112 protein-coding genes (2 of these 112 cut by a window edge) are annotated in these 110,795 nt (G+C 67.5%); 56 read left to right on the forward strand and 56 right to left on the reverse strand.

The annotated features are described in order from the left end of the window. Positions 1–128, forward strand: the 3' portion of a protein-coding gene (locus ACZ5M6_RS15265; RefSeq protein ID WP_054766510.1) for an NrsF family protein. 508 nt of this gene lie to the left of the window's left edge; the window shows 128 of its 636 coding nt (coding positions 509–636); the start codon falls outside the window, past its left edge; its stop codon occupies positions 126–128. A 7-nt stretch (positions 129–135) separates the two neighbouring features. Here ACZ5M6_RS15265 and ACZ5M6_RS15270 read toward each other — a convergent pair whose 3' ends face one another. Further along, complete coding sequence (locus ACZ5M6_RS15270) at positions 136–1,014, reverse strand: branched-chain amino acid aminotransferase (RefSeq protein WP_287394986.1); 879 nt, start codon at positions 1,012–1,014, stop codon at positions 136–138. Positions 1,015–1,096: 82 nt separating this feature from the next. Between ACZ5M6_RS15270 and ACZ5M6_RS15275 the strand changes: the two genes are divergently transcribed. The 3 genes from ACZ5M6_RS15275 to ACZ5M6_RS15285 are packed head-to-tail and all read left to right on the forward strand — an operon-like array spanning position 1,097 to position 3,750. Next, positions 1,097–1,834: a response regulator gene (locus ACZ5M6_RS15275; RefSeq protein WP_183215000.1), complete on the forward strand. Its 738-nt coding sequence runs from the start codon at positions 1,097–1,099 to the stop codon at positions 1,832–1,834. A gap of 16 nt (positions 1,835–1,850) precedes the next feature. Then, entirely contained in the window at positions 1,851–3,281 is a 1,431-nt protein-coding gene (locus ACZ5M6_RS15280) for an ATP-binding protein (RefSeq protein WP_233455820.1), read from the forward strand. Next, on the forward strand, positions 3,274–3,750 hold the full coding sequence (locus ACZ5M6_RS15285) for a hypothetical protein (RefSeq protein WP_054767037.1): 477 nt from the start codon (positions 3,274–3,276) through the stop codon (positions 3,748–3,750). The genes ACZ5M6_RS15280 and ACZ5M6_RS15285 overlap by 8 nt, the downstream gene beginning before the upstream one ends. Before the next feature lie 6 nt (positions 3,751–3,756). Here the strand turns inward: ACZ5M6_RS15285 and ACZ5M6_RS15290 are convergent, their stop codons facing one another. The 3 genes from ACZ5M6_RS15290 to ACZ5M6_RS15300 all read right to left on the reverse strand — a co-directional run bounded on the left by ACZ5M6_RS15290 (position 3,757) and on the right by ACZ5M6_RS15300 (position 5,445). Then, positions 3,757–4,566 carry a pyrroline-5-carboxylate reductase family protein gene (locus tag ACZ5M6_RS15290; protein ID WP_464159046.1) on the reverse strand — a complete coding sequence of 270 codons (810 nt, stop codon included), beginning with the start codon at positions 4,564–4,566 and terminating at the stop codon, positions 3,757–3,759. Beyond that, the gene (locus tag ACZ5M6_RS15295) at positions 4,566–5,069 is read right to left on the reverse strand and encodes a type III secretion system chaperone family protein (RefSeq protein ID WP_054766514.1); all 504 of its coding nucleotides are present in this window, start codon (positions 5,067–5,069) and stop codon (positions 4,566–4,568) included. The genes ACZ5M6_RS15290 and ACZ5M6_RS15295 overlap by 1 nt, the downstream gene beginning before the upstream one ends. 76 nt (positions 5,070–5,145) lie before the next feature. Then, positions 5,146–5,445 (reverse strand): accessory factor UbiK family protein, encoded by a 300-nt coding sequence (locus tag ACZ5M6_RS15300; protein ID WP_182713262.1) that lies wholly within the window; start codon positions 5,443–5,445, stop codon positions 5,146–5,148. A 177-nt stretch (positions 5,446–5,622) separates the two neighbouring features. Between ACZ5M6_RS15300 and lgt the strand changes: the two genes are divergently transcribed. Genes lgt through pgeF form a run of 3 tightly spaced genes read left to right on the forward strand, consistent with a single transcriptional unit; the run spans position 5,623 to position 8,341 of the window. Continuing rightward, positions 5,623–6,492, forward strand: a complete 870-nt coding sequence (gene lgt, locus ACZ5M6_RS15305) for a prolipoprotein diacylglyceryl transferase (RefSeq protein ID WP_464159047.1) — start codon at positions 5,623–5,625, stop codon at positions 6,490–6,492. Continuing rightward, positions 6,489–7,574, forward strand: coding sequence for a class I SAM-dependent methyltransferase (locus tag ACZ5M6_RS15310; protein ID WP_464159048.1), 1,086 nt, complete (start codon positions 6,489–6,491; stop codon positions 7,572–7,574). The genes lgt and ACZ5M6_RS15310 overlap by 4 nt, the downstream gene beginning before the upstream one ends. Continuing rightward, on the forward strand, positions 7,571–8,341 hold the full coding sequence (pgeF, locus tag ACZ5M6_RS15315) for a peptidoglycan editing factor PgeF (RefSeq protein ID WP_464159049.1): 771 nt from the start codon (positions 7,571–7,573) through the stop codon (positions 8,339–8,341). Before ACZ5M6_RS15310 ends, pgeF begins: the two co-directional genes overlap by 4 nt. A gap of 49 nt (positions 8,342–8,390) precedes the next feature. On the opposite strand, the gene lpxC is transcribed toward pgeF, so the two are convergent. The 10 genes from lpxC to murC form a co-directional block, all read right to left on the reverse strand. Next, positions 8,391–9,290, reverse strand: a complete 900-nt coding sequence (gene lpxC / locus ACZ5M6_RS15320; RefSeq protein ID WP_287104853.1) for a UDP-3-O-acyl-N-acetylglucosamine deacetylase — start codon at positions 9,288–9,290, stop codon at positions 8,391–8,393. A 183-nt stretch (positions 9,291–9,473) separates the two neighbouring features. Beyond that, entirely contained in the window at positions 9,474–11,072 is a 1,599-nt protein-coding gene (ftsZ, locus tag ACZ5M6_RS15325; RefSeq protein ID WP_152950861.1) for a cell division protein FtsZ, read from the reverse strand. A 220-nt stretch (positions 11,073–11,292) separates the two neighbouring features. Further along, positions 11,293–15,045, reverse strand: a complete 3,753-nt coding sequence (locus ACZ5M6_RS15330) for a TonB-dependent receptor domain-containing protein (RefSeq protein WP_054766520.1) — start codon at positions 15,043–15,045, stop codon at positions 11,293–11,295. A gap of 212 nt (positions 15,046–15,257) precedes the next feature. Next, a complete protein-coding gene (gene ftsA / locus ACZ5M6_RS15335) occupies positions 15,258–16,586 on the reverse strand; it encodes a cell division protein FtsA (RefSeq protein ID WP_224761037.1) in 1,329 nt (442 codons plus the stop codon). Between the two features lie 26 nt (positions 16,587–16,612). Beyond that, positions 16,613–17,497, reverse strand: coding sequence for a cell division protein FtsQ/DivIB (locus ACZ5M6_RS15340; RefSeq protein ID WP_464159050.1), 885 nt, complete (start codon positions 17,495–17,497; stop codon positions 16,613–16,615). After that, positions 17,485–18,426: a D-alanine--D-alanine ligase gene (locus tag ACZ5M6_RS15345; protein ID WP_183215007.1), complete on the reverse strand. Its 942-nt coding sequence runs from the start codon at positions 18,424–18,426 to the stop codon at positions 17,485–17,487. The genes ACZ5M6_RS15340 and ACZ5M6_RS15345 overlap by 13 nt, the downstream gene beginning before the upstream one ends. An 87-nt stretch (positions 18,427–18,513) precedes the next feature. Beyond that, the gene (gene murB / locus ACZ5M6_RS15350; RefSeq protein ID WP_464159051.1) at positions 18,514–19,422 is read right to left on the reverse strand and encodes a UDP-N-acetylmuramate dehydrogenase; all 909 of its coding nucleotides are present in this window, start codon (positions 19,420–19,422) and stop codon (positions 18,514–18,516) included. Next, complete coding sequence (locus ACZ5M6_RS15355) at positions 19,419–19,814, reverse strand: type II toxin-antitoxin system VapC family toxin (RefSeq protein WP_182713255.1); 396 nt, start codon at positions 19,812–19,814, stop codon at positions 19,419–19,421. The genes murB and ACZ5M6_RS15355 overlap by 4 nt, the downstream gene beginning before the upstream one ends. Next, the gene (locus tag ACZ5M6_RS15360) at positions 19,814–20,059 is read right to left on the reverse strand and encodes a type II toxin-antitoxin system VapB family antitoxin (RefSeq protein WP_464159052.1); all 246 of its coding nucleotides are present in this window, start codon (positions 20,057–20,059) and stop codon (positions 19,814–19,816) included. Before ACZ5M6_RS15360 ends, ACZ5M6_RS15355 begins: the two co-directional genes overlap by 1 nt. 69 nt (positions 20,060–20,128) lie before the next feature. After that, complete coding sequence (murC, locus tag ACZ5M6_RS15365) at positions 20,129–21,541, reverse strand: UDP-N-acetylmuramate--L-alanine ligase (RefSeq protein ID WP_464159053.1); 1,413 nt, start codon at positions 21,539–21,541, stop codon at positions 20,129–20,131. A gap of 189 nt (positions 21,542–21,730) precedes the next feature. On the opposite strand from murC, the gene ACZ5M6_RS15370 reads away from it, so the two are divergent. Continuing rightward, a complete protein-coding gene (locus ACZ5M6_RS15370; RefSeq protein ID WP_464159054.1) occupies positions 21,731–23,818 on the forward strand; it encodes a carbon starvation CstA family protein in 2,088 nt (695 codons plus the stop codon). Next, a complete protein-coding gene (locus ACZ5M6_RS15375) occupies positions 23,811–24,047 on the forward strand; it encodes a YbdD/YjiX family protein (RefSeq protein WP_224764281.1) in 237 nt (78 codons plus the stop codon). The genes ACZ5M6_RS15370 and ACZ5M6_RS15375 overlap by 8 nt, the downstream gene beginning before the upstream one ends. Positions 24,048–24,072: 25 nt before the next feature. Here the strand turns inward: ACZ5M6_RS15375 and ACZ5M6_RS15380 are convergent, their stop codons facing one another. Beyond that, a complete protein-coding gene (locus ACZ5M6_RS15380; protein ID WP_464159055.1) occupies positions 24,073–24,783 on the reverse strand; it encodes an SDR family NAD(P)-dependent oxidoreductase in 711 nt (236 codons plus the stop codon). A 42-nt stretch (positions 24,784–24,825) separates the two neighbouring features. Between ACZ5M6_RS15380 and ACZ5M6_RS15385 the strand changes: the two genes are divergently transcribed. The 3 genes from ACZ5M6_RS15385 (at position 24,826) to carB (ending at position 29,292) form a co-directional block, all read left to right on the forward strand. Then, the gene (locus tag ACZ5M6_RS15385) at positions 24,826–25,527 is read left to right on the forward strand and encodes an HAD family hydrolase (protein ID WP_464159056.1); all 702 of its coding nucleotides are present in this window, start codon (positions 24,826–24,828) and stop codon (positions 25,525–25,527) included. A 124-nt stretch (positions 25,528–25,651) separates the two neighbouring features. Further along, entirely contained in the window at positions 25,652–25,969 is a 318-nt protein-coding gene (locus ACZ5M6_RS15390; protein ID WP_224761038.1) for a ribonuclease E inhibitor RraB, read from the forward strand. Positions 25,970–25,992: 23 nt separating this feature from the next. Further along, positions 25,993–29,292, forward strand: coding sequence for a carbamoyl-phosphate synthase large subunit (gene carB / locus ACZ5M6_RS15395; protein ID WP_464159057.1), 3,300 nt, complete (start codon positions 25,993–25,995; stop codon positions 29,290–29,292). 6 nt (positions 29,293–29,298) lie between these two features. Here the strand turns inward: carB and ACZ5M6_RS15400 are convergent, their stop codons facing one another. Next, a complete protein-coding gene (locus ACZ5M6_RS15400; RefSeq protein WP_464159058.1) occupies positions 29,299–30,609 on the reverse strand; it encodes a dicarboxylate/amino acid:cation symporter in 1,311 nt (436 codons plus the stop codon). Positions 30,610–30,738: 129 nt separating this feature from the next. Between ACZ5M6_RS15400 and ACZ5M6_RS15405 the strand changes: the two genes are divergently transcribed. The 5 genes from ACZ5M6_RS15405 to ACZ5M6_RS15425 all read left to right on the forward strand — a co-directional run bounded on the left by ACZ5M6_RS15405 (position 30,739) and on the right by ACZ5M6_RS15425 (position 33,710). Then, positions 30,739–30,960, forward strand: coding sequence for a cysteine protease (locus ACZ5M6_RS15405; RefSeq protein ID WP_191554434.1), 222 nt, complete (start codon positions 30,739–30,741; stop codon positions 30,958–30,960). A gap of 60 nt (positions 30,961–31,020) precedes the next feature. Then, a complete protein-coding gene (locus tag ACZ5M6_RS15410) occupies positions 31,021–31,686 on the forward strand; it encodes a glutathione S-transferase family protein (RefSeq protein ID WP_464159059.1) in 666 nt (221 codons plus the stop codon). Between the two features lie 55 nt (positions 31,687–31,741). Continuing rightward, positions 31,742–31,942, forward strand: a complete 201-nt coding sequence (locus ACZ5M6_RS15415) for a hypothetical protein (RefSeq protein WP_152950872.1) — start codon at positions 31,742–31,744, stop codon at positions 31,940–31,942. Between the two features lie 145 nt (positions 31,943–32,087). After that, positions 32,088–32,561, forward strand: a complete 474-nt coding sequence (gene greA, locus ACZ5M6_RS15420; RefSeq protein ID WP_333896529.1) for a transcription elongation factor GreA — start codon at positions 32,088–32,090, stop codon at positions 32,559–32,561. A 183-nt stretch (positions 32,562–32,744) separates the two neighbouring features. Further along, on the forward strand, positions 32,745–33,710 hold the full coding sequence (locus tag ACZ5M6_RS15425; RefSeq protein ID WP_464159060.1) for a mitochondrial fission ELM1 family protein: 966 nt from the start codon (positions 32,745–32,747) through the stop codon (positions 33,708–33,710). 179 nt (positions 33,711–33,889) lie between these two features. Here ACZ5M6_RS15425 and ACZ5M6_RS15430 read toward each other — a convergent pair whose 3' ends face one another. Next, on the reverse strand, positions 33,890–34,174 hold the full coding sequence (locus ACZ5M6_RS15430) for a glycine zipper domain-containing protein (RefSeq protein ID WP_182713245.1): 285 nt from the start codon (positions 34,172–34,174) through the stop codon (positions 33,890–33,892). Positions 34,175–34,242: 68 nt separating this feature from the next. On the opposite strand from ACZ5M6_RS15430, the gene trxB reads away from it, so the two are divergent. Then, positions 34,243–35,250 (forward strand): thioredoxin-disulfide reductase, encoded by a 1,008-nt coding sequence (gene trxB, locus ACZ5M6_RS15435; protein ID WP_464159061.1) that lies wholly within the window; start codon positions 34,243–34,245, stop codon positions 35,248–35,250. Positions 35,251–35,268: 18 nt separating this feature from the next. Here trxB and ACZ5M6_RS15440 read toward each other — a convergent pair whose 3' ends face one another. The 4 genes from ACZ5M6_RS15440 to ACZ5M6_RS15455 all read right to left on the reverse strand — a co-directional run bounded on the left by ACZ5M6_RS15440 (position 35,269) and on the right by ACZ5M6_RS15455 (position 39,088). Continuing rightward, positions 35,269–35,676 carry a response regulator gene (locus ACZ5M6_RS15440; protein WP_054766540.1) on the reverse strand — a complete coding sequence of 136 codons (408 nt, stop codon included), beginning with the start codon at positions 35,674–35,676 and terminating at the stop codon, positions 35,269–35,271. A 58-nt stretch (positions 35,677–35,734) separates the two neighbouring features. Beyond that, a complete protein-coding gene (locus tag ACZ5M6_RS15445) occupies positions 35,735–37,333 on the reverse strand; it encodes a sensor histidine kinase (protein WP_464159062.1) in 1,599 nt (532 codons plus the stop codon). Between the two features lie 85 nt (positions 37,334–37,418). Continuing rightward, entirely contained in the window at positions 37,419–38,543 is a 1,125-nt protein-coding gene (locus ACZ5M6_RS15450) for a cell wall hydrolase (protein ID WP_464159063.1), read from the reverse strand. A 65-nt stretch (positions 38,544–38,608) separates the two neighbouring features. Beyond that, on the reverse strand, positions 38,609–39,088 hold the full coding sequence (locus tag ACZ5M6_RS15455) for a Dps family protein (protein ID WP_054766541.1): 480 nt from the start codon (positions 39,086–39,088) through the stop codon (positions 38,609–38,611). 128 nt (positions 39,089–39,216) lie between these two features. Between ACZ5M6_RS15455 and ACZ5M6_RS15460 the strand changes: the two genes are divergently transcribed. After that, a complete protein-coding gene (locus tag ACZ5M6_RS15460; protein WP_464159064.1) occupies positions 39,217–42,285 on the forward strand; it encodes a PAS domain S-box protein in 3,069 nt (1,022 codons plus the stop codon). Positions 42,286–42,347: 62 nt separating this feature from the next. Here the strand turns inward: ACZ5M6_RS15460 and ACZ5M6_RS15465 are convergent, their stop codons facing one another. Together ACZ5M6_RS15465 and ACZ5M6_RS15470 are read right to left on the reverse strand one after the other, a co-directional pair. Further along, positions 42,348–42,704, reverse strand: a complete 357-nt coding sequence (locus tag ACZ5M6_RS15465; RefSeq protein WP_054766543.1) for a DUF6481 family protein — start codon at positions 42,702–42,704, stop codon at positions 42,348–42,350. A 237-nt stretch (positions 42,705–42,941) separates the two neighbouring features. Further along, positions 42,942–43,127 carry a hypothetical protein gene (locus tag ACZ5M6_RS15470; RefSeq protein WP_182713242.1) on the reverse strand — a complete coding sequence of 62 codons (186 nt, stop codon included), beginning with the start codon at positions 43,125–43,127 and terminating at the stop codon, positions 42,942–42,944. 445 nt (positions 43,128–43,572) lie between these two features. Here ACZ5M6_RS15470 and ACZ5M6_RS15475 point away from each other — a divergent pair, with 445 nt between their 5' ends. Beyond that, positions 43,573–44,742, forward strand: a complete 1,170-nt coding sequence (locus ACZ5M6_RS15475) for a cell wall hydrolase (RefSeq protein ID WP_224762064.1) — start codon at positions 43,573–43,575, stop codon at positions 44,740–44,742. A gap of 13 nt (positions 44,743–44,755) precedes the next feature. Here ACZ5M6_RS15475 and ACZ5M6_RS15480 read toward each other — a convergent pair whose 3' ends face one another. The 5 genes from ACZ5M6_RS15480 to nadA form a co-directional block, all read right to left on the reverse strand. Continuing rightward, positions 44,756–44,959 carry a hypothetical protein gene (locus tag ACZ5M6_RS15480; protein ID WP_191554439.1) on the reverse strand — a complete coding sequence of 68 codons (204 nt, stop codon included), beginning with the start codon at positions 44,957–44,959 and terminating at the stop codon, positions 44,756–44,758. Positions 44,960–45,032: 73 nt separating this feature from the next. Further along, positions 45,033–45,917 (reverse strand): carboxylating nicotinate-nucleotide diphosphorylase, encoded by an 885-nt coding sequence (gene nadC, locus ACZ5M6_RS15485; protein ID WP_464159065.1) that lies wholly within the window; start codon positions 45,915–45,917, stop codon positions 45,033–45,035. Positions 45,918–45,925: 8 nt separating this feature from the next. Beyond that, the gene (locus ACZ5M6_RS15490) at positions 45,926–47,437 is read right to left on the reverse strand and encodes an L-aspartate oxidase (RefSeq protein ID WP_464159066.1); all 1,512 of its coding nucleotides are present in this window, start codon (positions 47,435–47,437) and stop codon (positions 45,926–45,928) included. Further along, entirely contained in the window at positions 47,434–48,294 is an 861-nt protein-coding gene (locus ACZ5M6_RS15495) for a metalloprotease (RefSeq protein WP_336969724.1), read from the reverse strand. The genes ACZ5M6_RS15490 and ACZ5M6_RS15495 overlap by 4 nt, the downstream gene beginning before the upstream one ends. A gap of 56 nt (positions 48,295–48,350) precedes the next feature. Continuing rightward, on the reverse strand, positions 48,351–49,430 hold the full coding sequence (nadA, locus tag ACZ5M6_RS15500; RefSeq protein ID WP_348684486.1) for a quinolinate synthase NadA: 1,080 nt from the start codon (positions 49,428–49,430) through the stop codon (positions 48,351–48,353). Positions 49,431–49,705: 275 nt separating this feature from the next. Here nadA and ilvA point away from each other — a divergent pair, with 275 nt between their 5' ends. Next, positions 49,706–51,220: a threonine ammonia-lyase, biosynthetic gene (gene ilvA, locus ACZ5M6_RS15505; protein ID WP_348684487.1), complete on the forward strand. Its 1,515-nt coding sequence runs from the start codon at positions 49,706–49,708 to the stop codon at positions 51,218–51,220. Between the two features lie 22 nt (positions 51,221–51,242). After that, a complete protein-coding gene (locus tag ACZ5M6_RS15510) occupies positions 51,243–51,941 on the forward strand; it encodes a LamG-like jellyroll fold domain-containing protein (RefSeq protein ID WP_444571412.1) in 699 nt (232 codons plus the stop codon). Here ACZ5M6_RS15510 and ACZ5M6_RS15515 read toward each other — a convergent pair. Beyond that, positions 51,928–52,467: a methylated-DNA--[protein]-cysteine S-methyltransferase gene (locus tag ACZ5M6_RS15515; RefSeq protein WP_054766551.1), complete on the reverse strand. Its 540-nt coding sequence runs from the start codon at positions 52,465–52,467 to the stop codon at positions 51,928–51,930. The two genes, ACZ5M6_RS15510 and ACZ5M6_RS15515, sit on opposite strands and share 14 nt — an antisense overlap. Continuing rightward, a complete protein-coding gene (locus tag ACZ5M6_RS15520; protein WP_054766552.1) occupies positions 52,460–53,542 on the reverse strand; it encodes a bifunctional transcriptional activator/DNA repair enzyme AdaA in 1,083 nt (360 codons plus the stop codon). The genes ACZ5M6_RS15515 and ACZ5M6_RS15520 overlap by 8 nt, the downstream gene beginning before the upstream one ends. Before the next feature lie 163 nt (positions 53,543–53,705). Here ACZ5M6_RS15520 and ACZ5M6_RS15525 point away from each other — a divergent pair, with 163 nt between their 5' ends. Then, the gene (locus ACZ5M6_RS15525) at positions 53,706–54,017 is read left to right on the forward strand and encodes a hypothetical protein (protein WP_054766553.1); all 312 of its coding nucleotides are present in this window, start codon (positions 53,706–53,708) and stop codon (positions 54,015–54,017) included. A 44-nt stretch (positions 54,018–54,061) separates the two neighbouring features. Here ACZ5M6_RS15525 and ACZ5M6_RS15530 read toward each other — a convergent pair whose 3' ends face one another. The 3 genes from ACZ5M6_RS15530 to ACZ5M6_RS15540 form a co-directional block, all read right to left on the reverse strand. Next, positions 54,062–55,837, reverse strand: a complete 1,776-nt coding sequence (locus ACZ5M6_RS15530) for an SLC13 family permease (RefSeq protein ID WP_464159067.1) — start codon at positions 55,835–55,837, stop codon at positions 54,062–54,064. Between the two features lie 66 nt (positions 55,838–55,903). Continuing rightward, positions 55,904–57,010 (reverse strand): HAAS signaling domain-containing protein, encoded by a 1,107-nt coding sequence (locus ACZ5M6_RS15535; protein ID WP_464159068.1) that lies wholly within the window; start codon positions 57,008–57,010, stop codon positions 55,904–55,906. A gap of 26 nt (positions 57,011–57,036) precedes the next feature. Continuing rightward, the gene (locus ACZ5M6_RS15540; RefSeq protein WP_182713232.1) at positions 57,037–57,369 is read right to left on the reverse strand and encodes a PadR family transcriptional regulator; all 333 of its coding nucleotides are present in this window, start codon (positions 57,367–57,369) and stop codon (positions 57,037–57,039) included. 142 nt (positions 57,370–57,511) lie between these two features. On the opposite strand from ACZ5M6_RS15540, the gene ACZ5M6_RS15545 reads away from it, so the two are divergent. The 5 genes from ACZ5M6_RS15545 to ACZ5M6_RS15565 all read left to right on the forward strand — a co-directional run bounded on the left by ACZ5M6_RS15545 (position 57,512) and on the right by ACZ5M6_RS15565 (position 62,681). Then, a complete protein-coding gene (locus ACZ5M6_RS15545) occupies positions 57,512–60,559 on the forward strand; it encodes a type ISP restriction/modification enzyme (RefSeq protein WP_464159069.1) in 3,048 nt (1,015 codons plus the stop codon). Next, positions 60,556–61,059 carry a hypothetical protein gene (locus ACZ5M6_RS15550; RefSeq protein ID WP_464159070.1) on the forward strand — a complete coding sequence of 168 codons (504 nt, stop codon included), beginning with the start codon at positions 60,556–60,558 and terminating at the stop codon, positions 61,057–61,059. Before ACZ5M6_RS15545 ends, ACZ5M6_RS15550 begins: the two co-directional genes overlap by 4 nt. Beyond that, positions 61,059–61,325, forward strand: coding sequence for a hypothetical protein (locus ACZ5M6_RS15555; RefSeq protein WP_464159071.1), 267 nt, complete (start codon positions 61,059–61,061; stop codon positions 61,323–61,325). The genes ACZ5M6_RS15550 and ACZ5M6_RS15555 overlap by 1 nt, the downstream gene beginning before the upstream one ends. Before the next feature lie 112 nt (positions 61,326–61,437). Next, the gene (locus ACZ5M6_RS15560) at positions 61,438–61,626 is read left to right on the forward strand and encodes a hypothetical protein (RefSeq protein ID WP_464159072.1); all 189 of its coding nucleotides are present in this window, start codon (positions 61,438–61,440) and stop codon (positions 61,624–61,626) included. Between the two features lie 14 nt (positions 61,627–61,640). Next, a complete protein-coding gene (locus tag ACZ5M6_RS15565) occupies positions 61,641–62,681 on the forward strand; it encodes a restriction endonuclease (RefSeq protein WP_183215034.1) in 1,041 nt (346 codons plus the stop codon). A gap of 70 nt (positions 62,682–62,751) precedes the next feature. Here the strand turns inward: ACZ5M6_RS15565 and ACZ5M6_RS15570 are convergent, their stop codons facing one another. Continuing rightward, positions 62,752–65,673 carry a TonB-dependent receptor domain-containing protein gene (locus ACZ5M6_RS15570; RefSeq protein WP_464159073.1) on the reverse strand — a complete coding sequence of 974 codons (2,922 nt, stop codon included), beginning with the start codon at positions 65,671–65,673 and terminating at the stop codon, positions 62,752–62,754. Between the two features lie 372 nt (positions 65,674–66,045). Here ACZ5M6_RS15570 and uvrB point away from each other — a divergent pair, with 372 nt between their 5' ends. The 14 genes from uvrB (at position 66,046) to ACZ5M6_RS15640 (ending at position 80,693) form a co-directional block, all read left to right on the forward strand. Beyond that, entirely contained in the window at positions 66,046–68,403 is a 2,358-nt protein-coding gene (gene uvrB, locus ACZ5M6_RS15575) for an excinuclease ABC subunit UvrB (protein WP_464159074.1), read from the forward strand. Between the two features lie 1,119 nt (positions 68,404–69,522). After that, on the forward strand, positions 69,523–69,714 hold the full coding sequence (locus ACZ5M6_RS15580) for a hypothetical protein (RefSeq protein WP_409612494.1): 192 nt from the start codon (positions 69,523–69,525) through the stop codon (positions 69,712–69,714). Between the two features lie 272 nt (positions 69,715–69,986). Beyond that, complete coding sequence (locus tag ACZ5M6_RS15585; RefSeq protein ID WP_464159075.1) at positions 69,987–70,886, forward strand: protein NO VEIN domain-containing protein; 900 nt, start codon at positions 69,987–69,989, stop codon at positions 70,884–70,886. Positions 70,887–71,450: 564 nt separating this feature from the next. Then, a complete protein-coding gene (locus tag ACZ5M6_RS15590; RefSeq protein WP_464159076.1) occupies positions 71,451–72,077 on the forward strand; it encodes a hypothetical protein in 627 nt (208 codons plus the stop codon). A gap of 195 nt (positions 72,078–72,272) precedes the next feature. Next, positions 72,273–72,398, forward strand: a complete 126-nt coding sequence (locus tag ACZ5M6_RS15595) for a hypothetical protein (protein ID WP_464159077.1) — start codon at positions 72,273–72,275, stop codon at positions 72,396–72,398. Between the two features lie 27 nt (positions 72,399–72,425). Then, positions 72,426–73,151 (forward strand): 16S rRNA (uracil(1498)-N(3))-methyltransferase, encoded by a 726-nt coding sequence (locus ACZ5M6_RS15600; RefSeq protein ID WP_464159078.1) that lies wholly within the window; start codon positions 72,426–72,428, stop codon positions 73,149–73,151. A 255-nt stretch (positions 73,152–73,406) separates the two neighbouring features. Next, a complete protein-coding gene (locus ACZ5M6_RS15605) occupies positions 73,407–74,768 on the forward strand; it encodes a glutamate--cysteine ligase (RefSeq protein WP_464159079.1) in 1,362 nt (453 codons plus the stop codon). A 59-nt stretch (positions 74,769–74,827) separates the two neighbouring features. Beyond that, entirely contained in the window at positions 74,828–76,450 is a 1,623-nt protein-coding gene (locus tag ACZ5M6_RS15610) for an ATP-binding protein (protein ID WP_464159080.1), read from the forward strand. A gap of 134 nt (positions 76,451–76,584) precedes the next feature. Then, positions 76,585–76,830, forward strand: coding sequence for a type II toxin-antitoxin system ParD family antitoxin (locus ACZ5M6_RS15615; RefSeq protein ID WP_464159081.1), 246 nt, complete (start codon positions 76,585–76,587; stop codon positions 76,828–76,830). Continuing rightward, on the forward strand, positions 76,830–77,150 hold the full coding sequence (locus tag ACZ5M6_RS15620; RefSeq protein WP_224762222.1) for a type II toxin-antitoxin system RelE/ParE family toxin: 321 nt from the start codon (positions 76,830–76,832) through the stop codon (positions 77,148–77,150). The genes ACZ5M6_RS15615 and ACZ5M6_RS15620 overlap by 1 nt, the downstream gene beginning before the upstream one ends. Continuing rightward, positions 77,147–77,896 (forward strand): DUF72 domain-containing protein, encoded by a 750-nt coding sequence (locus tag ACZ5M6_RS15625; protein WP_464159082.1) that lies wholly within the window; start codon positions 77,147–77,149, stop codon positions 77,894–77,896. The genes ACZ5M6_RS15620 and ACZ5M6_RS15625 overlap by 4 nt, the downstream gene beginning before the upstream one ends. Before the next feature lie 69 nt (positions 77,897–77,965). Next, entirely contained in the window at positions 77,966–79,027 is a 1,062-nt protein-coding gene (locus ACZ5M6_RS15630) for an NAD(P)-dependent alcohol dehydrogenase (RefSeq protein WP_054766574.1), read from the forward strand. Between the two features lie 121 nt (positions 79,028–79,148). Continuing rightward, positions 79,149–79,874, forward strand: a complete 726-nt coding sequence (gene phbB, locus ACZ5M6_RS15635) for an acetoacetyl-CoA reductase (RefSeq protein ID WP_054766575.1) — start codon at positions 79,149–79,151, stop codon at positions 79,872–79,874. A 48-nt stretch (positions 79,875–79,922) separates the two neighbouring features. Further along, positions 79,923–80,693 (forward strand): DUF4908 domain-containing protein, encoded by a 771-nt coding sequence (locus tag ACZ5M6_RS15640; protein ID WP_054766576.1) that lies wholly within the window; start codon positions 79,923–79,925, stop codon positions 80,691–80,693. On the opposite strand, the gene gloB is transcribed toward ACZ5M6_RS15640, so the two are convergent. Next, positions 80,683–81,411 (reverse strand): hydroxyacylglutathione hydrolase, encoded by a 729-nt coding sequence (gene gloB, locus ACZ5M6_RS15645; RefSeq protein ID WP_409612511.1) that lies wholly within the window; start codon positions 81,409–81,411, stop codon positions 80,683–80,685. The genes ACZ5M6_RS15640 and gloB overlap by 11 nt on opposite strands. Positions 81,412–81,456: 45 nt before the next feature. Here gloB and ACZ5M6_RS15650 point away from each other — a divergent pair, with 45 nt between their 5' ends. The 5 genes from ACZ5M6_RS15650 to ACZ5M6_RS15670 all read left to right on the forward strand — a co-directional run bounded on the left by ACZ5M6_RS15650 (position 81,457) and on the right by ACZ5M6_RS15670 (position 86,153). Beyond that, positions 81,457–82,200: a class I SAM-dependent methyltransferase gene (locus ACZ5M6_RS15650; RefSeq protein WP_152950911.1), complete on the forward strand. Its 744-nt coding sequence runs from the start codon at positions 81,457–81,459 to the stop codon at positions 82,198–82,200. Positions 82,201–82,270: 70 nt separating this feature from the next. After that, a complete protein-coding gene (locus tag ACZ5M6_RS15655; protein WP_054766579.1) occupies positions 82,271–82,777 on the forward strand; it encodes a SixA phosphatase family protein in 507 nt (168 codons plus the stop codon). Continuing rightward, a complete protein-coding gene (locus ACZ5M6_RS15660) occupies positions 82,774–83,118 on the forward strand; it encodes a DUF952 domain-containing protein (RefSeq protein WP_054766580.1) in 345 nt (114 codons plus the stop codon). Before ACZ5M6_RS15655 ends, ACZ5M6_RS15660 begins: the two co-directional genes overlap by 4 nt. Further along, complete coding sequence (locus tag ACZ5M6_RS15665; protein ID WP_464159083.1) at positions 83,115–84,161, forward strand: quinone-dependent dihydroorotate dehydrogenase; 1,047 nt, start codon at positions 83,115–83,117, stop codon at positions 84,159–84,161. Before ACZ5M6_RS15660 ends, ACZ5M6_RS15665 begins: the two co-directional genes overlap by 4 nt. Before the next feature lie 72 nt (positions 84,162–84,233). Further along, positions 84,234–86,153 (forward strand): ATP-binding protein, encoded by a 1,920-nt coding sequence (locus ACZ5M6_RS15670; RefSeq protein ID WP_152950914.1) that lies wholly within the window; start codon positions 84,234–84,236, stop codon positions 86,151–86,153. On the opposite strand, the gene ACZ5M6_RS15675 is transcribed toward ACZ5M6_RS15670, so the two are convergent. Beyond that, positions 86,120–86,560, reverse strand: coding sequence for a very short patch repair endonuclease (locus tag ACZ5M6_RS15675; protein ID WP_182714407.1), 441 nt, complete (start codon positions 86,558–86,560; stop codon positions 86,120–86,122). The two genes, ACZ5M6_RS15670 and ACZ5M6_RS15675, sit on opposite strands and share 34 nt — an antisense overlap. Before the next feature lie 51 nt (positions 86,561–86,611). After that, on the reverse strand, positions 86,612–87,097 hold the full coding sequence (locus ACZ5M6_RS15680; RefSeq protein ID WP_054766584.1) for a peroxiredoxin: 486 nt from the start codon (positions 87,095–87,097) through the stop codon (positions 86,612–86,614). Between the two features lie 114 nt (positions 87,098–87,211). Here ACZ5M6_RS15680 and ACZ5M6_RS15685 point away from each other — a divergent pair, with 114 nt between their 5' ends. Continuing rightward, on the forward strand, positions 87,212–87,781 hold the full coding sequence (locus tag ACZ5M6_RS15685) for a YqgE/AlgH family protein (RefSeq protein WP_464159084.1): 570 nt from the start codon (positions 87,212–87,214) through the stop codon (positions 87,779–87,781). 7 nt (positions 87,782–87,788) lie between these two features. Here ACZ5M6_RS15685 and ACZ5M6_RS15690 read toward each other — a convergent pair whose 3' ends face one another. The 4 genes from ACZ5M6_RS15690 to ACZ5M6_RS15705 all read right to left on the reverse strand — a co-directional run bounded on the left by ACZ5M6_RS15690 (position 87,789) and on the right by ACZ5M6_RS15705 (position 92,739). Further along, positions 87,789–88,241: a MarR family winged helix-turn-helix transcriptional regulator gene (locus tag ACZ5M6_RS15690; RefSeq protein ID WP_054766585.1), complete on the reverse strand. Its 453-nt coding sequence runs from the start codon at positions 88,239–88,241 to the stop codon at positions 87,789–87,791. 396 nt (positions 88,242–88,637) lie between these two features. Then, positions 88,638–90,329, reverse strand: a complete 1,692-nt coding sequence (locus ACZ5M6_RS15695; protein WP_464159085.1) for a bifunctional protein-serine/threonine kinase/phosphatase — start codon at positions 90,327–90,329, stop codon at positions 88,638–88,640. 126 nt (positions 90,330–90,455) lie between these two features. Next, complete coding sequence (locus tag ACZ5M6_RS15700; RefSeq protein WP_152950918.1) at positions 90,456–92,123, reverse strand: putative bifunctional diguanylate cyclase/phosphodiesterase; 1,668 nt, start codon at positions 92,121–92,123, stop codon at positions 90,456–90,458. A gap of 13 nt (positions 92,124–92,136) precedes the next feature. Continuing rightward, complete coding sequence (locus ACZ5M6_RS15705) at positions 92,137–92,739, reverse strand: GNAT family N-acetyltransferase (protein ID WP_152950919.1); 603 nt, start codon at positions 92,737–92,739, stop codon at positions 92,137–92,139. A gap of 112 nt (positions 92,740–92,851) precedes the next feature. On the opposite strand from ACZ5M6_RS15705, the gene ACZ5M6_RS15710 reads away from it, so the two are divergent. Then, entirely contained in the window at positions 92,852–94,249 is a 1,398-nt protein-coding gene (locus tag ACZ5M6_RS15710) for a DUF1800 domain-containing protein (RefSeq protein WP_464159086.1), read from the forward strand. Beyond that, positions 94,246–95,439, forward strand: a complete 1,194-nt coding sequence (locus ACZ5M6_RS15715) for a DUF1501 domain-containing protein (protein WP_464159087.1) — start codon at positions 94,246–94,248, stop codon at positions 95,437–95,439. The genes ACZ5M6_RS15710 and ACZ5M6_RS15715 overlap by 4 nt, the downstream gene beginning before the upstream one ends. A 30-nt stretch (positions 95,440–95,469) precedes the next feature. Here the strand turns inward: ACZ5M6_RS15715 and ACZ5M6_RS15720 are convergent, their stop codons facing one another. Next, on the reverse strand, positions 95,470–95,661 hold the full coding sequence (locus ACZ5M6_RS15720) for a hypothetical protein (RefSeq protein ID WP_007443424.1): 192 nt from the start codon (positions 95,659–95,661) through the stop codon (positions 95,470–95,472). Positions 95,662–95,897: 236 nt separating this feature from the next. Between ACZ5M6_RS15720 and ACZ5M6_RS15725 the strand changes: the two genes are divergently transcribed. After that, positions 95,898–96,110, forward strand: coding sequence for a cold-shock protein (locus tag ACZ5M6_RS15725; protein WP_008260410.1), 213 nt, complete (start codon positions 95,898–95,900; stop codon positions 96,108–96,110). 95 nt (positions 96,111–96,205) lie between these two features. On the opposite strand, the gene ACZ5M6_RS15730 is transcribed toward ACZ5M6_RS15725, so the two are convergent. The 11 genes from ACZ5M6_RS15730 to coxB form a co-directional block, all read right to left on the reverse strand. Continuing rightward, on the reverse strand, positions 96,206–96,760 hold the full coding sequence (locus ACZ5M6_RS15730) for an NADPH-dependent FMN reductase (protein WP_464159088.1): 555 nt from the start codon (positions 96,758–96,760) through the stop codon (positions 96,206–96,208). A gap of 64 nt (positions 96,761–96,824) precedes the next feature. After that, positions 96,825–98,039, reverse strand: a complete 1,215-nt coding sequence (locus ACZ5M6_RS15735) for a M16 family metallopeptidase (RefSeq protein ID WP_464159089.1) — start codon at positions 98,037–98,039, stop codon at positions 96,825–96,827. Between the two features lie 50 nt (positions 98,040–98,089). Further along, positions 98,090–98,791 (reverse strand): SURF1 family protein, encoded by a 702-nt coding sequence (locus tag ACZ5M6_RS15740; protein WP_464159090.1) that lies wholly within the window; start codon positions 98,789–98,791, stop codon positions 98,090–98,092. Beyond that, complete coding sequence (locus tag ACZ5M6_RS15745) at positions 98,788–99,183, reverse strand: DUF983 domain-containing protein (protein WP_082382741.1); 396 nt, start codon at positions 99,181–99,183, stop codon at positions 98,788–98,790. Before ACZ5M6_RS15745 ends, ACZ5M6_RS15740 begins: the two co-directional genes overlap by 4 nt. Then, positions 99,180–100,088 carry a cytochrome c oxidase subunit 3 gene (locus ACZ5M6_RS15750; RefSeq protein WP_054766596.1) on the reverse strand — a complete coding sequence of 303 codons (909 nt, stop codon included), beginning with the start codon at positions 100,086–100,088 and terminating at the stop codon, positions 99,180–99,182. Before ACZ5M6_RS15750 ends, ACZ5M6_RS15745 begins: the two co-directional genes overlap by 4 nt. Positions 100,089–100,207: 119 nt before the next feature. Continuing rightward, positions 100,208–100,627 carry an NUDIX domain-containing protein gene (locus ACZ5M6_RS15755; protein WP_201463091.1) on the reverse strand — a complete coding sequence of 140 codons (420 nt, stop codon included), beginning with the start codon at positions 100,625–100,627 and terminating at the stop codon, positions 100,208–100,210. After that, a complete protein-coding gene (locus ACZ5M6_RS15760; RefSeq protein ID WP_054766598.1) occupies positions 100,627–101,175 on the reverse strand; it encodes a cytochrome c oxidase assembly protein in 549 nt (182 codons plus the stop codon). The genes ACZ5M6_RS15755 and ACZ5M6_RS15760 overlap by 1 nt, the downstream gene beginning before the upstream one ends. Beyond that, positions 101,172–101,345: a hypothetical protein gene (locus ACZ5M6_RS15765; protein WP_182714420.1), complete on the reverse strand. Its 174-nt coding sequence runs from the start codon at positions 101,343–101,345 to the stop codon at positions 101,172–101,174. Before ACZ5M6_RS15765 ends, ACZ5M6_RS15760 begins: the two co-directional genes overlap by 4 nt. 3 nt (positions 101,346–101,348) lie before the next feature. Next, complete coding sequence (gene cyoE / locus ACZ5M6_RS15770; RefSeq protein ID WP_227975990.1) at positions 101,349–102,317, reverse strand: heme o synthase; 969 nt, start codon at positions 102,315–102,317, stop codon at positions 101,349–101,351. 101 nt (positions 102,318–102,418) lie between these two features. Next, a complete protein-coding gene (gene ctaD, locus ACZ5M6_RS15775; protein WP_054766600.1) occupies positions 102,419–104,098 on the reverse strand; it encodes a cytochrome c oxidase subunit I in 1,680 nt (559 codons plus the stop codon). A gap of 15 nt (positions 104,099–104,113) precedes the next feature. Continuing rightward, on the reverse strand, positions 104,114–105,145 hold the full coding sequence (gene coxB / locus ACZ5M6_RS15780) for a cytochrome c oxidase subunit II (protein ID WP_464159091.1): 1,032 nt from the start codon (positions 105,143–105,145) through the stop codon (positions 104,114–104,116). A gap of 270 nt (positions 105,146–105,415) precedes the next feature. Here coxB and ACZ5M6_RS15785 point away from each other — a divergent pair, with 270 nt between their 5' ends. The 5 genes from ACZ5M6_RS15785 (at position 105,416) to ACZ5M6_RS15805 (ending at position 109,285) form a co-directional block, all read left to right on the forward strand. Continuing rightward, complete coding sequence (locus ACZ5M6_RS15785) at positions 105,416–105,787, forward strand: PadR family transcriptional regulator (RefSeq protein ID WP_464159092.1); 372 nt, start codon at positions 105,416–105,418, stop codon at positions 105,785–105,787. Continuing rightward, positions 105,784–106,377 (forward strand): DUF1700 domain-containing protein, encoded by a 594-nt coding sequence (locus ACZ5M6_RS15790; protein ID WP_054766603.1) that lies wholly within the window; start codon positions 105,784–105,786, stop codon positions 106,375–106,377. Before ACZ5M6_RS15785 ends, ACZ5M6_RS15790 begins: the two co-directional genes overlap by 4 nt. Next, complete coding sequence (locus ACZ5M6_RS15795; RefSeq protein WP_054766604.1) at positions 106,374–107,156, forward strand: GIN domain-containing protein; 783 nt, start codon at positions 106,374–106,376, stop codon at positions 107,154–107,156. The genes ACZ5M6_RS15790 and ACZ5M6_RS15795 overlap by 4 nt, the downstream gene beginning before the upstream one ends. Before the next feature lie 237 nt (positions 107,157–107,393). Continuing rightward, positions 107,394–108,440 (forward strand): UbiA family prenyltransferase, encoded by a 1,047-nt coding sequence (locus ACZ5M6_RS15800; protein ID WP_464159093.1) that lies wholly within the window; start codon positions 107,394–107,396, stop codon positions 108,438–108,440. 11 nt (positions 108,441–108,451) lie between these two features. Continuing rightward, positions 108,452–109,285, forward strand: coding sequence for a DUF3298 and DUF4163 domain-containing protein (locus ACZ5M6_RS15805; protein WP_464159094.1), 834 nt, complete (start codon positions 108,452–108,454; stop codon positions 109,283–109,285). Between the two features lie 18 nt (positions 109,286–109,303). Here ACZ5M6_RS15805 and ACZ5M6_RS15810 read toward each other — a convergent pair whose 3' ends face one another. The 3 genes in view from ACZ5M6_RS15810 to ACZ5M6_RS15820 are tightly spaced (at most 43 nt apart) and all read right to left on the reverse strand, a layout consistent with a single transcriptional unit that may run on beyond the window. After that, a complete protein-coding gene (locus tag ACZ5M6_RS15810; protein ID WP_191558696.1) occupies positions 109,304–110,239 on the reverse strand; it encodes an alpha/beta fold hydrolase in 936 nt (311 codons plus the stop codon). A 43-nt stretch (positions 110,240–110,282) separates the two neighbouring features. Continuing rightward, positions 110,283–110,480 carry a helix-turn-helix transcriptional regulator gene (locus ACZ5M6_RS15815; RefSeq protein WP_054766608.1) on the reverse strand — a complete coding sequence of 66 codons (198 nt, stop codon included), beginning with the start codon at positions 110,478–110,480 and terminating at the stop codon, positions 110,283–110,285. Continuing rightward, a protein-coding gene (locus ACZ5M6_RS15820) for a hypothetical protein (protein WP_183215064.1) crosses the window boundary here: on the reverse strand, positions 110,477–110,795 show its 3' portion. The gene runs 89 nt beyond the window's last position; only the last 319 of its 408 coding nucleotides appear in the window; its start codon lies beyond the right edge, outside the window — the gene reads right to left on this strand; it ends in the stop codon at positions 110,477–110,479. Before ACZ5M6_RS15820 ends, ACZ5M6_RS15815 begins: the two co-directional genes overlap by 4 nt.

Genomic DNA, 110,795 nt, shown 5'->3' on the forward strand with positions numbered 1-110,795 from the left:
CCACCGCCTACGGCCTGCTTCACTGCGGCGAGGCGACCGCCGCCTTCGTCGCCACCTGGTACACGCTGGGGATCGCGGCCGCCGGCCTGATCGGCGCCGCCGTCGGCCGCTTCGCCCTGCGTTGGTGAGCCGCCCTCAGAGCTGGCGGCGCACCAGCTTGCCGTAGGTCTCCATCAGGTCCAGCGACAGGGCGCCGGGGGTGAAGCGGTAGTCGCCCACCTCGGCCACCGGGGTCACCTCGACGGCGGTGCCGGTCAGGAAGCATTCGGAGAAGTCCGACAGCTCTTCGGGGCGGATGTCGCGCACCACGACCTCGATCCCCTTGGCCTTGGCGATCTCGATCACCGTCTGACGGGTAATGCCGTCCAGAATGTGCTCGACGCTGGGGGTGTGCAGCACGCCGTCCTTGACGAAGAAGACGTTGGCGCCGGTGGCCTCGGCCACATAGCCGCGCCAGTCCAGCATCAGGGCGTCGGCGAAACCGTTCCGCTCAGCCGTGTTCTTGGACATGGTGCAGATCATGTAGAGGCCGGCGGCCTTGGCCGTGGTCGGGGCCGTCGCCGGGTCGGGGCGGCGCCACTTGGCCCATTCCAGCTTCAGACCGCGCGCCTTGACCTCGGGATCGAAATAGCTGGGCCAATCCCAGACGGCGACCGCCAGATGGACCTTGTTGTTCAGGGCCGAGACGCTGGTCTGTTCAGGCCCCAGATAGGCGACCGGACGCACGTAACAGTCGGTCAGACCGTTCTTGGCGCAGGTTTCGTTACAGATGGCGTCGATTTCAGCGACGCTGTAGGGTATCTCGAAATCGAGCAGGTTCGCGGACCGCTTCAGGCGCTCCGAATGCAGCGTCAGCTTGAAGATTTCGCCGCCGTACATACGCTCACCCTCGAATACCGACGAGCCATAGTGGAGGGCATGGGTCAAAATATGCGTTTTCGTTTCCCGCCAGGGCACGAATTCGCCGTCAAACCAGATCCATCCATCGCGATCGTCGAAAGGAACGAAGGCCATTGAAACACGTCTCCTGCAGAAGTCTCCCTGTTAGAGCCCCCCGAATCGCTCAGGTCAACGGCTGGGATCGGGAGAATCGCGCATGAGCCTGACTGAAACCCGCTCTTACGGCCGCTCGGGACCCATCGCGGGACCGGGGGTGGGCCGTCATCTGCTGATCGTCGATGACGACGACCGCATCCGCGAACTGCTGAAGGAATTCCTGGCGCGGGAAGGCTACCGCGTCACCGGCGCCGCCCACGCGGCGGCGGCCAAGCGGATGATGGAGCTGATCGAGTTCGACCTGGTCGTGCTGGACGTCATGATGCCCGGCGAAAGCGGCCTTGACCTGACCTCCTGGGTCCGCGCCAAGGCCGAGACATCGAAGACGCCGGTCCTGCTGCTGACGGCGCGGGGCGACCCTGAGGACCGGATCGAAGGTCTGTCGCGCGGCGCCGACGACTATATGTCAAAGCCGTTCGAGCCGCGCGAACTGGCGCTGCGCATCGACGCCATCCTGCGGCGCACCGGCGGCAAGCCGATCGGCCCGCGCGAGATCAAGCTGGGGACGGCGGTCTTCGACATGGAGCGGCTGGAGCTGATCCGCGACGGCGCGCCCCAGCGCCTGACCGAGGCCGAGGCCCAACTTCTGAAGACCCTGGCCCTTCACGCCCATGCCCCGGTCGAGCGGATGAGCCTGTCGCCCGACACCGCCGACATCACCGGCCGCGCCGTGGACGTCCAGGTCACCCGCCTGCGCCGCAAGCTGGAGGTCGATCCCAAGAACCCGCGCTATCTCCAGACCGTGCGCGGCGTCGGCTATATGCTGGCGCCCGACTGAGGGCGGACCCGACGCCATGCGGCTGCTGCCCGCCTATCTGTGGCCGCGTTTCCTGAAGCGGCGGATACCGACCTCGCTGTGGGGCCGGTCGCTGCTGATCATCGTCCTGCCCGTGCTGGTGATGCAGGTGGTGGTGACCTGGATCTTCTTCGACGCCCACTGGCAGACGGTCACGGCGCGCCTGTCGGAGGGGCTGGCGGGCGACATCGCCTGGGCCGTCGAAAGCTATGAGGACGACCCCAGCCCCCGCAATCTGGAGCGGCTGGCCAGCCGGGCCGAACGCTCCATGTCCCTGTCGATCGCCTTGCAGGAGGGGCGCACCCTGCCGACCGAAACGCGACGCGGGCCGATCGGGGTGGTGGACCGGGTGCTGGACCGGGCCCTCGACGCCCGCCTGGACCGTCCCTACTGGTTCGACACCACCCGCTACCCCGCCTATGTCGACATTCAGGTGCAGGAGCCGCAAGGGGTGCTGCGGATCATCGCCCCGCGTGAGCGCGCGGTGGCGACCCAAGCCCACATCTTCGTCCTGTGGCTGGCCGTCGCCACCATCCTGCTGATGGGGGTGGCGATCCTGTTCATCCGCAACCAGGTCCGCGCCATCGAACGTCTGGCCGACGCGGCCGAAGCCTTCGGTCGAGGCGAGACCGTGCCCCGGTTCAAGCCGCACGGCGCGCGCGAGGTGCGGGCCGCCGCGACCGCCTTCCTGTCCATGCGCGACCGCATCCAGCGTCATATCGACCAGCGCACCGCCCTGCTCGCCTCGGTCAGCCACGATCTGCGCACGCCCTTGACCCGGCTTCGACTAGAGTTGGCCCTGGCCCCGCCGTTCAAGCGTCAGTCCGCCATGCGCGGCGACCTGGACGAGATGGAGCATATGATCGACGAATATCTGGACTTCGCCCGCGGCGAAGCCGGCGAGCCGCCGAAGCCGGTGTCCATCCGCGATCTGCTGAAGACGGCCGGCGAGGACGCGAAACGCGCCGGCGCCGAAGTCGAGCTGGCGGCGCCGGAGGGGCTGACGGCCTCGCTGCGCCCCCTGGCCTTCAAGCGGGCCCTGGTCAATCTGGCGGGCAACGCCGCTTCGCACGGCGAAAGGGTGCGGCTGTCCGCCCGCGCCCTGGCCTCGGGCGGGCTGGAGATCGCGGTGGAGGACGACGGGCCCGGCATTCCCGAAGACATGTATGAGGAAGCCTTCCGACCCTTCTCGCGCCTGGACGAATCCCGCAATCAGAACCGCAAGGGTGTCGGCCTGGGCCTGGCCATCGCCAGGGACGTCGCGCGGGGACACGGCGGCGACGTCACCCTGGACCGCAGCGACATGGGCGGACTGAAGGCGATCATCCGCCTGCCCGGACAGGCCTCCATCGTCGCCCCCTCTAGCGAAACGGGGGGCCAGGGCGCATCTTCAGTTCGGACAGGGCATGGAGATGAACACGATGCGTAAACTCGCCTTTCTTGCGCCGCTTGCCGCGACCTTGGCCGTCGCCGCCATGGCTCAGGCGCAGAACCCGAACGTCAACGTCACGATCGGCCCCGACCTGCAGCGCCAGGTCGAAAAACTGGGCGATCGCGAAGTCAATGAACAGATCGCCGCCCTTCAGGCCGAGGTGGGCAAGGCGCTGGAGCAACGCTATCCCGGCGCCAAGGCCAATCTGGTCCTGAACGATCTGAAGCCGAACCGGCCGACCATGGAGCAGATCCGCCAGAACCCGAGCCTGGACCCCATCCGCAGCGTCTCGATCGGCGGCGCCGCGATCAAGGGCGAAATCGTCACCGCCGACGGCCAGTCGCGGCCGGTGGACTTCTCCTACTTCTCGCCGAACATCCGCGACGTCTGGGGCTACAGCGTCTGGCGCGACGCCGACCGGGCGTTCGAGCGGTTCGGCGACCAGATCGAACGCGGCCGCTTCTAAAGGGTCTTAGGCGCCCATTTCGCGGTTGCGGCGCACCGCCGCCGCGACCGTGTCGTTCAGCATCTCCGTCACACGGCCGTCCCGCGCCATGGCCTCCAGCCCCGCGCGGGTCGAGCCGCCGGGCGAGGCGATCCGGCCGATAAGGGCGTCCAAGGGATCATCGCCCATCGACTCTGCGGCGGATCGCAGGGTGGCGCGGGCCAGAACGTCAGCCGTGCCCGCGTCCAGTCCCGCCGCCTCCCCGGCGCGCGCCAGGGCCTCTGTGAAGGCGTAAAAATAGGCCGCGCCCGATCCGGCCACGGCCGTCGCCGCGTCCATCAGGGCTTCGTCCGCCAGATCGACCGTCTCCGCCATCCGTTGGAACAGGGCGCGGCCCAGGGCGCGCGCCCGATCATCGGCCGACCAGACCGAGGCCACCCCGCGTCCGCGCGAGACGCCGGTGGTCGGCATCACCCGCACGATGGGCCAGCCGCCGATCCCTTCGGCCAGGGTCGGCGCCGTGACGCCCGCCATGACCGACAGGATCACCGCCTGATCGCCCAGGAAGGGCAGAAGCGGCGTCATCACGTCGCGCCACAGGGCCGGCTTGACCGCTAGAACGATCACGCGCGCCTCGACCAGGGCCTCCAGGGGCGGATTGACCCGCGCGCCTCGACCCCGGGCGGCTTCTGCGGCGGGCTTTTGCGAGGGCGTGAGGATGATCAGATCGGAGGCTGCGACCGTCTGGCTCAGCAGCCAGCCTTCCAGAATGGCCGAGCCCAGCCGGCCGCAACCGACCAGGACAAGGGGGCCTTCCACCGGCTGGCGATCAGGCATCAGGCGTTGCCGACCGTCTCGAACAGGCAGGCCTCTATGGCCTCCTGGGGCTTCTTGTTTCCGCGCACCATGAAGTCGAAGGCGGGGTAATAGCGGTCCGCCGCCTCGATCGCCGCATCAATCATCGAGGCCGCCTGGGCCAGGGTCGGCCGCTCGCCCATGGGCAGGGCCAGGGAATGGCGGAAGACGATCTCGCCGTCCTCGGCCCAGACCTCGAAATGGCCCATCCAGGTGCGCTGATTGATCAGGCCGACCAGTTCGTGGGCGGCCGTCTTGCGGCTCTTGGCCACCTTCAGATCAAGGGCGCAGCACAGTTGCAGGCAGTCGCCCTCGGGCCGCCAGGCGAACCAAAGCTCGTAATCCTTCCAGTCCCCTGCGAGCGCAAAGGCCAGATCGCCGTCGTCGGTGCGATCGAACGGCAGGTTCTCGGCCGTAAGAACATGCTCCACGACCTCCAGCGGGTCGAAGGGCACGTCCGTTTCCTCGGGCCGGGCGATGTCCATCAAGTCTCTCAGTTCGGGCTGCGGCCGCCAGAATCACGGCCGTTAACAGAGTGGTAAGCCTGTTCGCGGATTCGGCTCAACCGGCTGCGTCCCCGGGTTGAGTTCCATCTGTGGACGTTCCCGCGGCGGGCTTGGTCGAGGTCTTGGCGGCGGGCTTCTTGCCGGCCTTCAATTCGGCGATCTCGGCCCGCAGGGCGGCGATCTCGTCCTTCAGCACATCGAACTCGTCGCGACGGACCAGGTCCATCTCGGCGACGATCCGGTCGGTCTGGGCGCGCCAGGCGGTCTTGGCCTCTTCGCCGGCGGCCTGGGCCAGGCCCATGGCGCCCGTCGTCAGTTTGGCGAACTCATCCAGAAGGGGATTGCGGGTCTGCATCGAAAGGCTCCGACTCGAACGTCGTTAACGGAGGGTCACCGACTATGGTGAACGAAACCTTTCTTTCTGCTGCTTCGGCGGCGCCATCAAGGCGTCGTGATGCGTCTTCACAGGCGACGTAGGCGGCGACGCTTGCTAAACCGCCCGTCAAGAGAACGGCCAGCACAGGAAATCCCCTTGCCCTTTCCCGAATTCGATCCGGTCCTGATCCATCTCGGACCGCTTCCGATCCGCTGGTACGCCCTGGCCTATGTGGCCGGCATCGTCCTGGGCTGGTGGTACGCCGCCCGGCTGATCAAGACCGAACGCCTGTGGGCGCCGGGCAAGCCGCCGATCAGCACGACCCAGCTGGACGATCTGGTGCTGTGGATCGTGCTGGGCATCATCCTGGGCGGCCGCCTGGGCTACGCCCTCTTCTACAAGCCGGTCATGTACGCCCGGCTGTTCACGGGCCAGACCCTGGGCGAACGGTTCGAGCTGTTCCAGCTCTGGACCGGCGGCATGAGCTTCCACGGGGGCTTCCTGGGCGTCTGCCTGGCCATCGTCCTCTATTCGCGCGGCCAGAAGATCGACATGCTGCGTCTGGGCGACGTCGTCGCGCCGGTGGTGCCGATCGGCCTGATGTTCGGCCGTCTGGCCAATTTCATCAACGGCGAACTCTGGGGCCGCGAGACGACCGTTCCCTGGGCCATCCGCTTCTGCAACGCCCGTATCCAGCAGATGTACGGCTTCTGTCCCGCCGGCGACGCGCCGCGCCATCCCAGCCAGCTCTATGAGGCCGGTCTGGAGGGGATCGTCCTGCTGTCTGTCCTGTCGCTGGGCGTCTGGAAGTTCGACCTGCTGAAGAAGCGGGGCTACATCACCGGCCTGTTCCTGGTCGGCTACGGCGTCTGCCGCGCGGCGCTGGAGAATGTGCGTGAACCCGACTACGGCATGCCCGACTTCCCCCTGGGCCTGACCATGGGGATGATGCTGTCCATCCCGATGATCCTGGTCGGCGCCTGGCTGGTCTGGCGCGCCTGGAACCGGCCGCCCGTCTCCGCATGAGTTCGGCCGAAAGCCTGAAGACCCGTCTGGCGCGCGAGATCGCCCTGACAGGGCCGATGACGGTCGCCGACTATGTGACCCGCTGCCTGCATGATCCCAAGGGCGGCTACTACGCCTCGCGCCCGGCCCTCGGAGAGGGCGGCGACTTCATCACCGCCCCCCTGGTCAGCCAGATGTTCGGCGAACTGATCGGCCTGTGGGCGGTCGAGACCTGGAACCGGCTGGGCGCGCCCGAGCGGTTCCGTCTGGTCGAGGTGGGGCCGGGCGACGGGACATTGATCAGCGACGCCCTGAGGGCCGCGCGCCTGGTTCCCGGCTTTCTGGAAGCCTGCGACCTGATCCTGATCGAGCCCAGCGGCCCCTTGCGTGATCTGCAGGCCAGGGCCCTGGCCGGCGCCGACCTGTCGCCGCGCTGGGTGCGCGACCTGACCCAGATCGAGACCGACGTCCCTGTCGTCCTGATCGCCAATGAGGTGCTGGACTGTATGCCCGCCCGCCAGTTCGTGCGCACCGAGGGCGGCTGGGCCGAGCGGCGGATCGGCGTCACCGACGACAACGACCTGATCTTCGGCTTGACCGCGATCACCGGCGGCTTCGAAAAGCCCGGCTTCGACATGACGCCGGGTCAGATTTTCGAGATTTCCGAACAGCAGGCGATCTTCGGCCGCGACCTGGCCCTGCTGATGAAGGCCGCCTCCGGCGCTGCCCTGCTGATCGACTACGGCCGCGCCCGGCCCGAGGCCGGCGACACCCTTCAAGCCCTGCGCCGCCACCAGAAGGTCGATCCGCTGGACAGTCCCGGCGAGGCCGACCTGACTCAGTGGGCCGACTTCCCGCGCGTGCTGGAGGCCGCCGTCCGCGCCGGCGCCGACGTCACCGGCTGCCTGGGACAGGGCGACTTCCTGCGCCGTCTCGGGATCGAAGCCCGCGCAGAACGGTTGAAAACGGGGCGCCCCGATGCGGCCCCCGTCATCGACCGCCAACTGAATCGCCTGACCGCCGAGGACCAGATGGGACGCCTGTTCAAGGCCGCCGCAATCTTCTCCCCCCGCTCATTGGTCGTCCCGGGGTGGGACCAATGACCAGCCTGGCCCCCATCACCCATCCGCTGCTGACCGCCGCCGGGTTCGACCACGGCTTCTTCACCCGCGCGGGCGGCGTTTCGACCGGCATATACAAGGGCCTGAACACCGGCGTCGGCTCCAAGGACGACCCGGCCGCCGTGGCCGAGAACCGCCGCCGCGTGGCCGCCCATTTCGGGGCTGACGCCGATCATCTGAACGGCTGCTATCAGATCCATTCGGCCGTCGCCCGGGTCGCCGATGGTCCGTGGCGCGGCGACCGCCCCGAGGGCGATGCGGTCGTGTCGGCCGAGCCCGGCCTGCTGTGTTCGGTCCTGACCGCCGACTGCGCCCCCGTTCTGATGGCGGACCCTGAGACCCGGATCGTCGCCGCCGTCCACGCCGGCTGGAAGGGCGCCCTGGGCGGGGTGGTCCATTCCGCCGTCTCGGCCATGGAGGCCCTGGGCGCCTCGCCGCGCCGCATCCTGGCCGTCGTCGGCCCCTGCATCGCCCAGCCCAGCTATGAGGTCGGCGTCGATTTCCAGGAGCGGTTCGTCCACCACGACCCCGGCAGCGAACGCTTCTTCAAGCCCGGCGCGGCGGACGACAAGCGCCTGTTCGACCTGCCGGGCTTCGTCCTGTGGCGTCTGCAACAGGCCAGGGTCGGCCAGGCCGTCTGGACCGGCCACGACACCTGCGCCGACCCGGACCGCTTCTATTCCAACCGCAGGGCGTTCCAACGCGGAGAGCCGGATTTCGGGCGCTTGATTTCCGTGATCGGGGTCTGACTTAATCCGCTTGCCCTCTCCCTCCCCGTCCGGGGAGGGAGAGGGTGTATCACCCCGCCTGGGCCAACTCCGGTACGCGCGTCACTTCCCGCCACGCATGCGGCGCAGCCAGCAGGGCGCGGACCAGCTTGTTGTTGACCGCATGGCCGGCCTTGTAACCCTCGTATCGGCCCAGCAGGGGCGCGCCCAAGACGTAAAGGTCGCCGATCGCGTCCAGCGCCTTGTGCCGCACGAACTCGCGTTCCATGCGCAGACCGCCGGGGTTCAGAATCTCGTCACCGTCGATGACCACGGCGTTCTCCAGCGAACCGCCGCGGGCCAGACCCGCCTGGCGCAGGGCCTCGACCTCATGGGCGAAGCCGAAGGTGCGGCAGGCCATGATCTCCTGGCGGAAGGTCGCCTCGTCCACGACGAAGTCGATCACCTGATTGCCGATGGCGGCCGAGGGGAAGTCGATCTCGAACCGCATCTCATAGCGGTCGCACGGCAGAAGGGCGGCGTGTTTATCGCCCTCGACGACATGAACCGTCTCCAGGATTTCGATATAGCGCTGCGGCAGCGCCTGGGGCCGGAAGCCCGCCCGGTCCAGCAGCCGCACGAACTCCAGCGCCGACCCGTCCAGGATCGGCAACTCCGGCCCGTCCACCTCGACCACGGCGTTCGATACGCCCAGCGCACAGAAGGCCGCCATCAGGTGCTCGATCGTCGACAGGCGCACGCCCGCCGCATTCTCGATCATGGTGTTCAGCCGCGCGTCCACGACCGCCTCGCCCGACACGGGGATGCGGTTGTCGCGGTCGGTGACGTCCGTGCGCACGAAGACGATCCCCGTCCCCGCAGGCGCAGGCCGCACCGCAAGCCGGACCCGGCGGCCCGTGTGCACGCCAACGCCGGCGATAATCGCCGGTGCGATGAGGGTGCGTTCCTGATGGTCGTTCCGGACCGGCAAAGGCAAACTCGCTTCGTTACCGCCGCAGCCCATGGGGACGGACTGCGGCACAGGCCCGGTCTAACGGTTGGCCGGCAACAGGAAAATGAAAGTCGGGTTTCGGATTGTTTCGTTCTGATACGGACGGAACGAAAAACGCCCCGAAGCCGGGCTTCGGGGCGTGGTGGTCAGTTTTTCCGGCGGTCAGTTGGCGAGACGGCGGAGAAAAGAGGGAATCTCCAGGTCATCGTCAGCCTGGCCCGCTTCCGGCTCCGGCGTCGACTGCGGCTGGGCCGACTGGCGCATCTGGGGTTGGGTGCGGCTGTAGACCGGCTCGGGCTGCGGCTGGGCGCGCTTGCCCCGACCGAACAGGCTCCAGCCGCTGCGGCGATGGTCGCGGTCGTCATAGTCGTCGGCGGTCGGCTCGGGCGAACGCGCGGCGTAGAGATCCCCCTGGGGTTCGACCGGGGCGCGGCTCGGCTGGGCGGAGGCCGCCGGGGCGCGCGTCTCATACTCCTCGACCCACGGATCGACGATCGGCTCCAGGGTGCGCGGCGCCGGTTCAGCGACGCGGATCACCGGTTCGGGACGGGGTTCGGCCGCAGCCGGGGCCTGAAAGCTGGGGACGACGGGGGCGGCTTCGATACGGGGTTCGGGTCGGGCCTCGACGCGCGGCTCCGGGGCGCGTTCGGCGCGGACCGGCTCGCGATAGGTCTCACGGGCGGGCTCAGGGGCGGCCCGCGACGTTTGGGCGCCGTACAGGCCGCCGGCCGAGCGGCGGGCGCTGTGATCGGCCAGGGGGGCCGTCGGCGCCGAGGGCTCGGCGCGCTGCACCACGCTCTCGTCCATGCCGGTGGCGACGACCGAGACGCGGATCTTGCCGTCCAGCGCGGGGTCGAAGGCGGCGCCGAAGATGATGTTGGCGTCGCCGTCCACCTCGGCGGAAATGGCGTTGGCGGCCTCGTCCACTTCCAGCAGGGTCATGTCCAGACCGCCGGTGATGTTGACCAGCACGGCCTTGGCGCCCTTCAGGCTGGTCTCGTCCAGCAGCGGATTGGCGATGGCGTTCTGGGCGGCCATCAGCGCGCGATCATCGCCCGACGCCTCGCCGGTGCCCATCATCGCCTTGCCCATTTCGGACATGACGGCGCGCACGTCGGCGAAGTCCAGATTGATCAGGCCCGGCAGGATCATCAGGTCGGTGATCGAGCGCACGCCCGAGTGCAGAACCTGGTCGGCCATGCCGAAGGCGTCGGCGAAGGTGGTGCGTTCATTGGCGACGCGGAACAGGTTCTGGTTCGGAATGACGATCAGGGTGTCGACATAGCGTTGCAGCTCGGCGACGCCCGCATCGGCCAGGCGCATCCGGTGGCGGCCTTCGAAGGTGAAGGGCTTGGTCACCACGCCGACCGTCAGAATGCCGCGATCGCGCGCGCATTTGGCGATGACAGGCGCCGCGCCCGTGCCGGTGCCGCCGCCCATGCCGCAGGTGATGAACACCATATGGGCGCCTTCGAGGTGCTGATGGATCTCGTCGGCGGATTCCTCGGCGGCGTTCATGCCGACCTCGGGGTGGGCGCCGGCGCCCAGGCCTTGGGTGATGGTCTCGCCCAGCTGGATGCGGCGGTCGGTCTTGGCGAACGACAGGTGCTGGGCGTCGGTGTTGGCCACGACGAATTCGACCCCTTCGAGGCCGGCGTCGATCATATTGTTCACGGCGTTGCCGCCGGCGCCGCCGACGCCGAACACGACGATGCGGGGCTTCAGTTCAGTGTGTTGCGGCTTGACCAATGAGAGCGACATTCTGTTTTCCGACCTTCCGACCCTGCCCCTCGTCCCAAGGCGAACACCCCGCCGAATCACCTTGGTTATGAGCGCGTTAAGGATTGCACCCACGAGGGTTAAGAGATGGTTACGGCGATAATGTGAGTCGGGATTGGATCAACGCCCCAATTGCGGCAACGCTCAAAACAAAAGGGGCCAGCCGAAGCTGACCCCTCGTGTCGAGGTTCCTGGCGTTAGATCAGAAGCGATAGATCAACTGCCCCAGGAAGGTGCGGCCGAGGCTCTGCGGCTGCCCGCCGATCTCGTACTGGGTGCCCGGATAGACGGTGTCGAACAGGTTATCGACCGTCAGCTGGACCCGCGCCTCCTTCGTCACGTCATAGGCGACCGTGGCGGAATGGATCCAGTAGGAACGATACTGCCGAACGGTCGCTTGGTCGATCGTCGGGAACAGCGTGCCGTTACCGGCATACACCTTGGTCGTATCTTGCCAGTTGCCGGTCCATGACATGCGCAGATCGCCCTTGGTGTAGTTGGCGCCCAGTTGCACCTCCCAATCCGGACGAGCGAGAGTGCCCTGAGAATAGGTCGTCGTGCCGTCGAACTCACCGTTCGGCGAGCTCTGATACTTGATCAGGTGATAGGCCGACGCACGAAGACCCATACGGCCGAAATCGGTCTGGCCGTTGCCGAGCAGATCACCGATCTCGAAGTTGTAGGCGGCGTTAAGGTTCAAAGATTGGACGCGAATACCACCCTGGTTCCAGAAGCCGGAGATGGAGCCGTTCGTGATCGTGAACTGCGAGTCACGAACGACATAGGGGCACAGATCCAGACCATTCACGTCAGGGCGCGTGTCCGGATAGGTGTTGCTGTCCATGCAGAACTGGTTGGCGGTCGTGGCGAACAGGTTGGAGATCAGGCCCTTGACGGTTATCTTCACATAGTCAGCCGAGAACACCAGGCCCGGGATGAAGCGTGGCTGAGCGACGAAGCCCCAGGTGTAGCTGTTGCCGATTTCCGGCTGCAGCCCCGGCTCGCCCGCGACGATCGTTTGGAACGACGGCACGCCCGACGCGAAGGTAGACAGGAAGTTCTTGACCCGCGCCGTATTGTCCGCGTCCGACAGGGTCGGATCGATCACGCCGTTCTGATAGACGTTCGAAACCGGGTTGAGCTGCCGAACCAGAGCTTCACAGTTCGCGCGGCGCTTTGCAGGGTTCGGGCCCGAGTCGATGTTCGTCGATCCGCAGACGTCGGTCGAGTTGTTTAGGAACGCCGGCTGGCTGCCGAGGAACAGATCGACGATGCCCGGCTGACGCACGGAGCGGGAGATGTTGCCGCGGAACGTGATGTCTTGAATGGGCGCGTAGCTGACGGCGATCGAATAGATGTCCTGAACGTCACCGTCATACTTCGGCGAATTCAACACGCCGTTGGCGTTCCGGAACGCAGCGGCCGACCCCTCCTGCTTCACCCAGCGCCATGCCGGGTTCACATCCAGCCGGTGAATGAAGGGAATATTCATGTCCGGGCTGACGAAGGGCACGTTCAACTCGACGCCGTATTCGGTCGTCTTGATCTCGGCGTCCGTCAATGCCGTGGGCGCCGAACGCGAGCGTCCAAGCTGGCCGAGCGTATCACCGCTGTAGACGAGGCTTTCATTGCGATGCTCGCCCGAGACTGCGAACGCCAAGGCGCCAGCGGGCAGTTGGATGATCTCACCGCCGAATGTGCCCTGGAAGTAATCCTGACGGGCTTCATTGGTTATGAAGGTGTCCGCCAGAATGTAGTCGCGTGCAGCCTGCGAGGAGCGGCCGACGCCAAATAGGTTCAGCGGCTGGCAAGCATCGACTTGAGCTTGGGTGACGACCGGCTGATAGTTCTGATCCTGCGGCACATCGCCCACGACCGGCACGGTCGGATTGGCGTTGACGGCGTAGGGGACGCGCACAACGTTGTTGGTCAGACCGGGAGGGCTGGTGCCGACGATGCCGGCGCCGAGAGCCGTTTGGCTGCGGCACCGCGTCACGCCCCCGACATCAACGGCGTCGATGGCGAGCAGGAACTCCACATCCTTGATGAACTTGGTTTCGTAACGGAAGTCCGATCCGCCGGTCGAATAGGCGAAGTCCCAGTTGAAGTTGCGGTTGAAGGCGCGGAAATCGCCCCGCAGGCCGTTGACCGAGCGCCAGGTCTTCGACTTGCCGCGCGCCTCGTTGTTTTCACCGAAGATGTCGTAGAAATCGGTGGAGAGAGCGAAAGTAGAGGTTATCCCACGCGCGGCCAGATCAGCGCGATTTTGCGCCGTCAGGAAGGGGTTGTTGACACTGACAATGATACCGCCGTTCTCAATACCCGCAGAGCCGACAGAATTGAAGGCGGACTGCTGGTTCACCGGGTTGATGCTGGTGATTTCCGAATACAGGTTTTCGGTGAAGAAGGTGATGTTGTCGGTGATGTCGTAACGTGCGTTGACGTTGAAGATCGAGCGCTGCTGCTTGAAGCGCTGAACGTTACGGTCGGATGCGTTGTAGAGATCAGGATTGCTGCCGGGGGCGCTGCCGAAGCTGCCCGGCGAGGTCGAGCTCAGGTCTCCAACTGCGAACTGCACCACATTGCCGTTGGCGTCGAAGCGCAGCGGCTGAGCGATGATCGGCAGCAGCGGGTTGCCGCTGGCTACGCCCGGATAACCTTGAATGAACGATCCGATGAAGAGATTCGGATCGAGGTTGGGATTCGCAAGGAAGTATTCCCGCGCCGTCGGCAGCCGCGATTGCAAAATGTCCAGCGCCAGTCGGTTCAAATCGGACTGGGTGGCGCCGGCGGGAGGCGTCACGCCATACGCCGCGAAAACCCGCGCCGCATTTGCATTCTGTTGCGCCGCCGTGGTCCCCGGCAGTGAGGCTGGAGCAAAGTTACAGATCCTGGCGTTCGAGGCCGCCGCCGCCTGGGCTTGGGCCGCCGAGAAGGCGCCGGCATTACAAAGGCTCGGGACCGAAGGGAAATAGCTCCCGGAATAATATCCGGCCGCATCCAACGAGCCCAGAGACGTGTTGCTGTTGAAGCCGCCGCCGGCGGAGGGATTTTCGTAGACTTGCGCCGTCGCTCCGGGCTGCAGCGTCCGCACGGGGTTCGCACGGAAAATCGTTCCGCCGGGCAGCGCCGTGTGCGAGCGGAAGCTGTCAATGAAGACGCTGGGGAAGAGCCCGTCCGCATTGGCCGGAAGGAAGACCCCTAGAGCCGTCGATGGCCTCACGCCCAGAGTATAGGCGGGGTTGCGCACGCCATAGGGCTGGGTGAACAGGCCCGAGTTTCTACCCAGGAAGTCGAAATCCTTTGAGTACAGCGCATCAGTCTCGGAGATGTCGGCCGCGACGGTGACGTTGAGCTTATTGTCCAAGAAGTTTCGGCCGGTGGTGACGCCGAAGGAGTAGGTTTCACCCTGCCCGCCTTCATAACCACGGATCGAAGTGCGGACGTCCAGACCTTCAAAGTCGTCACGCAGGATATAGTTGACCACGCCGGCGATGGCGTCCGAGCCATAGGCGGCAGCGCCGCCCACAGTCAGAACATCAACGCGGTCGATAAGGGCCGCAGGAATCGTCCCCGCATCCACCTGATTGCCAGGTTCGTTGCCCGCCACGAAGATGGTGCCGCCGTTGTTCGAAACCATTCGACGGCCGTTGACCAGCGTCAGGGTGCGCGAAGACCCGATATCCAGAAGGTCCACATACTGCGCGCCAAGGTTGGCCGGTTGAGCCGTGCCGGTCGACACCGCGGAAACGGGCGGGCCTACGAGCGGAATGTCGTTCAGAATCTGGATTGCGTTGGTGAAGCCGCGATCTTCGATCGCCTGACGATCGACCTGGGCGCCAGGGATGGTTCCCTCGTATTGGGGGCGGCGAATGCGGCTCCCGGTGACGACAATCTCTTCGACTTCGCTGGTCGCGCCGTCATCAGCGGGCGTCTGCGGAGCCGTTTGAGCCACCGCAGCCGAGGCTACGATTAGGACTCCAGCCAAAACCGAAGTGCCCAACAAGTATGGTTTGTGTCGCATAAATAGCCCCGAGGCAGCATGTCCGCCCCCCACGGGCGGCACTGTTTCGAGGACGTTTACGGAATTGTATCAGCGCGGCAATACGTCATGGCGGGATTGCAGCGAGAATGCGACAATATGGCCTCATTCCGCAGACCTACGATCTACAAATTATCCCGCAGCCACCCCGCCACACGGCCCACCACATTGCCGCGATGCACCTTGGGCGCATCCGCAGCCGTGATTTGCCGCGCCATCAGCTTTCTGGCGGACACCGCCTCGCGGGGGCCATAGGCCGCCCGCAACAGCACCCCGGCGGTGGCGCAGAAGGCCGGTCCTGACGCGGCGTCGGCCAAATGTGGCGCCCGTTGGGGTTTTCCAAGGCGGACGGGGCGGTCGAAGACGCGCACGGCCAGTTCGCGCACGCCGTTCAGCTGACTCGCGCCGCCGGTCAGGACCAGGCCGGCGCCGGGCTCAAGGCCGACGCCCGCCGCCTTCAGCCGGTCGCGCAGCAGTTCCAGCGTCTCTTCCACGCGCGGGGCGATCACCGTCTTCAGCATGGCGCGCGGCACGATGACCGGGCCGGCCGAGGCGTCTTCGCCGCGCGGCGGCGCCTCCAGCATTTCGCGGTCCTCATTGGCGCTGGCCATGGCCGAACCGTGCAGGGTCTTCAGCCGCTCGGCGCCCGCCTTGGACGTGGACAGGCCGCGGGCGATGTCGGACGTCACATGGTCCCCGCCGACGTTCAGGCTCTCCACATGCAGCAGGGACCGTCCGCCCCAGACGGCGGCGCTGGTCGAGCCGCCGCCCATGTCGATACAGACGGCGCCCAGGTCCATCTCGTCTTCTTCCAGGGCGGCGAGCGACGAAACGACGGGCGCGGCGGCCACCCCCTGGAGATCCAGATGGGCCAGCTCCAGACAGTGGCTCAGGGTCGTGAACACATTCTCGGCCATGGAGACGACCAGAAGATCCAGCCCCAGCGACCCGCCGCGCATCGCGCGCGGATCGTGGACGCCGCGCGCCCCGTCCACTGACCAGGCGATGGGCAGGACGTGGATGGGCCGACGGTTGGGCAGACGGATCTGGGCCAGGGCCATGCCGATGGCGCGGGCCAGATCGGCGTCGCCAACGGGATTGGCGCCCAGGGACACCCGGGCCTGGACGCGGTGGCTGGCCATCTGGCCGATGGCGGTCGTCACGACGACGCCGGAGACCGGGCTCTGGGCCGCGCGTTCGGCCCGTTCGACGGCATGGCCGATGGCTTGGGCCGCCTCGTCCATATTGATGATGGCGCCGCCCCTGACGCCCTTGGACTGGACGTGGCTGGCGCCGGCGACGCGGATGGTGCGGTCGGCGTGACGCACGCCGTCCGGCTTCATGATGAAGCACGAAACCTTGGACTGGCCGATGTCCAGGGCGGCGATCACCGGCGCGCGGCCGGCGCGGGGGTCCATCCCCCGGCCCTGGTCGTTCGCCGATCCACGCTGCATTCCCGCCATACTCCTACTGGTCCCTGTTAAGCGTCGGCGGCGGGGCGCACCGCAATTTCGTCCGGCGTTCTCAGATCGACCCGGGCGAAGCCCAGGTCGAGCAGGCGTTCGCGCTGATCCAGCGCATCCAGGCGGATCAGGGCCGCCTCCTGTTCCGTGGCGGGCAGCTGGATCAGGCTGCCGTCCTTCAGGCGCAGATCCCAGCGGCGTTCATCGACCCGCACCACCGCATCCACCCGGCTCATCAGACGCGGCCGTTGAGCCAGCAGAGGCAGGATTTCGGCGGCGGCCTGATCGGCGCCCTTGCCCACGACCAGCGGCAAGGTGGGATAGCGGCGGGCGTCGGCGCCCTTGATCACCTGGCCCCGGGTGTCGATGACCTTGATCTGACCGGCCTCTTGCCAGACGGCGAGGCGGTCATGCTCCTTGACCTCGATGATCAGGGTGTCGGGCAACAGGCGCACGACGCGCGTGGACTTGACCCAGCCCACGCCCTGCACCCGGTCGCGAATGGCGTCCAAATCCAGACTGGTGATCGGCTGGCCCGAATAAAGACCCAGGGCCTGCTGAATGGCCGGCTCGGCCTCGGCCGAGGCGCCGGTGATGTGAACCCGCTTCAGCGACAGTCCCATGCCGGCCGTCATCCCGTCGATCCCGTGGGAGACGGACTGGCCGATCCTTTCGGCCCGCGCGCCCGTCGCCAGAATGCCGACGACCAGAAGGGCGCCGGCGCCCAGGGCGATCATGACGGTGCGGGGGGAGACGTCGATCCGGCCGATGGCGGCCATCTTGCCGGGAATGGGGGACGCAGGCCGGGGCGCGCCGCCGCGCGAACGCTCTCCCTTCTTGGGGGCTGCGCCACGCGAGGAACCCGTACTCTGTCGCCGACCGCCGCGAACTACCGCGGGCATGAGGCGTCCTCCACCATCCACCGAACCAGATCTTCGTAGCTCATTCCGGCATAGGCGGCCTGCTCGGGGACGAGCGAGGTCGGCGTCATGCCCGGCTGAGTGTTGACCTCCAGCAGAACCAGATCGTCCTTAACATCGTCATAACGGAAGTCGCTTCTGGACACGCCTTTGCAACCCATGGCGACATGCGCCGCCTCGGCCTGGCGCAGGGCGGCCTCGAAAACGGCGGGCGGCAGGACGGCGGGCAGGACGTGGACCGAGCCGCCCGGCGCATATTTGGCCTCATAGTCATAGAAGCCCTTGGTCGGGGTGATGTCGGTCACGGTCAGGGCGCGCGGCCCGTCCGCATAGCCGATCACGGCGACCGCCAGCTCCTTGCCGGCGATATAGGGCTCCACCATCACCTGTTCGCCATAGGCCCAGCCGGGCTCGCCCACCTCGGCGACCGGTCGATTGGCCCCCTCGGTCACCAGATAGACACCGACGGACGAGCCCTCGGCGTTCGGCTTGACCACATAGGGCGGTTCGATGACGTGGCGCGCCGCCACCTCATGCCGGTCATACAGACCGCCGCCGGGCGCCTTGACGCCCGCCGCCTTCAACACCGCCTTGGACTTATTCTTGTCCATGGCCAGGGCCGAGGCCAGGACGCCGGAATGGCTGTAAGGTATCCGCAGGGTCTCCAGCACCCCCTGGACGCAGCCGTCCTCGCCCCAGGCGCCGTGAAGACAGTTCAGCACCACGTCCGGCTTGATCAGGCCCGACAGGACATTGGCCAGGTCGCGCCCCGCGTCCACACGGCTGACGCGCACCCCTTGCCGCTCCAGCGCCTGGGCGCACTGCTCGCCGGAGGTCAGCGAAACCTCCCGCTCGGCGGACAGGCCGCCCATCAGGACGGCGACATGAAGGTCTTCGAATGCGCGGGTCATGGCCTCTCCGATTGCGGCCGAGATGTTTAACAGGCCGTCAACCTTGTCGCCCGCGCGAGGTGAAATTTGTGCGTCAAACGCCGGTGATCAGAGGCGACGCCCGATCCGCTTGATCTCCCACTCCAGCTGAACGCCGGTCTTCTTCAGGACGTCCGCCCGCACCGCCTCGCCCAGGCCCTCGATGTCGGCCGCCGTCGCCTCGCCGGGGTTGATCATGAAGTTGGAGTGCAGCTCGCTGAACATGGCCCCTCCCCCGGTCTCCACGTGCAGCTTGCCGCGCCAGCCCGCCTCGTCCACCAGCTTCCAGGACGAGTGACCGGGCGGGTTCTTGAAGGTCGATCCCCCGGTCTTTTCGCGGATCGGCTGGGTGGTTTCGCGGCGGCTGGTGATCTCGTCGATCCGGGCCTGCACCGCCTCGGGCGCGTCCGGCGTTCCGCGATAGACGGCCTCGACCCAGAGGATGTCAGCCGGCGCCTGCGAATGGCGATAGGTGTAGCCGAAGTCGGCCAGGGCGTAATCGACCCGCTCGCCCGCCCGCGTCAGCCCCCAGGCCGAGACCAGAACATCCTTGGTCTCCGAACCATAGCAGCCGGCGTTCATGGTCAGGGCGCCGCCGACCGTGCCCGGAATACCGGCGTAGAATTCCAGCCCCGCCAGCCCCGCCTTCGCGCCGGCCTTGGCCACCATGGAGTCCAGCGCCCCGGCGCCGGCCGTGATCGTGTCGCCGTCCGTCGTCACCTGGGCCCAGGGACGCCCCGCCAGGCGGATGACCACCCCCTCGACCCCGCCGTCGCGGACGATGACGTTGGACCCCACGCCCAGAACCGTCACCGGCACGGCCGGATCCAGCGCCTTGAGAAAATCAGCCAGGTCCTCGGCGTCGGCCGGAATGAACAGGGCCTCGGCCGCGCCGCCGACGCGGAACCAGGTGTAGGGGCCGAGCGGCTCATCCCGCAGCAGCTTGCCGCGAACGGGGGGAAGGGGGATCTCGGTCATGCGGCTTCGATGTCGGTCCGGGAAAAGTCGTCGCCCTTGTACAGCAGGGGCGATCGCGCGTGGCGGGCGCAGGCATAGGCGAAACAGTCGCCGAAGTTCAATGCCGCCGGGTGACGGCCCTTGCCGTACCGGGCGTGAGCGCGGATCGCCTCGCGCCGCGCCTCGGCGGGAATGGCGACCACCTCGATATTGAAGGTTTTCAAGAACGCCTCAACGGCGGCTTCGCTGTCGGTGATGTCCAGTTTGAGCCGACGCGCGACCGCGAGGACCGCCTCCCAGACGGCCATGGGCGACGTCGTCCGAACCGGATAGGTTTCAAGGCGCGCATAGAGGAACCGCGCGTCGTCCTCTTCGGTCAGGATGGCCGTAAGCGCCGAAGCGTCCACGAACATCAGTCGTCCTCATAGAGGCTGTCGACCCAAGCCTTGTCCACCGGCTGGCCCTCGGCGGGGTCGCCCCGAGCGATTAGAGCGCGGGTGAAGGCGAGGCCGCGCTCGACAAAGTCGGACGGCGTCTCAACCTCCTCCAACTGACGACGCAGGGCGCGACGCACCACCTCAGTCTTGCTGATGCCTCCGATGCGGCTGAGGCGTTCGGCCATCCGATTGACTTCGGGGTCCTTCACATAAAGGGCCATGACATCCTCCAGGGATATACCGTCACGCCGAAGTATATACTTTCCAGACCCCGCCGGACAAGCCGGGCGTCAGCCCAGCGCCTCCAACTGCGCCGGCAGGCCATAGGCCCAGCTGGTGATGTCGCCGGCGCCCAGCAGCACGACCACATCGCCCGACCGGGCCTCTTCCTTGATCAGGCGCGGCAGGACGGCGGCGTTCTCCAGCGCCTGGACATGGCGGTGGCCGTAGCGACGGATTCCGTCGGTCAGGGCGTGTTTGTCCACCCCGTCGATCGGCTGTTCGCCGGCCGGATAGACGTCGGCGACGATCACGCTGTCGGCGTCGGAGAAACTGGTCGAGAAGTCGTCCATCAGGTCGCGCAGACGGGTGTAGCGGTGCGGCTGGACGACAGCGATGACCCGGCCCTCGCTCACCTGACGCGCCGCCTTCAGCACGGCGGCGATCTCGACCGGGTGGTGGCCGTAATCGTCCACGATCCGCACCCCGTTCACCACGCCCGTCGTCGTAAAGCGGCGCTTGACCCCGCCGAACCCGGCCAGACCCTCGCGGATCGCCGCGTCGGATACGTCCAGCTCGCGCGCCACGGCGATGGCGGCCAGGGCGTTGGAGACATTGTGCCAGCCCGCCATCGGCAGGTGCAGATTGTCGATCCGGTGCGTTTCGCCGTTCTGGATCACCACGTCGAACCGGGCGCCGTCCGGCCCCATCTGGCAACCCTCGGCCCGCACCATGGCCTGGGGATTGGTCCCATAGGTCACCAGCCGCCGGTTATCGATCGAGGCGACCAGCTTCTGCACCTCGGGATGGTCCAGGCAGACGGCGGCGAAGCCGTAGAAGGGGATGTTTTCGACGAAATCGACGAAGGCCTTCCGCACCGCGTCGAAGTCGCCGTAGTGGTCCAGGTGTTCCGGGTCGATATTGGTCACGATGGCGACAGTCGATTTCAGACGCAGGAAGCTGCCGTCGCTCTCGTCCGCCTCGACCACGATCCAGTCGCCGTCCCCGACCTTGGCGTTGGTGCCGTAGGCGTTGATGATGCCGCCGTTGACCACCGTCGGGTCCAGACCGGCCGCGTCCAGCAGGGCCGCGACCATGGAGGTCGTCGTCGTCTTGCCGTGGGTGCCCCCGACCGCGATGGAGAACTGCAGCCGCATCAGCTCGGCCAGCATCTCGGCCCGGCGCACCAGGGGGATGCGACGCTCGCGCGCGGCCTTCATCTCGGGATTGTCGGCCTTGACCGCCGTCGAATAGACCACGGCCGAGACGCCCTCGCCGACATGGGCGGCGTCGTGGCCGATGAAGATCTTGGCCCCCAGCTTCTCCAGCCGTTCGGTATTGGCGCTGGCCTTGGCGTCCGAGCCCTGAACCGAATAGCCGATCTTCAGCATGATCTCGGCGATGCCGCTCATGCCTATGCCGCCGATGCCGACGAAATGGACGGGACCGAGGTCGAACGGGACGGGGCGAAGGCGAGCGATCATCCGATGCGCTTAGCAATAGATTTGGCGGATTGCACGGGGGGGCGTGTATCCAAGTTTCGAAGCCGCGCGAACGGATCGCGCGCCGGAACGCCGGGCCCCGTCTACGACTTTAGTCGATTGGCCTTCGGCGGGCCTATCGTGCAAACAGGACGCGAAATCGTCAGTCGTCCGGTCGAGTAGGAGTAGGTCGTGGGCAAACTTGGAACCCCTCTGATATTTGGGGTCATCGCGATCCTGGGGGCCGTCTCGTTGGGCGTCATCGCCCTGCACCAGGGCGAAAGCGTCAGCGCGGTCTGGATGGTGGTCGCCGCCGTCTGCACCTATGCGATCGCCTACCGCTTCTACAGTCGCTACCTGGCCAACAAGGTCATGCAGTTGCAGCCCTCGCGCCCGACCCCGGCGGTGCGGCGCGACGACGGCCTGGATTATGTGCCGACGCCCCGAAACGTCCTGTTCGGCCACCACTTCGCCGCCATCGCCGGCGCGGGGCCTCTGGTCGGGCCGGTGCTGGCCGCCCAGATGGGCTATCTGCCGGGCGTGCTGTGGATCCTGGTCGGCGCCGTGCTGGCGGGAGCGGTGCAGGACATGATGGTCCTGTTCATGTCCACCCGGCGCGACGGCAAGTCCCTGGGCGACATGATCCGCACCGAAATGGGCAATATCCCCGGCATCATCGCCCAGGTGGGCGTGCTGATGATCATGGTCATCATCCTGGCCGTCCTGGCCCTGGTGGTGGTCAAGGCCCTGGCCGAGAGCCCGTGGGGAACCTTCACCGTCGCCGCCACCATCCCCATCGCCGTCTTCATGGGCCTTTACACCCGCTTCCTGCGGCCGGGCCGCGTGGGCGAGGTGTCGGTCATCGGCGTGGTCCTGCTGATCCTGGCCATCATCGGCGGCGGCCATGTGGCGGCTGACCCGTTCTGGGGTCCGGCCTTCACCCTGACGGGTCCGACCCTGGCCATACTGATGATGGTCTACGGCTTCATCGCCTCGGTCATCCCGGTCTGGCTGCTGCTGGCGCCGCGCGACTATCTGTCGACCTTCCTGAAGATCGGAGCCATCGTCGCCCTGGCCATCGGCATACTGATCGTGCGTCCGCACCTGCAGATGCCCGCGATCACCCCCTTCATCGACGGCACCGGCCCGGTCTTCGCCGGCGCCCTCTTCCCCTTCCTGTTCATCACCATCGCCTGCGGCGCGGTTTCGGGCTTCCACGCCCTGATCTCGTCGGGCACCACGCCCAAGCTGCTGGAGAACGAAGCCCAGATCCCGATGATCGGCTACGGCGCCATGCTGTGCGAAAGCTTCGTCGCCGTCATGGCCCTGATCGCCGCCACGGTTCTGGACCCGGCGGTCTATTTCGCCATGAACAGCCCGGTCGCCGTCATCGGCAAGGACGCGGCCTCGGCCGCCGCCGCCGTGGCCCAGTGGGGCTTCCACATCACCCCCGGGGAGTTGGAGCAACTGGCCCGGGACGTGGGCGAGCATTCGATCCTGTCGCGCGCGGGCGGCGCCCCCACCCTGGCGGTCGGCATGGCCCACATCCTGTCGGGCGTGATCGGCGGCAAGGCCATGATGGCCTTCTGGTACCATTTCGCCATCCTGTTCGAGGCCCTGTTCATCCTGACCACGGTCGACGCCGGCACCCGCGTCTGCCGCTTCATGATCCAGGACCTGCTGGGCGTCGCCGTGCCCAGGATGCGCGAGACCAAGTCCTGGGGCGCCAACGTCGTCGCCACGGCGCTTACGGTCGGCCTGTGGGGCTATTTCCTCTACACCGGCGTCGTCGATCCGCTGGGGGGCATCAACAGCCTGTGGCCCCTGTTCGGCATCGCCAATCAGATGCTGGCCGCCGTCGCCCTGATCCTGGGCACGGTCGTCCTGTTCAAGATGAAGCGCGAGAAGTTCGCCTGGGTCATGGTCGTCCCGGCGACCTGGCTCCTGATCTGCACCCTGACGGCCGGCTTCCAGAAGCTGTTCCACCCGGACGTCCGCATCGGCTTTTTGGCCCACGCCCGCAAATACCAGGAGGCCCTGGGCGCCGGCGAACTGCTGGCCCCGGCCAAGGCGGCGGGCGACATGCACCGGATCATCGTCAACGACTACGTCAACTCCACCCTGACGGCGGGCTTCCTGTTCGTGGTCGTCACCATGGTGATCTATGGCGTCCAGGCCTGTCGCAAGGCCTATCTGAACAGCCGCCCGACCGTGCGCGAATATCCCGAGGCGCACGATCTGACCCCGGCCGACGATGCGGCGGACGTCGCCCGTGCCTGATCCCTCGGGCCAGGACGATCTGCTGTGCCTGTGCCGCGACGCCGCCGTTCGGTGGGGTCGCGGCGTCCGGCGCACGGCCGGCGCCATGATCGGCCAGCCGGACTATGAGGCCTATGTCCGGCATGCGACCGCGACCCACCCCGACCAGCCGCCTCTGGACAAGATCGCCTTCTTCCGCCTGCACGAGCAGCGCCGTTTCGGCGGCGCCGGCGGCTTCAAATGCTGCTGAGCTGACGGCCTGGACTTCGCCGTCCTCATTCCGGAATCCGCGCCCCGTCCCAGGCGAAGACCCCGCCGCTGTCCCCCGGCGTCAACCCCGCCGCCACCGCCAGCAGCCGTTCGGCCGAATGATCCGGGCTGAACAGCCGTCCCTCCCCCACCCCCTTCTGAAACGGCGCGCTCAGCCCCGTGTCCACCGTGCCGGGATGAAGCCCGGCGACCACCGCCAGGGGGTGGGTCCGCGCCGTCTCGATCGCCAGATTGCGCAGGATCATGTTCAGCGCCGCCTTGGACGCGCGATAGGCGTACCAGCCGCCCAGCCGATTGTCGCCGATCGAACCGACCCGCGCCGACAGGGCCGCGAACACCGCCCGCCGGTCGCGCGGCAGCAGGGGCAGGAAATGTTTGGCGACCAGGGCCGGCCCCACCGTATTGATCCGATAGTCCCTGAGCAGATGCTCGGCCTCAAGCTGACGCAGGGACCGCTCGGGCTGGAAACCGTCGTGCAGGACGCCGGTCGCGACCAGCACCAGGGTCGGCGCGGCGCCTTGCGCGATCCGCGCCGCCGCCTGGGCCAGACTGTCCTCGTCCTCCAGATCGGCCGCCAGGGCCTGGGCGCCGGGAACCGCCGCCGCCGAACGGGACACCGCCCAGACGGCCTCGAACCCGCCCTCGGCGACCAGACGCTGCGTCAGGGCCCGCCCGATCCCGCCCGAGGCGCCGATCACCACCGCCGATCCGCTCATCTTCATCTCCCATGCCGACGCGGCTCATGATAGGGGCGCGTCATGAGCATCACCACGGTCGGCCTCGATGCCGACGACACCCTCTGGCACAATGAGACGATCTTTCGTCTGACCCACGCCCGCTTCGTCGACCTGCTGGACGACCACGGCGACGCCGCCACGATCGAGGCGCGCCTGGCCGAGACCGAACAGCGCAACCTGCGCCTCTACGGCTACGGCGTGAAGGGCTTCACCCTGTCGATGATCGAGACGGCCATGGAGCTGTGCGACGGCGGCGCCCCGCCCGAGGTGGTGCGCGAGATCCTGGCCGCCGGCCGCGAAATGCTGGCCCATCCGGTCGAGACCCTGCCCGGCGTGGACGAGGTGATCGCCGAACTGGCCGAAAACTACCGCCTGGTCCTAATCACCAAGGGCGACCTCTTGGATCAGGAACGCAAGCTGGCCGCCTCGGGCCTGGGCGACCGGTTCGCGGCGGTCGAGATCGTCTCGGAAAAGGACCGGGCCACCTATGAACGGGTCTTCACCCGCCACGGCACAGGCCCGGCCGAAGCCGTCATGGCCGGCAATTCGATGAAGTCCGACGTCCTGCCCGCCATCGCCGCCGGCGCCTTCGGCGTCCACATCCCCTACCACGTCACCTGGGTCCACGAACTGGCCGACGCCCCGGTGAACGAGCCGCGCTACGGATCCCTTTCCCGGATCGGCGAACTGCCCGACTGGATCGCGGCCGTCGCCGACGCATAAGCTCTTGCCCCCCCGCCCCTCCCTCTCTAAACGGGCCGCTTAACCGACAACCCGACGCAAGCTCCGCATGGCGACGCCCTGCGGCGGCTATGCGCGCGCAAAGAACCAAGGATCCCCTCGCCCCGTGCACGCCTCGGACATCAGTCATGACGAACGCGACGCCATGGTGCGCGCGGCGCTGGCCGAGCAGGGCGACAGCGGCGTGACGCCGCGCCATACGCTGTTCTTCTTCCTCGGCGACGAGGACGCCCACGGCGACCTGTGCGAGGTGGCGCGGCGCGCCGGCTTCATTGCGCGCGGCGAGGGCGACATGACGATTCTCGAAACCACCATGGCGGTCGATGCGGCGAGCTTTGCGCCCGTCTCGGCCATGATGCAGACCTGGGCCGCGGCCTTCCAGCTGGAGTACGACGGCTGGGAATGCGCGGTCGTGACCCACTAGAACAAAAAGAAGAGGCCCTCCCCATGCCCAAACGCACAGACATCCAGTCGATCCTGATCATCGGCGCCGGCCCCATCGTCATCGGTCAGGCGTGCGAGTTCGACTATTCGGGCGTCCAGGCGTGCAAGGCGCTGAAGGCCGAGGGGTACCGGGTCATACTGGTCAACTCCAACCCCGCCACCATCATGACCGACCCGGAGGTGGCCGACGCCACCTATATCGAGCCGATCACCCCGCAGATGGTCGAGAAGATCATCGCCAAGGAACGCCCCGACGCCCTTCTGCCCACCATGGGCGGCCAGACCGCGCTGAACACCGCCCTGGCCCTGGACGCCTCGGGCGTGCTGAAGAAATACGGGGTCGAGATGATCGGCGCCAAGGCCGAGGTCATCGACAAGGCCGAGGATCGCCAGAAGTTCCGCGACGCCATGGACAAGCTGGGTCTGGAATCGCCCCGCTCCAAGGCCGCCCATTCGATGGAAGAGGCGCTGGAAGGGCTGGAGTACGTCGGCCTGCCCGCCGTCATTCGTCCCTCCTTCACCCTGGCCGGCACCGGCGGCGGCATCGCCTTCAACCGCGAGGAGTTCGAGGAGATCGTCCTGCGCGGCCTGGACCTGTCGCCGACCACCGAGGTGCTGATCGAGGAATCGGTGCTGGGCTGGAAGGAATATGAGATGGAGGTCGTCCGCGACACGGCGGACAACTGCATCATCATCTGCTCGATCGAGAACGTCGATCCGATGGGGGTCCATACCGGCGACTCCGTCACCGTCGCCCCTGCGCTGACGCTGACCGACAAGGAATATCAGCGGATGCGGACCGGCTCGATCAATGTGCTCCGCGAGATCGGGGTCGAGACGGGCGGGTCGAACGTCCAGTGGGCGATCAATCCCAAGGACGGCCGCATGGTCGTGATCGAGATGAACCCGCGCGTGTCGCGCTCCTCGGCGCTGGCGTCCAAGGCCACCGGCTTCCCCATCGCCAAGGTCGCCGCGCGTCTGGCCGTCGGCTACACCCTGGACGAGCTGCAGAACGACATCACCCAGGTCACCCCGGCCAGCTTCGAGCCGTCGATCGACTATGTGGTCACCAAGATCCCGCGCTTCGCCTTCGAGAAATATCCGGGGTCCGAGCCCCTCTTGGGCACCTCGATGAAGTCGGTAGGCGAGGTCATGGCCATCGGCCGGACCTTCCAGGAATCGATGCAGAAGGCCCTGCGCGGGCTTGAGACCGGCCTGTCCGGCTTCGACGAGATCGAGATCGACGGCGTCGCCGATGTCGAGGACGCCGGCGCCGCCCGCGCCGCCGTGGTCCGCGCCCTGGGCGTTCCGACACCCGACCGGATCCGCGTCATCGCCCAGGCCTTCCGCCACGGGCTGACGGTGGAAGAGGTCCAAGCCGCCTGTTCCTACGAGCCCTGGTTCCTGCGCCAGATCGCCGACATCGTGCGCGAGGAAGGCCATGTCCGTATCAAGGGCCTGCCCACCGACCCGACCGAGTTCCGCCGCCTGAAGGCCAAGGGCTTCTCCGACGCCCGTCTGGCCGCCCTGACCGGCAAGACCGAGAAAGAGGTCCGCGCCGCCCGTCGCGACCTGAACGTCCGCCCCGTCTTCAAGCGGATCGACACCTGCGCGGCCGAGTTCGCCAGCGCCACCGCCTATATGTATTCGACCTATGAGACCGGCGCCCTGGGTCAGGTCCCCGAATGCGAGGCCGAGCCGTCGGACAGGAAGAAGGCCGTCATCCTGGGCGGCGGCCCGAACCGGATCGGCCAGGGGATCGAGTTCGACTACTGCTGCTGCCACGCGGCCTTCGCCTTCGACGACATCGGTGTCGAGTCGATCATGGTCAACTGCAACCCCGAGACCGTCTCGACCGATTACGACACCTCCGACCGCCTGTATTTCGAGCCCCTGACGGCCGAGGACGTGCTGGAGCTGATCGAGGTCGAGCGGTCCAAGGGCGATCTGATCGGCTGCGTCGTCCAGTTCGGCGGCCAGACCCCGCTGAAGCTGGCCCATGCGCTTCAGGAGGACGACATCCCCGTCCTGGGCACCAGCGTCGACTCCATCGACCTGGCCGAGGACCGCGAGCGCTTCCAGCAGATGCTGGAGGCCATCGGCCTGCGTCAGCCCCCCAACGCCCTGGCCCGCAGCGCCGAAGAGGCCGCGCAAAAGGCCGAGGACGTCGGCTATCCCGTCGTCCTGCGCCCCTCCTACGTCCTGGGCGGCCGAGGCATGATGATCGTCCACGACCGCGAGCAGCTGGACCGCTACGTCCACGAGGCCATGCGCGTCTCAGGCGACGATCCCGTCCTGATCGACCACTATCTGAACCGCGCCACCGAGGTGGACGTGGACGCCCTGTGCGACGACGAGACCGTCTTCGTCGCCGGGGTGCTGGAGCATATCGAGGAAGCCGGCGTCCACTCGGGCGACAGCGCCTGCTCCATGCCGCCCTGGTCGCTGCGTCCCGAGACGGTGGCCGAGCTGAAGCGCCAGACCACCGAAATGGCCAAGGCCCTGAAGGTGCGCGGCCTGATGAACGTCCAGTTCGCGATTGAAGAGCCGCACGGCGAGAACCCGCGCATCTTCGTGCTGGAGGTCAATCCGCGCGCCAGCCGCACGGCCCCCTTCGTGGCCAAGACCATCGGCCGGCCCATCGCCTCGATCGCCGCCAAGGTCATGGCGGGCGTGCCCCTGGCCTCCTTCGGCCTGACCGACGCCCCCTATGACCACATCGCGGTCAAGGAAGCCGTCTTCCCCTTCGCCCGTTTCGCCGGGGTGGACACCATCCTGGGCCCGGAAATGCGCTCAACCGGCGAGGTCATGGGCCTGGACTGGAAGCGCGAGGGCGAGGCCGACATGGCCCCCGCCTTCGCCCGCGCCTTCGCCAAGTCCCAGATCGGCGGCGGCACCCATCTGCCGACCTCCGGCTGCGCCTTCGTCTCGGTCAAGGAGGACGACAAGCCCTTCATCGTCGAGGCGGTGAAGACCCTGCTGGCCCAGGGCTTCTCCATCATCGCCACCGGCGGCACCCGCGACTATCTGGCCGCCCAGGGGATCGAGGTCGGCCTGGTCAGGAAGGTGCTGGAAGGCCGCCCCCACATCGTCGACGCCATGAAGAACGGCGAGGTCCATCTGGTCTTCAACACCACCTCGGGCAAGCAGTCGCTGCAGGACAGCTTCTCGCTGCGCCGCACCGCCCTGATGATGAAGATCCCCTACTACACCACCACGGCGGGGGCCCTGGCCGCCGCCCAGGCCATCGGCGCCATCAAGGCCGGCGACCTGGATGTGAAGGCGATCCAGGACTACGCCTGAAGGGCGTCAGGACGCCGGGTCGGTCTCCGGCGCGGCGTCCTCCCCCGCCCCATCTTCGCCGGCCACGATCCGCGTCGCGGCCAGGTCGGCGGTAACGTTGCCGACGGTGCGGAAGATGTCGGGGATGACCTCGACCGCCAGCAGCAGGGGCAGGACGCCGAGCGGCAGGCCCATGGCCAGACAGATGGGGCCGATGGCGGCGAAGAAGCTGACCTGCCCCGGCAGGCCGACCGAGGCGATCGAGACGGCGATGGCCGTCAGTCCGCCGGCGACCAGGGCGGACAGGCTCAGATCCACCCCGTTCAGCTGGGCAACATAGAGGCAGACGGCCAGATTGGCGACCGGGCTGGTGATGCGGAACACCGCCACCGCCAGGGGCAGGACGAGGCCCGCCGAGGTCTGGGGCACGCCCAGCCAGTCGCGCGCCCGCTCGATCATCACCGGCAGGCTGGCCAGCGAAGACTGGGTCGAGACGGCCACCACCTGGGCCGGGGCCACGGCGCGGGCGAACCGGCCCAAGGACATCCGCCCCCATAAAGTCGCCACGACATAGAGGATCAGGATCAGGCCGATCTGGCTCAGGCAGACGACGGCGACATAGTGGGCCAGGGTGCCCGCCACCCCCAGCCCGGCCCGCAAGCCCACGCCGAGCGCCAGGGCGAAGACCCCGAAAGGCGCGGCCAGCAGCACCCAGTGGACGATCACCACCAGGGTCTCGGCCACCGCCTCGAAGAAGCCGGCCAGGGGGCGGCGCAGCTCGGGCTTGATCCGGGTCGCGGCGAAGCCGAAGGCCACGGCGAAGACCACGACCGCCAGAACCCCGTCGTCGGCCGCCGCCTTGATCAGATTGGCCGGCGCCAGACTGGCCAGAAAGGCGCGGAACCCGTCGGTCCGGGCCGCCTCGCCCACCGTCTGGGCCACATCGGACGACACTCCGGCCAGGAGGGCGCGGCCCGCCTCTGGGTCAATGGGCCACAGGGCCAACAGACCCAGGCCCGCCAGGATGGCGTAGACCGTCGCCCCGACCAGCAGGACGCCGAACACCGTCAGGGCCCGCGCCGCGATCCGCCCCGTCGCCGCCGCATCGGCGATGGAGACGATCCCCGTCACCAGAAGGCTGAAGACCAGGGGGATGACGGTCATTCGAAGGGCGTTCAGCCAGACCTGCCCCAGGCTCTCGATCACGCCCAACCCTCCGGTCAACAGGGGCGCGGCGGCGCCTTGGGCCAAGGCGCCGACGACCACCCCGGCGACGAGGGCGGCGATCACAGCGAAGCTGAGCGAGGTGAAGAAGGCGGCGAGTCGGGAAGAGCGCATACGCCACGGCTAGCACCGGTTTCGTCCGCGCGCGCGTCAAACCTTCTGTCGCCCCTTATCAGCCCATGTCGTCGCAGGTGGAAACGCCCCCGCCGCCGCGGCGTTGAGCCGGAAACAAAGGAGGCTTGCATGCCGCGTCTGAACTCCATCGTCCCCCTGGTCGGCAGCCTGCTGCTGTCGCGCGGCGGCCGTCGTCTGGCCGGACGCCACGCCGGCAAACTGGCTCTGGCCACACTGGCGCTGGAGGTCTGGCGCAACCGCCGTCAGAAGGCGGGTCAGACCCAGGATCAGACGACGTCCGAGCCGCGCCCCCGGCCTCGATCGCGATGGAGCGGCCGGTCCCCGCGATAGGTCTGGACTTCCCCGACGGTGAGGCGGAATAGTCCGTTCCGCCGCATCAGGAGCCGCCCGATGATCAAGGTCCACCATCTGAACGACAGCCGGTCCCAGCGCGTCCTTTGGCTGCTGGAGGAGCTGGGGCTGGATTATGAGGTCGTGCGCTACGAACGCGACGCCAAGACCCGGCTGGCCCCGCCTGAACTGATCGCCGTCCATCCGCTGGGCAAGTCCCCCGTCATCGAGGACGGGGCTATCAAGGTCGCCGAGACCGGCGCCGTCGTCGAATATCTGCTGGACGCCCACGGCCGGGGCCGGCTGCGCCCGCCTCCCGGCACGGAAGAGGCGCGGCGCTTCACCTATTGGCTTCACTATGCGGAAGGGTCGGCCATGCCGCCCCTGCTGCTGAAACTGGTGTTCGGCCTGCTGCCCAGCCGCGCCCCCGCCCTGCTCAAACCCCTCGTCAACGGAATCGCCGCCAAGGCCCAGAGCGGCTTCGTCGATCCGCAGCTTCGCACCCATATCGGCTTTTGGGAGGATGAACTGGGCCGGTCCGAATGGTTCGCCGGGGATCAGTTCACCGCCGCCGACATCATGATGAGTTTCCCGGTCGAGGCCGGGGCGGACCGGGCCTTCGACATAGCGACCAAGCCGCGCCTGGCCGCCTTCCTGCAACGCATCCACGCCCGTCCCGCCTATCAGCGGGCGCTGGAACGGGGCGGCCCCTACACCTATGCGTGATGGCGTCGCGGGGACGCGCCGCGCAACCCGACGGGGATGAAGGCGTTAACGTCTCATGCGCCTTCAAACCATTCAGATCGTGGCCGGACTCGTCGCGGCCGTCGCCTTCATCCTGGCCTTCATGGCGGCCGGCGCCGCGGTGGCGTCGAGCCTGTTCATGCTGATGGGCCTGGCCGCTGTCGCCTGGCTGGCCTACAGCCTCATCAAGAGCGTCACCCACCGCAGCGGCAAGACCAAACCCCCCGCCCGCGCCTGATCTCGATCGGGCGTGGAGGCGCGCCCTTGAATTGCGGCGCGATAAGCCCTATTGTCTATGCCCGGCCGCGCCCGCCCCGCGGCCTTTTGTCTGCCTATTTCGCGTCTTTCCAGTCTCCGGGCGAACCAGAAAAATCACGACACCAATGGAAAAAGTGCCGATGACGGGCGAGGGCTACCGTGTCCTCGACGATCAACTGAAGCAATTGAAGTCGGTCGAGCGGCCGGCCGTCATCGCGGCCATATCCGAGGCCCGCGAGCACGGCGACCTGTCCGAAAACGCCGAATACCACGCCGCCAAGGAGCGTCAGGGCTGGATCGAGGGCCAGATCGCCGAGATCGAGGACAAGATCAGCCGCGCCCAGGTCATCGACGTGTCGAAACTGTCGGGCAATCAGGTCAAGTTCGGCGCCACCGTCACCGTGGTCGACGAGGACACGGAAGAAGAGGCCCGCTATCAGATCGTCGGCGAACACGAGGCCGATGTGAAGAAGGGCAAGATCTCCATTGCCTCGCCGATCGCCCGCGCCATGATCTCCAAGGAGGTCGGCGACGTGGTCGAGGTCAACACCCCCGGCGGGGTCAAGGCCTATGAGATCCTCAAGGTCGAGTGGAAATAACCACAGATCGAATGACCTTCTCCCTCCCCGTTCCGGGGAGGGTCGTCGTGCAGCGACGGGGTGGGGGCGGCCCGGCGGGTCGCTCTTGCTCGATAGAAACGCTTTCTGTGGGGCGTCGCCCCGCCCTCCCCGCCCGGCCTCGCTTCGCTCGCTCCCCCTCCCCGAAACGGGGAGGCAAAACAGATGTCTGACCCCCTCTCCATCTGGGTTGTCTCGGACGGACGTGCGGGTATCGAGAACCAGGCCCTGGGCCTCGCCGAGGCCGTCCAGCGCCTGACCCCCGCCGAGATCACGGTCAAACAGATCCGCTGGCGGCCGCTGTTCGACCGCCTGCCGTCGGCGCTGAAGACCCCGGCCATGCTGGCGTCCGCCCCGCTCGCGGCGCCCTGGCCCGATCTCTGGATCGCCGCCGGTCGGGCGACCCTGCCCCTCTCGACCCGCATCAAGCGCTGGAGCGGCGGCAAGACCTTCGTGGTTCAGACCCAGGACCCGCGCTGGGCGAACGACCGCTACGACCTGATCGTCGCCCCGGCCCATGACGGCCTGTCGGGCGACAATGTCTTTGAAATCACCGGCTCCCCTCATCGCGTCACGCCGGAGCGGATCGCCCAGGCCGCCCCGGCCTTCGCCGACCGGATCGCCCCCCTGCCCCATCCCCGCGTCGCCGTCCTGATCGGCGGCCGGTCCAAGGCTTTCGACCTGACCCAGGCCCATGCGGCGGACCTGGCCGACCGGATCGCCGAGGCCGTTCACGCCTCAGGCGGTTCGCTGATGCTGACCTTCTCGCGCCGAACGCCAGAAGCGGCCAAGGCGGTGATGACCGAACGCCTGTCGGGCCTGCCCGGCTGGATCTGGGACGGGACCGGCGACAACCCCCTGTTCGGCTTCCTGCATTTCGCCGACCATGTGCTGGTCACGCAGGACAGCGCCAACATGGCCGCCGAGGCCGCCTCGACCGGCAAGCCGGTTCACATCCTGCCCATGGTCGCGCTGAAGCCCGCCGGCAAGTTCGCCCGCCTGCACGAGGATCTTCAATCCCAAGGCGCGACCCGTCCCTTCGACGGGGCGCTGGACCGCTGGACCTACGCCCCCCTGGCGGAAACCGACCGGGCGGCCCATGCCGTGCTGGAGGCGATGCGAGCGCGGTAAGCCGATCACGCCGCTCATCCCGGCTTTCGCCGACATGAGCGCAACAGGGAGGATAATCTTCTGCGTCCGATTCTGACGCAGCCGTGGTGCAAGCCACCCGCTGGCGTCAGGAGGCAACCTAAGAACCACTCGCAAAAATCTGCACGAAAGTGCACTAAAAAAAAAAATCGGAGTGGCCTTTAGTCGCCGCCCCCTCCGCCGCCACTGTCACAGCCGCCGTCCGCGCTGGAGTCGGCGCAGCCTGACGTGTCCGACGTCGGCGGGACGGCGCCGCCGTCCGAACCGTCGCCCTTCTTGGCCTTGGCGTTCGCCGCGCCCATCAAGGCCACGCCGAGGCCCGATCCGATGGCCGTGCCCAGGGCGAGCCCCAGGCCGACGTTGTCCATCGCCACGCCCAAGGCCACCCCGATCGACAGACCCATGCCGATCCCGATCGGCAGGAAGGCCGCCTTCTTGTTGCTCATCCCCGTCTCCTCCTCATCTGCGGCGAGACTAACATCGCGCAAACGGGAATCAGCCCCTAAATAGGCGCATGACCCAAGCTCGTACCGTCCGCGTCGCCATCATCGGTTCCGGCCCCGCCGGCTGGACCGCCGCCATCTACGCCGCCCGCGCCTCGCTGAACCCCGTCGTCATCGCCGGTCTCCAGCCCGGCGGCCAGCTGACCATCACCACCGACGTCGAGAACTATCCCGGCTTCGCCGAGACCATACAGGGCCCCTGGCTGATGGAGCAGATGCAGGCCCAGGCCCTGCACGTCGGCACGGAAGTCATTCACGACATCGTCGTCTCCGCCGATCTGTCGCAGCGCCCGTTCCGGCTGAAGCTGGACGGCGGCGAAGAAATCCTGGCCGAGACGGTCATCATCTCCACCGGCGCCCAGGCCAAGTGGCTGGGTCTGGAGTCCGAGGCCGCCTATCAGGGCTTCGGCGTCTCCGCCTGCGCCACCTGCGACGGCTTCTTCTATCGCGGCAAGCAGGTGGTCGTCGTAGGCGGCGGCAACACCGCCGTCGAAGAGGCGCTGTTCCTGACCAACTTCGCGTCCAAGGTCACGGTCGTCCACCGTCGCGACGAGTTCCGCGCCGAGAAGATCCTGCAAGACCGCCTGTTCGCCCACCCCAAGGTCGAGGTGATCTGGAACGTGGCGGTGGAAGAGATTCTGGGCGTGGTGGACGGCGTCGCCCGCAACGTCACCAGCGTTCGCTTGAAGAACGTTCAGGACGGTTCGACCCAGGAGATCCCCGCCGACGGCGTCTTCATCGCCATCGGCCACGCCCCGTCGTCGGAACTGTTCAAGGGTCAGCTCGAGACCAATTCGGGCGGCTATATCCGCGTCAAACCCGGCACGGCCCAGACCGCAATCGAGGGCGTGTGGGCGGCCGGCGACGTGACCGACGACGTCTATCGCCAGGCTGTGACTGCGGCGGGCATGGGCTGTATGGCCGCGCTCGAAGCCAGCCGTTTCCTGGCCGAGGAAGACCACGCCAAGGCCAACCATCCCATCAGCCATAAGGAAGCCGAGAAGATCGGCGTCTGGTGAACGTCCGGACGGGCGGAGTCAGGCGAACAGCTGCAGACCCGGCGGCGCATATTGGACCGGCTGGCCTGTGCGGCGGCGCAGGGCGTAATCGACCGCCGTCTGCACCGCCTGTTCATCGGTCGGCTTGGACAGGACGCCAATGGCGCCCGCGACGCCGTCGCGCACCATGCCCGGATTGGCGGTCATGAACAGGACGGTCACGCCCATCTCCTGGCCCAGCTCGCGCCCCAGGCTTATGCCCGTGGGGCCGTCGGACAGGTGGATGTCGACCAGGGCCAGATCGACCTCATTTTCACGCGCCAGATTCTGGGCCGACTTCGACGTCGACGCCACCCCCACGACCTTATGGCCCAGGTCTTCCAGGACGAAACGCAGCTCCATAGCGACGAGCGCTTCGTCTTCAATGATCAGGATGCGGGCGGTCATGGGCGGCGGTTTTATGTTCTGTGGCGGACACAACGCGGGGGCAGGCGATCGGTTTCCGTCAGAGTGGCTGAAGGCGGTCCTTTTCCGCCGCCCTGCGGCGCGAGAGCGCCGTAGCGGGCAAATCCACAACAATCCTTAAACCGTCGGCCGCCCATTCGCGGTGCAGCCGCCCGCCGAGTTGGCCCTCCACCGACAGACTGGCCAGAGAGGAGCCGAACCCCTGGCGCTCGGGCGGCCCTTCGATCGCCGGGCCGCCGATCTCGGTCCAGGTCAGGATGAACCGGTCGTCGTCGCGGCGCGTGGCCAGCTCCACCCGACCCGCCGTCGCCGCCAGGGCGCCGTACTTGGCCGCATTGGTGGCCAGTTCGTGGAACAGCAGGGCGACGGAGGTCGCCGCCTGGTCGTCGAACACGGCGTCGTCGCCGCTGATGTGAACGCGCGGAGCGCCCGTGTCATCGCTGTACGCCCTGAACAGATCCGCCAGGAAGGTGTGCAGGGTGGTGGCCCCAACCGTCGGCTGAGACGCCTCCGTGTGCGGTCGGACGAACTCATGGGCGCGGGCCAGGGCGGCGATACGGGTCCGCAGAGACGAAGCAAAGGCCCGGGCCTCAGGATACTGACGGGCCGACAGGGCCACCAGCGCCGTGACCACGGCGAAGATGTTCTTGATCCGGTGGCTCAGCTCCTGGCTGACCAGTTCGCGACCCTGCTCCAGCCGCTTCAGCTCGTCGATGTCGGTGCAGGTGCCGAACCAGCGGGTGATCTCGCCGTCGTCGTTTCGGATCGCCACCGCCCGCCCCAGGGTCCAGCGATAGACGCCCGAATGGTGCTTCAGCCGATATTCGATCTCATAGGGTTCGCCCGTCTCCAGCGACCGGCTCCAGCGGGCCCAGGCCCGCTGCTGATCGTCAGGATGGAACATGTCGTTCCAGCCTTCCCCGTCCGTCGATCCGGCTGGCACGCCGGTGAACTCGTACCAGCGTGCATTGTAGTAGTCGTGGAAGCCGTCGGGGCGCGTCGACCAGACCATCTGGGGCATGGCGTCGGCCAGCACCCGGAATTGGGCCTCGCTGGCCCTCAGCCGGGCGGCGACGTCGTCGGACGCCTCCAAGGCCCGTTCAAGCGCGTCCCGGCCCTCGTCTCTCTGACGCAGGGCGCGGCGCAGTTCCATCTGCGACATCACCTGACCGGCCAGGGTCTTGAGCGCCGTCTCCTGAAGCTCAGTCAGACCTTCCGGTCGGGGCTGGGTGTCCAGAACGCACAGGGTGCCCAAGGGCAGACCTTCAGGCGTCTTCAGCAACCGCCCCGCATAGAAGCGCAGCCCCGGCTCCTGATGAACCAGAGGATTGCCGTCGAACCGGGCGTCCTTCGTCGCATCCGGCACCACCAGCCCGTCCTCATTCAACAGGGCGTGGGCGCAGAAGGAGGTCGCCAGCGGCGTCTCGCGCACGCCCAGCCCGACCTCGGCCTTGAACCACTGCCGTCCAGAGTCGATCAGATTGACGACCGCGATCGGGGCCTCGCAGATGCGGGCGATCAAGGCCACCACGTCGTCGAACGCGGCCTCGCGCGCCGTATCCAGAATGCCGTAGTCTCTCAGGGCCGCCAGACGCTCGGACTCATCCCACCGCGCAGCTTCAGCAATGGGGTCGGTCAAACAGGCGTCCTTTCGAGGCCGTGGGCGGGATCAGCAGCTTCAATGCTCGACCCCGCCCAAGCGTTGCATTAGAGCGTTTCACAGCTCACTTGGCGGGTCGTCCGACCTCTTCCACCGCCATCACGGCGACGCCTGCCGGAGCGGGCTCCGGCTCCGGCTTGGCCTCCAGGGCCTGAAGCCGCGCATTGATGGCGGCGACCTCTTCCTGGGTGGGCAGACGACGCCCGCCCAGGCTGACCACGCCCACCACCCTTTGACGTCCATCGACCTCGACGGTCTTAAGCGGGGCCGCCTGCCCTGCCTCGGCGGGGACCGCGTCCGGGTCGGGGCCTCCGGTCCCCTGGCCGGGTTGGACGCCGGGCCGGGGGCGAGCGAACCGCGCCTCGTCGATCAGCGGCTCCCGCCCCTTGTAAAGGGCGCGGAAGGCGGCGGTTTCGCCGTAAAGCCCTTTCCAGCGATAGAAGACGTGCGTCCCGATCTTGTTGACGCGCGAGACGGTCGGCGCCCACCAGGGATCCACATAGTCGGCGTGATAGTGGGTGGCGGTCCCCACCGTCTGGGCCACATAGCCGTTCAGGGCCTTTTCGGCCGCCTTGCGCGCCCGCTCCCACGCCCAGGGAACCGGCGCCTGAGAGAGGGCGCCGTCGCAGGTGAAGCTGAACTGGCACCCGGTCGTCCGCTCGGCGCCTTCAAACACAACGCCGCACACCGTGTCGGCGTAGTTGGGATCGCGCACGCGGTTCAGCACCACCTGAGCCACCGCCGCCTGGCCCTCGTCGGGCTCCAGCGCCGCCTCATAATAGACCGCCTGGGTCAGGCACCGCAGGGCGCGACGGCGATCCTCGGCCCCGCCCTTGAAGACGAAGGGCCGCGCCGGACGCAGGGCTCCGGCCGTCGCCAGGGTCGCACCTGGGGTGAAGGCCGCCGGGGTCAGGGCCGGATCGTGCCGCTGCGCCAGCGCCAGCTGCGAGGCGCTCAGCCGTCCCTCAAGAGCGGCCAGGCCGTGGGGCCCCAGATCGCCCTGGGTGATCCGCGCCACGGCCTCCGCCGTCCGATCCGCATCCGGCCGCACGGCCGAGCCGGCCGACAGGGCGACGCCCAGCACGGCGGCGGCGGCGGGCAAGGCCGCAGCCGAGCGCTTCACCGCCGCCCAAATCCGGATCCAATGGGTGAGGACCATTCTGTTCCACAGCAGGCGCGACCGGGTCATGGACGCAGGAGACCCGGACCGTGCCCGCATTTCGGGGCCGTTTTCAGGCGGACCGCCGATCCGCCTTATCGACCGCCCAGGCTGGCCCGCAACATCCAGGCGAACTTCTCGTGCGCCGCCAGACGCTGGGTCAGCAGATCCACGGTCACGTCGTCGCCGTCGCCGTCCGCCACGTCCAGGGCGGAGCGCATGGTGGCGATCAGGGTCTCATGATCGCGCATCAGCTCGCGCAGCATGTCGGGCGCGTCCTTTTCCGGCTCGCCGTCGCGAATACTGGTCAGGTTGGCGAAGGCGCCGTAGCCCTGCGGCGCCAACTCGCCCAGGGCGCGGATACGTTCGGCGATGTCGTCCAGGGCCGCCCACTGGTCGCGATACTGCTGCTCCAGCATATTGTGCAGCGAGAAGAATTCAGGCCCCCGCACGTTCCAATGATAGCCGTGGGTCTTCAGATAGACGGCGTAGGCGTCCGCCAGAACCCGGGTCAGCTGCTCAACCACGTCGCCGCGCTCGCTCTGGGACAGTCCGGTGTCAATGGTTGCGGTCATAATACGCTCCGTGGGTGTGAGTTCGTCGCCGGCAATCTAGACGGAATCCGGCAGGCAGGAACGCAAAACCGCAACAAGCGTTGCATCACATAACGTCGCATCGAACGACGTGAGGGGACGGGCACAATATGACGCCAGGCGCGGTCTTTCGCCGATTTCTGAACGCCGAAGCCGGTCTCCTCGTTCTCGCCCGTCTGAAGTCCGGTCCCACCTGGCGGAGAATTCTGGTCGGCTTGGCCGGCGCCGGCGCAGGACTGGCGGTGCGGGCGGCCACCGCCGGCTTTTACGGCGGGATCACCGGCTTCATGATCCTACTGCCGGGCGTCATTCTGGCGGCCTTGGCCGGCGGACGTCTGGCGGGTCTGACGGCGGTTGCGGGGTCTCTGCTGGGCGGCTGGGCGCTGGTCGCCTTGAACCCCGGCCCGACGACCCCGCATCTGGGCGTGGTCGCCACCTCCAACTTCGTCTTGGTGGGCCTGTTCTGCACCTGGCTGGGCGCCTCCTTGCGCCAGACCCTGATCCGGCTGGATTCCGTCGTCTCGGCCCTGTCCCTGTCCAACGCGCGGTTTGACGAGACCGGCGCCTTTCTGGGCTATGCCGGGATCAACCTGAACGTGGACGGGGCGCGCGAACCGCTGGAGAAGGCCGCCCGCGCCGAGCGCCGCCAGCATTTCCTTCTGAACCTCAGCGACCGCCTGCGCGACCTGTCCGACCCGGAGCGGATGATGGCCGAGGTCGAGGCGTCCCTGGGCGGCCTGCTGAGCGCGAACCGCGTCGGCTACGGCGAGGTGGACGAGACGGGCGAAGTCGTCTCCTTGAGCCGCGACTGGATTCAGGGCGTCGCCAGCGTTCACGGGCGCGCGCCGAGCGTCTTCAATCCCGCCCTCGTCGCCGACCTGTTGGACGGTCGGACCATCCGCATCGACGACGTCCGCGACGACCCCCGGTCGGCCCCCATCGCCGGCGCCTTCGCCGAGATCCAGACCCGCGCCGTGATCCGAGCGCCGCTGATCCGCAACGGCCGATTGCGCGCCTTCCTCTATGTCCACGCCGCCGCCCCCCGACGCTGGACTGACGCGGAGGTCCAGCTGGTCGAGGAGGTCGCCGCCCGCACCTGGGTCGAGATCGAACGCGCCCGCGCCGAGACCGAGACCCGCGAGAGCGAACAGCGCTTCCGCGCCATCGCCGACACCGCGCCGGTCCTGATCTGGGTCACGCGCCAGGATCGCCGCCGCGCCTTCATCAACCAGGCCTATGCGGACTTCTTCGGCGCGGACTATGAGACGGCCCTTGCGGCGGACTGGCGCGCCCGACTGCACCCGGACGACCAGGACCGCATCCTTCGAGAGTCCCTGGCCGGAGAGGCGACGAGAGAACCGTTTTCTCTAGAGGCACGATATCGGCGTCATGACGGCGAGTGGCGCTGGCTGAAGTCCTTCTCTCGTCCGCGCATGGCCGGAAGCGAGTTGATCGGCTTCGTCGGCGTCGCCTTCGACGTCACCGACATGCGCGAAGCCCAAGCCCGCCTGACCGAATCCGAAAGCCGCTTCCGCACCGTCGCGGACAGCGCTCCGGCCATGATCTGGATGACGGATGCGACGCCCCGGATCGTCTTCGCCAACAAGCGCTATCGTCTGTTCTGCGACATCCGCTCGCAGCGCCAACTGCTGGACGGCTGGCGCAGGCTGATGCATCCGGACGATGAGACGGTGTTCGACGCCGCCTTCCTGCGGGCCTTCCAGGCGCGGGATCGGTTCGAGGCGCTCAGCCGGGCCAATCATCCGACCCTGGGGCTGCGCTGGCTCCGGACCGAGGGCGTGCCCCGCTTCGATGCGGCCGGCGCCTTCCAGGGTTATGTGGGCGCCACCATCGACGTCACCGACGCCAAACGCGCCGAGGACGACCTGAAGCACATCAATGAGCTGCTGGAGGAACGGGTCGCGGAGGCCCTGACCGAAAAGGCCGCCGCAGAGGCCCATCTGATGCACGCCCAGCGGATGGAGGCGGTCGGCCGCCTCACCGGCGGTGTCGCCCACGATTTCAACAATCTGCTGACGGTGGTGATCGGGGCGCTGGACATCATCCTGCGCTCCGACGACGCCGCAAAACGCAAGAAGCTGGGCGAGGCCGCCCTGGCCGCCGCCCGTCGGGGAGAGAGCCTGACCCACCAGCTTCTGGCCTTCTCGCGCCGTCAGGCCCTGCGTCCCGAGGCGGTCGATCTGAACGGCCTGATCCGCGAGGGCGAGCCCTTGCTGCGCCGGGCCGTCGGCGAGGCCGTGGACTTCAAGATCCGGCTGAAGCGCGGCGGCGTTCGCGTCAACGTCGATCCCGCTCAGTTCGAGGCCGCCCTGCTGAACCTGGTCGTCAACGCCCGCGACGCCCTGGGCGACGTGACCGGGCGCGACGCCGCATCAGCCGATGCGGCCAGCAAGGCCGACGGCTCGCCTCGATCGGGTCGAGACGGCCCCGTCCGCGCCGGCGCCCGCATCACGATCCAAACCCAGGCCTGTTCCGTAGCGGCGGGGCAGATCCCGGAACTGGCGGCGGGCGACTATGTCTGCGTCGCCGTGTCCGACAACGGATCGGGCATGTCGGCCGATGTCATCGACCGCGTCTTCGAACCCTTCTTCACCACCAAGCCAATCGGCAAGGGCACGGGCCTGGGCCTCAGCCAGGTCTATGGCTTCGCGCGACAGTCGGGCGGCGGGGTCCACATCGCTTCCAGCCCCGGCCGCGGCTCGGAGATTCGCCTCTATCTGCCGCCGCTGATCGCGGACAAGGCCGCCCCGTCGCCCGAACCGGCCGACGTCGACGCCGCCCTGCCGAACGGCCACCGCCTGCTGCTGGTGGAGGACGACGCGGATGTCGCGGCCATCGCCCTGGATCAGTTGGAAAGCTTCGGCCTGGACGTCGAATGGGTCGAGAACGGCCCCGAGGCGCTGAAGGCCCTGGAACGGGCGCGCTTCGACGTCATGTTGACCGATGTGGTCATGCCGGGCGGCATGAGCGGCGTCGATCTGGCGCGTCAGGCCGCGCGTGACTGGCCCCAGATGCGGATCGTCCTGACCTCGGGTTATGTGGGCGACGATGTGGACCAGGTTCTGGCCGACACGCCCTGGCCCTTCCTGCGCAAACCCTATTCGCCCGAGCAATTGCGCGCCGTTCTTTCGACGGCGGGGCCGCGGCCAAACCATTAGATCCAAGAAAAACGCGCCGCAGAGGCTGCGGCGCGTTTTTCTTCGTCAGTTCCAAGGCCGCCTCAGCGGCGCGCCTTGCGGGCGGCGTAGCGCGCGTCGCGCCTGGCCTTCTGCTCTTCCTTGGTCAGTTGCTTGCGCGCCTTGCGGTCGGCCCGCTTCTCGGCCTCGATCGCTTCCTGAGCGGCCATTTCGGCGGCCAGGCGCGCAGCCTCCTTCTCGGCCTTCTCGCGGCGCTGTTCCGCCTTGGCCAGTTCGTGCTGCTGGCGCAGGGCTTCCTTTTCGGCGGCGCGCTTCTCAGCCAGGCGCTCGAATTCGGGATCGGGGGCGGCGGGCTTGGGCTTGAACTTTGCGAGCAGAGCCTTCTTGGCTTCCTGCTGGGCGGTCAGGCGGTCGGTAAATCCGGTCTTCAAATCTTTCATGCGAAAGCGTCAGGGTTCCTTGTGATCGGCCAGCGGCCATCGGGGGTCGGGCGGCGGAGAACGGGCGCGTCCCGAAGCGGGGCGCACAAAGCCTATGCAGGGGCCAAAAGCAAGGTTCGCCGCCACGAAATCGGCCGCGTGCACGAAATGGCGCGCTTGAGGCGCCCTTACCTGCTCCAGTGATGCAGATAGGTCGCGCCCGCCCCTTTGCAAGGGGCAGGCGCAAGGGCGGGTTCGTCAGTTGGGCTTCTGCGCCTGGCCGACGACGGTTCCGGCCGCTCCACCGACGGCGGCGCCCACGGGTCCGCCCACCACAGCCCCCGCCACGGCGCCGCTCGCGGCCTTTTGCTCGATAGTGGTCCCGCAGGCCGTCAGCGCCAGGGCGCCGGCGGCGATGCAGGTCGTGATGATCATGCGCGACATGGCGTCTCTCCAAAAGGTGACGCTTGAACGCCGCGCCGCGCTTGAGGTTCCCAGAGAGATCCAGAACTGGCGAATACGGAAAACGGACCAACGGACAACACAATCCGCGCGCCATTCAGCAGATATGGGGAAATGTGACAATCTACAGCCGAGACGCCGTGCAACCCTATACAGTATTCGCTCTATCCACTGTCGCAATCTGGCCCATATTGTCATGCCGTCGGGGCAACATCGTAAAAATACCTAATCCTTTCGTCGCCTTAACCAGCCGCTTGCGAATCAGCCACATTCAGGTCACAAACTTCGCTATATAGGGCCGTCCTCGACGCACGGGCTGTATGTGCCGCGCGCCGAATGCCGGCTGGGCCGGCGACCGTTTCGGGTCGCCCGCCGGCGAGACTACCCGGGGGCAGCGTTTCTCGCCCTGCTGAACAGGATGAACTCGTTGTCGCATTCCTCGCAGACGCGCGGCCCCGCCCGCACCGATCATGTGGCGAAGATCAAGCCCGTGACGGCGGCCGCGGCCTTTGGCTGTCTGGTGGGACTGGCGATCGGCGGCGCCTATCTGGGCGGGACCATGGCGCGCAATGCGACGCTGCGGGCCCAGGCCGAACGCATCCAGGGCGCCACCGCCGCCGGCTTCACCGAAGAAGCCCTGTCCGCCGCCGCCGGCGGTCTGGACGCCAGCGCCCTGTCGATCGCTCGTCGGCACGACCCCTACACCAGCGCCGGCGCCGCCGAGCGCGATCGCCAGGCCGAGCTTCTGGCGGCCCGTCTGGATCAGTTGGACGCCAACCGCGATCCCAAACTGCGCCACGCCAATCTCTCCACCCCCGTCGGCGCCAAGCCCTTCCGCCTGGATCACGCCCTGGACGCCAGCCGCGACCTCGATTGCCTGACCCAGGTCGTCTATTATGAAGCGCGGGGCGAGGGCCGCGACGGCATGCGGGCCGTGGCCCAGGTCGTCCTGAACCGCGTCCGCCACCCCGCCTTCCCCAAGAGCATCTGCGCCGTCGTCTATCAGGGCGCCGCGCGCCGCACCGGCTGCCAGTTCTCCTTCACCTGCAACGGCGTGATGCGCGGCCGGATCAATCAGGCCGCCTGGAACCGAGCGCGCGGCATCGCCTCCTCGGCCCTGTCCGGATCGGTTTATGCGGGCGTCGGCAACGCCACCCATTTCCACACCACCGGCGTGTCGCCCGACTGGCGCAACACCCTGATCCGGGTGAACCAGGTGGGCAGCCATCTCTTCTATCGGTTCGGCGGTCGCGCCGGCTCAGGCGGGGCCTTCACCTACGCCGCCCGTCCGTCTCAGGCCGACGATCAGCCCCGTCTGATCCAGGCGGGTCTCAATCCCGTCGAAGCGGCCCGCCAGGCCGGACAGGCCGTGGCCTATTCGCTGATCCTGGCCCAGGAGGGCGGCGCCGAGCCCCAGGCTGCGCCGACGAACGCCCGTCCCGCCGCCAAGCCTGCGGATGCGGCCGTCGCCACCCAGGCGTCCGGCCAGGCTTCCCCCCCGCCCGCCGCCCGGCCCACGGCGGCCTCGGCGCCGCGCGGCGCTGCGCCCCGGGCGGAGGCCAGGACGGAAACGGCGGACGCCTCCAACCCCGTTTGATCGCAAAGGCGCTTCAGTCCGGGCCGAAAGGCCCCAGTGTCGTCCGGTTCTGATCGAATTCGCCGAACCGACGGCCGGGCTTGTCCGGGCTTGAGGTCTGCTCCCGCCCGACCCCGATCACGCTCAGCCGGTCGTAGCCGACGCTGAGCGGTTGAGCGGGCGCCCGCCGCACCCGCAGGGCCTGAGGCGTCTGGGGCGTCTGGGGCGTCTGGGACATCGGTCGCTCCTGGGCTCGCTCCTCGCGCGGTTCATCGTATGAACGTCGCGCGCGGCGGGCTGTTCCCCTGGCCTCACAGGGCGTCCAGGCCGATGTCCAGCACGGGCGCCGAATGGGTCAGGGCCCCGACCGAGATCACATCGACCCCGGTCTCCGCGATCGCCCGCACCGTCGTCAAATCCACCCCGCCGGACGCCTCCAGCCGGATGCGCCCCCCGGTCCAGGCCACCGCCCGCCTCAGGTCCGCCAGGCTGAAATTGTCCAGCATGATCACGTCCGGCGCCAGGTCGTCACTGATCAGGGCCAGGACTTCGCTCAGCTGATCCAGCCCATCCACCTCGACCTCCACCTTCATCAGGTGAGGGGCGAAGGCCTTGGCGCGCCGCACGGCCTCGCCCACCCCGCCGCAGACGGCGACGTGGTTGTCCTTGATCAGGATGGCGTCATCCAGGCCGAACCGGTGGTTCACCCCGCCGCCGCAGGCCACCGCATGTTTCTCCAGCGCCCGCAGGCCCGGCGTCGTCTTGCGGGTATCGGCGATCCGCGCCCTGGTCCCGGCGACGGCTTGAACATAGGCCCGCGTCAGGGTCGCCACCCCGCTCAGCCGTCCGACCAGGTTCAGGGCCGTCCGCTCGGCGGACAGGAAGGCGCGCGCGTCGGCCTCGACCACCGCCAGCACGGCCCCCGTCTCGAACGCCGCCCCGTCGGCCAGCCGAAGCTCAACGTCGGCCGTCGGGTCCATCGCCTGCACGGCCAGCCGCACGGCCTGAATCCCGGCCAGAACGCCGGCCTTGCGCGCCGTGAAGGCCGCCTTCATGCGCGCCCCTGGGGGAATACAGGCCAGGGCCGTGACGTCGCCCGCCCGCCCCAGGTCTTCCGCCAGAGCCATCCGCACCACCGGTTCGATCAGGACCTCCGGCAGGGATCGGTTCAGGGCCATGTCTCGGGGAGTCTCCATAGAGGCTGTCATTCCGCCGCCAGGGCGAGGTCTCCGGCCAGTCTGATCCGCGTATGAGCAGCGTTCGCGGCCTTCTGCGGATAATCCGCGCGGTAATGGCCACCCCGGCTCTCATGCCGATCCAGCGCCGCCTGGGCGATCAGCCGCGCCGCCAGAAGACAGGCCGCCGGCCCGTGCCGGGCCTCCAGCCGGTCGATCAGGGCGATCAGGGCCGTCAGACCGGCCTCGTCACGCACCACCCCGGCCTGGGCCGTCATCGCCGTCCTCAGCTCGGCCAGGGCCGCCTCGGGCAGATCGGGCGCCAGGGGCGTCGGGACCGGCCGTCCGCCCCCCGTCTCGCTCGACGCGGCCCGCCCGGCCCGCCGTCCGAAGGCTGCGGCCTCAAGCAGGGAGTTGGACGCCAGGCGATTGGCGCCGTGCACCCCCGTCGCCGCGCATTCGCCGACGGCGTACAGGCCCGGAACCGTCGTGCGCCCGTCGGCGTCGGCGGCGACCCCGCCCATGTGATAGTGGCAGGCCGCCATCACCGGAATGGGGCTGACGCGCGGGTCCAGCCCGGCGCGCATGCATGCGGCGAAGACGGCCGGAAACTCGTGCGGAAAGCCCTCTCCCACAGCCGTGCGCGCATCCAGAAAGGCGCCCCGGCCTGCGGTCCGCGCGGCATGGACGGCCCGGGCCACCACGTCGCGGGGCTTCAGATCGGCGTCGGCCTCTTCGCCCAGCAGGAAGGCGCCCGCGCCGTCGATCAGCCGCGCCCCCTCGCCGCGCAAGGCTTCGGTCGCCAGGGGGGCCGGATCGAGGCCGACGTCTATGGCGGTCGGGTGAAACTGCACGAACTCGGGGTCCAGAATCTCCGCCCCCGCCCGCGCCGCCAGGGCCATGCCTTCGCCCTGCAAGGCCGACGGGGTGGTGGTGGCGGCGAACAGGCCGCCCGCCCCGCCGGTGGCCAGCACCACCGCCGTCGCCGTAATCTCGACCGGCCGCCCGCCGCGCTCGACCACAGCCCCGACCACCCGCCCGGCCTCGTCCTGCGACAGGCCCTTCAGCCGCGCATCCTCCCAGACCTCGATCATCGTCTCGGCCCGCACCGCCGCGACCACGGCCGACAGGATGGCCCGCCCGGCGCCGTCGCCGCCGACCCGCGCCACGCGCGCCACGGAATGGGCCGCCTCCAGACTGACGACGAAGCCGCCGTCCGCATCCCGGTCGAACGGCGCGCCCTGGGCCGCCAGCCATTCCACCGTCTCGCGCCCGGCCTCGGTCAGGGCCTGGGCCGCGCCCGGCTCGACCAGGCCCGCGCCCGCCGCCAGGGTGTCCTTGGCGTGCAGCTCGGCCGAGTCTACAGCCGTCAGGGCCGCCGCCATCCCGCCCTGGGCCCAGGCGGAAGAACAGCCGCTCAGCAGCGGCTCCGGGGTCACGACCAGAACCCGCGCCCCCGCCCGCGCCGCCTCCAGGGCCGCCGACAGCCCCGCCAGTCCGGCGCCGACGATCACCGGCCCTTCATGTCGCATTCGGCTCATCGTCCGATCCCCAGATAGTTCAGCCCCAGCCGAACGGCGCCGGCCGGATCGCCCTCGGTCAGGGGCGTCAGGGCGCCGACCGCCGCCGCCGCGCAGAGGGCCAGGGTCAGCAGATAAAGCACCAGGCTCTTGCCCGCCTCGGGCCAGCTCAGCGTGCCCCAGGCCGCGCGCCAGACGCCGCGCTTCAGGTGGCTGAACACCGACAGGGCCAGGAAGGCCGCCAGGATGAACCGGCCCGTGGACACGCCCCACCAGACCACGGCCACGCCGATGACCAGCAGCACGATCTGCTCAAGCCGCGGATGAACCCGCGTCAGCACCGGCCCCAGGGCCTTGGACCCGTCCAGCGGCGGGGCGGGAACCAGGTTCACCAGATTCAGCATGGCGATGAAGAAGGCGCCGGCCAGCCATTCGCCCTGGCCCGTCGCCATGCCGACGGCGACGAAGGGGATCATGGCCAGAAGACCGAAGGCCGGCCCGGCCAGCGACACCAGCACCCCGTCCCACTCGCTTCGGGGCGCGCGCCGTCCCTTGGCCAGTCCGCCCAGGAAGGGAATGATGTAGATGCGCGCCGGACCCATGCCCAGCCGGTTCATCGCCAGGGCGTGCCCCGCCTCATGCACGAACAGGCCGATCAGAACCGCCCCCGCCACGATGACGCTGCCGGTGACCCACCACAGGAAGCCCGCCATCAGGGCCGTGGACAGCACGGACCAGACCAGGCTCTGATCCTTCTCGACCGGTTCTTCGGCGACCGCCTCGGTCTGGGCCGGTCGCGCGCCCGCCGTTTCGGGCTTGATGTCCCAGGGCCCCAGGGGACGGTCGGGCGCGGGGGCGGGTGTGTCTGTCTTGCTCATGGCGTCCAGATGGGCGCGGCGCCCTGCCCCGGCGAGGGGACCGATCGCCGCGTCGCTCAGATCAGCTCCACATCGACGTGATGCCGCGCCTTGACGATGTCATAGCGCGCCGGGATCGTCGGCGGCGGCAGGTCGATCATCCGCTGCACGGCCATCCGCCCGCGTTCGATCATCTCTTCGGGCACTGTCACTTCGAACTGCATGTTCAGCAGGCAGTCGTGGATGTTCTGAAGCGTGATCCGCTTCATGTGCGGGCACAGGTTGCAGGGGCCCACGAACTCCACGCTGGGCACGTCGCCCTTGATGTTGGAGGCCATCGAACATTCGGTGATCAGCACCACCCGCTTGGGCCGGCGCTGTTCGACATAGTCGGTCATGGCCGCCGTCGATCCGGCGAAGTCCGAGGCGGCCAGTATCTCTTCCGGGCATTCGGGGTGGGCCAGAACCTCGGCGTCGGGCCAGGCGTCGCGCATGTCGGCGATGTCCTGGGCGGTGAAGCGCTTGTGCACCTCGCAGTGCCCCTTCCAGGCGATGATCGCCACCGTCGTCTGGGCCGCCACATTGCGCGCCAGGAATTCGTCGGGGATCAGTATGACCCGGTCCACGCCCCATTCCCTGGCCGCCCATTCCACCACCTGAACGGCGTTGGCGGATGTGCAGCAGATGTCGGTCTCGGCCTTCACCTCGGCCGTGGTGTTCACATAGGTGATGACCGGCAGGCCCGGATAGCGCTGCTTGATCAGCCGCACGTCCGCCCCCGTGATCGACGAGGCCAGCGAACATCCCGCCCGCAGGTCGGGGATCAGCACGGTCTTCTCAGGCGACAGGATCTTGGACGTCTCGGCCATGAAGTGCACGCCCGCCTGGACGATCACCTTGGCGTTCGACCGCGCGGCCTCCTTGGCCAGGCCCAGGCTGTCGCCGACATAGTCGCCGACCCCATGGAAGATCTCGGGCGTCATATAGTTGTGGGCCAGGATCACGGCGTCGCGCTCGCGCTTCAGCCGATTGATCGCGCTGATCAGCCGGGCCTGTTCGGGCCACTCCAGCGGCGTGACGTGGTCCTTGACCTTCGCCCACACCCCGGCGGTCTCCCGCTCCAGTTCCTGCGTCAGACCAAAGGCGCCGTCGGCCATGATCCTCTCCCATCGACCCTTATGCTCAAAGTTAGCATAAGCGGAAACAATGTAGGCCGATGGGGGACGGGCGCAAGCGGATTGTTCAGTCGATCAGCTCCCCAAGTGTTTTCGCAGGGCCTTCGACCCGTGTCGGCGACGATCCCGCACCGCTTCGCCCGTTCAACCAGCGCCGCTCAGCACTCGGTAAGCGCACGAACCTTTCGCCCCGCGACCATATCGCCTAGAGCATCAGCGACTTCTTTCCTGCCGACCGCGCTTTGCCTGATATTTCCATGCAAGACACCATCCGCCGCATCCTGACCGCCCGCGTCTATGACGTGGCGGAGGAGACGCCCCTCGATCCGCTGCGTCGCCTTTCGGCGCGTCTCGAACGGCCCGTCCTGCTGAAGCGCGAAGATCTGCAGCCGGTGTTTTCGTTCAAGATTCGCGGCGCCTACAACAAGATCGCCGGCCTGTCCCAGGCCGAACTGTCAAAGGGGGTGATCTGCGCCTCGGCCGGCAATCACGCGCAAGGGGTGGCCTTAGCCGCCGCTCGCCGCAACATCCCCTCGACCATCGTCATGCCGACGACCACCCCCGGCATCAAGGTGGCCGCCGTGCGCGCCCTGGGCGGCGAAGTGGTCCTGCACGGCGACAGTTTCGACGAGGCCTATGCTCACGCCCGCCATTTGGAGAGCCGGACCGGCGCCGCCTTCATCCACCCCTTCGACGATCCCGACGTGATCGCTGGCCAGGGCACGGTGGGGCTGGAGATCGCCCGTCAGCACGCCGACCCCATAGAGGCCGTCTTCGTCCCCATCGGCGGCGGAGGGCTGGCCGCCGGCGTTGCGTCCATCCTCAAATTCCTGCGCCCCGAGACCCGTGTCATCGGCGTGGAGCCCGTCGACGCCCCCACGATGAAGGCCGCCGTCGACGCCGGCGAGGTCGTCACCCTGAACGAGGTCGGCCTGTTCGCCGACGGGGTGGCCGTGCGCCGCGCCGGGACCGAGACCTTCCGCCTGTGCAGGGATCTGTTGGACGAGATCGTCCTGGTGGACACCGACGCCATCTGCGCCGCCATCAAGGACATCTTCGACGACAGCCGCGCCGTCGCCGAGCCCTCGGGCGCGGTGGCGCTTGCGGGCCTCAAGGCCTGGGCCGCAGCCCATCCCGGATCCGGCGCCCTGATCGCCGTCAACTCCGGCGCCAATGTCAATTTCGACCGGCTGCGCCATGTCGCCGAACGGGCTGAGATCGGCGAGGGCGCCGAGGCCCTGCTGGCCGTGGCCATGAAGGACGACCGCGACGACTACCGCCGTTTCCTCGACAGCCTGGACGGCCGCTCGGTCACCGAGTTCAACTACCGCTGGTCCGGCGACGGCCAGGCCCAGATCTTCGTCGGCGTGGCCCTTCGCAACGGCCCTCACGAGCGCGACGACCTGATCGCGACCCTCCGCGCCGGCGGCTACGCCGTCGAGGACATGAGCGACAACGAGACCGCCAAGCTGCACGTCCGCTACATGGTCGGCGGCCGCACCGTCGGCCTGCCCCACGAACGCATCCTGCGCTTCCAGTTCCCCGAGCGGCCGGGCGCCTTCTTGCGCTTCCTCAACAGCCTCCAGCCCGCTTGGGCCCTGACCCTGTTCCACTATCGCAACCACGGCGACGACGTCGGCCGGGTCCTGGCCGGCCTCAGCGTCCCGCCCGAAGAACAGGCTCAACTGACCGCCGCCCTCGCCGACCTCGGCTATCCCTACGTCGATGAAACCACCAACCCCGCCTGCCGCCTCTTCCTTGACGGGACCTGACCCAGAGGGGAAGACGGTCGCCATGTCTGATCCCGCCCCTCCCCATCGCCGCGCCGTCCTGTCGGGTGCGGGCGCCCTGGCCCTCAGCGGCTGCGCCACCCTGTCGGGGGCGCCGGCCCGGCAGACGGTCTGGACCTTCGACCGGCTGGCCGGCATCGGCGGCGAGCGGACGACGGTGGAGGGTGCGCCGGCCCTGATCGACAGCCCCTATGGCCGGGCTGTGCGGTTCGACGGCGTGGACGACGCCTTGTTCATCGACAGCCATCCGCTGGCCGGAGCCGAGACCTTCACCTTCGAGGCCCTGTTCCGTCCCGACGGCGGCGCCTTCGAACAGCGGTGGTTCCATCTGGCGGAAGAGGCGCCGGCGGGCCAGCCCCCGTCCCAGACCCGCTTCCTGTTCGAAATCCGCGTCGTGCGCGACCGCTGGTACCTGGACGCCTTCACCCGCGGCCCCGGCTACAACCACACCCTGATCTTCCCGGAGCGGCTGTACCCCTGCGGACAGTGGTTCCATGTGGCCCAGACCTTCGACGGAACGATGTACCGGTCCTATGTCGACGGCGTTTTGCAGGGCGAACATCCGATCGCCTTCAAGCCCCAGGGTCCGGGACGGGCCTCCGTCGGCTGCCGGATCAATCGGCTGAACTATTTCAACGGGGCGGTGCGTCAGGCCCGCTTCACCCCCGCCGCCTTGGCGCCGGACCGGTTCACGCCACGCTGAACCGGTCGGCGCCCCGCTCATGCGCCAGAAGCCAGCGTTTGCGCTCCACCCCGCCGGCATAGCCGGTCAGGGCGCCGTTCGCGCCGATCACCCGGTGGCACGGCACGATGATCGCCACCGGATTGGCGCCGTTGGCCAGCCCCACGGCCCGCGCCGCCCTGGGCGAGCCAACCGCCGCCGCCAGCCGGCCATAGGTCCAGGTCTCGCCCGCCGGAATGGTGCGCAGCGCCGCCCAGACCGATCTTTGGAAGACCCCGCCGCCGGTCCGCACCTCCAATCCCTCGAAGGCGCTCAGCTCGCCGGCGAACCAGGCGTCGGCCGCCCGACGCACCGCCTCCGCTCGTCCCGTCCTCAGGGCGACCGGCCCGTAGTGGCGGTGCAGCAGCCGCCGCATCCGGTCTTCATAGTCGTGAAAGTCCAGGGCCCGCACCGCCCCGTCCACGTCGGTCACCACCAGAATCTCGCCCAGAGGCGAAGCGAACCGATCCAGTGTCAGGTCCGAGGCCGCCGTCGCGGGTTCAGTCATGGCTCATCTCCTTGATCGTGTTCCAATACAGGGCTCCATAGGCGCGCCACGGCCGCCACCGCTCGGCCCGCGCCGTCAGGGCGGCGTCGGCGCCGGTCAGCCGATCGCTGGGCGCGCCCTCTCCGTCGTCGATCCAGTCGCCGACGGGACGCAGACCCGGCCGCGCGGCCAGGACCGGCGCCAGTTCGGGGTCAGCGGACAGGTCGCGCGTGATCGCCTCCGGATCGGCCGCCAAGTCGAACACGCGCCGCACCCGCGCCAGGACGCCGGGCAGGGCCTTCAACTCGTCGATGCGGGCCTCGACCACAGCCTTGCCGAGCGCGCCGGAGCGCACCGTCACTGCGCCCTCGGTCCCATCCACCGACTTGCGCAGCCGCCGCGTCCAGGCGCCGTCCGCCGTGGTTTCATCGGCCGCCCCACGCGCCGCCAAGGCCGCCGACACGAAGTCCCAGTCATAGGGCGGGCGATAGGCCAGGTTCAGGGTCACGCGCCCGCCGCCCTCCTCCGCCGCCTTGCGCCGCCGCAGGGCCGAGGGCGGGCGCCCGTACAGGGCCTGGAAGGTTTCATTGAACCGGCGCACGCTGCCGAAGCCCGACGCCATCGCCACCTCGGCCATGGTCAGTTCGGTCTCATGGATCAGCTGTTTGGCCAGAAGCACCCGCCGGGTCTGGGCCACGCTGACGGGGGCGGCGCCCAGATGCTGGCGAAACAGCCGCCGCAGGTGCCGCTCTCCCACCCCCAGCCGCTCGGCCAGGGCCTCGGCGTCCCCGTCGTCCAGCGCGCCCGCCTCGATCAGGGCCAGGGCGCGGCTGACGGTGTTGGACGTGCCGCGCCAGGCGCCCATCTCCGGCGCCGTCTCGGGCCGACAGCGCAGACAGGCGCGAAACCCCGCCGCCTCGGCCGAGGCCGCAGTCGGGTGGAACACCACATTCTCTCGCCGCGGCGTCCGCGCCGGACAGACCGGCCGACAGTAGATGCCGGTCGAGGTGACCCCGGTGAAGAACCGCCCGTCGAACCGGGCGTCGCGGGCGCTCAGCGCCCGCCAGCAGGCTTCCGAATCCAGGGTCTGTTCCATCGGCGCAGAATGGGCGTTTCAGCCGCACCTGTCTCGCGGTTTTCGGCCATGGATGAGCGTGAGAATTCCATCCGAGAACGGGGGGTTTCGCTGAGACCCCATGCGACATAACCTCTCACCTGCGCACGCAGAGGCGCAGTTATAAAACAATGGGAGTCACGCCTTGGTTCGCCTACCTTTTTCCACGCTCGCCGTCCTGGGGGCCGGCGCCGTCCTCGTCGCCTTCACCGCCGCCGCCCAGGACAGGGTCAGCCCGGAACCCGCCGCCTCGGGGCGCGCCCTGCCGGTCGGCGCCTATCGTGAGACCTGCCGGGGGATCACTCTGAACGGCGATCGGCTGCGCGCCCGCTGCATCGCCAAGAACGGTCAGTCCGTTTCGTCGACCCTCAGCGTCCGCAGCTGCCGGGGCGCGGCGATCCGCAATGACGACGGCCGCCTGGCCTGCACGCCGGCTTCGGCCCCCCGCTCGGCCTGACTGCGGAGGAGGCGACCGGCCGGACCGGTCGCCTTTCTGCGGACCTACATAGGCCAGAACAGCAGAATGGCCGGCGGACCGATGATCAGCACCAGCAGGCTGAGCGGCGCCCCCAGCTTGGGATAGTCCGAGAACTTGTAGCCGCCCGGCCCCATGACCAGGGTGTTGCACTGGTGTCCGATGGGGGTCAGGAAGTCGCACGCCGCCCCCACGGCCACGGCCATCAGGAAGGGGTCGGGGCGGTAGCCCAGCTGCTGGGCCAGCGTCGCGGCGATGGGCGCCACCACCAAAACCGTCGCGGCGTTGTTCAGGAAGGGCGTCACCGCCATGGCCGCAAACATCATTCCACCCACCGCGATCACGGGCGGAATGCCCTGGAACACCGACCGCAGTCCGCCGGCGATCAGATCGGCTCCGCCCGTCTGCTGGATCGCGTCCGAGACGGGGATTAGGGCGGCGATCAGCACCAGCAGCGGTCCGTCCAGCGCCGCATAGGCTTCGCGCATCTTCAGACCGCCCAGGGCCACGATGATCACCGCCGCGCCGAAGAAGGCGATGGAGACCGGGATCAGGCCGAAGCCCACCATCACCATCGCCGCCGTCAGGACCAGGGCGGGCAGGAATTTTCGCCTCTGTCCGCCCAGCCGCATCTCCCGTTCGGCCAGCGGCAGCAGGCCTAGTTCCGCCAGTCTCCCCGGCAGGCCCGATTCCGACCCCTGGAGCAAAAGAACGTCCCCGGCCTGGAGCTTGGCCGTCCGCAGATGCTGGGTCAGCTCATAGCCGCTGCGCGACACGCCCAGCAGATTCAGCCCGTGCTGACCATACAGATCCAGCGACCGCACCGACTGCCCCACCAGCTTAGAATCCGCCCCGATCACGGCCTCGGCCAGACTGACCTCGTCCTTGGCTTCCTCCAGCAACACCGGCCGGTCGCCGCGCACCAGCTTCAGCTTGGCGGCGTCGATGAACCCCTCCAGCGCCTCCTGATCGCCCTTGATCAACAGGGTGTCGCCGGGGCGGACGATGGTGTTGCCGCGCGGGCGCGTCTTGCGCTTGCCATCGCGGATCAGGGCCATGACCTGGATGTCGTCCACAGCCAGGGCCTTCAGAGCGTTGATCGGTCGCGGCTCCATCACCCAATCCTCGGGAACGCGGGCCTCGGTCAGATAGGCGTTCGCCGACAGGGCCGCCGACAGGCCGATGGTGCCGGTCCGGTCCTTGGGCAGCAGCCTGTAGCCGAAGGCCAGAAACACCAGGGCCGCCGCCGTCAGGATCAGGCCGACGGGCGCATAGTCGAACATGCGAAACGGCTCGCCGGTCATGGTCTCGCGCACCTCGGCGACCAGGATGTTGGGGGCGGTGCCCACCAGGGTGACCATTCCCCCCGCCATGGCGCCGAAGGCCATGGGCATCAGCAGGCGCGACTGTTTGGTGCCGGTGCGTCGGCTGACCTGCAACGCCACCGGCATCATGATGGCCAGGGCGCCGACGTTCTTGGTGACCATGGACAGCAGGGTCACGGCCGCCGTCAGCACCGGCGCCTGAGACCGTTCGGTCTTCAGATACGGCATAATCCGCTTCAGGGCCATTTCGACGATGCCCGACTTGGCGAAGGCGGCCGAGACCACCAGGGCGCAGGCGATGATCACCGTGACGTCGTTGGAAAAGCCTTCGAAGGCCGCGTCCGCCGGAATGACCCCGATCGCCAGCCCCGCGACCAAGGCCGCCAAGGCGACCAGATCATAGCGGAACCTTCCCCAGATGAAGGCTGCGACCGTCAGCCCCACCAGGCCGAAGGCCAAACCCTGTTGTAACGTCACGCTTAAGCCCCGACCCGGCCGCCCGTCGCCGCCGTTTCAACTGCAACGGCGAAGGCGGCCGGAGGTTCAACACCGTCCGACGATCATCCGCCCCACGCCGCGCAGGACGCGCCAGACCTCGCCGACGAAGGCCCAGACCACGATGATCATCAACAGGGTGGCCAGTTCGCCGCCGTGGTCCCCGGTCCGGTCGAACAGGCTCCGCACCCGATCAAAGAAATCGGTCGCCGTCCCGACCCAGATCACCGGGCTCAGCGGCGACCAGAACCACAGCCACAACAGGCCCCAGGCCGCCGCCGCCCCAAAGCTGATGTCGCCCACGGCCGTCAGCCGCGCATTGCCGCCCGAGGCCGCTCGCATCAGGTCGAACACCACCCGCGCTGCCGCGAACAGGGTCACGGGCCAATAGGCGGCGTCGACGATCTGGACCAGGATGCGGCCGTAATCGACCCCGTCCAGACTGCCGGCCAGGTCTTCCGGCCGGATCGAGGCCATGGGCAACAGGCCGGTCCACCACAGCAGCAGCACCGCCCAGGCGATGGCGCTGGCGACGGCCTTGGCGGCGGGCGACATCTCGGCGCTCTTGCGCACCGCCGGCCCCGGCTTGGCCGCCCGGGCCGCATCGCGACCGCGCGCCAGCCGCTCGCGCCAGGTCTCGGCGTCCAGGTCGCCGCCCAGTTCGAACAGGCCCAGATCCTTGACCCGCCATTTGGCGATGAAGTCCGGCTTCTTCTCCTGCCGCTCCAGCACGAAGCCGATCAGGGTGACGACCCCGATCACCGTCACCGCCCCGCTGAACAGGGCGCCGAAGCTCTGGCCTATGGCCTGGCCCAGATAGATGTCACCGACCAGCACCCGCACCGCCAGACCGATCAGGGTGACGCAGCCCATCACCACCAGGGCCGTCTTCACCGCGAACAGCCACCAGGGATACAGCTCCGGCCCGATCAGCGACTGGGGCCCGGACCGATAGCGCGCCGCCACCGTCAGCGGATGGCCCACCTCGCGCAGCAGGGCCTCGACCTCGTCGTCGCCGGGCGCCCGCCCCAGCCGTTCCTCCAGCGCCTCGATCCGCCCCATGATCTCGTCGCGCAGCTCGGCGACGATGTCGTCGCGCGTCGCCTTGGGCAGCTGGGCCGCCACCGCCTTCAGATACCGTTCGACCAGGTCCATCCCGCTCTCTCCCTCAGTCCCCATGATCACAACATCGTCTCCAGCGAGGCCGACAGGCCCCGCCATTCGGCCGCCAGCCGCGCCAGCAGGACCTCGCCCCGCGCCGACAGGCGGTAGAAGCGCTTCTTGCGCCGCTCCTCCTCGCGCCATTCGCTGTCCAGCAGCCCCTGGCTCTCCAGCCGGCGCAGCAGCGGATAGAGGGTGCTCTCCTCCATCTCGACGCCCGCCGCATTCAGGGCGACCCGCAGCGAATAGCCGTATTGCTCGGTCCTCAGACTGGCCAAGACCGCCAGGATCAAAGACCCCCGCCGCAGCTCCAGCCGCAGACTCTCGAACAGCAGTTCCTCATCCTGACTCACCCGCCGGTCTCCATGCGTCACATAGTGTGTGACACACAGTGTATGCGACATACTGTGTGAGGGAGTCAAGCCCTCGCCCTTTCGGCAGGCTTGCAACGCCGGGGCGAAGCGGGCTTAGGTCGCCGGACTCCGGGGGACGTCAATGAGCCAACTGCTGATCACGGAATATCTGAACGATTTGGCGACGCTGAAGCGCGTCTCTGGGGCTCAGCGAGAATCCGTAGTGCGCGAGGCGTTCAAGGACCTGCTGAAGAAGTGGGGCCGGTCTCAGAACCTTGTCTTCATCCCCGAGCACGAGATCATCACCACGGCCAAGGTCCGCAACTATGTGGACGGCGCCCTGATGCACGATCTGCGCGTGCCCTTCGGCTATTGGGAAGCCAAGGACGCGGACGACGATCTGGACGAGGAGATCGCCAAGAAGTTCAGGCGCGGCTACCCCAACACCAACATCATCTTCGAGGATTCGACCCAGGCCGTGCTGATTCAGAACGGCGCCGAGGTCATGCGTTGCAAGACCGACGACGGGCCCGAGCTTCAGCGCCTGCTGGAACTCTTCTTCGGCTGGCAGCGGCCCGAGATCGCCGAGTTCAGAAAGGCCATCGCCCAGTTCAAGGCCGATCTGCCGGCCGTTCTGACCGAACTGCGCCGCCGCATTGACGAGGCCCAGGCGACCAACGCCGCCTATCAGGCCGACGCCGCGGCGTTCCTGAAACAAGCCAAGACCGCCATCAATCCGTCGGTGACGGCCGACGATGTGCGCGAAATGCTGATCCAGCACATCCTGACGGAAGACATCTTCGCCCGTGTCTTCGGCAATGACGACTTCCACCACGAGAACAATGTCGCCAAGGCCCTGCACGCGCTTGATTCCAGCTTCTGGCGCGGCGACGTCAAACGTCAGACCCTGGCGGCGCTGGAGCCCTATTACGCCGCCATCCGCTCGACCGCCGCCCTGATCAGCTCCCATTCGGAAAAGCAGGGCTTCCTGAAGGCGATCTACGAGAACTTCTACAAGGTCTATAATCCCAAGGCCGCCGACAAGCTGGGCGTGGTCTATACGCCCAACGAGATCGTGCGCTTCATGATCGAGAGCACCGACTGGCTGTGCGAGAAGCATTTCAAGAAGTCACTGATCGACCGGGACGTGAACATCCTGGACCCCGCCACCGGCACGGGCACCTTCATCGTCGAACTGATGGAGCATTTCCGGGGGCGGCCGGAGAAGCTGGCCTACAAATATCTGACCGAGCTGTACGCCAACGAAGTGGCGATCCTGCCCTATTACGTCGCCAATCTGAACATCGAGGCGACCTACGCCGCCATCGTGGGCAAGTATGAGGAGTTCCCGGGCCTGTGCTTCGTGGACACCCTGGATAACGTTGCTGCGCTTGGCATCTATTCCGGCCACCAGCACGACCTGTTCGCCACGATTTCGGACGAGAATTCAGAGCGGGTGCGGCGTCAGAACAGCCGCAAGATCAGCATCGTCATCGGCAATCCGCCCTACAACGCCTGGCAGGAAAACTACAACCAGAACAACGCCAACCGCCCCTACCACCGGGTCGATCAGCGGATCAGCGCCACCTATGTCAAGGAAGGCACGGCCCAGAACAAGAACAGCGTCTATGACATGTACACCCGCTTCGTCCGCTGGGCCTCGGACCGGGTGAAGGACGAAGGGGTCATCGCCTTCATCATCGGCCGCAAACCCTTCGCTAAGGCCGCCTACGACGGGTTCCGCAAGGTGATCGCCCGCGAGTTCGCGGAAATCTGGGTCTTCGACCTGGGCGGCGACGTCCGCGACAACCCCAAGCTGTCGGGGACCAAGCACAATGTCTTCGGCATCCAGACCGGCGTCGCCATGGTCTTTCTGGTCAAGAAGAAGGGCCACAAGGGCGGGGCCGTCATCCGCTATGCGCGGCGGCCCGAGATGGAGACAGCCGAGGACAAACTCAGCTTCATTTCAATGACGGGTGGGCTCTCAAATCTGGCGCTGAGCACCATTCAACCTGATCAGGATCACGAATGGCTTGAGCAGGGTGGCGGTGAGCGCGGAGGCCAGCTGCCGATGTTCTCCGGCCGCAAAGTTCCTGATGGGCGAGCGATATTCGATCAGTTTTCAATGGGTATTCAACCCAAACTTGATGAATGGATCTATGATCCAAATAGAGATGCGCTGACTTGCCGAATGGATTTTTATGTCAAAATCTACTCTGAGTCAGCACAAAGCGGAAAGCGCGACCAACGTATCAAATGGCATCGTGAGTTAGCCAAAAAAGCTGAAAAGGGTCGAACGATAAAGTTCAATCCTGAACTTCTGCGTAGAGCCATGTGGCGACCGTACACATCTGAGTGGTTCTACAACGACAAGGAACTTGTCAGCATGAACTTCCTTCAGCAGCGGCTTTTCGCGGGGGATAATCAAGCCATCGTTGTGTCGGGCGTGGGGGCCGGGAAGCCATTTTCCGCGCTCGCGGTGGGCGCAATGCCAAACCACGACTTCCTCGAAAAATCGCAGTCAGCAGCGCGCTACCGTTTCGTTGGAAACGATCGGATCGACAACATCACGTCATGGGCTTTGAAACAGTTCACCGACCGCTACGGCAAGGCCGCTGCGATCACCAAGGATGACATCTTCGCCTATGTCTATGCGGTGCTGCACGACCCCGTGTACCGCGAGACCTACGCCCTGAACCTGAAGCGTGAGTTCCCGCGTATTCCCCTCTATCCCGACTTCCGCCGCTGGCGCGACTGGGGCCAGGCCCTGCTGGACCTGCACATCGGCTATGAGGCCGTCGAACCCTTCGCCCTGACCCGCACCGATGCGCCCGATCCCAAACGGGCCGAGGGCACGAGCCCGGCGGTCAAGCTGAAGTCCGATCCGGACAAGGGCGTCGTCGTGCTGGACGCCGACACCCAGTTGTCGGGCATACCGACCGAGGCCTGGCGCTATCGCCTCGGCAACCGCTCGGCCATCGACTGGGTGCTGGATCAGCACAAGGAAAAGACGCCCAAGGACCCGACCATCCGCGAGAAGTTCAACACCTACCGCTTCGCCGACTACAAGGAGACGGTGATCGATCTGCTGGCGCGTGTGGTGACGGTCAGCCTCGAAACTGTGAAGATCACAGACACGATGGCAACGCTGCCCGCCGGGGCGCGGGAAACGAAGGCACAGCCGGAATGATCGTGGGCTCCATGTTCGAGGGCGACGATCACGCGGCGCTGCAACTGCAACAGCACGACGCCTACGGGCAAGCGCTCTCGATCATCGTCAACGAGGCTAAGCGACGTCTTGAACTCGCCGAACGGCTTATCGGCAAGACAGCCCTCGGTGACGAGGTTCGGCTGGATCGCTGGGATCATCACGTCCTTCAGGATGCCCACGATCTGATCGCCGCTCTTTGGCGGCTCCGTTTCGGCCATACCCAGCCCCCGCTCCCCCTCAGCGGCTTCCATGTGGAGGCGCTGGCGACCCAATGGCTAGATTGGCTCCGCCAGTATGTCCGGGGCATGAGCCAGGAGCAGATGCGGGATGTCTTGATACTGGGCTACATGGACCCGGACCCCTACCACTCGGCTGAGCAGCGATTGCTCCAAGGTTTGCATTTGGAGCTTGCGGAGGAGGCCGGACGAAAGGGCGTGCGGCTGATGACGGTGCGTGGTGCGTCAACATCGGGCGGCTGATGTCGAAAAGAGACCACCAACCCGACCTCTTCGGCGACCCCGCCCCGGCGGCGCCCGCCTATGTCGTGCCCTATCCCATTGCGGTGAACACCCTGCGGCGGACGCTGGAGATGTTGCAGGCGGCCGAGGTCTGGCCCTGGGATGCGGACATGAAGGCGGCGCGGATGGAGCGCAATGTGCCCAAGATGCTGGCCGTCCTGCCCCCGGACGAGGCTGCGGACTGGCGCCGCCGGATCGAGGCCGAGGCCGCGCGGCTCGACGGCTGACCGCCCGCAACCCTCGCGGCCCTGCGGCGCTATGGCGAGACCGTCCGTCCCGCGCTAAGTTTCGTTCATGACCCTTCTTCGACGCCGAAGCCCGCTGCGGCCAAGCCCGTCCATGTCCCTGATCCACGCCGTGCTTCAGGCGGCGAACCGCCCGATGGACGCCGCCGCCGTGTCGCGCGCCTTCAAGGGCGGCGGCAAGCGGATCGAACAGCGGGTGGTGCAGGCCCTGTCCGCCCTGGTCCGCTACGGCTGGATCAGCGCCCTGCCCGGCGGAACCTATGCCGCGCGCCGCGCGGCTTGACGGAGACCTGATCAATGCCTCGACTATGGATGGTGCGGCTCGGCAAGTTCGGCGAACAGGAGGCCCACGCCCTGGAAACCGGGGAACTGGTCACGGGATGGGAGCTGCCGGACCTGACGCCTGCCGACACGCGCGAGGCGGTGCTTTCCATCCTGCACCAGGCCCTGCCGGACGAACAGCCGGGCACGTTGCGCAACTGGGCCGCTCAGCTGAACCAGTTGAAGAACGTCGCCGTTGCAGGCGATCTGGTGGTGACGCCCTTGAAGACCACCGGCCGTCTCGCCGTCGGCAGGCTTCAGCCCGGCTATATCCACACCGAGGCCGGGGCGCCGACTCGGCGTGTCGAATGGCTGCGCACGGACCTGCCGCGCGACGCTCTGAAACAGGATCTGCTGTATAGTCTCGGCGCGTCGCAGACGGTGTGCGAGATCAGCCGCAACGAGGCGCTGGCGCGCCTGCTCGCCGCTGTGGAGACCGGCGTGGACCCCGGCGCAGCCGCCCTGCCCTCGACCAAGCCGTCATCGACGCCGGAAACCGGGGCGGAGGAAGCCGCCGAAACGTCCGATATCGCGGACCTGGCCGAGTTGGCGCGCGACCAGATCGAGCGGCGCATATCCAGCCAGTTCGCCGGCCACGCCTTCACGCGCTTGATCGCCGCGCTTTTAGGAACTCAGGGATATCAAGTCGAGGTCTCGCCACCCGGGCCGGATCGAGGCATCGACATCGTCGCAGGCCAGGGCGCCCTCGGCCTGAGCGGCCCCAAGCTTGTCGTTCAAGTCAAGTCCGGCGGCATAGTGGTGGACCAGCCGACGCTTCAAGGACTGATCGGCTGCATCCATGACGTTCATGCCGATCATGGCCTTTTGGTCAGTTGGTCCGGCTTTAGCCCGCCAGTACGAAAACGTGTGAATGAGCTGTACTTCCGAGTGCGGCTTTGGGACCGCAAACAGATCGTTGACGCCCTGCTGACCCATTACGATGACCTTCCAGCCGACATACGCGCCGAACTGCCGCTGCGACGCATCTGGACCCTGGTTCCTGACATGACGGTATAATCGGCTTCGATCGCAAAAAGGGGCGGCGGACCGAAGTCCGCCGCCCCGTTCTTGTCGCGCTGACGTCGCCTTAGAAGGACTTGGTCAGGTTCACGAAGGCCGTGCGGCCCAGGTAGTCGTAGCCCGAGTACAGCGGGGCGTTGCCGACCCGGTTGTACACGCCCGCCGAGATCGTCGGGGGGTTTTCGTTGAACAGGTTGCGAACGCCCAGGGTGGCGGTCCAGCCGTCGGCCGAATACTGGACCGAGGCGTTGTGCAGCCAGTAGTCGTCCACCGCGAGGTCGTAGTCCGAGGTGACCGGATCTTCCTCATAGTAGGCGTAGCTGTCGGTGCCCTGGATCCATTCGACGCCGTAGCGGACGCGCCATTGGTCCCAAGCATAGGAGACGTCGGCGGTGCCGGTGAACTCCGGATTGTTGACCATGCCGGTGTAGTCGACCAGCGGGTCTTCCTCGAACAGCTTGTTGGAGATCTCCGTGTACTGGGTGATCGCCAGGTTCAGCAGGGCCGTGCCGGGACCGACGTCCTTGCGATAGCGGACCGTATAGTCCAGCCCCTTCACATTGTCGGTGGCCAGGTTCACGTAGCTGTCCGAGACCGTCAGGCTGTTGTCCGCCGGATCACGCGACACCAGGCGGCAGAAGCCGGCGTCGGCGGCGAAGTCTTCCGGGTTGGAGTCGTAGCAGCGGGTCAGGATTTCGCCTGCGCCGGTGCGCGACACGCCGTTCTCGACCTCGATCTCATAGTAGTCGACGGCGAAGGCCAGGTCGCCCCAGCTTGAAGGCATCGGAGGACGCACGACCAGACCCAGGGTCATGTTGGTCGAGGTCTCGGCCGACAGACCGGCCTCAGCGCCCCCGGCGGTGATCACCCGGACGCTGTTGGTGGACTGGAAGTCGCCGGCCAGGCCTTCGGACGCGCAGTTGGCGACGCGGTTGGGGTTCACGCCCGGCGCGCCGTAGTCGTTGCAGCGGTCGATCGAGTTCGACTGGAAGCCGCTGGTGGCGCCGACGAACTGTTCGAACAGGGCCGGGGCCCGGTAAGAGGTGCCGTAGGTGCCGCGAACCGTGATCCAGTCGATCGGACGATAGACCAGGCCGACCTTGTAGGTCGTGTCGTCGCCGTAGGAGTCATAGTCGGTGTAACGGGCCGAACCGTTCAGGGTCAGCTCGCGAACGCCAGGCAGATCGACCAGCAGCGGGGCCTCGATCTCGCCGAAGACTTCCTTCACCGAATCCGAACCGCGGGTGATGGCCGAGGTCGAATAGTTGTAGGTGTTGCCCAGCTGGCTATCCAGGCCCGGGGTGTCGTCGATCTCGGACTCACGCCATTCGGCGCCGAAGAAGCCCATGACGCGGCCGGCGGGCAGGCTGAACAGCGGACCGTCGATGCCGATGCTGGCGACCTTCTCGATGAACTCGGTCGTGCCGGTCACCGGACGGAAGACATAGTCCTTCCAGTCCTGCGGCAGGACGCCGCCGATGGTCTGGGTCGTCAGTGCCGGAGCCGCGACACAGCCGGGGTTCGACGCCAGGGCGGCGCACTGGAAGCCGCCCGCGCCGTCGCTGACCACGTCCAGCGAGGCGATCAGATTGTCGGTCAGGAACTGTTCGCTGGTGTAGGTCGATTTGGACCGCGAATAGCTGACATAGGCGTCATAGCGCCATTCAGGCACGAAGAAGTCGCCCTTGATCCCGGCGACGTAGCGGCCGAAATCGACTTCCTGTTCGGAGTGATCGTTGCCGTAGCCGATGAAGGCGCGCACGCCGACGTCTTGGCCCTGGTTCAGCCCTTGGTCGCCAAAGGCGACGCTGCCCTGCAGATTGGCGGGGATAAGGGGGCTGCCGACGGCGTAGTCCAGCGCCAGCTGGCGGTAACCGGTTTGCGACGACTTGCGCTGATTGAACAGGGCCTCGCCGTAGATTTCAGCATTGCCCAGGGCGTTCAACTGATAGCCGGCTTCGCCGTACAGGGTGGTGATCTCGACCGGCGAGATCAGCGACTCGTTCAGCATCCGGTCTTCGAAGGTGTCGCGGACGTTCAGGTCGTTGCCCGGGCCGCCCACGCCTTCAAAGCCGACCAGACCGGTCGTGACGGCCGAGTTCGGACGCCAGCGGTTGAAGGTCGCGCCGGTCGCGCCCGGCGCCGCGACGCCGGTCGTAGCGCCCGTGGCGATCGTGTTGATCGTCACGCCGTTCGAGCCGGTCGTGGTGACCGGATAGCATTTCGACTGGCCGGTCAGCGGGTCGATATAGTCCTGGCCGTTGCGGAAGCCGTCGGTCTGGCAACGGGTGAACTCGCGGTCGCGCAGGGTCAGTTCGTCGCGCTCGTAGCGCTCGATCGAACCGGCGGCGCGCCAGCGATCGCCACGAACGCCTGCGGTCAGCGACAGACGGGTCGAACCGCCCGCGCCATTGGCCTCCAGCGGCTCGTTGCGCTGTCCTTCAAAGACCAGGCCTTCGAAGTTCTGGCGGGTCTGGATATTGACCACCCCGGCGACGGCGTCGGAGCCGTAGACCGAAGAGGCGCCGTCGCGCAGGACTTCGACCCGGTCGATCATGGCGGTCGGCAGGACGTTCAGGTCAGCCGCGCCGACCGAACCGCGCGAACCGGCCGGCGAAACGCGACGGCCGTTCAGCAGCACCAGAGTCCGGCTCGGGCTCATGCCGCGCAGGCCGATGGTGTTGGCGCCGGGGCCGCCGTCGGTGACATAGCCGCCGTAGGCGTTGTTGATTTGGGACGTGCCGCCGGTGACGGCGGTGCTTTGCAGCGCCTCAGTGGTCGAGGCGAAGCCCTGCAGGGTCGCCTCTTCGCGTGTCACCACCTGGGTCGGCGAGGGCGCATTGTAGTTGTCGCGCCGGATGCGCGAGCCGATGACGACGATGTCCTCGACCTGGGCGGAGCCGTCCTGGGCCGCCGTTCCGTCCTGAACCACGGCGGCGTCCTGGGCCAAGGCGCCAGAAGCGGCCAAGACCGAGATAGAAGCGGCCAATCCCCCGACAATCGTCGAAGAAAGAAGAGTGTTTTTACGAGTACGCATACGCCCCATTCACAAACAGTATTGATACACTACTTAGATCGGTAGCCGGGTAACAAAGTTATATATCACCGATACATCAAATGTATCAGTTCTGTGACTCTGTTAAGGATCAGGAATACGGGCCGCAACCAAAAAGTCGCACAAACGTACGATTAGCGACGAAAAACCGCAAAACAGCAGCCACGTCGCGGCATATCGAAGCATGTTCTTTTCGCGTAGTGACGTTTTATCGCCATTTTTTGGCCGGCCTGCGCCACATTCTGCGCGCTACAGGCGCTCTTCGGCTCTCTGGCGCCCTTGAAGTCGCCGCACTAAGTTCTGTTCATGAACCGTTCTTCGACGCCGAAGCCCGCTGCGGCCAAGCCCGCCAAGCCCGTCTCCGCAAAGCCCGTCCATGTGCCCGATCCCGGCGTGCGGGAGGCGGCGGCCGCCTTCATTCGCGACACCGGGAAAATGCCGATGTTCGCCCCGGTGACGGGTCCGCGCCTGACGCCGGAGGAGCCGGTCGCCGCCCCGGCCGACTGGGTTCCGCACCGCCCCTCGCGCGAAGGCGCCAAGAAGGGCGGGCGCTTTCGGCTGGAGACGAAATACACCCCCGCCGGCGATCAGCCCGCCGCCATCGCCGAACTGGTGGCCCAGGCCGAGGCGGGCGACCGGGATCAGGTGCTGCTGGGCGTCACCGGCTCGGGCAAGACCTTCACCATGGCCAAGGTCATCGAACAGACCCAGCGCCCGGCCCTGATCCTGGCCCCCAACAAGACCCTGGCGGCACAGCTCTATTCCGAGTTCAAGAGCTTCTTCCCGGACAACGCCGTCGAATATTTCGTCAGCTATTACGACTATTATCAGCCCGAGGCCTACGTCCCGCGCACCGACACCTATATCGAGAAGGACAGCTCGATAAACGAGCAGATCGACCGGATGCGGCACTCGGCGACGCGGGCGATACTGGAGCGGGATGATGTGATCGTGGTGGCCAGCGTCAGCTGCATCTACGGCATCGGCTCGGTCGAGACCTATACGGCCATGACCTTCACGCTGAAGGTGGGGGACCAGATCGACGAGGCGAAGCTGCGGGCCGACCTGATCGCGCTGCAGTACAAGCGCAACGACCTGAACTTCGAACGCGGCATGTTCAGGAAGCGCGGCGACGTGATCGAAATCTTCCCGGTCCACCTGGAGGACCGCGCCTGGCGCATCAGCCTGTTCGGCGACGAGCTGGAGGCGATCCAGGAGTTCGACCCCCTGACCGGCAAGAAGACCGCCGACCTGAACGAGATCACCGTCTACGCCGCCAGCCACTATGTGACCCCCCGCCCCACGCTGAACCAGGCGATCACCGGCATCAAGGCCGAGCTGAAGGAGACGCTGGACTGGATGGTCGAGAACGGCAAACTCCTCGAAGCCCAGCGGCTGGAGCAGCGCACCCGTTTCGACCTGGAGATGATGGAGGCCACCGGCAGCTGCGCCGGCATCGAGAACTATTCCCGCTGGCTGACCGGCCGCGCCCCCGGCGAGCCGCCGCCCACCTTCTTCGAATACATCCCCGACAACGCCCTGCTGTTCGTGGACGAGAGCCACGTCACCATCGGCCAGATCAACGGCATGTTCCGCGGCGACTATCGCCGCAAGTCGACCCTGGCCGAATACGGCTTCCGCCTGCCCTCCTGCATCGACAACCGCCCGCTGAAGTTCGAGGAATGGGACGCCATGCGCCCCCAGACCATCCACGTCTCGGCCACCCCCGGCCCGTGGGAAATGGAGCGGGCCGGCGGCGTCTTCGTGGAACAGGTCATCCGTCCCACCGGCCTGATCGACCCCCCGGTCGAAATCCGCCCCGTCTCGGGCGCCACGCGCAACCAGGTCGACGACGTCATCGACGAGGTCAAGGCGACGACGGCCAAGGGCTATCGCAGCCTGGTCACCACCCTGACCAAGAAGATGGCCGAGGACCTGACCGAATATATGCATGAGCAGGGGATCCGCGTCCGCTACATGCACTCAGACGTGGACACGCTGGAGCGGATTGAAATCCTGCGCGACCTGCGTCTGGGCGCCTTTGACTGCCTGATCGGCATCAACCTGCTGCGCGAGGGGCTGGACATCCCCGAGTGCGGCCTGGTCGCCATCCTGGACGCGGACAAGGAGGGCTTCCTGCGCTCCGAGACCAGCCTGATCCAGACCATCGGCCGCGCCGCGCGCAACGTCGACGGCCGCGTCATCCTCTACGCCGACCGCATGACCGGCTCGATGGAGCGCGCCATCGCCGAGACCGACCGCCGCCGCGAACGCCAGATGGCCTATAACGCCGAACACGGCATCACGCCCGAAAGCGTCAAGCGCGACATCAAGGAAATCCTCGACAGCCCCTATGAGTCCCGCGAGATGGACCGCCTGACCCGCCCCGGCGTGGCCGAAGCCTCCAAACCCTTCGTCGGCTCAAACTTCCAGGCCGCGCTCAAGGACCTCGAAGGCCGCATGCGCGAAGCCGCCTCCAACCTGGAGTTCGAGGAAGCCGCCCGCCTGCGCGATGAGATCAAGCGCATGAAGCTGCTGGACCTGGAATTCGCCAACGAGGCCCTGACGGGGGCGGGCGAAGCGGTGGACAAGTCGGCGCCGAAGAAGTGGCGCAGGGAGGCGGCGGCGGAGAAGGCGGAGGCGTTTAGGAAGGGGCGGTTGTAGGGGCGCGATCCCGCTTCCTTCTCCCCTTGCGGGAGAAGGTGGCCGAGCGCAGCGAGGTCGGATGAGGGGTCACGCCGGCGCGAACAACTAATGATCTCACCGCTGAACCGCCCCCTCATCCGCCCCTATCTGCTCAAACCAATCGAAGGCTGGCTCGAATTTTTCCTGCGGGAAGCCAAGATCGCCGAAGAACCCAACAGCCCAAGTCCGAAGTTACTTCGTTGCTCGACCGACAGACGGACTATAAGCGCCGCACGAAAATTCTGCTCGACCAGATGGAAAGCCGGAACGCCTAGCGCCGCCGAACGCCTTTAAAGACAAATCCAACTCGTCGCTGTCGAAAGAGCGACAGTCGAAGCGAAATCCAACGATCGGCTGAATGGACACGCGAACCGCACAGAGCCCATTGCGAAAGCGATACGCTGGATGCGTTTATTCAGCGAAATTGAAAGGGAGGCGCTTTACAGAGCGCACTCAAAGCCAACGCGCTTTTGTACGATATCTCTGATTGGATCATGCCCGTCGCTACAGGCGGAATATAGGTTGGCTTCGGCGAACGCTTCCGTTGGATTGACAACGACATGATGACGATGCCGATGACGATGCCGAACGATACTCTTATCGATGTTGTTGAACTAACCGCATATCGCGGCCCGTTGGATTTGCACGAACAAACGCTTTAAAGCGCGTTGAGTTAGACAAGTTTCAAAACAAACGTGAAAGTCCGCAAACTCGAAACGCATTAACGACGGCGTTAACGCGTTGTTTGTCGCAACAGTGCGTGTAACACGGTGTTAACCGCACTAATGTCCATAGTTACTTAACCGGGTAGGCAAAAAAATGCACCCGCGTAACAAAAAGCCCTTGCCCGGAACGGCGGCTTATGAAAAATGGCGGGTGGGCATAGAAAAACCGGCCGCGTGGTTCAGACGCGACCGGCTTCGAAAGCCCAATCTCAAACCGCCCGCGCAGGGGCAAAGCCAGAGAGGAGTGTCTTTCGCTTCCAATTTGAAATTACATTCCTTGACGGCTTCGTCAAGCGAAGGCGTGTAACACGGTCATTATGTCGGGTTAGACGCCGGAGCAGCGTGGGTTCTTTTTACAGAAAGAACTACGAACATGTCGAAGCACCTTAATAATACCGACTACCCCATCATCAAGTTGGCTTTGAGCCTTCGCTATTATCAGCACACCGTTGCCGCCTACTTTGGCGTCAATCAGGGGCGGATCAGCGAGTTCAAGCGCAGCGCGTTCTATCGGGTCTGTCCGATGGCTGCGATGCTGCCGTTGGGTTTCCCGCCGCGTCCGTAATGATGATCTGACTATGGCCCGTGGCGGGAAACCGCCACGGGCTTTCTCATGCGGCGATCTCGTCCACTACATGGAGAAAGTCGTAGCCAACAGGTGGCCGAGTGCAGCGAGGTCGGATGAGGGGTCACGCCGGCCCTAACGATCCACGCCGAACCGACCCCTCATCCGGCCCTGCGGGCCACCTTCTCCCGCAAGGGGAGAAGGAAGGGCGATTAGCGCCCTGGTAAAGACCGTCGCCGTCATACTAACCTAAGGTTGGTGGGGAGACTGGGTTGGTCGATCAGGTCAAATATGGCCGCAACTGGGATGATGAGGAGTTGGACCTCATCGTCGCCGACTATTTCGCCATGCTCGACGACGCCGTCTCTGGTCGTCCGCTGGTCAAGTTGCACCATGCCAAGGCCTTGTCACAGCAGATCGGCCGCACAGTCGGCTCGGTCGGTCAGAAGTACGGAAACATCTCCGCCGTCCTGACCGAACTGGGCATGCCCAAGCTGAATGGTTTCGGTAGTCGGCCGAACTACCAAGAGGCCATCTTCTCCGCACTGGAACGCCATCTCGACCAGAATCCAGCCGCTTGGGACATCGGGATGCCATTGCGCGACTCCCTGCGGGCCCAACCGACCGAACAGCCGACGTATGGAAGCGGGGTGTCGGAGCCCTCGACCGTGTTTGCCCCGGCGCCCCTGCTGATGACCTCGGCCCCTCCCCTCGGCGCGGAGAGGCCCCGACGACCCGCAGGTCTGTCGCGACTGGTTCGGAAATTCGATCCAGCAGCTCGCGATCAGCGGAACCGGCAGCTTGGCTTGTTAGGCGAGGAGCGGATTTTCCATCACGAACGCGCCCAGTTGATCGCCCATGACCGGGCGGATCTAGCGACGAAGGTCGAATGGACGTCGCAAGAGCGCGGAGACGGGGCCGGATACGACATTCGCAGCTTCGACCCGACGGATGGTCGTGAGCGACTGATCGAGGTGAAGGCCACGCGTGGCGGCGCATCGACGGACTTCTTCCTCACCCGAACGGAATGCGAGGTGGCGCAGGAGCGGCCTGACGCATGGCGGCTTTACCGCGTGCATAGCTTGCCCGTCCGGCCGGAATTCTTCGTCCTCGCGCCACCGTTGGAAAGCGCGGTGGTGCTGACGCCGGAGGCGTGGCGGGCGTCCTTCTGACCCCTAATCAGACCAAGCCATCCCCCTGATCTTTCGTCATCCTCCGGCAAGCCGCGCCTTCGCGGCGCAGACCGGGGGACCCAGCGGCGCGCGGGAGCGCGAACCTGTCGCGGACTCGGTGTTCAGATAGTGTGCGTCGGATGGATTTCGCCTTCGGCGCCGCTGGGTTCCGGGTCTCCGCTGCGCTTCGCCCGGAATGACGAAAGGGGGAAGTTGAGCGCGGGTGGCTATGGCTGATCGTGCTTGAAGACCAGATTTTCGCCTGACGTCATCCCTCATCTTTCGTCATTCCGGGCGAAGGGCCGCTTGGCCCGAAGACCCGGAACCCAGCGGTGCGCGAGAGCGCGAAACTGTCGCGGACTCGGTGTTCAGACAGTGTGCGGCGGATAGATTTCGCCTTCGGCGCCGCTGGGTCCCCCGGTCGCTTCGCGCCGGAGGATGACGAAAGGAGGCGCGGGTCAGGCCCTGGGCCGCCATCCCCGTTCTGATCCCTTCTCCCGCAAGGGGAGAAGGAAGAGAGAGTTGCGTCCGGGTTTGGCGTAACGGGGGTTTAGGCCGTGGGGCATGAGCCAGGGCATTCACCGCAAGATCCGATCCGACGCCGTCTGGGCCGAGGTGCGCAAGGCGTGGGAGGATGGGGAGACGGCGCGGTCGGTGGCGCGGCGGTATGATGTGGGGGTGCACGCCCTGTGGAAGCGGCGCGAGGCGGAGGGCTGGGCGCGGCCCGAGCCGAAGGCGGGGCCGGTGGAGCCGGCCGAGGGCTGGGGCGCCTATGTGCAGACGCGCCGCGACGCCTTCGAGGCTCGCCTGGCGGATGCGCGGGCGCTGGCCGAATGTCTGGTCGAGGCGATGAAGGACGAGCGGCTGATGCGGGCGCCGCACTGGCATATTCCGTGGCTGTATCGCTGGCGCGCCGACCATCTGGGCCCCGAGGCGGCGGCGCGGGACCGGGAACGGGCGGTGGAGATGGGGTATGTCTGGGCCGAGGCGTTCTGGGACGAGGACGGGGCGCTGAGGCCGCTTTACCGACTGGATGCAGAGATGGCGCGTCTGCACCCGCAGGAGTGGCGCCGGGCGGTGGGCGTGCCGGAGGGGGGGGAGGTGGGACTCCTTCTTCCCTTGCGGGAGAAGGTGGGCGACCCTCGGGCTTGTCCCGAGGGGAGGTCGGATGAGGGGTTGCACCAGCCCTGACGGTCCACGCCGAACCGACCCCTCATCCGGCCCTGCGGGCTACCTTCTCCCGCAAGGGGAGAAGGAAGGACGCCTCCGGGTCGAGGACGCGGTTCAGTTGGGCGTGGGGGGTATTCATCTCGGCGGCCAAGCTATCCCCTGATCTTTCGTCATCCTCCGGCAAGCCGCGCCGGCCGCCGCGCCCTGGTCGCCACCGTGACCAAGAAGAGGGCCGAGAACCTGACCGAGTCCCTGCACGAAGAGGCGGCTCGCTTGCGCGACGAGATCAAGCGTATGAAGAAGATGGACCTGGAGTTCGCCCAGGACATGATGAGCAGCTGAGCCCCTGCGGCGATCGAGACCTGACCCATGATACGTCTTTATGTGACCGGCGACCTGTCGCCCGGCGCCGCCGTCGCCCCGACCCTGGACCAGTCCCGCTACCTGACCCAGGTGATGCGGCTGAAGGCGGGCGACGAACTGCTGGTCTTCAACGGCCGCGACGGCGAATGGCGCGCCTCGATCGCCGAGGTGCTGAAGAAGGGCGTCATCCTGCGCGCCGAGGCCCAGACCCGACCCCAGACGCTCGGCCCGGATCTGGAGCTGATCGTCGCCGTGGTGAAGAAGGCCCGGGTCGAGACCATCGTCGAGAAGGCGGCCGAACTGGGCGCCCGCCGCGTCCGGCTGGTGCTGACGAAACGCACCAATGCGGACCGCATCCGTCTGGACCGGCTGGACGCCATCGCCGAGGAGGCCGCCGAACAGACCGGCCGCCTGGACGTCCCCGGCATCGACGATCCGATCAAGCTGGACGCCGTCTTGACCGATTGGGAGGCCGGGCGGCGGCTGATGTTCTGCGACGAGACCGGCGGGGCGCCGGCGATCCGAGCGCTGACCCAGGCGTCTCCTCCGGCCGCCAAATGGGCGATACTGATCGGCCCCGAAGGCGGCTTTTCGCCCGAGGAGGGCGAACGGCTCCGCGCCCTGCCCTTCACCACCGCCGTTTCGCTCGGCCCCCGCATCCTGCGGGCCGACACCGCCGCCATCGCCGCCATGAGCCTGTGGCAGGCGGCGGTCGGGGATTGGGACCGCTGAGAGACGCCATTCCTCCCCCATTCCTCCCCCCTTGGGGGAGGGGGACCGCCGCGCCCTTGCGCGGGGGTGGAGGGGGCGCGACGCCGCAGCGCCCCCTCCGTCTCTCCGCTGCGCTCCGAGCCACCTCCCCCAGAGGGGGAGGATTTTTGACGTTGCGATCCGTTCCGGAATAAGCCCCGCCCCCTTGAGCCTTGCCTCAACCTCGCCCATCTAGCCGCGACAGACGGTCGCTGATGCGCCGAAGGGGACTGACGCATGACCGACAACGCGCCGCTGAGCCGGACCGCCCTGATCGAGGCCATGTCCAAGGGGATCAAGCCCAAGGACCAGTGGCGCATCGGCGCCGAGCACGAAAAGTTCGGCTTCGACAAGACCACCCTGGCCCGCCCCGCCTATGACGGCCCGAACGGCATCAAGGCCATGCTGGAGGGGCTGCAGCGCTTCGGCTGGACGCCGGTCGAGGAGAACGGCTTTCTGATCGGGCTGGAGCGCCGGAACGACGAGGGCTTCGTCGCCTCAGTCAGCCTGGAGCCCGGCGGGCAGTTCGAACTGTCGGGCGCCCCGCTCCTGACCATCCACGACATCTGCAATGAGACCGGCCAGCATCTGATGGAGGTCAAACAGGTCGCCGACCAGCTGGGCGTCGGCTTTCTGGGCGCCGGCTTCGACCCGCTGTGGACCCGCGAGCAAACGCCGGTCATGCCCAAGGGCCGCTATGACATCATGCGCGCCTACATGCCCAAGGTGGGGTCGCTGGGCCTGGACATGATGCTGCGCACCTGCACCATCCAGGCCAATCTGGACTTCGATTCCGAAGCCGACATGGTGCTGAAGTTCCGCACCTCCCTGGCGCTTCAGCCGATCGCCACCGCCCTGTTCGCCAACAGCCCCTTCACCGAAGGCCGGCCCAACGGCTTCCTGTCGGCCCGCGCCAATGTCTGGACCGACACCGACCCGGATCGAACGGGCATGCTGGGCTTCGTCTTCGAAGACGGCTTCGGCTTCGAGCGCTACGCCGACTATGCGCTGGACACCCCGATGTATTTCGCCAAGCGCGACGGTCGATACGTCGACGCCTCGGGCCAGTCGTTCCGCGATTTCCAGGCCGGCAAGCTGCCCGCCCTGCCCGGCGACTATCCGACCATCAAGGACTGGAACGACCACCTGACCACCCTCTTCCCCGAGGTGCGGCTGAAGGCCTATCTGGAGATGCGCGGCGCCGACGGCGGTCCGTGGAGCCGGATCTGCGCCCTGCCCGCCCTGTGGGCCGGCATCCTGTACGACGCGCCGTCGCTGGCGGCCGCCTGGGACCTGGTCAAGGACTGGGACATCGCCGACCACGAGCGCCTGCGCCGCGACGTGACCCGCCTGGGCCTGAAGGCCGAAGTTGCGGGCCGCAGCGTGCGCGACATCGCCGTGGACCTGGTCAACATCGCCAAACAGGGCCTGAAGAACCGGGCGCGCTTCTCGGGCGGCATGGTGGACGAGCGCGGCTATCTGTCCGAACTGGAAGACATCGCCGACAGCGGGATCACCCCGGCTGAACGGCTGCTGGACCTGTACCACGGCCCCTGGGGCGGCGATGTGAAGCGGATTTACGCCGATTTCGCCTACTGATGAAAAGGCGTCCTTAACCCGCAAGCTGTACGGCGTGTCCCATACGGGTAAGCCGAACAATGACCAGCCGCTCGATCGCAGACTCGCTCACGCCTGCCGCGCCCTTTGACGCCCCTCGCAGGGCGCCGGAGCTGGATCTCGACACCTTCTTCGACGTCTCGCTGGATCTGCTGGTGGTGCGCGACATCAACGGGCCCGTGCTCAAGGCCAGCGCCTCCTGGTTCACCGTGCTCGGCTATCGTCCCGAGGCGTTGGTGGGCCGCCTCCTGCCCAGCCTGATCCATCCCGACGATCAGGAGGCGACGCGCCAGGCCATGGCCGAGGTCGTCAACCGTCGGCCGGGCGATCCCGTCCTGGGCCAGATCAACCGGTATCGCCACCGGGACGGCCGCTACGTCACCCTGGAATGGCGCGCCCAGCGGTTGGGGAACCGGATCTTCGGCGTCGCGCGCGACGTCACCCAGAAGGTCGCGGCTGAGCGCGCCCTGAGGGAGGCCAAGGCCGCAGCGGAAGCCGCAAACCAGGCCAAATCCGACTTCCTGGCCAATATGAGCCATGAAATCCGCACGCCGCTGAACGGCGTCATTGGAATCGTCGACGCCCTGTCGAAGACCGACCTCAGCCCAGAACAGGCCGAGATGGTCGCCTTGATCGCGAGTTCGGGCGTGACGCTGGAGCGCCTGGTCTCGGACATTCTGGACGTATCCAAGATCGAGGCCGGCCAGCTGAACCTGGAGACCCGCCCCTTCGACCTGGACGAGGCGCTGGAGGCCGGCCTGGACGTGGCGCGGCTGCGGGCCGAGGCCAAGGGCCTGACCCTGGAGGTGCGGCGCGACGCCGACGCCCGCGGCGTCTTCGTCGGCGACAGTCTGCGAATTCGCCAGATTCTGGACAATCTCCTGTCCAATGCGATCAAGTTCACTCAACACGGCGGCGTCCAAGTCGACGTCCGGGTGTGCGAAGACTCCGACGGCCTGACCGTGCTGAGCCTGACGGTGCAGGATACGGGGGTGGGCTTTTCCTGCGACCACGCCGCGCGCCTGTTCGAGCGGTTCACTCAGGCCGACAGTACCGTCACCCGGCGCTTCGGCGGGACCGGTCTCGGTCTGTCGATCTGCCACGCCCTGACGGAGATGATGGGCGGCCGCATCAGAGCCGCCTCGACACCGGGCGTCGGCAGCCGGTTCACGGTCGAAATTCCGTTGCCGCGCGTCAGCAGCCTGGGTGATTACGATGTCCAGACACGCGGCCGGGCGACGCAGATCGCCGCGCCCCTGCCCGCGCTCCGCGTGCTTCTGGCCGAAGATCACCCCGTCAACCAGCGGGTCGTCCAGTTGATCCTGGGCGCGCACGACATGCAGATCGTCACGGTCGACAACGGGCTCCAGGCCCTTGAGGCCTTCCAGAGCCAGGACTTCGACCTGGTGCTGATGGACATGCAGATGCCGGAAATGGACGGCCTGACGGCGACACGCGCCATTCGCCGGGTGGAGGCGAGCCGCCGCAGGCGCACTCCCGTCATCATGCTCAGCGCCAACGCCATGGACGACCACCGCCGTCAGGCCCTGGCGGCCGGCGCCGATCTGCACGTCTCCAAGCCCGTCACCGCCGCCGCCCTGCTGGGCGGCATTCAGGTCTTGATGGCCGCCCCTGCGACCGCCTCTGACGTGCGAGCGGGGTAAGGCCCCGTCCTGAGGGACAAATCGGACACATCGGACAGTTCGGACACCCTTTTTCGGCCGATCGTCCCTTGGGGGTGGAAATTGACAAAGTTTGCCAAAGGTCCATCCTCTGCCGCGATAGGGAAGGACCGCCCATGGCCACGATGAACATCTCCCTGCCCGACCCGATGAAGGCCTGGGTCGAGGAACAGGCCCGATCGGGCCGCTACGCCAACGCCTCCGACGTCATCCGCGACCTGATCCGCCGCGAGCAGGTCAAGGCGGAAAAGATCGCGCACTGGCAAAGATTGATCGCAGAGGCCGACGCCTCTGGCGTTTCCGATCAGTCTCCGCGTGAAGTGATTGAGGAACTGCGCGCCCAGTTGCGCCGCGCCTCCTAATGCTTCGCCTGAGCCGCGAGGCGCGGGCGGACTTGCAGCAGGTCTATTTGCAAGGTCTGGAACTGTTTGGGAGCCGTCAGGCCGATGACTATATCGAGGGCCTGTTCGCCAAACTGGATTTGCTTACGGACTTCCCCCGGCTCGGAGCCGCTCGGCCCGAGTTGAGCGCGGACGCTCACGTGATGCTCTACAAGAGCCATGCCGTCCTCTATCGGATCGACGATGCGGACGTATTTATCCGACGCATTCGGCACGCGCTTGAGGATTGGCAATCCGATGGCTCTGAGGTCGGATCGAACGACGAAGGCAGCGAACCATGACCCACCCCATCCACATCGGCGTCGGCGGCTGGACCTATGAGCCGTGGCGCGGCGTCTTCTATCCAGAGGGCCTGGTTCAAAAGCGCGAGCTGGAATACGCCGCCTCGAAACTGACCTCGATCGAGATCAACGGCACCTATTATTCGACCTTCAAACCCGACAGCTGGAAGAAGTGGCGCGACGAGACGCCGGACGGCTTCGTCTTTTCGGTCAAGGCCAGCCGCTACTGCACCAATCGCAAGATCCTGTCCGAAGGCGGCGAGAGCTTCGACCGGTTCCTGTCCCAGGGCCTGACCGAACTGGGCGACAGGCTGGGGCCGATCAACTGGCAGTTCATGGGCACGAAGAAGTTCGATCCTGAGGACTTCGAGGGTTTCTTGAAGCTGCTGCCGCCCGAGAAGGACGGGGTCCGCCTGCGCCACGCCCTGGAGGTCCGCAACCCGACCTTCGCCACCGAACAGTTCTATGACCTGGCCCGCAAATACGGCGTCGCCATCGTCTACGCCGTCGATGACGAAGAGCCGACCTGGCCCCAGATCGACGAGGCGACCGCCGACTTCTCCTATGCCCGGCTGATGTCCAGCCGCCAGGACGAACCGACCGGCATGACCGCCGACGAACTGTCCGCCGTCGCCGACCAGGTCCGCGCCTGGGCCGAGGACGGCGAGGTCTTCGCCTATTTCATCTCGGGGGCCAAGGCGCGCAATCCGGCGGCGGCCATGGCTCTGATCGCCCAGCTCAAATAGGGCCGGCCTTGCGGGCGGCGCCGGCGGTGCGCATCTGTCGGCCACGCCCCAAAGCCTGAAGGACTCTCCATGCCGATCGCCACCCGCGCCTTCGCCGCGACCGCCGCCGACAAGCCCCTGGTCCCCTACAGCTTCGAGCGGCGCGATCCCGGCCCGGACGATGTGCTGATCGAGATCAAATACTGCGGCATCTGCCATTCGGACCTGCACATGGCCCGCAGCGAGACCGGACCCGCATCCTATCCCCTGGTGCCGGGCCACGAGATCGCCGGCGTGGTCAAGGCCGTCGGCTCCAGCGTCGTCCGTTTCAAGGAAGGCGACCGCGTCGGCGTCGGCTGCATGGTCGACAGCTGCCGCGAATGTTCATCCTGCCGGGAGGGGCTTGAGCAATATTGCGTGCCCGGTTTCACGGGCACCTATGGCGGCAAGGACAGGAAGGGCGGCACGGCCGAGACCATCACCCAGGGCGGCTATTCCGACCATATCACGGTGGATCAGCACTTTGTCGTCACCATTCCCGACAGCCTGCCGCTGGACGTCGCCGCCCCCCTGCTGTGCGCCGGCGTGACGACCTATTCGCCGCTGAAGGAATGGAAGGTCGGACCGGGCTCCAAGGTGGCGGTCATCGGCCTGGGCGGACTGGGCCATATGGCGGTCAAGCTGGCCGCCGCCATGGGCGCCGAGGTCACGGTCCTGTCCACCTCCGACCGCAAGAAGGCCGATGCGGAGCGGATGGGCGCCGAACATTTCCTGATCAGCAGCGACAAGGCGGCGATGAAGGCGGCGGCCGAAAGCTTCGACCTCATCATCAACACCGTCTCGGCGACCCACGAGATCGCCGCCCACACCCAGCTTCTGGCCCGCGACGGGACCATGGTCATGCTGGGGCTGACCACCGAGGGCCTGCCGGTGTTCGCCGTGCCCCTGCTGTGGCGTCGGCGGCGGATCGCCGGCTCTCTGATCGGCGGCATGGCCGAGACCCAGGAGATGCTGAACTTCTGCGCCGAACACGGCATCGTCTGCGACATCGAGACCATCGCCCCGGACCAGATCAATGACGCCTATGAGCGGATGCTGAAGTCCGACGTCCGCTATCGGTTCGTCATCGACATGGCGAAGATGGCGGCCTGACGCGCCTGAACAGACGTAAAGGCGCCGCAGGGGAAATCGGCCTTTGATCCGCAACCCCTGCGCGGCTACACCTTGAGCGACAGTCCGCAGCAGACGGACGCGAGGAAACAAGGACGGACGGATGGCGCGCGTAGCATTGGTGACCGGCGGAACCCGGGGCATAGGCAAGGCGATCGTTCAACGCCTCAGCGAGGACGGCATAAGGGTGGCCGCCGGCTATTCCGGCAATGACGAGGCGGCCCAGGCCACCGCCCGCGCCTTGGGCGTCATGGTGGTCAAGGGCAATGTCGGCAGTTTCGAGGACTGCGCCCGCGCTGTCAGCGAGGTCGAGGCCGAACTGGGTCCGATCGACATCCTGGTCAACAACGCCGGCATCACCCGCGACGGCTTCTTCCACAAGATGAGCCACGACCAGTGGTCCGACGTGATCCGGGTGAATATGGACAGCGTCTTCAACATGACGCGCCAGGTCATCAACGGCATGCGCGACCGGGGCCACGGCCGGATCGTCAACATCTCCTCGATCAACGGTCAGAAAGGTCAGATCGGCCAGACCAACTATTCCGCCGCCAAGGCCGGAATGATCGGCTTCACCAAGGCCCTGGCGCTGGAAAACGCCAGGAAGGGCGTGACCGTCAACTGCATCGCCCCCGGCTATATCGACACCGAAATGGTCGGCGCCATGGACCCCAAGGTTCTGGAATCGATCGTGTCGCAGATTCCCGTCGGCCGCCTGGGCAAGGGCGAGGAGATCGCCGACATGGTCTCCTGGCTGGTGGGCGAGCGTGCTGGATATGTCACAGGCTGCACCCTGTCGCTGAACGGCGGCCAATACCTGGTCGGGTGAACGGGCTTCGCCCAAAATCCGCCGCGTGACGGTTTCATCCATAGTCTCATGATGTTGACGGGATCGGCCTGGGCGAAAAAATCGCCGCGCGGGACTGCGACGGCGCTTGCCGCCGTCGTCGCCCTTGGCCTGTCCGTCGCCGCCCCGGCCGTCCTGCCGGCCGACTGCCACGCCCAGTCGCGCCGCAACCTGCCCCCGTCGGCCCGCTACGTCTCCGGCACGGGTCAAGCCTTCGTGCTGGATGTGACGGGCGCCCGGCCCCTGATGCGGTTCGAGCAGTCGACCGAGATCTGGGTGCTGCGTCCGACCGCCGCGCCGCGCGGCGACATCATCTATCGCAACGACAACGGCGATCAGATCCTGCGGGTCACGCCCGACGGCGGCATGACCCTCTACACCACCGCCGCGCCGCAAGGATCGCCGGTGTCGCGCAACGGCGAGGCCGCGCCCCTTCTGGCGCCCGGCCTGACCGCCGTTCAGCTGTGGAACTACATCGTCCGCCAGAGCGACCGCGCCAGCCGGGCTCTGGGGCGTCTGGTCGTCGTGGACGTGGACATCCAGCCGGGGTCCGAGGCGGTAGCCGCCGACGCCCTGTCCACCGCCGTCGACGCCATCGTCCGCATGGCCCGCTCGCCCAATCTGCGGTCCGAAGCCAACCGCATCCGGCGGATCGAAATCGTCGATCAGGGCCGCACCAGCCAGACCGCCTTCAGCCGCGGCACCCTGCGGATCGTGATCGAGCCGCGCGCCGGCGTCGCGGGCCGCCCCTCCTCCGCGCGGATCGTGCGCCTGGTGGCGGACGACGTCCTCAGCCGCTGAAGCCGTCCTTGGCCGCCCGACGCGCGGCGAACTGCTCTGCGTCACCCGCCCGCAGGAAGGGGTTGAACCGCAGTTCCGTCTCGAGGGTCGTGGGCACGGTCGCCTCGCCCCGCGCCCGCGCCTCAAAGATCGCCTCGGCGTGGGCGGCCGTCTCGGGCCGGGGGTCCAGGCTCAGGGTGAAGCGCGCATTGGCGGCCGTATATTCATGGGCGCACCAGATCACCGTCTCCGGCGGCCAGGCCGCCAGGGTCTGAAGGCTGGCCCACATCTGTTCGGGCGTCCCCTCGAACAGGCGGCCGCAACCCAGGGCGAACAGGGTGTCGCCGACGAAGGCCGCCCCCGCCTCCACCGACCGATAGACGACGTGGCCCAGGGTGTGGCCCGGCGTGGCCGTGACCTCAAACCGGGTCTCGCCCACCGCGACCGTGTCCCCATCGCCGACGACGCGGTCCAGCGGCGCCACGCGCGCCACCTCCTGCGGCCCCACGATCTCGCAGCCCGTCTCAGCCTTCAGCCTATCGTTGCCTTCTGTGTGATCGGGATGCCAGTGGGTGTTCAGGATCAGGTCCAGCCGCCCCCAGCCCAGGCCGTCCAGCTCTTGCAGGATGCGCGCCGCGTCCGGCGTATCGACCGCCGCGACGGTTCCCGTCGCCCGATCGCGGATCAGAAAGCCGTAGTTGTCGCTGCGGCACGGGAACAGATGAACGTCCAGGGTCATGGCGACGTTCTAGCAGGACGGACCCCGGCGGCCTATGGTGGCGACATGCGGCGCAGCATCGACGAGCTTCGAACCTTCTACGGCGAGCCGACCGGCGCCCTGGCTCGTCGACTGCTGGCGCGTCGGCTGGAGGACGCCTGGGGCGAGGCGACAGGCTGCGACGTTCTGGGCCTGGGCTACGCCACCCCCTGGCTCGACGCCTTCGTCGGGGCGCGACGGGTCGTGGCGGCCATGCCCGGCGGCCAGGGGGTCGAACACTGGCCCAGCGTCGGCCGCAACCGCAGCCTGCTGGTCGATGACCGCCGCCTGCCCTTCGCCGCCGGCGCCTTTGACCGCATCCTGCTGGTCCACGCCCTGGAAGAGGCCGACGACCCGACGGCCCTGCTGCTGGAGGCGGTGCGCGCCCTGGCCCCGACCGGCCGCATCATCCTGGCCGCCGCCGCGCGGGGCGGGCTCTGGTCCCGCGCTGAAAACACCCCCTTCGGCCACGGTCGGCCGTTCACGCGGGGCCAGCTGGAACGGCTGGTGCGCGAGGCGGGGCTGGAGCCGACGGCCTGGTCCCAGACCCTCTATGTCCCACCCTGGTCGCCCCTTCTGCCCCTGGCCGACGGTTTCGAACAGGTCGGCCGTCGGATCGCGCCGGGCGCGGCCGGTCTGATCCTGCTGGAGGCGTCGCGTCAGGCCTACGCCCGCATCCGCCCCAGCGGCAAGGCCCAGCGCGTCCCGGCCAAGGCGGCGCTTGCGCCTCAGCCTGCCGCCTCCGTCTCGCACGACGGGCCGCTCGGCTGATCGCTTCTGACGGGGAGTTGACGTCGTTCCATCTGGTCGCCGCCTGCGAACGGCCTTATGGCGAAGCCCCATGCATCGACTGATCCTCATGCGGCACGCCCAGGCCGAGCCGAACAGCCCGTCCGGCGGCGATGAAGCCCGCCCCCTGTCCGCCGTCGGACGCAACGAAGCCCTGCTGATGGGGCGGGCCCTGGCTGAGCGCGGGCTGAAGCCCGATCTGGCCCTGGTATCCTCGGCGGTCCGCACCCGCCAGACCTGGGAGCAGATGCATGACGCCTTCGGCGATGTGGAGGTGCGCGACGAGCCGCGCCTGTACAACGCCCCCGCCGACGTCCTGCGCGGCTTCGTCGAGGCCAGCGAGGAAGAGGCCGGCTGTCTGCTGGTTCTGGCCCACAATCCGGGGGTCCATGCGCTGGCCGGCGACTATCTGTCGGAAAGCGCGGCCTCGCCCGCCATTCTCGATCGCCTGGCCGGGGGTTTTCCGACCGGGGCGGCGGCCCTGTTCACCGTCGATGCGGCCGGGCGCTGCACCTACGAAGGCTTTCTGACCCCGCGCACCCTGGGCGGGGCGGCATGACGTCCGTCGCCTATAAGATCCTGTCGTCGAACGACTGGCGCCGCATGGTGGCGGAAGGTCGCTACCAAGGCTCCGTCGTCGATCTGGCCGACGGCTACATCCATATGTCGACGGCCGATCAACTGGCCGAGACCGCGCGCCGCCACTACGCCGGTCAGGCCGATCTGATGCTGCTGACGATCGATCTGGCGCTGCTCGACGAAGCCCTGGTGTGGGAGCCGTCGCGCGGCGGCGCCCTGTTTCCCCATCTCTACGCCCCCCTGCCCGTCGCCGCCGTCACCGCCAGCCGCCCCTTCGCCGTAGCCGAGGACGGGGCCATGCGGTTCGAGGATGCGGCATGAACCTGTTCGACGGCTTGGCGGCCGGCCTGCGCCGTCTGGACCCGGAAACCGCGCACCGGCTGGCGATCCAGGGTCTGGCCCTGGCGCCCCTGCCCGCCGCCCCGGTCGATGATCCGATCCTGCACACGACAATCGCCGGCCTCGACCTGCCCAATCCGATCGGCCTGGCGGCGGGATTGGACAAGAACGGGGAGGCGCTGGGCGGCCTGTCGCGGCTTGGCTTCGGCTTTGTGGAATGCGGCTCGGTCACGCCACGGCCCCAGCCCGGCAATCCCCGGCCGCGGCTGTTCCGACTGCAGGAAGACCAGGCGATCATCAATCGCATGGGCTTCAACAACGCCGGGCTGGACGCCTTCGCCGCCCGGCTTGAGCGACGCCCCCAGGGCGTCGTCGTCGGCGCCAATCTGGGCGCCAACAAGGATACGGAGGACAAGGCGGCCGACTATGTCGCCGGGCTTCAGCGCCTCGCGGGCCGGGCCGCCTATTTCACGGTCAATATCTCCTCGCCCAATACGCCCGGCCTGCGCGCCTTGCAGGGGCGGGACCAGCTGGACGATCTGCTGGGTCGGATCGAGGCGGCCCGGCCGACGGCCCGGTCCGACCGCGCGCCGGTCTTTCTGAAGATCGCGCCGGACCTGGTCGCAGGCGAGATCGGCATGATCGTCGAGGCCGCCCTGGCCCATCGGATCGACGGGCTGATCGTCTCCAACACCACCCTGGAACGCCCCGAAAACCTAAGCTCGCCCCAGGCCGGAGAGAGCGGCGGCCTGTCGGGTCTTCCCTTGCGTCCCTTCGCCGAAAGGGCGCTGCGGGCGGCGGCCGAGGCGGCGCAAGGCCGTCTGCCGCTGATCGCCGTCGGCGGGATCGACAGCGGGGCCGAAGCCTATGCTCGCCTTCGCCTGGGGGCCTCGGCGGTGCAGATCTATTCCGCCCTGATCTATCAGGGACCGGGATTGGTCGGCGCGATCAAGCGCGACCTGGCCGCCCGCCTGCGCGCCGACGGGTTTTCCACCGTTTCCGCCGCCGTGGGATCGGGCCGTTGACGGAGCGTTAGTTTCGATCTGCGCATCCTGTGGCCCGACGAACGAAGACCGTTCGCGCCGATGGGAAGCGGAATGCAACAGACGAACATGGTCCCAACGGCTGTGAGTGGCTGGACTGTGGCGTCTCGCTTCCGCGCCAAGCAGGCGGCGCAACGGCTGGCGACGGCGGCGGCGACCGCCCTGGTCGTGACGCCGATGCTGGGTTGGCGGCTCTCGCTGCTCTGGCTGCTGATCTACGGCCTGGCCCAGACGGTGGAATGGGCGGTCCTGCGCATGGCTTCACGCGCGCCCGACGCTCGCCTACGGAAAATCCCGACCTGCGCCGCGATCCTGATCAGCGCCGCGACCTTCGGCGGCCTGTCCATTCCCATGTGGCTGATGGGCGGCGCAATGGGCGGCCTGTGCGCGGCCCTGATGCTGCCGGCGCAGATGCTGTTTTCGATGATCAACGCGCCCCGATCCAAGATGCTTCTGGCTGCGACCCTTTCGCCGCCGATGCTGTATCTGCTGTCCACGCCGTTCTTCGCCGCCCATTTCGGGGCCGGCGTCTCGGTCATCATGACCGCCTCTGCGGCCGTGGTGATGTTCGTCATCTTCACCGTGCTCAGTTGGCAAATCATCAGCGAGACGGCCGAAAAGCGCCAGCGGGCGCGCGACGAGGCGGATCGGCTGCGGCGGCAGGCCGAACAGAATCTGGCGGCCCATACCGCCTTCCTGGCGGCGATCGGCCATGATCTGCGCACCCCGATCGGCGCCATCCTGACCGGCGCGGCCGAGCTTCAGGCGGCCGACGCCGCTTCTCGCGCCAACACCGCCCTGATCACCGACGCGGGCCTCATGATGAAGGCCCTGCTGGACGATCTTTTGGACCACACCCGCATCGGCGCCGGCCGGATGAAGGTCGAGGTGGTGGATTTCGATCTGCGCGCCATGCTGGCCCAGACCCTGCGTCTGTGGCGCGGACCGATCGAGGCCAAGGGCCTGACCTTGCGGGTCGAGGGCGCCGCCCAGATGCCGCGCGACGTCAAGGGCGATCCCATGCGGATCCGTCAGGTGCTGAACAATCTGATGTCCAATGCGGTCAAGTTCACCGCCGAGGGACAGATCACCCTGCGCCTTGAGGCCTGGCCGGAAGAGCCGTCCGGCTATGCCCTTCTGTTCGAAGTCGCCGATACGGGTCCGGGCCTGACCGCCGAGCAGATGGAGCGCCTCTTCAACCCCTTCGATCAGACGGCCGAAGGCGTCGGCGCCCAGTTCGGCGGCTCGGGCCTGGGCCTGTCCATCAGCCGGGATCTGACCGAGTTGATGGGGGGACGGCTGACGGCGCGCAGCGCCCCCGGCCAGGGCGCGCGCTTCACCGTGTCTCTGTTCCTGCCGGCCGGCCGGGCGACGGAGCGAACGGCTCCAGCGGCCCGGGGGCTGACGGCCCGCCCCGACGCGCTGGCCCTGCCCCTTGCCGCTCCGCCTATTGCGCCCCCTGCCGAAGACGTCCCAGCGCCGGCCGCCGAGACGCCGCCCGTCGAGACGCCGGCCGCGCCGCCTCCGCCCGAAGAGGCCGACCGTCCGTTGAAGCTGCTGGTGGTCGATGACCACGACATCAACCGTCGCGCGGTTCAGCTGATCCTCGAGCCCCTGGGCTGCGACATCGTCACCGCCTCCGACGGGGTGATCGCCTTGCAACGCTGCGCCGAAGTCGTCTTCGACGTCATCTTCATGGACGTGCGCATGCCCGAGCTTGATGGGCGCGAGACCACCCGCCGGCTGCGCGCCGGCGACGGTCCGAACGCCCGAACACCCGTTGTGGCCGTGACGGCGGATTCCGCGCCGGAAGACATCGCCGCCTGCCAGGCCGCCGGCATGGCCTATTTCGTCTCCAAGCCCCTGACGCCGCCGGCCCTGTTCGCAGCGCTACAGCATGTGTTGGACGACGCGGCCCAGGACGCAGGCGCTGCAACGCCTCAGCCTTCGACCTCAGACGTCGACGCGGCCTGACCCTTGATCTCGGCGACCAGCCGAGCGGCGAAATCGGGTGTGCGCAGGTCACACTCCCATACGATCACCACCCGCCAGCCGTCGGCCGTCAGGGTCTCGGCCGATCGCGCGTCTCTGGCGCGGTTGCGGGCGATCTTGCCGCCCCAGTAGTCGGCGTTGGCCTTGGGCTTGCGCGATCCTCGCGGACAGTCATGGCCGTGCCAGAAGCAGCCGTGGACGAAGACGGCGACCCGCCGCCCTTTCATTGTCAGATCCGGCCGTCCCGCCAGCCGCTGGCCGCCTAGCCGATAGCCGATCCCGGCCGCGCGCAGCACCCTGCGCACGGCCAGTTCGGGCGAGGTGTCCCGCCCCTTGACGCGGCGCATCACCGCGCTGCGCTTCTCGGGGCTGAAGACGTCCGTCGTCATGCGTGTTGGGCCGCGCTCAAAATGCGAAGCGTCGGCGCGGCCCGATCCCGATCAGAGTTGGGCCAGCAGATGCTCGGCCGAGGAGACCTTGAACTCGCCGCCCTGTTCGACGTTCAGCTCGGTCACGACGCCGTCCTTGACCAGCATCGAATAGCGTTGCGACCGCTCGCCCAGGCCGAAGCCCGAGCCGTCGAGCACCAGGCCGAGCGCGCGGGTCAGTTCGCCGTTGCCGTCCGCCAGCATGACGATCGAGCCGTCTTCCACGCCCTGGCTCTCGGCCCAGGCCTTCATCACAAAGGCGTCGTTGACGGAGAGGCAGGCGACGACGTCGACGCCCTTGCCCTTGAAGGCGTCCAGATTGTCCTTGAAGCCCGGCAGGTGACGGGCCGAGCAGGTGGGGGTGAAGGCGCCGGGGACGGCGAACAGCGCCACGGTCTTGCCGGCGAAGACGTCGGCGGTGTTGACGGGCTTGGGGCCTTCCGCCGTGGCCTGGGCGAAGGTCGCCTCGGGAATGCGGTCGCCGATCTGGATGGTCATGGAATCTCTCCGCGCGGGTTGGCTTGGGTGCGCCTGCGACAGATAGCGGCCGACGCCGCCAAGACAAGCTCGGCGCGCTTGCGCCGGGCCCATTCAGCCCCGATTATGGAAACCATGACCGACGCCTCCTTCCTGACGGGCCGTCTTCTGGTCGCCATGCCCGGCATCGGCGATCCCCGGTTCGAACACGCCGTAATTCTGATCTGCGCCCATGGGCCGGACCACGCCATGGGTCTGAGGCTGGACCGGCCCGCCCAGGGAATCGATCTGAAGGCGGTGCTGGACAAGCTGGACGCGCCCGCGCCGGAACAGTCCGTAGGCCGTCCGGTTCTGATGGGCGGGCCGGTCGAGCGCGAACGCGGCTTCGTCCTGCACACCGACGACTGGAGCGTGGGGGACGACACCCTGCCCTTCGGCGACGGCCTGGCCATGACGGGGACGCGCGAGGCCCTGGCGGCGATGACGGATACGGTCATGGGACCGCGCCACGCCACCTTGCTGCTCGGCTACGCCGGCTGGGGCGAGGGGCAGTTGGAAGACGAACTGGCCGATAACGTCTGGCTGACCACGGAAGCGGACCTGGACCTGATCTTCGATAGCGATCACCAGACCAAATGGACCCGCGCCCTGGCGCGCATGGGCGTGGACGCCGGCCGGCTGTCAGCCCAGGGCGGGCGGGCCTGATCGCCGATCAGGCGTCCCCGTCCGCGTCCTCCTCCTCGTCCGGTTGCGCATCCTCGTTCAGCGCGCCGTTCAGAGGTGCGGCGATGCGCGCGGCCAGCAGGCTCAAGACCTTCAAGGCGATGTCCAGCTCTTCCTGAGAGAGGCCCTGGAACAGGATGTCGCGATCCCGCGCCGCCATGGCTTCGGACTGTTCAAGCGCCTGATAGCCCCGAGGCTCCAGCTTGATCGTATTGGCCCGGCCGTCGCCGGGTCGACGCTGTTTGGAAATCAGCCCGTCGGCCAGCAGACGCGCGACGCGACGCGACAGGGTCGGTTCCGAGATTTGAAGACTGGCGGCGAGCTCCGCCTGGGTCATGCCGTCGGGCGCGGTCTTCAGGACGCGAAGAGGAGCTCTTTGGGCGTTCGTATAGCCGGCGGATTTGAAGAGACGGGCGGCGCGCGCTGTAAAACGGCGCGCCACTAGTGCCGTCTTTTGGCTGATCAACAGTTGCGTCAAGGACCTTTGGCTCACATTCTCTCCGTCTGACGCCCCGATACTCAACTGTTCCAATTTACTCTCTACAACGGCATCTTGCATACGTAAGGACCACGCTGAACAGGCTGACGGAAAGGCCGCCGTCAATGACTAAGCATTTTCCAATCCCCTAGTCTGGGGCGCGGATACACGCAAGACTATGTCTCCTTCGAGTTGAAAATTGAGATATAATCTCGCTGAGACGCCTTAGCCATGCAACCGTCCTGCTCCACGATTAAGGCGACAGCGTTTACATCTCCACCACAGTTACCTAAGTAAGAATGCATATGATGTGACGCCGAATACTTGCGCGCACAACAATGACACCGGGAGCATTCCCCCTTAGCGTGTCGCCAGCGAAATCAGCAGCAGCAGAACCAAAACCAGACAAGCCCCCTGCCAGAACCGCACCGGATCGCGCTCAATCAGCGACAGGGGGCGGGGGGCCGGGGCGGCCGCCGCGCTGCCGGTCTCGAGCACATGGATCAGTTCCTCGACGTCCTCGAACCGCTCGTCCGGATCGACGGCGACGGCGCGCAGAACGGCGGCCTCCAGCCAGGCGGGCATGTCCGGTCGGCGTCGCCCGGGCGGGGTCGGGGCGCGGTCGAAGCGCGGCGCGTCCGACGGATCCACCTCGCCCCAGGGATAGGCGCCGGTGAACAGCCGGTACAGGGTCACCCCCAAAGCGAACTGGTCGGTGGCGGCGCTCCCGCTTTCGCCGTCGTACATTTCGGGCGCCTTGAAACCGGCCGTGCCCGGCGCCTCGGCCTCGGCGAACTCCTCGGCCCTTTTCAGCCGGGCCACGCCCAGATCGACCAGCTTCAGCCCGCCGTTCGCCTCCAGGATCACATTGTCCGGCTTGATGTCGCGGTGGATCACCCCGGCCCGATGCAGGGCCGCCACCCCCCGCGCCAGCTTCAGGGCCACGCCGATCCCCTCGGCGATCTCGAACGGCCCGTCCTCGGCCAGGCGGGCATGCAGGGTCTGGCCCTGATAGAAGGGCTGGACGATATAGAGCCGGCTCTGGCGCCCCGCATCCAGCGTCAGCACCTTGCCGACGAAGGGGCTGTCGATCCGCCGGCCGATGAAGGCTTCGCGCAGGAAGGCGGTCCTCGCCCCCCGTTCCGACACCGCCGCCGGCTTGGGGAACTTCAGCACCACCCGTTCTTCACCAGACCGCGCCAGGAACAGCCGCGTATAGCGGCCGTCGGCGACCAGCCGCTCCAGATGAAACCCGTCCACCGTCTCGCCCTGGTTCGGCGGCGGCAGGATGGCCAGGCCTTCGGCCTCGGCCGTGATCGCCTCCCAGTCGGGCGCCCCGACCCGGATGACGTCGAGGATCAGGACGGTGGCGTTGTCGCGCGCCCCCGCCTCGGCGACCTCGTCCAGAATGGCCTGGGCGTCGGCGTCGGGCGATCCGCGCCGTGCCAGCAGCCGCGCCAGGGCGGCCTCGTTCAGCACCCCGTGCACCCCGTCCGTCGTCAGCATCAGCCGATCGTGCGGCAGCAGCCCTACATTTCGCACGTCCAGCTTCACGTCCGCCTCGATGCCGACGGCGCGGTACAGCACATGGCTCAGCCCCTGCTGGGCCCGGGTGTGATCCTCAGTCAGCCGGGTCAGCACCCCGTCGCGGAAATGCCAGGCCCGACTGTCCCCCACATGAAGCGCCACCGCCTCACGTCCCCGTAGGATCAGGGCGGTGAAGGTGGTCGCCGCCGCCTCCATGGCCGGATCGATCTTGCCCCGCGCATGGAGCCAGCGGTTGAAGCCCCTAAGCGCCTTGATCCCGTTGGCGGCGATGCCGTTCAGCGGGTTCTGATCCAGATAGCCGTCGATAAAGCTGCGCGTCGTCAGCTCGGCCGCCATCCGCCCGGCCTTCGATCCCGACACCCCGTCGGCGATAACCGCCACGACCCCGTGCTCGCGCTGCTCGGCCGCCGTGCCCAGATGCACCCCGCCGAAATCCTGATTGTCCGCCTTGGGCCCCTTTGCGGTGGCGAAACCGGCGGCGATCTCCAGTCTGGCGTCGGTCATGCCCCCCCCAGCCGTCATCCTCGCCCTTGTGGCGAGGATCCATACGCCCGGTGTCGCCGGGGCTTACCGTCATCGACGGAGTCAATGGATCCTAGGCACAAGGCCTGGGATGACGAAAAGTGAAATCTAAGCCGACCGCTGCTTCAGCGGCGCCGTGCCGTCCGCCAGGCTCTCGGCCAGATAGACCTCCGCCTCCTGGGCCGGCAGCGCCGGCGCATAGCCGAAGCCCTGGCCGTAGTGGCACTGGGCTTCCAGCAGCAGGGCGGCCAGTTCGGCGTTCTCGACCCCTTCGGCGACGACCTCCAGCGACAGGTCACGGCCCAGGTTGACGACCGACTTGACGATCTTGGCCGAGCCCTCGTCCTTGTTCATCGTCAGGACGAAATAGCGGTCGATCTTCAGCGTATCGAACGGCAGGCGCGCCAGGTACGACAGCGACGAGAAGCCGGTGCCGAAATCATCCAGAGCCAGCGACGCCCCCACGTCCTTCAGCGACTGAAGAACCTCGGCGGCGCGGGCGGTGTCGCGCATGATGTCGCCCTCGGTAACTTCCAGCTTCAGGGCGCCGCGGGGCAGGCCCGCCTCCTTGATCACCCGCGCCACGTCCTCGCACAGATGCGGCCGTTCGATCTCGCCGACCGACAGGTTCACGCTGCAAAACAGCTTTCCGGCCAGGGGGTGGCGTTGAATCCATTCCGCCAGTTGCCGCGCCGACTGGGTCATCATCAGCAGACCCAGGTCGTTCATCATCCCCAGGTCGGCCGTCAGGCCCAGGAACTCGTCCGGCGGCACCAGGCCCCGCCGGGGATGACGCCAGCGCGCCAGGGCCTCAAAGCCCGCCACGGCGCCGGTCTTCAGGTTCACGATCGGCTGGAAGAAGGGGGTGATCTCGCCGCGCACGAAGGCGTTTCTCAGATCCGCCTCCAGCGCCAGTCGGCTCAGGGAATCGCTTTCCAGGGCGCGCCCATAGGCGGCCGACCCGCCCCGCCCGGCCGCCTTGGCCGATTCCACCGCCAGCTCGACCCGGCGCAGCAGTTCTGAGGCGTCGGGCGCATCGGGCCCGCCCTCGACGATGACGGCGCCGATCGAGACGGTGGGATAGATGTCGAAACCCGCCACCCGCAGCGGCTGTTCCAGCGCCTCGCGCACCCGATAGCTTGTGTGAGAGGCGGTCTTGGGCACGATGATGGCGAACTCGTCCTCGCCGATCCGCGCCGCGGCGGCGTCCTTGGGGAAGGCGGCGGCGAGGCGCGAGCCCAGGGCCGACAGCACCAGATCCGTCCGCTCATGGCCCAGGGCCTCGTTCAGACGACGCAGACGGTCCACGTCGCCGACGACCAATTCATATTCGCCCGCCTGGGTCAGCACCTCGCCGACGCGGGCGATGAAGGCGCGACGGTCCAGAAGGCCGGTCAGGGTGTCGCGGTCCGAACCGGTGAACTTGGCCTCCAGCGCGACGACGCCGGCGGCGCGAAGGCCGTCCTCAAGCCAGACCCCGCGCCACAGGCAGGTCTCGGCTCCGCGCATCCGCAGGCGCACCGCGATTTCGGCGCCCTCCTCCTGCGGCTTCAGCATCTTCTCGGCCAGCGACCGATCCTGCGGCAGGGTCGAGGCGACAAAGCCGGCGCCCGAACATTCCGGCGCCAGGGGCCCCAGCCCCAGGGCGCGGGTCGCACCGGTGAAACGCAGCTGATCCTCGGCCGGCGTCCAGACCCACAGGGCCGTATCGGCCGCCGCCAGGGCCTCGATGGCGGCGGTGGCGTCCCAGGCCAGCGAGCGGGGTCGCGCGTTCACAGCTGTCGTTCCCTCAAGACGACCCCCGGTCGCCGCGATCAAACTCGTCCTCCACGAGGCCGAACAGCAGATGATCTGCCCAATCGCCGTTAATTTTCAAATAAGCGCGGGCCAGACCCTCGTGCCGAAAACCCGATTTCTCAAGAACGCGACGCGATCCGTGGTTGCTGGGCAGGCAGGCGGCCTCCAAACGGTGCAGTTTAAGCCGCTCGAAACTGTAGGCGACCACGGCGCGCACCGCCGCCGTTCCATGGCCGCGCCCGGCGAAGGGCTGACCGATCCAGTAGCCCAGGGTGCCCGTCTCGGCCACGCCGCGCCGCACGTTCGACAGGGTCACGGCTCCGACCAGGGTCTTGCCGTCCTCGATGAAGATGAAGAAGGGCCAGGCGTTTCCCAGCTCCATTTCCCGCGCATAGATGGACAGCCGGCGTCGAAAGGCGCCCTTGCTCAGATCGTCCTCGGGCCAGGCCGGCTCCCACGGCTGGAGATAGTCGCGCGACCCGTCGCGCAACCGCGACCACGCCCCATAGTCCGCAGCGCGCGGGGGGCGCAGCAGCACGCCCTCGCCCCGGACAACCGGCCCGGCCACATCGCTCATCCAGTCCAGCAGCGCCATCGCCTCCAGCGTAAAGCATGAACGCGAGGGGTGAAACCCGGCCGCAGGCTTCCGGCGACGGAGATTCCGCCTTGGAGCCGTTGAACGGACAAAGCCGGCAAGGAGACCACCCATGGCCGCATCCGCCTTCGAGGCCGCCGTCGCCGTGACCCGGCTGGGCCTGGGCGCGCGTCCCGGCGAGATCGACCGCGTCGCCGCCGATCCCAGAGGCTGGGCGCTGGGTCAGATCCGGGCCGAAGGTGCGCCCCAACCCTCCGGCGCCGCCGTCTCGACCGCTGAACGGATGGAGGCCTTCCTGGCCTATCAGGCCAGCGGGACCGGCCGGCGCGAGGCGGCGGCGCCCGGCGGCGCGCCCGATCCGACGGCCGAGGCCGCGCGTCAGGCCCGGCAGGCGGCGCGGCGCGCCATAACCGAGGACACGGCCCGCGGCTTTCTGGATCGCGTTCGGCTGGGCCTGGAGACCGACCAGGGGTTCGCCGAGCGCTGGGCCCTGTTCTGGGCCAACGCCCTGACCGTCTCGGCCGCCAAATTCACCGCCGGCGCCTTCGTCGACACCTATGAGCGCGAAGCCATTCGCCCCCATGTCTTCGGCCGGTTCGAGGATCTGGTCCTCGCCGCCGAACAGCATCCGGCCATGCTTCTGTACCTTGATCAGGCGCGGTCGGCCGGACCGGACAGCCGAGCCGGCGCGCGCCGCAGGCTGGGGCTGAACGAGAATCTGGCCCGCGAAATGCTGGAGCTGCACACGGTCGGCGCCGACGGCGGCTATGATCAGGCCGACGTCACCGAATTGGCCCGCGCCCTGACGGGATGGTCGATCCCCCGCCAGCAGGATCGGCAAAGGGCGGACGGCGGCGGCTTCGTCTTCCGCCCCGAGATTCACGAACCCGGCGTCCGAACGGTCATGGGCCGGACCTACGCCCAGACCGGCCGCCGACAGGGCGAGGCCATATTGCGGGATCTGGCGCGCCATCCGGCCACGGCCAAGCGGCTGTCGCGGCGGATCGCGGCCCATTTCGTCGCCGACGATCCGCCCCCGGCCCTGGTCGCTCGGCTCGAGACCGCCTGGACCGGATCTCAAGGCGATCTGGCTGAGGTCGCCCGCGCCCTGATCGAAGCGCCCGAGACCTGGACGTCGCAGGCCGCCAAGATCAAGACGCCCTATGAGTTCGTCGTCTCGACAGGGCGGGCTCTGGATGAAGGCCCCCAGCGCCCGCAGCGCCTGCGTCAGGCGCTGGTCGACATGGGCCAGCCGCCCTTTGCGCCGCCGTCGCCCGAGGGCTGGCCCGACACGGCCGCCGACTGGGCCGGGCCCGACGCCCTGGTCAAGCGGTTGAACTGGGCGCGGACCACCGCCGACGCCGCGGTCGTCACCGATGTGAACGCCGTCGCCCGCTCCGCCCTGGGCGCCCGAATGGGCGAGCGCACCCGCTCGGCCGTCGCCCGAGCCGAGAGCCGGACCGAGGCCCTGACCCTTCTTCTGATGTCGCCGGAGTTCCAGCGCCGATGACCCACCCCGCCTTGCATCGCCGCGCCTTTTTGGGCGGATCGACCGCCGGCCTGAGCCTGGCCTTCGTCGGGCGCGCCTTCGCCCAATCGGGCGCTCAAGGCGTCGTGTCGGACAACAAGCTGGTCGTGATCCTCGCACGGGGCGCCATGGACGGACTGTCGGTGACGGTCCCCTACGCCGATCCGAACTATGCGGCCCTGCGCGGCGGCCTGGCCCTGGCCGAGCCCGGTCAGGCCGACGGCGTGTTGGCTTTGGCCGACGGTTTCGGCCTGCATCCGGCTCTCGGCGGCCTGCACGCCCTGTATCGTCGCGGCCAGATGCGGTTCGCGCCGGCCGTGGCCCTGCCTGTGCGGGTGCGGTCGCATTTCGACGCCCAGGACGTGCTGGAGAACGGCGGCGAGAGCCTGCGTCGTCAGGACGACGGCTGGCTGAACCGCGCCATCGTCGCGGCGGGCGGGCGAAGACTGACGGGGCTGGCGATCGGCGCTCAGACGCCCCTGATCCTGCGCGGCGAGGCGCCCGTCTCCGGCTGGGCGCCGGGGGGACGGGTGCGCGAGGACGACCGGATCGCCGGCCTGCTGCAAGACCTCTATGTCGAAGATCCGCTGCTGGGGCAAAGCCTGGCGCGCGGTCTGGCGACCGAGGAACGAGCGGCCGTCGACGGCGACGGCGGGCGCGTGGGGCGCAACGACGCCCAGGCCCTGGGTCAGGCGGTGGCGCGGCTGATGACCGGAACCGAGGGGGCGAACGTCGTCGCCCTGTCGCTGGACGGATGGGACACCCACGCCGGCCAGAGGGCGCAGCTCCAGACCCGTCTGAACGGGCTGGACCGGCTGATCGCCGGGCTGGAGAACGGGCTGGGCGAGGACTGGCGGCGCACGGTCGTGGTGGTGGCCACCGAATTCGGCCGCACCGCCCGCGCCAACGGCACGGGGGGCACCGATCACGGCACGGCGTCTTCGCTGATCCTGGCGGGCGGCGCCGTTCGACCGGGCGGCCTGGTCGGCGACTGGCCCGGCCTGGCCGACAACCGTCTGTTCGAGGGGCGCGACCTGGCGCCCACTCTGGACGTGCGCGCCGTGTTCAAGGGCGTGCTGCGCGATCACCTGGGCTTGGACCGCGCCCAGCTGGACACGCACGTCTTTCCCGACAGCGCCGCGGAGGCGCCGGCGGTCGACGGCCTGGCCTGATGTCACGCCGCTTCTGTCAGGCCGCTTCTGTCAGGCCGCTTCGGGCGTCGTCTGTTTGCAGATGCGGTTCAGGTCCGCCCGGATCGAACTGCCCTGGAAGTGCGAAATGTCGGCGCTGGAATAGCCCTCGGCCGACAGGGCCTTGACCACATCGCCGGTGTTCAGACATTCGGGGGTGCGGGCAAGCTGATAGGCGCGCTCGACCACATGGGTGCGATTCATGACACAAGACCTTTCGTGAGCCGTAACAACGCCTTGGAAGCGCAGCTGTTCCGCCGCTCCGACGCCATAATTCGCCCCGACTTGCTTTTGTCGGAAAAGCCTGCGCTAATAAGCCTCGTCGATCTCTCTGCGTAACGCCCACTCTCCTTGCGAACGCATGAGTCCAGGCCGATCCCATTCAGACCCGACAGGCCGCAGGGACGTTCCCTCGGTCAACTTCTAACGGAGGTCTCAAAATGGCTACCGGCACTGTCAAATGGTTCAACCCGACCAAGGGTTACGGCTTCATCCAACCCGACGACGGCGGCAAGGACGTCTTCGTCCACATCTCGGCCGTCGAAGGCGCGGGCCTGCGCGGCCTGGATGAAAACCAGAAGGTTTCCTACGAGCTGGAACGCGACAAGCGTTCGGGCAAGGAATCCGCTGGCCAGCTGCAAACCATCGGCTGATTTCAGCTTCACAGCTGATTGGCGACGGCGGCTCCGCAAGGAGCCGCCGTTTTCAATTGGGGCGTCCACGCTCTTTTGACGTCATCCTGGAGAGACTATTTGGTCTTCTCGATCCACGCCGCAAAGGCGTCGAGGAACTCCTTCAGGAACTCCCGCGTCCCCTCGTTCTTCAGCCTCCCATCCTCCTCGTTCAGCAGGCCGGCGACATTGCCCACATAGGCTTCGGGCTGCTGCATGGTCGGCATGTTCAGAAAGACTAGGGGCTGGCGCAGGTGGTGGTTGGCGCCGAAGGCCCCGATGGCGCCGGGCGAGACGCTGACGATGGCGGCCGGCTTGCCCGCCCAGATGCTGTCGCCATAGGGGCGCGAGCCGACGTCCAGGGCGTTCTTCAGCGCCCCAGGGATCGAGCGATTATATTCCGGCGTCACGAACAGCACGGCCTGAACCGCCGCCATTTCCGCCCGAAACCGGGTCCAGGCGGCCGGCGGCGTCTCCGTCTCCAGATCGGGGTTATAGAGCGGCAGGTCGCCGATCTCGACCGGCTCCACCTCCAGCTCGGGCGCGGCCATGGCCTTCATCTCCAGCCCGACGGCGCGAGAATAGGACCCCTCGCGCAGACTGCCGACGATCAAGGCGACGCGGACGGACATGGGGCGGCTCCGGATTGTGAGGGTCAAGCGTCAGCATAACCGATGACGACGCAGGATGTTCCCCTTAGGCCCTGAACAGCGCCGCCGCGAAGGCCTCGCCCGCCGGCGCCGCCGACTTCGGTCCCAGGACGGCGCTGGCCGCCTGTCGTCCCTCCAACAGACGTGCTCCCGCCGCCCGCACGTCCGCCACCGTCTGCGCTTCCAGCTGTTCGGTCATGGACAGGCTGGAGCGGGGCGCGCCGAAAATCAGGGTCTGGGCGGCGTTGCGGCCGGCCCGGCTCATCGGGTTTTCGTCCGACATCCACAGACCGGCCTTCATCACCGCCTTGGCGCGCGACAGCTCCTTTTCGGTCGGCCCGGTCTCGGCCAGGGCCCGCACCTCGCCCGCCGCCACCTGGGCCAGCTCTTTCGCCCGGTCCGCCGCCGCCCCGGCGTAGATGCCCAGCACCCCGGCGTCCTCATAGGGCTCCTGATAGGCGTCGATGGCGTAGGCCAGGCCCCGCTCCTCGCGCGCGCTCTGGAACAGGCGCGAGGCCATGCCCCCGCCCAGGATCTCGCCGAACAGCCGCATCGACGACAGGGCCGGATCGGTCGCCGAGAGGGCCGGCAGCTGGAACACCAGATTGGCCTGTTCGATCTTGCGCGTCAGGGCCGCATGGCCGCCGACGAACAGGGCGGGCGCCGGCGCCTCGACAGGGGTCGCTACCGCCGCCCCGAACCAGCGCTCGGCCAGGGCCAGCAGCTCGCCCTCCTCCACCGCGCCCGACACCGACACCACCATCCGGTCGGGCGAATAGAGCCGCGCGCGCCAGGCCTCGACCGCCGCCCTGTCCGCCGGTTTCAGACTGGCGACCGAGCCCAGGATCGGCCGCCCCAGCGGCTGGCCGGCGAAGGCTCGCGTCTGGCCCATTTCGAACACATGGTCATCGGGCGTGTCGAAGGCCTCGGCGATCTCCTGGGCCACCACGTCCTTTTCGCGCTCGATCTCGGCCGGGTCCAGCGTGGGCCGGAACACCAGGTCCGACAGCACCTGCATGGCCAGCGGCAGCGACCCGTCCAGACCCCGCACCTCGAAACTGGTCCGCTCATAGCCGGTGGAGGCGTTGATCGTGCCGCCCTCGGCCTCGATCCGTTCGACGATCTCGCGGGCGGCCATGTCCCCGGCGCCCTTGAACACCAGATGCTCCAAGAGGTGCGACCAGCCGGAGCGATCCTCGGGCTCCCACCGCGCCCCGCCCTTGACGGTGACGACGACGGCCAAGGTCTTCAGACCGGGCATGGGGTCGCATATGACGCGAACGCCGTTGGACAGGGTGTGCAGGGAAGCCGTCAGGGGGTGTCTTTCTTGGTTCGACGTCGAAGCAGGGCCACATAGAAGCCCGCCAGGGCGATCGCCAGCCCGAACCATGTCAGGGCGTAGCCGAAATGATTGTTGGAAAAGGCCGCCGGCGGGGCGGAGGGCGTCAGGGCCGCAAACTCGGGATTGGTCTGGGTCACGGCGAACACCGCCTCGGGCCGCACCGACCCCTGAACCTTCAGAGCCTGGGCCATGGCGGCGGTGTCGCGCGCATAGAAGCGCCCGTTCGCCGGGGCCGGCGTCAGCCCGCCCGGCGGATCGAAGCGGCGGAACTCGCCGATCAGCACCAGGGGCAGGCTGGTCTCGATCACGCGCGGACGGGCCGAGACCCCGTCGGCGACGAAGCCCCGGTCGATCAGCAGGCTGAAAGCCGCTCCCGCCGGTTTGCACGCCGAGATCAGCCGCACCCCCGCCTGGCCCTCATGGATGGACTGAAGCTCGACATAGGGGGCGGTCGCCAGACCCGGACAGACGATCAGCGCCTTCCTGAACTCCAGGTCGCCGTCCGCCAGCACCTGATCCAGGGGCTCAGGCGGCTTGGCCGCCGCCGCCTCGGCCGCCGCGATCAGCCCTTCCTTCCACTTCAGCCGCTCGACCTGCCACAGACCCAGGCCGATCAGCAGGACCAGGGCCGCAGCCGTCGCCAGCGTCAGTATCCAAGGAAACCGCCTCACGTCTGATTCCTGTATTGCAGACCGATCATCAGCCCACGCCCCGGCCGCATCAGGGCCAGCGACAGGACGACCACCAGCGGCAGCCAGACGACCAGATGCAGCCACATCGGCGGATGGTATTTGATCTCAACGACCAGGGCCGAGAAGCCGACCGCGAAGCCGGCGATCTGCATGATGAAGCTGGCCGGGCCGTCGCCGGTCTGGATGGTCGAAAAGTCGAGGCCGCAGGTGTCGCATCCCGGCCGCACCTTCAGAAAACCCGCAAACAGCCGCCCCTCGCCACAGCGCGGGCAGCGCCCTTTCAGCCCCGCCCGCACGGCGGAAACGGCGACGGCGGGAGACGATGGCTCGCCCCCCGCCGCCGGGATCTTGTCCGTGGTGTCCGGGATCAACCGAAGACGACGTAGACGAAGGCGAACAGGAACAGCCAGACCACGTCCACGAAATGCCAGTACCAGGCCGCCGCCTCGAAGCCGAAATGCTTCTGCGGGGTGAAGTCGCCCGCCAGCAGACGGATCAGGCAGACGGTCAGGAAGATGGTTCCCACCAGCACGTGGAAGCCGTGGAAGCCCGTCGCCATGAAGAAGATCGAACCATAAAGACCCGAGTTGACCGCTTCCTCGTTGAAGAACAGGTGCTCGTGCAGGATGTGGTTGTATTCGTAGGCCTGAACGCAGGTGAAGAAGACGCCCAGGATCACCGTGAGGACCAGGGCCAGCTTGGCGCCGCTGCGGTCGCCGACCTGGATCGCATGGTGGGCCCAGGTCACGGTGCAGCCGCTCAGCAGCAGGGTCACGGTGTTCAGCAGCGGCAGCTGCCACGGCGACAGAACCTCGACCCCCTTGGGCGGCCAGGTGGACCAGGCCTTGGCGGTGTCGGCCCAGGCGCCGACTTCCGGCGTCAGGGCGCGCGATTCGTGGAACAGCGCCATGTCGAAGAACATCCAGAAGAAGGCGACGAAGAACATCACCTCCGACGCGATGAACAGGATCATGCCGTAGCGCAGGCCGATCGAAACGACCGGCGTATGGTCCCCGCCCTTGGATTCCTTGATCACGTCCGACCACCAGCCGAACATGGACACCAGCACCCCCGCCAGACCGGCGAAGAAGACGCCCGGCTTGCCCTCGGCCAGGAAGTTGGCGGCGATCGGACCGTTTTCGGCCGGGGCCAGCCCCTTCATCCAGATGACGGCGCCGATGAACATGATCGTCGCGGCGATCGAGGACACCAGCGGCCACGGACTGGGCGGCACGAGGTGATAGTCGTGATGCGGAGCGGCGTGCGCGTCGGCCATGCGTTTCATCTCTATCTTGGGCTGGCGATGAACTCGCCTTATCGGCCAGCTATAACCGCCGCTTTTGCAACACGCCAGTGGATCGGCGCCTTTCCGCCTTGATCCTGCACCGGACGGCCCTACTCCCGCGCCTCCAGGGCGGCGAACGCCTTGGCCGCGAACACCGACAGCGGCTGCGGCAGGGCGTCGAGCGCGAACCAGCCGATGTCCGACAGCTTGTCCGGCTCAGTCAGCCGAGGCTCGCCGGCGAAATCGCGCGTGACATAGATCAGCGACAGCCAGTGCTGGCCGTCCGTCGCGATGATCTCTTCGGTCCAGCACAGGAAGTCGACGGCGCCGATCGTCAGGCCGCTCTCCTCCTCCGCCTCACGCCGGGCGGCCTCGGCGGACCGTTCGCCATGATCGACCTTGCCGCCGACGATGTTCCAATGCCCCGCCTCGGGCGGCTTCAGCCGTTTGCACAGCAGCACCCGCCCATCTGGCCGCTGAATCACCAGACCGCAGCCGACGCCGGGAAAGTCGACGCCGGGACGGCCCATCAGGCGTTCGGCCCCGTCGGCGCATCGACCGACGGATAGAAGGTGTAGCTCAGGGTGATTTCGCGCGCGCCCTTGGCCTCGCGGTCTGTGGCCAGTTCGGGCGCGATGAAATACTGGACCGGGAACTGGCGCGTCTCACCCGCCGCCAGGGTCTGGTCCTGGAAGCAGAAGCACTGCAGCTTCTGGAAATAGGGGCCGGTGTACTCCGGCACGACATTGTATCCGGCCCGCACCTGGATCGGCCGATCCGAGGTGTTGGTGACGTCGAAATAGGCCAGGCCCGTGGCGCCGATCCGCACCCTCTGGGTCGTCTGTTCGGCGCGGAAGGTCATGGGCAGGCCGCGCACATTGGTGTCGAACCGGACCAGCACCGTCTGGTCCAGCACCGTGTCCGGCGCCTTCTCCGCCCGACGCACCGTGCCGTCGAAGCCTGTGACCTGACAGAACATCCGATAAAGCGGCACGGCGGCGAAGGCCGCGCCCGTCATCCCCATGACGCCCAGGACGCACAGGATGGCGATCAGATTCTGACGGCCCGGCTTCCTCATTGCGGCCCCGCCGTCGTCGCCGCCTCCAACAGGGCGCGTTCGGCCGCCTGATTCTGCTGCAGACGCAGGACGGTGGTGGCGAAGACCAGGACGATGAAGGCCACCAGGGCCGCCGCGATCCAGACGTTGCGCCGTTTGCGGGCGCGCAATTCTTCAGGCGTCAGACGCATGGCTCAGACTCCCAGGCCGGCTATGGCCTCGACCAGGAAGGCCGAGAACAGGGCGACCAGATACAGGATCGAAAAGGCGAACAGATCCCGCGCCGGTTTGGCCTGGACCTTGACCTCATACAATGCGGCCTCGCGTCCCACCGTGTCGGCCTTGTCGGACTCGTCGCCGGCGCGCGACCGGTAAAGCCGCCAGGCCAGCCCCAGAAAGGCCAGGCCGCCGCCGACCGACACCACGGCGTAGATCAGCCCGCCCATGCCCACCAGGGCCGGCGCCACGGCCGAGGCGACGAAGATCAGCGAATAGATCAGGATCTGCAGCCGCGTGGACTTGGCCCCCCGCGCCACCGGCATCATCGGTATGCCCGCCTTGGCGTAGTCTCCGGCCGAATAGAGGGCCAGGGCCCAGGAGTGCGGCGGGGTCCACAGGAAGATGATCAGGAACAGCAGCCAGGCCTGCCACGGCGCCTCGCCCGTCGCCGCCGCCCAGCCGATCACCGGCGGAAAGGCGCCCGCCGCCCCGCCGATGACGATGTTCTGCGGCGTCCGCCGCTTCAGCAGCAGGGTGTAGAAGCCGGCGTAATAGACGATGGTCAGGGCCAGCAGCCCCGCCGCGAACCAGTTGGCGTTCATCCCCAGCAGCATGACCGAAAACAGGCTCAGGATGACGCCATAGGCCATCGCATCATTTTTCCGAACGCGCCCCGCCGCCACCGGCCGGCCGCGCGTGCGCCGCATCAGGGCGTCGGTCTCGCCCTCCAGCGCCATGTTCAGCGACCCGGCCGCGCCTGCGCCCACGGCGATGCACAGTATGGCGATGGCGGCGACCAGCGGGTTCATCGACCCCGGCGCCATGACCAGTCCGGTCGCGGCCGTGAAGACCACCACCGACATGACGCGCGGCTTCAGCAGCTGGAAGAAGTCTTCCGGCTGGGCGGTCGAAATCGCGGGACGGTCGTGAACGTCTTGGGACATGGGTGCGGGGGTCATGGATGGGACCGAATAACACACCCCAAAGCAGAAGGCCGCCCCTTCCGTGGAAAGAGCGGCCCTCCGTTCGGGATCTCAGCCCGGGATCAGTGCTCGTCGCCCTTGACCACCGGCAGTTCGTTGAACTGGTGCTGCGGCGGCGGCGAGGACAGGGTCCACTCCAGGGTCGTGGCGCCTTCGCCCCAAGGATTGGCGACGCCCGGACGGCGACGGATCGCGGCTTCCAGCAGCATGACCAGGAAGACCAGCACGCCGACGATGGTGATCGCATAGCCGATGGACGAGACCTGGTTCCACAGGGTGTAGGCGTCCGGATAGTCGATATAGCGACGCGGCATGGCCTGCAGGCCCAGGAAGTGCTGCGGGAAGAAGATCAGGTTCACGCCGACGAACATGATCCAGAAATGGGTCGCGCCGAGGAACTCGTTGTACTTCACCCCGAACATCTTCTCGAACCAGTAGTAGAAGCCCGCGAAGATGGCGAAGACGGCGCCCAGCGACAGCACATAGTGGAAGTGGGCCACGACGTAATAGGTGTCGTGCAGGCTGTAATCGATGCCGGCGTTGGACAGGACCACGCCCGTCACCCCGCCCACGGTGAACAGGAAGATGAAGCCGATGGCCCACAGCATGGGCGTCTTGAAGCTGATGGAGCCGCCCCACATGGTGGCGATCCAGCTGAAGATCTTCACCCCCGTCGGCACGGCGATGATCATGGTCGCGGCCACGAAATAGGCGCGCAGATTGATGCTCATCCCCACCGTGTACATGTGGTGGGCCCAGACGATGAAGCCGATGAAGCCGATGGCCACCATGGCGTAGGCCATGGCCAGGTATCCGAACACCGGCTTGCGGCTGAAGGTCGAGACGATGTGGCTGATGATGCCGAAGCCCGGCAGGATCAGGATGTAGACTTCCGGGTGGCCGAAGAACCAGAACAGGTGCTGGTACATGATCGGGTCGCCGCCGCCGGCCGGGTCGAAGAAGTGGGTGCCGAAGTTGCGGTCGGTCAGCAGCATGGTGATGGCGCCGGCCAGCACCGGCAGCGACAGCAGCAGCAGGAAGGCGGTGATCAGCACCGACCAGGCGAACAGCGGCATCCGGTGCAGCGTCATGCCCGGCGCCCGCATGTTCAGGATCGTCGTGATGAAGTTGATCGCCCCCAGGATCGAGCTGGCGCCCGCCACGTGTAGGGCGAAGATGGCCAGATCAAACGCCGGGCCGACGTGGCCCGTGGTCGACAGGGGCGGATAGGCCGTCCAGCCCCCGCCGAAGCCCTTGCCCGGCCCGCCGTCGGTGAACATCGACAGAACCAGCAGCACCCAGGCCGCGACCAGCAGCCAGAAGGAGATGTTGTTCATGCGCGGGAAGGCCATGTCCGGCGCCCCGATCATGATCGGCACGAACCAGTTGCCGAAACCGCCGATCATGGCGGGCATGACCATGAAGAAGATCATGATCAGGGCGTGGGCCGTGACGGTGACGTTATAGCCGTGCTTGGACTGCTCGACGAGGCCCAGCAGCTGGATCGACGAGCCTTCCTTGAAGATCTGGATGCCCGGCTCGGCCAGTTCCCAGCGGATCAGGCCCGACAGGGCGCCCCCGACCACGCCCGCCATGATGGCGAACAGCAGGTACAGGGTGCCGATGTCCTTGTGGTTGGTCGACAGGAACCAGCGGGTGAAAAAGCCCGGCTTGTGGTCGTCGTGATGATGGGCCTCGGGCGCGTGAAGGGTGTCGCGGGTCGAAATCGTAGCGTCAGCCATGGAACTGCTCGCCTCTTACTGGGCGGCCGGCGCGGCGGGAGCCGCGGCGGGAGCGGATTGAGCGGTCGGCGTCGTCGCCGTCTGGGCGGTCGGGATGTCGGTCTGGGCGCCGGCCTGGGGACCGGTGGTCGCCGTGCCGACCACGGGCGCGCCCGTGGTTCCCGCCTCGGCCTGGGCCGCCGTGCCGCCGGGGGCGGCCTCAGGCGTCTTCGGCGTCATCGACCCGCCCTTGGAGGCGACCCAGCGCGCGAACTCGGCCTGGGTCACGACATTGATCTGAATAGGCATGAAGGCGTGATCGACGCCGCACAGTTCCGAACACTGGCCGTAGAAGACGCCGGTGCGCTCGGCCTTGAACCAGGTCTCATTGACCCGGCCCGGCACGGCGTCGGTCTTCAGGCCGAAGGCCGGCAGGGCCACGGAATGAATCACGTCCGAGGCGGTGATCAGAAGACGCACCGTCTTGCCGACCGGCACCACCATCGGCTCGTCCGCCGCCAGGCGATAGACGCTGTGCGACAGGCCGCGCTCGGCCAACTCGCCCTCGGGCACCATGTTGGAGATATATTCGGAAACGCCCTGGTCGGGATATTCATAGGCCCAGTTCCACTGGTTGCCCGTCACCTTCACCGTCAGATCGGGCTCGGGCATGTCGTGATAGGCGAACAGCAGCCTGAACGAGAACAGGGAGATGAAGACCAGGATCACCACCGGCAGCACCGTCCAGATGATCTCGACCGTGGTGTTGTGGCTCCAGCGCGCGGGCGTGGCGTTGGCGCGCTTATTGTAGCGGAAGACGATCCAGGCCAGCAGAGCCAGAACCAACAGGGTGATGCCGGTGATCACGGGCATCAGCACGATGTTGTGGAACCAGATGGCGTCGTGCTTCAGCGGCGCGGCGGCCGGCTGAAGGTCGATCCCGCCCGGCGTCGGCTGACCCATCAGGTCCTGCGCCCACACCGGCGCCGCAGAGACCAGCGCCAGTCCGACAGCCGCGGTCGCAGAGGCGGTCGCCGCTCTGGTCCATCTCAGGGCTCGCGTCCCCATTCCCATACGAAGTCCCCATAATATCGTTTCGCAGCAGAGACTTGCGAATGGCTCGCAAATCTTCGCGCGGGCATGTTGGTCCGCCCGACACTTGGTTGAGTCCCTATCGGATCGCCCCTCGCTTGCCAAGCGATCCGCGCGCGCCTTCGCCGCAAACCCGCCGCGATTGGCGGCGGCGGGCTGCGGATTAAACCTTCGTCATGTTTAAACAGGTACCTTGCTTCACAAGGTACCTTGTCGTAATCAATCTCCATCAAAGGAGACGTCGAGGTGACAGAAACCATCGAGATACAGCTGAAGAAGGGGGTTCTGGGGCTTTGCGTCCTGGCGCTCCTGAACCGGGCGGACAGCTACGCCTATGAGATCGCCAGCCGCCTGTCGGACGCGATCGATATGGGGGAAGGCACCATCTACCCCCTGATGCGGCGCATGCAGTCGGACGGCCAGGTCGAGACCTATCTGGTCGAATCCTCGTCCGGCCCGTCGCGCAAATACTATCGTCTGACCGACGCCGGTCGCGCGGCCCTCGCCGCCCAGACCGCCGAATGGTCGGCCTTCACCACGGCCGTCGAAGCCGTCCTGGCCAGCGACGCGCCCCATATTCAAGAGCCGACGGCTCAACCGGAAGGAACGGAACAATGACGAGATCGGAATTCATCGTCCGTCTCAGAAACGGCCTGGTCGGCCTGCCGACCGCCACGGCGAACGACATCGTCGCCGACTATGAGACTCATTTCGCCGACGGCCTGGCCGCCGGCCGCACCGAGGCCGAGGTGGCCGCCGCCCTGGGCGATCCGGGCCGTCTGGCCCGCGAACTCAAGGCAGAGGCCGGGATCCAGCGCTGGCGCCAGGAGAAGAATCCCTCAGCCGCCGCCGCCGCCGTCTTCGCGGTCCTGGGCCTGGGCGCCGTCGACATCCTGATCCTGCTGCCCATTCTGATGGGGGTGGTCGGGACCATCTTCGGCTTCTTCATCGCCGCCATCGCCCTGTTCTTCTCCGGCGGCGCGATCATGGTGGCCGGACCCTTCGCCGGCTTCCCCGGCGGCCCCTTCGCCGCGATCCTGATGGGTCTGGGCCTGATGGCCGGGGCCGTCTTCATCGGCGCCCTTCTGACCATCGTCACCGTCTGGCTGGTCAACGGCCTCGTCTGGTTCGCCCGCCTCCACTACCGGCTGCTGAAGCCGGCGCTTGAACCCCAGTCCGAAACCGCCAACGCAGGAGCCGCGCAATGATCCGCACCCTGTTCATCATCGCCGGCGCCGCCCTGGTGCTGTGCATCGTCACCGTGGGGGGCGCCATCGCCCTGGGCGGTCATGATCTGCAACGCCACGGTTGGGCCTGGACGATCAAGGACCGCGACGGAGAAACCATCCGTTTCGAACGGGTCAAAAGCGGAGAGGTCGAAGACCTCGGCCCCTTCACCACCCGCACCCTGGCCTGGACCGGCGGCGACACCCTGACCGTCGATTCCAGCATCGACGTCGAATACCGCCAGGGTCCTGAAAACACCGTGGTCGTCACCGGACCCAAGGCCCTGGCGGACCGGGTCCGGCTGGACGGCGGTCGGCTGTCCCTGGGCGACGGCGACGAGCGGATCGTCTTCGGCTGGAGCAGCGGAAACTTCTCGGCCCGGTCGGAGCGTGACGAACTGCGGGTCGTCGTGACCGCGCCCAACGTCGTCCGCTTCGTCTCCAATGCGTCCGGCGATCTGGACATCAAGGCCTATGACCAGCCCACCCTGGCCCTGGACGTCTCCGGCTCCGCCGATGTGACCGCCGAAGGCCGCACCGACGCCCTCCGGCTGGAGATCGACGGGTCCGGCGACGCGGATCTGAGGGCCTTGGCGGCGCGCGACGCCACGGTGGACATCTCCGGCTCCGGCGACGCCAATGTCGCCCCGACCGGCGACGTCCAGGTGCGGATCGACGGCTCCGGCGACGTCACCCTGGCGGCCCGCCCCGCCAAGCTGACCACCGAACTCTCGGGCTCCGGCGACGTGTATCAGGACTGACGACGAAAAAGACCCTCCCCCGCTTGCGGGGGAGGTGAGCCGGCGTCCGCGCAGCGGACCAGGCTCGGAGGGGGAAGGGTCGCCCAGGAAGAAGACTTCCCCCATCGTCAGCCGTCTCACTTCGCTCGACGCGCTGCTGCTTCCCCCGCAAGCGGGGGAAGGTCTTGTCGCCGACAGGCCGGCATCAGGGGGCCATTCCGCCTTCACCCTGCCCTTCATTCCGGTTAAGCCTCGGTCATGACCTCCGCCCCTCTTCCCGACGCCGGCGCCAACTGGGTGGATCGCCATGCGCCGGAGCGGCTGAAGCCCTGGCTGAAGCTGGGCCGGTTCGACCGGCCCATCGGCATATGGCTGCTGCTCCTGCCCGGCTGGCAGGGGATCGCCCTGGCCCTGGCCCAGTATCGCCAGACGCCCGGCCTCTATGACCTGTGGCTGTTCGTCGGCTTCGGGATCGGCGCCTGCTTGATGCGCGCCGCCGGCTGCGCCTTCAACGACATCGTCGACCTCGACTTCGACGCCCGGGTCGCCCGCACCGCCCTTCGCCCCATCCCCGCCGGCCTGATCAGTGTCAAACAGGCCTGGGCCTTCGTGGTAGGGTGCAGCCTGATCAGCCTCATGATCCTGCTGACCCTGCCCAAGGTCTCCATCCTGCTGGGCGTCGGCTCGTGCGCCCTGGTCGCCGCCTATCCCTTCATGAAGCGGATCACCTGGTGGCCCCAGGCCTGGCTGGGCCTGACCTTCAACTGGGGCGCCTTGATGGGGTTCGCCTCCGCCCTGCCCCTGGCGGCGGCCGCCCTTCTGCTGCCGGCCGACATCGCCGGCGAGTTCCGCCCCTTCTTCTGGTCGCCGCCCAGCGACAGCGGCCACGCCGTCGCCCTGGTCTGGCAGGCCTATGTCCCCGCCGTCCTCCTCTACCTCGGCGGCGTCTTCTGGACCCTGGGCTACGACACCGTCTACGCCCTTCAGGACATCGAGGACGACGCCATGGTCGGGGTCAAATCCTCGGCCCGCCGGCTGGCCTCGGCGGTGCGCCCCGGCGTCGCCGTCTTCTACGGGATCAGCCTGGTTCTGGCCGCCCTGGCCGGTCTTTCCGCCGGTCTCGGCCCTCTGTTCTGGCTGGGCCTGGCCCTCTACGCCGCCCATCTGGCCCGCCAAGTGGTCCGGCTGGACCGCACCGACGGCGCCCTGGCGCTGACACTGTTCAAGTCCAACCGCGAGGCGGGCTTCATCCTGCTGGCCGCCCTCGCCCTCGGATCTCTCGGCCAAAACCTGATCGGCCTGTGAAGGAGCCCCCCATGACCTCCACCGTTCGTCTGCTGCTGCTGTCCGCCGCCGTCGCCGCAACCGTCGCCGCCTGCCAGAGGCGCGAAGACAAGGCCGAGACGCCCCCGCCCGCCCCGATCACCGCCGCCCCGGTCGATCCGGCCGCCGCCGGGGCGCCGATGAGCTTCGACTCCAAGACCCAGTACGCCACGGTCAAACTGACCCTGCCGGACGCGCTCAAGTCCAAGCCCGACCTGCACGCTCCCCTCTACGCCGCCGCGGTGCGGGACCTGCGCCAGTTCTCCGAAGGCGCCCAGGCCGACCTGTCCGAGGCGGGCGGCGGACCGAACCCCTATGAAAAGACCATCGCCTTCGACCCCGGCGCCGAGACCGGCAAGCTGTTCAGCCTGGTCCGCACCGATTTCGAGTACACCGGCGGCGCCCATCCCAACACCAGCTTCTCGGCCGTCCTGTGGGACAAGGCGATGAAGAAGCGGTTGGGCTTCGCAGACCTGTTCCGACCCGGCGCTGACCTGTCGGGCCTGAACAAGGCCCTGTGCGACGCCGCCAACGCCGCCAAACAGGCTCGTTCGCCGGGATCGGAGACCGCCACCCCGGACGGTAAGATGTGGACCTGCCCCAAGGCCGTCTCCACCCCCTTCGTCCTGGCGCCCAGCACCACTCCGGGCAAGGCGGGCGGCGTCGTCTTCCTGATCGGCGCCTATCAGATCGGCCCCTATTCGGACGGTCCCTATCGGATCGCCGTGCCCCAGTCGGTCTTCCGGTCCCTGCTCAACCCGGCCTATGCCGACGAATTCGCCGGCGCGCCGGTCAAGGCCGGAGACGTCACGCCCAAGGCGGGCTGATCCCCTCGCTCGGCGGGATCAGTCCGCCAGGAACTGATCGACCCGTTGGGCGAACCTCTGCGGCTGATCGGCCATGATGAAGTGGCGGCTGTCGTCCACCCGGATCAGTTTGACGCCGGGCAGGGTCGCATATTCCCGGCCCCACAGGGCGTCGGCCATGGCCGCAGGCGCCCCGCCGTTCGCGTCGGCGGCGTAGAGCACCGTGACCGGCGTCGTCATGGCCGCCAGTCCGGGGCGGACGTCGGTCGTCATCACCTCATGAATGGCCGTGGCCAGGGCGCGGCGGTCCGAGGCCAGGGTCCAGTCGACCATGGCCGTCCGCGTCGCCGGATCGCGCGCCAGGCCGATAGCCCCCTGTTCTTGGGCCGCCCGCATCGCCGCCTCGTCCTGGCTCAGCATGGCCTGGGCCGCCTGGTCGGCGAAGGGCCGGGCCGTCTCGGGCGTCACCTGCGGGCCGAACAGGGCCGAAAAGAAGGGCAGATTGTCCACCGCCATCACCCGCCCCACGGCCTCGGGATGACGCTGGGCCAGCATCAGGGCCGACAGTCCGCCCATCGAATGGCCGATGACCGCCGGCTTTTGCAGACCGGCGGTCTGGACATAGGCCGCCAGGGCCTCGACCGCCGGCTCCAGCAGCGGCCCGTCGCCGTGGGTCCAGGGCTGACCGGCGAAGCCCGCCAGCTGGACCAGATGGACCCGGTGGGTCGCCTTCAGCCGATCGGCCGTGGCCCGCCACACCTCTCGCGAACAACCATAGCCGGGGATCAGGATCACGTCGGGTCCGCGTCCGACCACCTCGACCGACAGCCGGTCCGAAGCGAAGGCGGGAGCGACGGCCCCCGGCGTCTCGGCCAAGGCGGCGGTCACGCCGATCATCAGCGAGGGCGTGCAGACGGCCAGTCCGAACAGGGCGGCGCGCAGGCGCGGGCGCGCCTTGAAGAAGGCGTTGTACATCGGATGTCTCCTGTCTTGAGGTTTTGAAGTCGGGTCCGCCGCCTCAGGCGTGCGGGTTCTCGAAGATGTCTTCGACCGGACGGCCGAAGGTGGCGGCGATGCGATAGGCCAGGTCCAGCGACGGATCGTGCCGTTCGGTCTCCAGCGCGATCACCGCCTGTCGCGATACGCCCAGGGCCTGGCCCAACTGTTCCTGGGTCCAGCCGCGCTCGACGCGCAGCAGCTTCAGCCGGTTCTTCATCGGCTGGTCCGGATGAAGGGGGCGGTAAGGCCGTACATGCCCCAGAACAGCGGCACGATCAGCCAGGTCTGCATATGGGGCGCCCCGGCGAAGCTCTCGCCGAAGCCCCAGAAGGTGGCGACCGCCATGGCCAGCCCCGAGGAGACGATGAACTGTTTGGCCGTCACCCCCCGCACGAACTCGTCGCTTTCGCGCATCAGGGACAGGACGGCCCAGATCTGGCCGATCACCGGCGCCGACACGACCGCCGCCAAGGCCCAGGCCGCCGGCTTGCCCATCACCTCGTCAAAGGCGTCGGTCGTCATCATGGATACG

This window comes from Brevundimonas sp. Br13, from assembly GCF_055391505.1.

Coding starts and splice junctions, on each gene's coding strand:
- ACZ5M6_RS15545 (WP_464159069.1), top strand. CDS start 57,512: ATGAGCCAACTGCTGATCACGGAATATCTGAACGATTTGGCGACGCTG.
- ACZ5M6_RS15385 (WP_464159056.1), top strand. CDS start 24,826: ATGAGCATCACCACGGTCGGCCTCGATGCCGACGACACCCTCTGGCAC.
- ACZ5M6_RS15310 (WP_464159048.1), top strand. CDS start 6,489: ATGAGTTCGGCCGAAAGCCTGAAGACCCGTCTGGCGCGCGAGATCGCC.
- ACZ5M6_RS15765 (WP_182714420.1), bottom strand. CDS start 101,345: ATGCGTCTGACGCCTGAAGAATTGCGCGCCCGCAAACGGCGCAACGTC.
- ACZ5M6_RS15675 (WP_182714407.1), bottom strand. CDS start 86,560: ATGACGACGGACGTCTTCAGCCCCGAGAAGCGCAGCGCGGTGATGCGC.
- ACZ5M6_RS15665 (WP_464159083.1), top strand. CDS start 83,115: ATGAACCTGTTCGACGGCTTGGCGGCCGGCCTGCGCCGTCTGGACCCG.
- ilvA (WP_348684487.1), top strand. CDS start 49,706: ATGCAAGACACCATCCGCCGCATCCTGACCGCCCGCGTCTATGACGTG.
- ACZ5M6_RS15725 (WP_008260410.1), top strand. CDS start 95,898: ATGGCTACCGGCACTGTCAAATGGTTCAACCCGACCAAGGGTTACGGC.
- ACZ5M6_RS15660 (WP_054766580.1), top strand. CDS start 82,774: ATGACGTCCGTCGCCTATAAGATCCTGTCGTCGAACGACTGGCGCCGC.
- ACZ5M6_RS15300 (WP_182713262.1), bottom strand. CDS start 5,445: ATGCAGACCCGCAATCCCCTTCTGGATGAGTTCGCCAAACTGACGACG.
- ACZ5M6_RS15735 (WP_464159089.1), bottom strand. CDS start 98,039: ATGCCCGGTCTGAAGACCTTGGCCGTCGTCGTCACCGTCAAGGGCGGG.
- ACZ5M6_RS15680 (WP_054766584.1), bottom strand. CDS start 87,097: ATGACCATCCAGATCGGCGACCGCATTCCCGAGGCGACCTTCGCCCAG.
- ACZ5M6_RS15460 (WP_464159064.1), top strand. CDS start 39,217: ATGACGCCAGGCGCGGTCTTTCGCCGATTTCTGAACGCCGAAGCCGGT.
- ACZ5M6_RS15355 (WP_182713255.1), bottom strand. CDS start 19,814: ATGTTCGTGGACGCTTCGGCGCTTACGGCCATCCTGACCGAAGAGGAC.
- ACZ5M6_RS15580 (WP_409612494.1), top strand. CDS start 69,523: ATGTCGAAGCACCTTAATAATACCGACTACCCCATCATCAAGTTGGCT.
- ACZ5M6_RS15360 (WP_464159052.1), bottom strand. CDS start 20,059: ATGGCCCTTTATGTGAAGGACCCCGAAGTCAATCGGATGGCCGAACGC.
- ACZ5M6_RS15465 (WP_054766543.1), bottom strand. CDS start 42,704: ATGAAAGATTTGAAGACCGGATTTACCGACCGCCTGACCGCCCAGCAG.
- ACZ5M6_RS15280 (WP_233455820.1), top strand. CDS start 1,851: ATGCGGCTGCTGCCCGCCTATCTGTGGCCGCGTTTCCTGAAGCGGCGG.
- ACZ5M6_RS15425 (WP_464159060.1), top strand. CDS start 32,745: ATGTCTGACCCCCTCTCCATCTGGGTTGTCTCGGACGGACGTGCGGGT.
- ACZ5M6_RS15795 (WP_054766604.1), top strand. CDS start 106,374: ATGATCCGCACCCTGTTCATCATCGCCGGCGCCGCCCTGGTGCTGTGC.
- ACZ5M6_RS15615 (WP_464159081.1), top strand. CDS start 76,585: ATGGCCACGATGAACATCTCCCTGCCCGACCCGATGAAGGCCTGGGTC.
- ACZ5M6_RS15285 (WP_054767037.1), top strand. CDS start 3,274: ATGCGTAAACTCGCCTTTCTTGCGCCGCTTGCCGCGACCTTGGCCGTC.
- nadA (WP_348684486.1), bottom strand. CDS start 49,430: ATGGCCGACGGCGCCTTTGGTCTGACGCAGGAACTGGAGCGGGAGACC.
- ACZ5M6_RS15800 (WP_464159093.1), top strand. CDS start 107,394: ATGACCTCCGCCCCTCTTCCCGACGCCGGCGCCAACTGGGTGGATCGC.
- ACZ5M6_RS15640 (WP_054766576.1), top strand. CDS start 79,923: ATGATGTTGACGGGATCGGCCTGGGCGAAAAAATCGCCGCGCGGGACT.
- ACZ5M6_RS15650 (WP_152950911.1), top strand. CDS start 81,457: ATGCGGCGCAGCATCGACGAGCTTCGAACCTTCTACGGCGAGCCGACC.
- ACZ5M6_RS15345 (WP_183215007.1), bottom strand. CDS start 18,426: ATGACCCGCGCATTCGAAGACCTTCATGTCGCCGTCCTGATGGGCGGC.
- ACZ5M6_RS15555 (WP_464159071.1), top strand. CDS start 61,059: ATGTCGAAAAGAGACCACCAACCCGACCTCTTCGGCGACCCCGCCCCG.
- ACZ5M6_RS15655 (WP_054766579.1), top strand. CDS start 82,271: ATGCATCGACTGATCCTCATGCGGCACGCCCAGGCCGAGCCGAACAGC.
- ACZ5M6_RS15415 (WP_152950872.1), top strand. CDS start 31,742: ATGCGCCTTCAAACCATTCAGATCGTGGCCGGACTCGTCGCGGCCGTC.
- ACZ5M6_RS15450 (WP_464159063.1), bottom strand. CDS start 38,543: ATGACCCGGTCGCGCCTGCTGTGGAACAGAATGGTCCTCACCCATTGG.
- ACZ5M6_RS15620 (WP_224762222.1), top strand. CDS start 76,830: ATGCTTCGCCTGAGCCGCGAGGCGCGGGCGGACTTGCAGCAGGTCTAT.
- cyoE (WP_227975990.1), bottom strand. CDS start 102,317: ATGTCCCAAGACGTTCACGACCGTCCCGCGATTTCGACCGCCCAGCCG.
- ACZ5M6_RS15405 (WP_191554434.1), top strand. CDS start 30,739: ATGCCGCGTCTGAACTCCATCGTCCCCCTGGTCGGCAGCCTGCTGCTG.
- ACZ5M6_RS15720 (WP_007443424.1), bottom strand. CDS start 95,661: ATGAATCGCACCCATGTGGTCGAGCGCGCCTATCAGCTTGCCCGCACC.
- ACZ5M6_RS15790 (WP_054766603.1), top strand. CDS start 105,784: ATGACGAGATCGGAATTCATCGTCCGTCTCAGAAACGGCCTGGTCGGC.
- ctaD (WP_054766600.1), bottom strand. CDS start 104,098: ATGGCTGACGCTACGATTTCGACCCGCGACACCCTTCACGCGCCCGAG.
- ACZ5M6_RS15550 (WP_464159070.1), top strand. CDS start 60,556: ATGATCGTGGGCTCCATGTTCGAGGGCGACGATCACGCGGCGCTGCAA.
- ACZ5M6_RS15670 (WP_152950914.1), top strand. CDS start 84,234: ATGCAACAGACGAACATGGTCCCAACGGCTGTGAGTGGCTGGACTGTG.
- ACZ5M6_RS15275 (WP_183215000.1), top strand. CDS start 1,097: ATGAGCCTGACTGAAACCCGCTCTTACGGCCGCTCGGGACCCATCGCG.
- ACZ5M6_RS15560 (WP_464159072.1), top strand. CDS start 61,438: ATGTCCCTGATCCACGCCGTGCTTCAGGCGGCGAACCGCCCGATGGAC.
- ACZ5M6_RS15630 (WP_054766574.1), top strand. CDS start 77,966: ATGCCGATCGCCACCCGCGCCTTCGCCGCGACCGCCGCCGACAAGCCC.
- ACZ5M6_RS15815 (WP_054766608.1), bottom strand. CDS start 110,480: ATGAAGAACCGGCTGAAGCTGCTGCGCGTCGAGCGCGGCTGGACCCAG.
- ACZ5M6_RS15600 (WP_464159078.1), top strand. CDS start 72,426: ATGATACGTCTTTATGTGACCGGCGACCTGTCGCCCGGCGCCGCCGTC.
- ACZ5M6_RS15755 (WP_201463091.1), bottom strand. CDS start 100,627: ATGGGCCGTCCCGGCGTCGACTTTCCCGGCGTCGGCTGCGGTCTGGTG.
- ACZ5M6_RS15625 (WP_464159082.1), top strand. CDS start 77,147: ATGACCCACCCCATCCACATCGGCGTCGGCGGCTGGACCTATGAGCCG.
- ACZ5M6_RS15565 (WP_183215034.1), top strand. CDS start 61,641: ATGCCTCGACTATGGATGGTGCGGCTCGGCAAGTTCGGCGAACAGGAG.
- ftsZ (WP_152950861.1), bottom strand. CDS start 11,072: ATGTCGCTCTCATTGGTCAAGCCGCAACACACTGAACTGAAGCCCCGC.
- nadC (WP_464159065.1), bottom strand. CDS start 45,917: ATGGAGACTCCCCGAGACATGGCCCTGAACCGATCCCTGCCGGAGGTC.
- ACZ5M6_RS15695 (WP_464159085.1), bottom strand. CDS start 90,329: ATGACCGACGCCAGACTGGAGATCGCCGCCGGTTTCGCCACCGCAAAG.
- ACZ5M6_RS15685 (WP_464159084.1), top strand. CDS start 87,212: ATGACCGACGCCTCCTTCCTGACGGGCCGTCTTCTGGTCGCCATGCCC.
- ACZ5M6_RS15535 (WP_464159068.1), bottom strand. CDS start 57,010: ATGGACCTGGTCGAACGGTATCTGAAGGCGGTGGCGGCCCAGCTGCCC.
- ACZ5M6_RS15480 (WP_191554439.1), bottom strand. CDS start 44,959: ATGTCCCAGACGCCCCAGACGCCCCAGACGCCTCAGGCCCTGCGGGTG.
- murB (WP_464159051.1), bottom strand. CDS start 19,422: ATGACCGAGATCCCCCTTCCCCCCGTTCGCGGCAAGCTGCTGCGGGAT.
- ACZ5M6_RS15380 (WP_464159055.1), bottom strand. CDS start 24,783: ATGAGCGGATCGGCGGTGGTGATCGGCGCCTCGGGCGGGATCGGGCGG.
- ACZ5M6_RS15605 (WP_464159079.1), top strand. CDS start 73,407: ATGACCGACAACGCGCCGCTGAGCCGGACCGCCCTGATCGAGGCCATG.
- gloB (WP_409612511.1), bottom strand. CDS start 81,411: ATGACCCTGGACGTTCATCTGTTCCCGTGCCGCAGCGACAACTACGGC.
- ACZ5M6_RS15610 (WP_464159080.1), top strand. CDS start 74,828: ATGACCAGCCGCTCGATCGCAGACTCGCTCACGCCTGCCGCGCCCTTT.
- ACZ5M6_RS15295 (WP_054766514.1), bottom strand. CDS start 5,069: ATGGACATCGCCCGGCCCGAGGAAACGGACGTGCCCTTCGACCCGCTG.
- greA (WP_333896529.1), top strand. CDS start 32,088: ATGGAAAAAGTGCCGATGACGGGCGAGGGCTACCGTGTCCTCGACGAT.
- ACZ5M6_RS15750 (WP_054766596.1), bottom strand. CDS start 100,088: ATGGCCGACGCGCACGCCGCTCCGCATCACGACTATCACCTCGTGCCG.
- ACZ5M6_RS15710 (WP_464159086.1), top strand. CDS start 92,852: ATGGCCGCATCCGCCTTCGAGGCCGCCGTCGCCGTGACCCGGCTGGGC.
- ACZ5M6_RS15520 (WP_054766552.1), bottom strand. CDS start 53,542: ATGGAACAGACCCTGGATTCGGAAGCCTGCTGGCGGGCGCTGAGCGCC.
- ACZ5M6_RS15440 (WP_054766540.1), bottom strand. CDS start 35,676: ATGACCGCCCGCATCCTGATCATTGAAGACGAAGCGCTCGTCGCTATG.
- ACZ5M6_RS15470 (WP_182713242.1), bottom strand. CDS start 43,127: ATGTCGCGCATGATCATCACGACCTGCATCGCCGCCGGCGCCCTGGCG.
- ACZ5M6_RS15400 (WP_464159058.1), bottom strand. CDS start 30,609: ATGCGCTCTTCCCGACTCGCCGCCTTCTTCACCTCGCTCAGCTTCGCT.
- ACZ5M6_RS15410 (WP_464159059.1), top strand. CDS start 31,021: ATGATCAAGGTCCACCATCTGAACGACAGCCGGTCCCAGCGCGTCCTT.
- ACZ5M6_RS15515 (WP_054766551.1), bottom strand. CDS start 52,467: ATGACTGAACCCGCGACGGCGGCCTCGGACCTGACACTGGATCGGTTC.
- ACZ5M6_RS15290 (WP_464159046.1), bottom strand. CDS start 4,566: ATGCCTGATCGCCAGCCGGTGGAAGGCCCCCTTGTCCTGGTCGGTTGC.
- uvrB (WP_464159074.1), top strand. CDS start 66,046: ATGAACCGTTCTTCGACGCCGAAGCCCGCTGCGGCCAAGCCCGCCAAG.
- ACZ5M6_RS15455 (WP_054766541.1), bottom strand. CDS start 39,088: ATGACCGCAACCATTGACACCGGACTGTCCCAGAGCGAGCGCGGCGAC.
- coxB (WP_464159091.1), bottom strand. CDS start 105,145: ATGGGGACGCGAGCCCTGAGATGGACCAGAGCGGCGACCGCCTCTGCG.
- ACZ5M6_RS15705 (WP_152950919.1), bottom strand. CDS start 92,739: ATGGCGCTGCTGGACTGGATGAGCGATGTGGCCGGGCCGGTTGTCCGG.
- pgeF (WP_464159049.1), top strand. CDS start 7,571: ATGACCAGCCTGGCCCCCATCACCCATCCGCTGCTGACCGCCGCCGGG.
- phbB (WP_054766575.1), top strand. CDS start 79,149: ATGGCGCGCGTAGCATTGGTGACCGGCGGAACCCGGGGCATAGGCAAG.
- ACZ5M6_RS15270 (WP_287394986.1), bottom strand. CDS start 1,014: ATGGCCTTCGTTCCTTTCGACGATCGCGATGGATGGATCTGGTTTGAC.
- trxB (WP_464159061.1), top strand. CDS start 34,243: ATGACCCAAGCTCGTACCGTCCGCGTCGCCATCATCGGTTCCGGCCCC.
- ftsA (WP_224761037.1), bottom strand. CDS start 16,586: ATGCAGCGTGGATCGGCGAACGACCAGGGCCGGGGGATGGACCCCCGC.
- ACZ5M6_RS15590 (WP_464159076.1), top strand. CDS start 71,451: ATGAGCCAGGGCATTCACCGCAAGATCCGATCCGACGCCGTCTGGGCC.
- ACZ5M6_RS15715 (WP_464159087.1), top strand. CDS start 94,246: ATGACCCACCCCGCCTTGCATCGCCGCGCCTTTTTGGGCGGATCGACC.
- ACZ5M6_RS15510 (WP_444571412.1), top strand. CDS start 51,243: ATGTCTGATCCCGCCCCTCCCCATCGCCGCGCCGTCCTGTCGGGTGCG.
- murC (WP_464159053.1), bottom strand. CDS start 21,541: ATGATCGCTCGCCTTCGCCCCGTCCCGTTCGACCTCGGTCCCGTCCAT.
- carB (WP_464159057.1), top strand. CDS start 25,993: ATGCCCAAACGCACAGACATCCAGTCGATCCTGATCATCGGCGCCGGC.
- ACZ5M6_RS15805 (WP_464159094.1), top strand. CDS start 108,452: ATGACCTCCACCGTTCGTCTGCTGCTGCTGTCCGCCGCCGTCGCCGCA.
- ACZ5M6_RS15730 (WP_464159088.1), bottom strand. CDS start 96,760: ATGTCCGTCCGCGTCGCCTTGATCGTCGGCAGTCTGCGCGAGGGGTCC.
- ACZ5M6_RS15760 (WP_054766598.1), bottom strand. CDS start 101,175: ATGAGGAAGCCGGGCCGTCAGAATCTGATCGCCATCCTGTGCGTCCTG.
- ACZ5M6_RS15490 (WP_464159066.1), bottom strand. CDS start 47,437: ATGAGCCGAATGCGACATGAAGGGCCGGTGATCGTCGGCGCCGGACTG.
- ACZ5M6_RS15340 (WP_464159050.1), bottom strand. CDS start 17,497: ATGCCCGCGGTAGTTCGCGGCGGTCGGCGACAGAGTACGGGTTCCTCG.
- ACZ5M6_RS15495 (WP_336969724.1), bottom strand. CDS start 48,294: ATGAGCAAGACAGACACACCCGCCCCCGCGCCCGACCGTCCCCTGGGG.
- ACZ5M6_RS15810 (WP_191558696.1), bottom strand. CDS start 110,239: ATGTACAACGCCTTCTTCAAGGCGCGCCCGCGCCTGCGCGCCGCCCTG.
- ACZ5M6_RS15430 (WP_182713245.1), bottom strand. CDS start 34,174: ATGAGCAACAAGAAGGCGGCCTTCCTGCCGATCGGGATCGGCATGGGT.